Genomic DNA, 90,346 nt, shown 5'->3' on the forward strand with positions numbered 1-90,346 from the left:
CGCTTGCCGGCGACGAACAGCTCGACCTTGCCGCTGAGCAGCCACGAGCCGTGCAGGGTGTCGCACAGTTTTTCGTAACGCTCGACGGCGGCGGCGCTGATCAGCGGACCGAGTCGCGTCTCGGCCCGCAGCGGGTCGCCGGGCTCGTAGTTTTGCAACGCGGCGAGGAAGCGCGGCAGAAAATCGGCGGCGACTTTCTTTTCGACGATGACCCGGCTGGTGGCGTTGCAACGCTGGCCGGCGGTGAGGCAGGCGCCATCGGCGGCGGCGCGTGCGGCGTTGTCGAGATCGGCATCGGCGCACACGATCAGGGCGTTGTTCCCGCCGAGTTCAAGAGCGAGGCTTTTGGAAAAATCTCCCGCCAGTTTTTGCGCCAGCGTGCGGCCGACGCGCACGGAACCGGTGAAACACACCGCTCGCACCCGCGGGTCGAGACATAGTTCCTCGCCTTCGTCGCCGCTGCCTTGCACCACTTGAAAGACATCTCGCGGAAAATGCGGTGCCATCACTTCGCCATAGTGGGCCGCGACATTGGCGGCGAAGGGTGAGGGCTTGTAGATCACCGGATTGCCGGCGAGCAGATAGGCCACGTTCGCGCCGTGGCCGAGATGCAGCGGGAAATTGAAAGGGCCGATGACCCCGGCCGGACCGAGCGGACATTGCCGCACCAGGGCGGGATGCTGACCGCCGGCGGTATTGCGGTCGGTGAGGTATTCCCTGGCGTCGTCGATCGCGAAATCGATTTTGGCGATGACGGCGGCGACTTCGCCCTGTGATTCCGTGAGCGGTTTGCCGGTTTCGATGGTGATACCCCGCGCGAGTTCTTCCTTCGCTGCGGAGAGCGCGCGTTGAGCCGCGCGCAGGCGTTCCATGCGCTCGAGCAACAGTACTGCCCGCCCAGTCCGGCGCGGCAGCTTGGGCGCGGGCCACGGCGGCAGGGACATCGCCCGCTTCCACATCCGGCAGCGTGACCGACAAATCGCCCGGACTGTGATTGATCCAACGTTCAGCAGCCATAGACCTCCCTCCATGCTTCGAAGGTATTGAGATGTACGCGCACCACCTTGCTCACGTCGCTGGTGTAGCCCCCGGCCAGGACCCAGGCGATGGGAATCCGATGTGCTTTGGCAAACTCGAACACGCGCCGGTCGCGTGAGCGCAAATCATCGTGGTCCAGCGCGAGCGGGGAATACGGATCTTCGAAATACGGATCGGCACCCGCCTGATAGAGGATCACGTCCGGCTTCCGCTCTGCGAGCTGCGGCAGTGCCTGATCCATGATTGCGAAAAGAGCTTTCCGATCGCAGCCCGCCGGCAGGCTGAAGGAGACGTGATTGGCGCCGTCTGCGTGATGCCGCTCCGAGACATCGCGGTAGCAGAAGTTATCCCAGAAATCGTTGCCGTAGAGCGAGAGGTTGAAGAGATACGGGCGCGATTCCGCGAGCTGCGCGGTGCCGTTGCCATAGTGCAGATCCATGTCGAGCACAGCGGCGGAACGGATTTCGCCGGAGGCGACCAGCGCATCAATGGCGATGACGAGGCCATTGAAAGTGCAGAAGCCCTCGCCGTGATCCGCGCAGGCGTGGTGAAAGCCGCTGACCAGCGCCGCGGAGGCGCCATCGCGCAAAGCCTGGCGGGCTGCGGCGAGGCAACCGCCATTCGTGAGACACACGCTGGGAAACAGCTCTGGCGACCACGGGAATTTTTGCGACTGCGCGAGATCGCGCGGTTCACCAGTCTTGATCGCCGCGATGTATTCCGCCGTGTGCACACGTTGCAGATCGCTTTCCGTTACCGGCTCGGGCCGCGTGAGCTTGATGCCTGGCGCGTCGCGCAAGCCATCCGCCACGAGACTGAATTTGCGGATCGGCATGATGTGCTGGCCGATGGGCGCAGCGTAACCGGGATGATAGTAAGTGGTCAGCATTGCGTGGGCGGAAGGAGTGAAATCACCGCATCATCCGCGGGATAGCCATCGAGCGACAGCGACGGATGCGCGAGATCGGCGGCACGAAATTGCGGACGGTAGATGTCGTAAAGGGTCTCCACGAGTTGGCGCACTTCCGCGCCGCAAATGGTGTCCTGGTCCTCGCGATGGATCCGACGGACGATGAGTTGAAAAGGCAGAGGGCGCGCGCCGCCGGTTGCATCGATGACGTCCGGCGGGCGAAAGTCGGGCTGGAAAAAGTGAATCACCTGAGGGTCGATTTTGCGGAAGCCCGCGCGCTCGTAGGCCTGTAGCCGAATCGCACTGGTAGGATCGTTCGGCTGCGCATATTCCATTTCCGCGAGCAGCGTGATCGGCGTCAGAAGAGACAACGGTGCTGGATTCGCGCCGATACATCCGAAGGCGGCGGCAATCGGCAGCGCGCGCATCCAACCGGCAAGTCCGGTGCGCCGCGCCTGGGGGGCGACGAGATTGTGCGAGAGATGCACGACCACGCCCAGGTTGTTGCGCGTCATCGCCGCGGTGTGGTCGCGCACGGCCATGAAATCACCGTCCGCTCGCACCAGTGCCATTTCGTAGTAAAAGCGCGATCCGAGCTGAAAGCGGCGCTCTAGCACTTCGCGCTGCTCCATTTCGTCCCTCGGTCCGAATTCCTGCCAGAGCCGGCCATAGGCTTCGTCAAACAGCGGATGGTGCGTGCTGCGAATGCGCACGAGATCGAAATGCGACAGATCGAGCGAGGCGGACTTGGCATCCCCTGGGGCTAGATCGCGCGTGGTCACAGGCCATGACATCAATTGTAAAGATGAACAGCAGTCTGCCACTTGGCAAAGGTTTCAGGCGGGTGTTTATTCCAATCGATGAGAAGCACGGTTTCTCCCGATTCGCTGGCGCGGCTCGACGCGCAGCACCACCTGCACCCGTTTACGAATCACGAGGAGATGCACACCAAGGGGACGCATGTGATGACGCGCGGAGAAGGTGTGTACCTGTGGGACGCACGGGGGCAGAAGCTGCTCGATGGCCTTGCCGGGTTGTGGTGTGTGAATGTGGGCTACAGTTGCAACGAGATTGTCGAGGCGGTGCACGAACAGATGCGGCGCCTGCCGTATTACTGCTCGTTCTTCAATACCACGACGGAGTCGGCGATCGAGCTCGCGGACAAGATTTCCGCCGTCGCCCCGCGCGGGCTGGGCCACGTGATGTTCACCAACTCCGGCTCCGAGGCGAATGAGACGGCGCTGAAATTGATCCGCGGCTATCTCAAGCTGCGTGGGCAATCGAAACGCTCGAAGATCATCACGCGCAAATATTCGTATCACGGCGTGACGCTGGCAACGACGAGCATGACTGGCCTCTCGAATTGCACCGAGCCATTCGACCTGCCGCTGCCGGGATTCGTGCAAGTGCCGGGGCCGCTGGCTTATGCGGCCGACAAGGAGAAGGAACCCGATGCCTATGGCCGGTGGTGTCTGGAGGAAACCGAGCGCATCATTTTGCGGGAAGATCCGGCGACGATTGCGGCGATCTTTGCCGAGCCGATACAAGGCGCGGGTGGCGTGATCGTGCCGCCGGCGGGTTATCTACGGGCGTTATGCGACCTGGCGCGGAAGCATGGCATTCTCTTTGTGGCCGACGAAGTCATCACCGGCTTTGGTCGGCTGGGGAGTTGGTTTGCCAGCGAGTTGTGGAATCTCGAGCCCCGACGTGCTCGTGCTGGCGAAGGGCTTGACGAGCGGCTATCTCCCCGCTCGGTGCGACGGTGGTGCGCGATGAGATCGCGGACACGCTTATCCACGGCGGTTATCTGGCGCATGGCTTTACTTACAGCGGACACCCGGCGAGTTGCGCGGCGGGGTTGGCGAATTTGCGGGTGATCGAACGCGACAAACTCATCGAGCACGTGCGCGACGATGTGGGGCCGTATTTCCAGGACAAGCTGCGCGGGTATGCGGGGCATCCGCTGGTCGGCGAGGTGCGGGGCTATGCCATGATCGGGGCGATCGAGTTGCTGCCGCCGGATCGCGATAAGTCGAAACTGAAGGGCGCGCTGGGTGCGAAGGCCGCGGCCTTCGCGCGGCAGGAAGGCGTGATCGTGCGTGGTATCCGCGATATGATCGCGATGTCGCCACCGCTGATCATCACGCGAGCGCAGATCGATGAACTTTTTGCTGGTGTCGACCGGATGCTGGCGAAAATGGGTGGATGAGCACCGAAAAATGTCGCTGCGGCTGGGCGCGCGAAGAACCGAACATCTACTATCACGATACCGAATGGGGCGTGCCGCAGCATGACGACCGGGTGCTTTTCGAGTTCCTCATCCTGGAAGGCGCGCAGGCCGGGCTGAGTTGGACGACGATTTTGAACAAGCGGGAAAACTATCGCGCGGCGTATAATGGTTTCGATGTGAAGCGCATTGCCAAATATGATGAGCGCAAGGTGGCGAAGCTGCTGGCGGATCCGGGCATCGTACGGAATCGATTGAAGGTCGCGGCGTCCATCGCCAATGCGAACGCCTTTCTCGCGGTGCAAAAGGAGTTTGGGAGCTTTGATGCCTACGTCTGGCAATTCGTGGGCGGCACCCCGCGGCAGAACAAGCGCGCCTCGATGAAAGAAGTGCCCGCGCGGACGCCGGAATCGGATGCGATGAGCAAGGACTTGTTGCGGCGAGGTTTCAAGTTTGTGGGCTCGACGATCTGCTACGCGTTCATGCAAGCCACGGGGATGGTGAACGATCACGCGGTGGATTGCTTTCGCCATCGCGCGGTGATGAAGCTGGGGCGGTGAATACCGGAGGGACGCGCTTTCTCTCGTTTCCACTCTTCCCTTCACCCAACCCGTAAAAGCAGGGAGCACGCAGGAGCACGTCCCTCCGTGGCGCCGATGGCGCTCGACTTCGCTCATACGCAGAGGTAGGGCAAGCCAAGCCCAACGACTCATGAAATTTTCCACCCGTTTCCTTTCCATCATCGCGCTTGCTTTGTCGACGGCCCTTCCGGCGTCCGCGGCCGAAACCGTGGAGATCAAGCCACAGTGGATGGCCGGCAAAAGGTATTACGAGACCATGCAGACCGACCAAGTGAGCAGCTTCGAGGTCGCGGGGAAGAAGATGGAGCAATCCACGAGCATGACCATCGAACTGACGATGACGGTGAGTCCGCACCAAGACGGCCAGCCGAAGCGGATGACGATTCGCTACGAGCGCATGGCCATGGGGGTCGAGATCAACGGGCAGAAGATGGGCTTCGATTCAGCCAATCCGGGGGCGAGCGGCGATCCGCTCAATCTCAGCAAGACGATGGGCGCCACGGTGGGGCAGGAATTGAAGGTCGTCTTCAACAACAAGGATGAAATCGCCGACATCGAAAACTACGATGAGTTCGTCAGTCACTTTGGGGCGGCGGCGACGCCGGGCTTTGATCCGAAGAAGATGTTCAACAAGGAAGCGCTGACGGAAATGATGAAGCAGGGTGCGTTGCGCGCCACGCCGGGGAAGCCGGTGGCCGTGGGCGACACGTGGGATTTCAGCAACCAGATCGACCTTCCCGCCCTGGGCAAGGTGGTGGTGAAAGGGAACTACACGCTCAAGAGCATCGGCGACCACAACGGCGTCCGCTGCGCGGAAATTGAGATGGATGGCCAGCTTTCCATGGACATCGGCGAAGCCAAGAGGGACGCCGCTTCACCGTTCAGCGAGCTCGGCATGAAAGTCAGCAACGGCACGCTTAAAGGTCCGATGTGGTTTGATCCGCAGCTCGGGATGGCGCGCGATTCACAACTCGTGCAGGAGGTAACGATCTCGATGAAGAACCCGGCCGATCCGACCGCGATGATGGAGATGCCGATGAAGCAGAATATCTCGATGAAGCTGACGAAGGTGGAGGATGTGAAGTAGGGGTGGTTGATTACTCCACCCCCCAAGCACTCCTCACTTCCCGCGAATGAACGTCACGATATCCCGCCGCAGCTTCTCTGCGTCTGGCTGGTTGAGATACATCATGTGGCCGCTCTCGTAGTATTGAATGGTGAGGTTGGAGTGGAGGTCGGCCGGGATGTGCAGGTGCTCGATGCTGTAGAGTGTGGAGTCCATGGGCACGGCGAGGTCGCGGTAGCCGAGGCAGAAGAGCACTCGCAGCTTGGTGTTCGTCTTGAGCGCCTTGGCGAGACGGTCTTCGAGGTTCACCACTTCGCCGTCGAAATCGTGGTAGCTCCAGTTTACGCCACCGAGGATGGTGTAGGGCAGGTCCCACTCGTAGTTGAGATCGCTGCGGATGGAGGCATTCGCGGCGGAAGAGAAGGCGCCGTAGATGTTCGTGTAGCTTGGGTCGAACTCGGGATGGGTGTTCAGCCGGTCGTAGTCTTCGGTGGTGACGCGCCCGTCGTAACGGCCGACGATTTTGCCCTCCTTGCGGAGGAGGTTTTCCATGAAGAGCCCCGGTGAAATGATGAGATGCGCGCGCTCGATCAAATCGCGGTCGAGGCCGGTGAGCCGCGCGAGTTTTTCCGCGATGCGGGTGCGGTCGGCGGCGGGCAGGCTGTCGCCCTTGAGCAGGGCGAGCGCGTAGTCGCCCTGGGCGAAGGTGCGGGCTTCGGCGATGGCCTTGTCACGATCGGCCTGCAGGTCGGGCGGGAGCTTTTTGTGGAAGTGGGCGGTCGCGGTATAGCTCGGCAGGAAGGAAAGCGCGCCCTGCAGGCTGCCGCCGATATTTTCGAAATTAATGACGCCGGAAACGCAGACGAAGCCATCCACGTAGAGGCCGAACTTGCTGGCCAGGAAATCGCAGAGGCCCGAGCCGCGAATGCCGCCATAACTTTCCCCGCAGAGGAATTTCGGCGAGGCCCAGCGCTGCTCGCGCGTGGTGAGCGAGCGGATGAATTCGCCGATGCTGTCGATGTCGCCATTCACGCTCCAGAATTGCTCGCCCTTCTCGCCCTTGGCCGGACGGCTCGCGCCGGTGCCCACGGGATCGATGAAGACGAGATCGGTGACATCGAGGATGGAATTCGGATTGGGCACCACCGCGGTGTGCGGCGAGGCCTGCAGGCCTTGCGGATCGATGTCGACTTTGCGCGGGCCGAGTCCGCCAAAGTGCAGCCACACCGACGAGGAGCCCGGGCCGCCATTGAAGCAGAACGTGATCGGGCGCTTCGCCGCATCCTTGGGGGCCAGCGGTTTACCGTCATCGCCGAGCGCCTGGTAGTAGACGTAAAAGATCTTCGCCTTCTCGCCGCTGCCATCTTCCTTGAGCAGCGGGAGCAGCCCCGTCTTGGCCTGAAACTTCACCTGCTGGCCGCCGATGGTGACCTCGCCCTGGGTGACCACGGGTTTCTCTTCCTTGGGCTTTTCCTCCGGCTTGTGGTCAGCGGGTTTCTTGTCGCCTGACTTGGCGTCTTCCTTTTTCTCGGTGTCGGGCTTTTTCCCAGCCTCCTCCTTTTCATCGGCCAACGCCGAAAAACCAAAAGCGCAGAGGGACAACAGGGCGAGGCAAGAGAGCGGGCGGATCATGAGAATAGCGTTAGTCAGCCGAAGGGCCGGTTTCGTTCATCGAAAAAGTTAAATGGACTTCGGTCGATTATATTCCGCCGCGCGTGGGGAAAATTCGGCAAAGCACGAGATGCGTGGGCCACCAGATCAGAAACGGCAGGCCGATCAATAACGTCGTGAGCCACGCCCACGGGGGCATCCAGTGCTGCGGCACGTCATCGCTGAACCCATGGACGTAGTTGATATTTACGGCCTTCAACGACTCGGGCGGACGTTCGCCGGGGCGGGGCAGGCAAAAATAGCAAACCAGCATCAGCACACAGGCGATGACCACCCAGACTCGCAGAGCGCGGTGATCATAGCCCAACCGCTTCACGAGATAGAGCAGGAAGAAAGGCAGCCAGCCGTGAAAAAGAGAGAGCGCGCGCGTGAAGATAGGGACCTTCGGATTCCACATATACGCGCTCATGCCGGTGATCCTTAGTCCGAGGAAATGCGCCCCCAAGTCGAATGCCCAAAGGATTTGCGGTAACACGATGCCGACCGCGGCGACGCTCGCCAGCAGCGCGCTTTCCATCCAAAGCGCGAAGAGCGTGAGAAACGCCGCGACGTCGCAAAAGTAGAGAAAATTGGTCGGGCCGTAGACGCGCCAGTAGTTCGGAATCAGCACCGCCAGGAAGACGGTGTAGGCGATTTTGACCCAGAGCGGAATGGAGCCGGACATGCGGTTTGTTTTACGGAGCTGGTCTTATCTGGTTTCGCCCCGTACGAAAGAGCGGCGCCAATTGAAGATACGCGGCGGCATTGCCGCCCTCGGAAACGCCGACTCCGAGAAAGAGCGGGCCGAGAAAAGTATCAGCGCCGAGGAAAACGCTCCCCGCGAAGGTCGCATCTTCCAGACGGAAATGGCCGCCCCAGACCTCGCCTGCTTCCAAAGAAAATCCGCCGTAGAGGCTGCGCGCGACGCCCGGACCGAGATCGGCCAGTTTGCGGTAATAGACGAGTTCCGCGAGGGCGGCGTTGTCGTCGAAAAGACTGCCGCGGCGGAATCCGGAGAGATTGAGAAACCCGCCGAGCGGGACCTGATCGTAGATGGGCACATGCTCGCCGCCGAGTTTGAGCGAAGCGCTGACACGCGGCACGATCGTGTTTTTGCCGAAGGTAATGGGCGCAAACATCTGGCCTTCGAAGCGGGTGTAGTTATCGGAGGCGCCGAGTTCCCGGCGCGAGGCCATCACCGAGCTGCTGGCATAGATGCCATGCCGGGCGAAGCTCTCGGAATCGAGGTTGTCGATGATGAGATCCGCATGCACCCAGCCGCGGTCGAAGCTCGAGGGCAACTTTGCCGGGCCCAGTTTTTCCATGATCCGGCCGACCCCGCGATCGTAGCCGATGCGCAGCTCGCCCGCCTGCCACAGGCGCGCCCCCAGGTCGAGCCCCGCGAATTCATCTTGCTGCCGAAAACGCAACGGGTCGCCCTCGCCGGTGCGGCCCAGGATGTAGTCGCTGTCGAAGAGCGCATGCGCCGCAAAGAAAAGGCGTCTCTGCCAGTCGATCGGCTGATACCACTCGGTTTGCACGCGGGTGGTTTCGCCAATGCTCAAGTAGCTGTTCCACTCGCCGCCGAGCGAATTGAGCTCGGTCATCCGGTAGGCGAGGAGCAGCGCGAAATCCGTGTCGTCGTTCGAGCTGTAGGCGAGATCGAAGCCGAAGTTGAGATAGCTGGTGCCGGTCTTCTTTTGCTGGGCCTTTACCACCAGCCCGTACTGGTCACCGCGCTGGATCACTTGGTAATCGCCCACTTCGAATTTCTGCATCTCACCCAAGTCGCCGATGAGCGACTGCAGCCGGACGAAAGGGTGCATCGATTTGACGTCAAATTCCATGGGCTTGGAGAGGGCGTGATGAAACTCTCCCTGCGGCGTCTTCACATTGAGGAAAGACACCATCACCGGCTTGCCGCGGGGCACCCGCTGCCGCGCCAGATACTGCTGGAAGGCATCTTCGCCCACCGAAAGATGCGCCAGTCGCGCGCGGTTTTGCAGGGTTTGCTGGTAACCGGCGTCGATCACCTGGGGGGCTTTCTTGAAGTCCGCCGCTCCCAGGTCCTCGATCTTGATGCGCAACAAAACATCGTCGGGACCGAGGCGCGCGATTTGTTCCTGCATCTGCTTTTGGACAAAAATGGTGAGCACTTGATTGGCGATGCTCGTGGCGGTCTCGAGGTCGGATGACTTCTTCAGTTGATCGATGGATTCCACGGCGATCACCACATCGGCGCCCATCTCCTTCACGACATCGATCGGCAGGTTGTCGGTGATGCCGCCATCGACGAGCCGGGCCCCCCGAATGACTTGCGGCGTAAAAAGAGCCGGCACCGACAAGCTCGCCCGCATGCTTTCGACCAGGTCCCCGTCGCGCAGCACCACCTTGTTGCCGGTTTCGATGTCCGTGGCCACGGCGCGGAACGGGATGGGCAATTTTGCAAAGTCCCGGATCTCACGTACCGGAACGGTGAGCTCTCGCAGGCTCGCCATGACATTGCGGCCATGAATCAGCCCCGCCGGCAAGGTCAGTCCCTTGCGCGAGACTTTGAACGCGATGCCCTGGTTCACGTCGAATTCGCGTTGCTTCGTGCGGAAACTCTCGCTCTCGCGCGGGATCGAGTCGGAAAGCAAAAAATCCCAATCGGCATGCCGGAGCCAGTCGTCGATCTCCTCCGGAGACCGCCCGCTGGCATACAATCCGCCCACCACGGAGCCCATGCTCGTTCCCGCGATGTAGTCGACTGGAATATGAAGCTCCTCCAGCGCTTTCAGCACCCCCACGTGGGCGAGGCCAAAGGCTGCACCGCCGCTGAGCACCAGGCCGATTTTGGGGCGCCGTTCGGAAGAAGTTTCCTCCGCGGCGCAGGCGGGCGAGTGGAGCAGGAAGGTGAGCGCCAGCACCAAAGCGCTGGTGCCCGCGAGCGATGCCCGCCACGCACCGGCAATACAGATGCCTGGGGTGACAGGCTCGTCAATCGGCCGAAGGTCCTGCGGTCGGCCAGACTTCGTCTTTCGGAGATGGGGGGAGGGGTTCACTTTTTTCGGGGGAGTGGCCGCCAGCCAAGGCTGGCTGCTGGGTGACTTCGGATTGTCGGTGACTCCAGTCTGCAGAGTATTCGGACCAACCTCTGTTTTAGGTCGTTGTGACAATCGACTACTTTCAGAGAAGAGCTTCACGTAGCCGCCATGGCTCAGTCCGTGCTCCATTCGAGGATGGCTTCCTCTGCTATGTCTTACTACCCCCTTTCGCGCCCGGTTCTCTCATCCTGCGTCGTACTCAGCCTCAGCCTGTTGCTTTTCGCTGGGTCGTGTCACGGGGCACAAGCCGCGACCAATGCCTCGGCAGCGCCTGCCCCTGCGGCTCCTGCTGCCGCGAAGCCGGCGGCCAATGGGGGCTTGTTTCCCGATCAGGAACCGGTGCTGGTGGAGAAGGCGACCCTACGCAATTTGCTCGATGCGGTGGCGCGCAAGGACGCGGCGACGGTGACGCCGATCGTCTGGCAATTTCTGGCGGCGATGTCCAAGTCCAAGGACCAGGGCGTGGGGCCGAGCGAATACCTGGCGGCGGCTTACAAGGCGGAACGGGTCAAGGGGACGGACGCCGCGACGGCCCAGAATTGCCTGCTCAGTGCTTGGGCCGGCGCGCAGAGCCTGGCGTTGTTTACGCCGGATAATATCGCTCGCATGGAACGCGGCACCGCGCCCTACGGTACCCGCGGCGCGGATCGCGGCCGCCCGGTGAATTTCGACCTGACAGTCCTGCCGACGGTGGCGCTCACCACCGCGCAGCCCACGCGCAAGGCAGCGACCGCGGCCACGCCATTGCCCACCGCAGAGATAGCCCCGGTGGAGCCCGGGTTCACCGTCAGGACGGTGGAGGTGAAGCTGCACGAGAAGATTTCCCTGGATCAGTTCGGCATCCGCGGCATGACTTCAGCCTCGAAAGCGTGGACCCGCAGAATTCCGTGGTCTTTACCTATGAAGACCGGATCTCGCACCGCAACGGCTACGGCGATCACATGGATACGTTGAATCAGTTGAGCCAGCAGATGGGCTCGGCGAATGGACTCAACCGGATGACCACCTTCGTGACCGCAGGAGATTTCCGATTTCGAAGTTGCACGGAGTGAAGCTGGTGACGATTCCCGTTTGGGGCGGTCTATCTCGATACTGATGATCTCAGCGGCTTCACTTATAAGATCGTCATTCGCGTGGGCCACCGAGGCGTTGATGCAAGATCGTCTCCCTCCGGAGCGGCGGAAGCTTTACGATCTGCATAACCCGGCGCCGTAGGTTTGCTGACGATCGGCGAAGCCGTGCCGTCGTCATTTCATCGGGAAACGGAAGATGAGAGCGAGCGCTGTCGACCGTTGTCTGCTGCGGCGGTGCGAAGTGGGGTACTTTGCTAAAAAAATTTCCAGCGGGCGTTGCCTTCTGGAGAGGCGGAAAATTCTGTAGGTATTTTCACTCAAGTTTGGGTCTTGGGACCCGGGCCCTGGACGGGCCATGGTCCGTGTCGTGCTAAACGATCAAGGGTGTCCACCTCTACCTCTTCTCGAATCCGGTCGCTGCCTTCCGCAGCGCGCGCCTTCCTGACCAAATACCTGAAGTTCGCTCTCCGCGGATTTCTCGTCGGATACCTTCTGTTTCCGGTGTGCGGGTTGGCCCTGCTGCTCAGCCTGTGGTGCCAGCATTCGCCACACTTCCATTACGCGTGGGATTTGATGCGAGCGATGCTCTTCGGCCCGTTCCAGCTCTTCTTCGTGAGCAGCGGGGTAGTCATGGCGCTATTCGCCATTCCCTACGCGAACGAGACGCAGCGCGAAGCGTAAGCGACGGGACAGGTCCAAGCGACACCGACGGCTGAGGCGGGGGAGGGGAATAGCGGCGGACGGTCACGGGCGAGCCGCCTTCCCCCTAGGCTCTGTCTCAACGTTGGTAGATTGAGCGAGCCATCCGGCCCGTCAATTTACGCCAGGCACTTTTCCAGCTCGGCGCGAATCTTCTTGTCGTCGAGTTGCTTGCCGATGAAGACGAGCTGACTGGCGCGCGTCTCGTCTTTTTCCCAGAGGCGATCCCACATGATGGTGAAGCGGTTGTTCACGCCGTGGAAGATGGCGCGACGTGGATTGCCAGCGATGGAGATGAATCCCTTGGAGCGATACACCTTCTCGTTCTCAGAGAGCTTCTGGACGAAGAATTCGAACTTTTCGACGTTGAACGGCTTGTCGAACTCGAAGGAGAAACTCTGGATATCGTGATGGTGACGGGCGTTGAGCTCGTTGAGGAACTCGGGATCCACGGAGAGCTTGTGGTCCAGCTTGAAGGCGTTCATGTCCAGGATCTCCTTCAGGTTCGCCTGGGACTGGTTGGTGTGGAAGATGGTGGCGTGCGGGTTGAGTTCGCGGACCTTCGCCTCGAGCTTCGCGAGGTGCTCGGCGGAGACGAGGTCGGTCTTGTTCAACAGAAGGAAATCGGCCATCGCGACCTGTTCACGGGCGGTCTCGGTTTCCTTCATCTGCTTCTCGATCTGCTCGGAGTCGACCACCGTGATGATCGAGTCCATGCGGACGAACTGCTGCAGGGCCGGGATGTTCAGGAAAGTTTGCGCTACCGGGCCGGGATCGGCGATGCCGGTGGTCTCGATGAGCAGGTAGTCGAAACCGCCCTTCTTCACGAGGTTCTGCACGCCCTTCACGAGATCTTTGCGGACGGTGCAGCAGAGGCAGCCGTTGGAGAGCTCCAGGATGTCGTCGCTGGTCTTCTCCACCAGAGCGCCGTCAATGCCGATGCGGCCAACTTCATTGATGATCACGGCGAATTTGTAGCCGTGGTTTTGCTTAAGAATGTAGTTGAGGAGCGTGGTTTTGCCGGCGCCGAGGAAGCCGGTCAGGATGGTGACGGGGACGGGATTCATGGGAAGATCGAAAAGAGAAAGGAAGGGAAAGGTAGAGAGGATCGCGAACTTTGCACGTCTCTTGAAAAAGAAACTGGCGGCTTGGAGATAACTCCAAAGCCGCCAGAAATCTTTGCGATTGTGGGGAGACCTACTTCTTTTTCTTCAACAGCGGAAGACCTGTCTTCGAGTTCTCGGAGACCTCGTAGCCTTCGGGCAGCGCGTCGATGGCGCCTTCCTTGGGCTCGGCTCCGAAGTAATAAAGGATGACCTTCTGGCCGCCCTTCAGCTCCTGATGCCGTTGGTGAAGGAAGTAGGTTTTACCTGATTTCTTGGAAATAACACTGAACGCCATAGGAATGATCTAGTAGGGTTAAGTTTGTGACGGAATCGGCTTAAAGCCGGTGTTTAAACAACACCAGCCGCCTTCAGAGTGGCATAAGCCCCGTTCTTCGTCACGGTTTTAAGTGCGCGAGTCGAGAGCTTTACCGTCACAAAACGCTTGAGTTCAGAGACCCAAATGCGCTTCTTCTTCAGGTTTGGCGTGAAAGTGCGGGACACCGCCTTGGTGACGTGCTGGCCGATACCGCCCTTTTTCTTGGCGAGACCACGACGATGAATCTTGCTCCCTTTGACCGGGCGGGCGTTGGTAATGCTGCAAACTTTGCTCATACAGGAAAATGGGTTTGGTGCGAGTGGGGCGGGGACAATGGAGGGGAGGGGCGGGTTGGTCAAGGGAGAATTTCCGCAGTCCGCTCTCTTAATCGTAATCTTACTCTTACTCTTAATCTCTCCGGGCCCTTCCAGAGTAAGAGTAAGTAGGATTAAGATTAAGAAAGCCTCCTGCGGAGATGAAAAATCAGTCGAGCGCAGCCAGGTCTGCGTCGACCATGATCTTCACGAGATCCTTGAAGTGGGTCTTCGGTTCCCATCCGAGCTTGGTTTTGGCCTTGGCGGGGTCTCCGATCAGGAGCTCGACTTCGGCAGGGCGCTCGTAACGGGCGTCGTATTTTACGTATTTTTCCCAATCGAGACCGACATGGCCGAAGGCCTCGACGACGAATTCCTTCACGCTGTGGGTCTCGTTGGTGGCCAGCACGTAATCATCGCCTTCCGGCTGCTGGAGCATGCGCCACATGCCCTCCACATACTCTGGAGCGAAGCCCCAGTCGCGCTTGGCGTCGAGGTTGCCGAGATAAAGTTCCTTCTGTTTCCCCTTCTTGATCGCCGCCACCGCACGGGTGATTTTGCGGGTCACGAAGGTCTCGCCGCGGCGCGGGCTCTCGTGGTTGAAGAGAATGCCGTTGCTGGCATGCATGCCGTAGCTCTCGCGGTAGTTTACCGTGGCCCAGTAGGCGTAGACCTTGGCCACCGCATAGGGGGAGCGCGGCCAGAAAGGCGTGGTCTCGGTCTGCGGCACGGCCTGCACCTTGCCGAACATTTCACTGGAGCTGGCTTGGTAAAAGCGAGCCTGCACCTTGGATTCGCGGATCGCCTCCAGAATGCGGATGGTGCCGAGCGCGGTGACGTCGCCGGTATTCTCCGGGATGTCGAAGCTCACGCGCACATGGCTCTGGGCGCCAAGGTGATAAATCTCCTCCGGCCCGACGCGGTCGATCAGCCGCGTGAGGTTCAGCGCGTCCGAAAGATCGCCGTAGTGCAGAAAGAGGCGCACCCCGTGGACATGCGGGTCCGCGTAAAGGTGGTCGATGCGCGACGTATTGAAAGTGCTGGCGCGGCGGATGATGCCGTGGACCTCATAGCCCTTTTCGAGCAAAAGATCGGCGAGATAGGAGCCGTCCTGGCCGGTAATGCCGGTGATGAGCGCTTTTTTCATGATGGAAAGACGAGGCCCACGGGTTCAGGGGTTTCCGCGGAGGCGGAGCTAATAGCGGCTCGCTGCGCGGCGATCAACTCTCCGATGCCTTTTTTTCCGAGGGTCATCATCGCGGCCAGTTCGCTCTCGGAGAAAGTCTGCTCCTCACCGGAGCCCTGCACTTCGACAAATTGCCCGTTGGCGGTCATGACCAGATTCATGTCCACCGAGGCGTCCTTGTCCTCGAGGTAGTTGAGATCGAGCATCGGCTCGCCATTGACCACGCCCACGCTGACTGCGGCGACGAGTTGCTTGATGGGCGACTTGGTAAGCAGCTTCTTTTCGATGAGCTTCTCCACGGCCAGCGACGCCGCTACACAGGCCCCGGTGATCGAAGCCGTGCGCGTGCCGCCATCGGCCTGCAGCACATCGCAATCGATGCACAACGTGCGCGGCCCAAGTAGATCGAGATCGACCACCGCGCGCAGCGAGCGCCCGATGAGCCGCTGAATCTCCACACTGCGTCCGTCTATCCTGCCCTTCGCGCTGTCGCGCTGCTTCCGTTCCAGGGTGGAGTAAGGGAGCATGGAATACTCTGCGGTGAGCCAGCCGCCGGGCACCTTCTGGAATTTCATCCAGTTCGGAATGCTCTCCTCGATCATCGCGCTGCAGATGACGCGGGTATTCCCCGCGGCGACCAGCACCGAGCCGGTGGAGTGCGGAGCGATATTCGGCGTGAAGGAAATCGGGCGGAGTTGGTCGTTCTTGCGACCGTCATTTCGAGGCATGCCGCGCAGGGTAGGGAAAACCCGGGGAGAGAGGGAAGTGCGGAGTTGGGCGGCCGCTATCTGGTGGCCGGCATCACCACCGGAATCTGATCAGATTGGAATTCAAATCGCCCGGCAGATCGTCCACCCCCTCCAGAAGATCTCCAGCGACTTCGCCGACGGTAACTTGCTGCCTTTCAAAACGTTCGCGAATCTTGCGATTCAAAACGAGCAATTCCGAGGAATTGAGCGATTCCACTTCGGCGAGGATCTCTTGAAGGCTCATGCGTTTCCAGCAGCATAGGGTGAAGCACTGAAGATTGCGAGAATTTCCCGGGACAAGCGAGAGACGGCGCGGGACCACGGGTTACAGGATTTCACAGATGAAGCTGCGCTGGGTCTCTACCCTCCGTGTCATCGACGAAATCCGCCGTCAAAAATTTTACCAACTCGCGCGCCCAGAGCACGTAACGCCCGAGCCCCTTTGCCATCTGCCATTTTCAATCTGCCCTTCCTCCTGGAATTTCCTTGTCATCCCTCGGTGTTGGGACGAAAGCAACTCACCGTATGTCTGAATCCGCGCAGTTCACATCGGCGATTGATCACTCGGTCCCAGGGCTCAAGAAGCTGATCAAAAATCACCTGAAGTTCAGCCTGGCCCGCGATACCCAAACGGCCTCGCGGCGCGACTGGTGGCTGGCCACATCCAAGGCCGCCCAGAGTCTCATCATCGAGCGCATGATCGCCACGCAGACGGCCCATCACCGGACCAACGCGAAACGCGTCTATTATTTCTCGCTGGAATTCCTCATGGGGCGCCTGTTCTCGAACAGCCTCTACAGCGCCGGCATCTTCGATGAGATCGAGCTCGCCCTGCAGGAGATGGGCCTCGATACCGAAACGCTGCGCAAAGAGGAGTACGACATGGCGCTCGGCAACGGCGGCCTCGGCCGTCTCGCTGCGTGTTTCCTCGATTCGCTCGCCACGCTCGATCTGCCGGCGGTCGGCTACGGCATCCACTACCAGTACGGCCTCTTCAAGCAGGAATTCCGCAACGGCCACCAGGTCGAGTTGCCCGACGCCTGGCTGACCTACGGCACGCCGTGGGAAATCGTCCGCCCCGAGCACTCCACCGAAGTGCAAGTCTTCGGCCAGGTGGAAAACGTCTTCGACGACCGCGGCAACTACGTGCCCCGCTGGACCGGCGGGAAAAAGATTCTCGGTGTCCCCTACGATATCCCGATCCCCGGCTTCGGCACGAATACGGTGAACTTCCTCCGTCTGTGGGAATCGCGTGCGCCGGAGGAATTCGATTTCGAGGCCTTCAACCGTGGCGGTTACGGCGAGGCCGTGCGCGAAAAGAACGTCAGCGAGACGATCTCCAAAGTCCTCTATCCGAACGACAAGACCGAGAGTGGCAAGGAACTGCGCCTCGTGCAGCAGTACTTCTTCGTCGCCTGCTCGCTGCGCGATATCTTCCGCCGCTTCCGCAAGGACAACGAAGCGTGGGAGGATTTCCCCGAGAAAGTCGCCATCCAGCTCAACGACACCCACCCGGCCATCGCCATCGTGGAACTGCTGCGTCTCTTCCACGACGAATACGGCATGGCGTGGGAAAAGGCCTGGTCGATCGTCACCAAGACTTTTGCTTACACGAACCACACGTTGCTGCCCGAGGCGCTGGAAAAGTGGAGCGTGCCGCTCTTCCAGAAAGTGCTCCCGCGCCATCTCCAGCTCATCTTCGAAATCAACAAGCGCCACCTCGAGCAGGTGGAAGCGAAGTGGCCCGGCGATGTGCACAGGAAGCGTGTGCTTTCGATCATCGAGGAAGGCCACGTGCAGATGGTGCGCATGGCGCATCTCTCGGTCGTGGGCAGCTTCTCGGTGAATGGCGTGGCCGCACTGCACACCCAGTTGCTCAAGGCGGAGCTCTTCCCGGAGTTCGACGAAATGTTCCCGGGCAAGTTCAACAACAAGACCAACGGCATCACGCCGCGGCGCTGGCTGCTGGCCTGCAATCCGCGCCTAAGCACGCTGATTTCGAAAAAGATCGGCACCGGCTGGGAGCGCGACCTCGACAAGCTCCGCGGGCTCGAGCAATACGCCAACGACCCGGACTTCCAGAGCGAGTTCATGGCTGTGAAGCACGCCAACAAGGTGGACCTCGCGCGGATCATCAAGACCCAGATCGGTATCTCCGTGAACCCGGCGGCCCTTTTCGATGTGCAGATCAAACGCTTGCACGAATACAAGCGACAACACCTGAACCTGCTGCACATCCTCGCGTTGTACCGCCGATTGCTGCAGAACCCGGATCTCGATATCGCCCCGCGCGTCTTCATCTTCTCGGCGAAGGCCGCCCCTGGCTACGATCTGGCCAAGTGCATCATCAAGGCAATCAACTCCGTCGGCACGCACATCAACGCCGACAAGCGGATTAACGATCGCCTCAAGGTCGTGTTCCTGCCGAATTACCGCGTGTCGCTCGCGCAACGCATCGTCCCGGCGGCCGATCTCTCGGAACAAATCTCCACCGCCGGCAAGGAAGCCAGCGGCACCGGCAACATGAAGCTCGCCCTCAACGGCGCGCTGACCATCGGCACGCTCGATGGCGCCAACGTCGAAATCCGCGAAGAGGTCGGCGAGGAGAATATCTTCATCTGTGGCATGACCGTGGAGGAAGTGACCGCGCTGGTGAAGAAGGGCTATCGTCCGCACGATTTCTACATGGCGAACGAAGAGCTGCGCGCCGTGGTCGACTGGATCGGGTCGAATTATTTCACACCCGACGAACCCGGCTGCCTGCGCATGCTCTGCGACAATCTCATCTACAACGATCCGTTCCTCGTGCTGGCCGATTTCCAGTCCTACAGCGACTCCCACAAGTTGGTGGACGCCGCCTTCAAGGACAAGCCGCGCTGGGCGAAGATGGCGATCATGAACACCGCGCGCATGGGCAAATTCTCCAGCGACCGGACGATCGGCCAGTACGCCAGCGAGATCTGGAAGCTGGACCCGGTGAAGGTCTGAGCGGCTTCGCCGCTAACATCCAATCTATTCCGCGTATTCCGCCCACGACGTGGCTGTCTCCCACACGCGGACGGTCACGAGGCGCGCGTCGAGGCGCAGCGGGTAGCGCGAGTCCTGCTTTTGCGAGTAAGCGCTCAGGGCCTTGGAGGCGTGATCGAAAATCGTCCGCGCCAGCACTTCGGTCGTGGGATCCTGATTCTCGAAGCCGATGACCCGGTCGCCGTAGCGTTGCTTGAATTCCGCGTAGGCCGGGTCACTCGTATTCATGCACAGCGCATGGTCAAAGGTGTCCAGCCATTGGCCGACGGCGTCCTTGATGATCTTGAAATCGCACACCATCTCGTTGCGGTCGAGTTCCGCGGCCTCGAGCACAAACTCGACTTTGCGCGTGTGTCCATGCGGAAACTGGCACTTGTCCGGATGCTTGGACAGCATGTGCCCGTTTTCGATGTCGATGGTTTTGCAGATTCGGTAAGGCATGAAAATCAGGTTCCTCTCGTGTTCCCGAAGAGGGCGATGTGCAGACGGTGGCAATAGCGATAACCACGCCGCTTGCATAGATCGATGAGCGATTCCTCCCGGCCGTGAATCGTCTGCAGGTCGGTCCCCTGCGGCATGAGCTGGACTTTGTGCGGCGGAATCGGCGCGCCGATCCTGTCGAGCAGCGCTTCGATTTCCTCCACGTCCGACGATTGCTCGACCACAAACTTCAGTTGGAACGGGTGACGCTCGATCCACGCCCGCAGCACCTCCGGTTGCAGCCGCGCCTTTTCATGCCGTTCGCGCCATCCCTCGGCGATCTCGCCTTCCAGCGGCGTCGAGTTGCCGAGTTTCGGACTCAGCGACGCGAGATCACAGGCGATCCCTTCCGGCGCGATCGTCCCCGCGGTTTCGATGGTGATGTGCTTGCCGGCCTCGCGAAACCGTTGCGCCAATTCGTGAATTCCTTTTGCGACCATCGGTTCGCCGCCAGTCAAAACGACATGCGTGGCGGGGAAGGCGTCGACGCGCGCAAAAATCTCCGCGATACTCATCTCGTCGCCTTGCGGATTCCAGGAGGCGTATTTCGTATCGCACCACCGGCAGCGCAGATTGCAGCCCGAAGTGCGCACGAAGACCGATGGGACGCCGGTCAATTCGCCTTCGCCTTGGATGGAGTAGAAGATCTCGGAAATCAGCACGTCAGCTCGTCACAGGTTTGGCCGGCAACGGCGCCACACTCGCGTAAACCGTGGGATCTGGAATGCCGGCGACCGCGAATGCTTCGCGCCGCTCGACGCAAGTGCCGCACGTCCCGCAGTGAATCTCCTGCCCCTTGTAGCACGACCAGGTTTTCGCAAAGTCGACGCCCAGCTCATGGCCGCGCGCGGCGATCTGCGCCTTGGAAAAATGAATGAACGGACGGAGCAGTTGAATCTCCGCGTAGGTGCCCAGGCGAATGGCTTCGCCCATCGCCTGCATGAAGGCCTCGCGACAGTCCGGGTAGATCGCGTGATCTCCCGCGTGTGCGGCGATGATCAAGCCCTGCGCGCCGACGCTCTCCGCGTAACCGCCGGCGATCGAGAGCATGATGCCATTCCGAAAAGGCACGACCGTCTGCTTCATCGTCAATTCCTCGTAATGCCCGTCCGGAATCGCCCCGCCCGACTGCAGCAAATCCGAGGCGAAGAGCTCGTTGATAAAGGAGAGCGGGATGACCCGATGAGGCACGCCCAGCCGCTCGCAGTGGTATGCCGCCAGGGGAATCTCCTTGTGGTTATGCTTTGAACCGTAATCGAAACTCAACGCCCCCACAACTGGATGCTCCGCCTGGGTATGATACAGGGCCGCGACAGAATCCATTCCGCCGCTGACCAGGACGACGACTTTGCTCCGGCTCATGAACGGGTGCGCCGGGGCGATGCCGGCTTCGTTCGTTTGGGCGCCTTCGCATTCTCAGGACGATCCGGATATTCCGCGTCCACGATCACGCCGATGCCGCCGCGGGGCGCAAATTCCCCGTGCACCATCGCATGGCGCGGGCGGCACGCCTCCACGATGTCATCGAGGATCCGGTTCACGATCGCCTCGTTGAAGGATCGCGTATTCCGGAAAGACGCCAGGTAGAATTTGAGCGACTTGGTTTCAATGCAGAGCTCGCCAGGAATGTATTCGATGCGAATCTTCGCGAAATCGGGCTGCCCGGTGACCGGGCACATGGAGGTGAATTCCCCACACTCAAACGTGATCCAATAATCGCGCTTGGCGTTCTCGTTCTTGAACGTCTCCAGGGTGGCCGCCTTCGGGTGCTCGGGAAATTTCGCGGTATGTCCGAGGAGCGAAAGGCGGGAGTATTTTTTCGGTGTAGTCACAGGTATCAGGGTCGAATGAGAATCGCGGGCAATAATTTCGGCAGAGTCTGGCAACTCGCCGGGCTCCGGGCAATCCGCATCGCCGTAAAGGTGCACGGGTCCGCCCGTTAATCCAGTGTCTCCTATGCGCCGCCGTTGACAGTGACGCAGGGCTAGGCGGTCGGCTTATCCACAGATCCCTTCTTTTGTTGGAGCGCCTGGAGTTGCCTTTGGCGTTCGGGTTCGCCGAGACGACCAAAAAGCCAAAGCAAGAAACCGAAGATCACGACCAAACCGAGGTAAACAACAAAACCGAAACCGGGAAATGGGTTCCTGCCAAGCGCGTTCAACACCTCACTACAGCCGATCGCCAGGGGAAGGGAGCAGATGACCGGGAAGTCAAGTGTGGGAGGTCCGCCGCCATTGAAGAGATCGTGAGCGCAGTTCCAAACCACACAGCCTTTGCAGACGGCCCAGAGAAAACCGATGGCGAGAGCGACAATCCCGATGGTCATTTGGGTTTCGGAGTGAACTTCAGTTTCAGTTCATCGCGAGTTTGTCGGCCTAATATGACCCGAAAAAGCCGAGTGCGAAGAAACGGGTGATGACGGATGCGAAGGCGATACCAAGGGTCAGAAGTAACCAGCGCCAGCGGAGCCAGAAAGCACGGAAGCCGGAGAACTGCGCGAAGACGTCGGCGATATAGGCGCCGCAGTAGCAGACGTTCGCGAGCACAGCGAGTAAGAACAGCAAGAGGATGCTGTTGAGGCTGAGCGTGGAGCGCGACTGGGGCAGTCCCGCGATGAAGTAGCCGATGACGATGGCTGCCAAAGCCGCGTTGTAGATGAGGCGACGTGGCTCCCAGTATCGAATGGCATCCGTAACCATCTCGCGGAAAGGCGCGCGTCTTCCTTCGGTAGGTGGCGTAGCAACGGGTTGGTCGTTCGCCGTCGGCCCCGGTTGTTGGGGTGTCGTTCATAGGACACGCGCAGAAGCGCCCAACGCCCCCAATTCCGCAGCCGCGGGAGATTGCGGAGGAAGCGGAGGAAAACCGAGCGGAGCGAGATAGCCTGCCGAAGGCAGCCCGCAGGGACGGCACGGCGGTGCCGGGCAATTATGGTTGGGCGGTATCAATTTCATTCGGTTCGCACTGGGCCGACGTGTCGATAAGTGTTGAGGAGCGCACCTGTGGACGTGGCCTTCGTGCTGAGAAGAGCGAATTCGCGCGGGTCAGCGTTGTCCGAAAAGCAGCGTTTGCCTCGGCCGAGCAAGACCGGGTAGACGATCAGCACCACCTCGTCGACGAGTCCCTGCTCGAGCAGCACGGGCGTCAACGTCGAACTCCCCCAGACGATCAGGTCAGGGCCGTCTTGTGACTTGAGGCGACGAACCCCCTCCATGATATCCGCGCCCAAGGGCCCGACCGGTCCCCATCCGAGGCTGTCCGGCCGGTGGGTCGCGACATATTTCGTTGCGGCGTTTAGACCTTCCGCGAACGGCCCGGTCTTGACCGTCGGCCAGAAGTCGGCCCAAAGATCGTAGGTGCGGCGACCCAGCAGTAGATCGAAGCCTTTGCCCTGGGCCTCGGCCAAAGCTTCTGCCCCGGCTGCACTGCGATACGGTGCCGACCATCCACCACGCGCGTAGTCGCTATCTTCGTTCGGTCCGCCGGGCGCAATCACGCCATCCAGCGAGATGTGTTCGAAGATCCTGATCTTTCTCATTTTGTCAGTCTACTTCTGCCGGATGTTTTTACCAGCCACCTTGGTAAGGCGCGGAAATGACGCCTGACGTTCCAATCCCGCCGTAGTGGGAGACTGCGGCGCTGGGTCAGGTCTTACCGCGGAATACGCGCTCATACTCTTCTTGTAAGTTGAGGTGGCGTGGACGCTGGTGGGCCGGGGTTCTGCGCCTGACCTCCGGCCAGATGTGCTGGTTGCAGAAGGCGAAAAGGGAGGACACGGGCTCGAAGTAGTTATCGAGCCACGCATACACCCGGCCTCTCGATGTAACCAGTTCCACAAAGCCTTGGGTGCCGTCCTGGATACCGGAACTATACAGGCCCTGGATATCCCTCAGGCGATCCTGCTGAATGGCACGGAGCAAGAGCGCAAGTTGCGGCGGCGACAGATGCAGCGGGATACGGACGGCGCGCGAATCGCCAATTCTTGCCACCGCGTAACCAGTGCCGTCGGCGAAGATGCGGATCGTTTCAAACCCGTCCCTCCCCGAACCTTGCGCTACGGTGATCTCCCGGAACGACTCCCCGGTCACTTCGGGCAATGCGCGGTTGCCGCACTGCGGCTTGGTCATATGCGCGTGGAGTCGCCTAGCGCCCCCAATCCCGCCGTGGCGGGAGACTGCGGAGGGACGGCCGAGACGGTGGTGTACGGGACAAGTGGAGGCCGGCCCATGGGCGAGCCCGAGGCGGCGGCGTACGGGACAAGTGGCGGTCGGTCCATGGGCGAGTCAGGACTGCTGCATGGTGGGTTCTCTGGGGAGCAGCAGGCATGACAGCTTGGAGCACTGCCCGCACGGATGCGCCGTTGTCCACCGTCGGAGACCACACTGGCAGATCGCGAGGTGTCGTGGGCGACAATTCGCTTGCAGCGCATGGTGAGCACCCCAACCACGCTGCGCGCGGAGCAATGGGAGAAGAAACTTGGGTTGTGCGGGGCGTTGGAGGCATAGGGAAGTGGCCTGGCCAGCGGAGGCAAGCCGTACACCGAGTCGCCAATGGTGTCCGCCGTTCGTTCGTAGCGAGCGGTGAACCCGTGGGTTAGCGTGGTGCCGAGTCTTGTGTGCAAGCCACTGGTGACGGCCGCGCACGCTCACGCGCACGCGGCTGATCCTGTTGAGGAGTTTGCTTTTTGTTTTCACGACTCGGACCGCCCGCTGGCCAGGCACTTAATCAACACCTCATTGCTATGCCCAAATCGAAGCCAAAGAAAGCCCGTTCTCGCCGCGCTCCCAAGCCGAGGACGACCACCGCCCAGCCCCTCCTGCGCCCGCACGCCGCGGGCATCGATGTCGGCTCCACGGAACTCTATGTCGCCGTGCCCGCCGCTGCCGATCCCGAGCCGGTGCGCACCTTTGCCACCTTCACCGAGGATCTGCACGCCCTGGCCGATTGGCTCGGACGTTGTGGCATCCGCACTGTGGCCCTGGAGAGCACGGGTGTCTATTGGATCCCCATCTTCCAGATCCTCGAAGCCCGCGGGCTGGAGGTCTGCCTGGTCAATGCCCGCCACGTGAAGAACGTGCCCGGGCGCAAGAGCGACGTCAGCGATTGCCAGTGGCTGCAGTACCTGCACTCGGTGGGATTGCTCCGTGGCTCCTTCCGTCCACCCGCGGCGGTCTGGGCGGTGCGCAGCCTGTGGCGGCATCGCGATACGCTCATCCGCTACGCCGCCAGCCACGTGCAGCACATGCAAAAGGCGCTCACCCAAATGAACATTCAACTGGCCAACGTCATCAGCGATCTCACCGGCAAGACCGGCCTGGCCATCGTCGATGCCATCCTCGCCGGCGAGCGCGACCCACAGAAGCTCGCCGCCCTGCGCGATCACCGCATCAAGGCTGACGTGGCCACCATCGCCAAAAGCCTGCTCGGCGACTGGAGGAACACCTCTTCACCCTGCGGCAGGCGCGCGCCACCTACGCGCACTACCAGCAGATGATCGCCGAGTGCGACACGCAGATCGCCGCCTTCCTGCGCGGCTTCGAGTCCCGCGTCGATTTGGCCACTGCCCCGCTCCCGGCCAGGACCACCAGCCATGTGCGCCCGCAGCGCAACGAGCCGCAGTTTGACCTGCGCGGGGAACTCTACCGCATCCTCGGAGTCGATCTCACCCAGGTGCCCGGTCTGCAAAGCACGACCATCAGCACCTTCCTGAGCGAAGTCGGCTCGAGTGTAGAGCGCTTCGCCACGCCCAAGCACTTCGCTTCGTGGCTCGGCCTCTGCCCGGACAACCGCGTGACCGGTGGTCGCGTCCTCTCCGCTGCCACCCGCGACGTGAAGAGCCGCACGGCCTACGCCCTGCGCATGGCCGCTCAGGCGCTCCATCGCAGCCAGTCCGCGCTGGGCGACTTCTTCCGCCGCATGAAAGCCTGGCTCGGTGCACCTGAAGCCATCACCGCCACCGCCCACAAACTGGCCCGCATCCTTCATCACCTGATCAAACACCGCTGTCCCTACGACGCCTCCGTCTTCGCCCAAGAAGAAGAACTCCACCGCAAACGCCGGGAAAAAAACCTCCGAAAACAAGCCGCCCTCTGCGGCTTCCAACTCACTCCCCTCCAGTGTAATGACTAGTTAGTTTCTGAGGAGGCGTGGGTCGATTGGAATTCGAGGAAGTGTTCTGCTTGGTCACGTGCAGACTCGGTGGCGTTGGGATGGTGTGCAATGGAGGCAAGAAGATCGAGATAGAACTGGCGTCGCTCAGCCGGTAAAGTGCCGTTCAAAATGCGATTGACCATCCAGACGCCATGCGGAGTCGGGCGGCGCCGCAAAGATGAAGCCAACTCCTCGGTGTAGTCCAAGCGCTCCAGTGTATGAACAAGGGGTCCCGGTGTTCCCAACTCTGCATCGGGGAAGCGCTCCACGACTGCAAACAACTCGGGGACCGCGCGCTCCGGTTGCGATAGTTCCATCAGCGCCTCAGTCAGTTGGAAAAGTTGGCTCGGCACGTCGTCGCCGAAATCGTTTTCTTCGAGAGCTCGAAGACCGGAAATGACTTCTTCGTAGGTCATGAATTCAGGGCGCGCGTGGCGACGCCTAACGACCGCAAGCTCAGCGACAGCGGAGGGCGGCGCGAGCCATGCGCGGGCGCAGGCGGCTGGGGGCGAAGGTGGTCGGCCGCATGGCTCGTGACGCCCGGAGCTGTTCGCTGCAGCGCTTGGTTAGCACCCCAACCACGCTGCGCGCGGAGCAATGACGGAAGGAACTGATCCTGTTTCTGGTTCCGTCTCCCCGTTTTCATGGCCGATGCAAGTTGTTCATAATCAACGCTCCGAATTTCCAGTTCCTGAGGAGGCGCATTTGTGTTCACAGGAGCGGAATTTGTATGGGGTCGACGGGAGGGCAAGGAGGAGTAACTGGATCAAACAATTGCTTCTCGTGGGCAGCAACCGCTTCTGGATCGAACCGCTGAAACAGATTCTCAATGGCTTCCGTGAATGACAATACAGACGTGGCGATCTCGAGGAATGCATCCGGCGTAGTCGCATATCGGAAGCGAAACCAATCCTGAGGGCTTGAACCGGGTTGCGGCTGAATTCTCGTGCGCAATGGAGCATCCCACGCTCTAACCTTCTCGCGAGAAGTCAACCGGCCTAAAGTAGTGGTAAAATCTTCTGGCTTGCATTGGCCAAGCTCAATCACGAATCCACCGCCATTACGGTCAAATTGGAATGTAATCAAATCGATCTGATCTCCGCGGTCGCGTCGGAGGTGCGGAAATGAGCCGGCGAAGCCGCGGTTGCGCCAAGCAGGCAGAACAGCGGCCTTCAGAGCTGCGATCATCTGGTTACGCGCGTCAGACACGAGAAAAGGGGAAAACGCCTAACGCCCCCAAGCTCAGCGACGGGCCCGTAGGCGCGCCGAACGCAGGAGCGAGTTCCCGGCCCGTTCGCTGCAGCGCTTGGTTAGGCGATTTGATTTCGTGAGCGGAATCGCGCATGGAAAAGAGAGAAGCTTAGTCGCTGAGCTCAGCGAGAATAGTCAGGTGCTTTCGGTTCCGCGAACAGAAAACGCCTGGATGAACCTTGTGCTTGTTCGCCTCTTCGTGAGTAAGGGCGATGATAAGCGGAGAGTGGCACCAACGGCAGAGCAGTTCCTCGCCTCGCTTGTGCAACTCAATGATGCTCACAATGCTGTGTTGCTTCGAATCGTAGATGACAGTTTTGCGCTCACGCATGGCAGTCGCCTAACGCCCCCAAGCTCAGCGACCGCGGAGCACGGCGCGGCGGCTGCACCGTGGGGGAAAGGCGGAGGCCGGAAGCAGCCGCCGTGACGTGCGGAGCGGTTCGCTGCAGCGCATGGTTAGGCATTGCGGTCATTGCGGAAAATGCGTTGAAAAAAGCGGACCAAAAAGTTTGGACGGCGCTTGCAACACGAGCCGTTCTTGAAGTCGAGGAAGCGTTCGTGTGCGGCGCGTCCTTCGGGCGTGAGGTAGTAAGGTGTGTCTGCGGGAATCGCTTGCCAGTCGAACGTGTCGCCGTCGCCGTGGATGGTAGAAACGCAGCAACCCTCGACACACTCGCGCACCAATGACTCCTCCTTGGCCGTCTCCGGTTGCTTGCGGACATAGGAATAGCCGCCGGGCGCATGGCGGGCGAAGACCGTGGGTGCCGTCTCGCGGCAGAGGTCGCAGTCCATGCACTGGTCAGACACATAATACTTGCCGGGGACGTTCTCAGGTGCTCGGTGCTGGAAGTCATCGCGTGGCATTCAAAGTGTTTGTTGGACTATCGTTCAAACGAGACGGTAGCGACGCCTAACATGGTATTAGACCGACAGATGAGGGAGGTGAAAATCGGCATATTCTTTGAGGTCGAGGAGCCAATGGGCCGAGGATAGCGCCGGATGCTTCTTTCCTGGCAAGAGAAAAAGGAGGGATTTCAGGCTTGCTCGTCGACGGGGTGCGGTCGGAGTATGGCGGCTGCACATTTTGTTTCTATCATATGCCGACTGACTCCGCTTCCCCGCCGTCCGCTGCCGGGGAAGGGCGCGGGCCCCGGCGATTGGAGGAGCGGTTGCGCGAGGCTTGCCGGCTGCGGCACTACTCCTTGCGCACGGAGGAGGCTTACTGGATGTGGGTGCGGCGGTTCATCCTGTTCCACGCCAAACGGCATCCCAAGGAGATGGGGGCGCCGGAGATTACCGAGTTTCTGACGGACCTGGCGGTGCGGCACGATGTGGCGCCGAGCACGCAGATGCAGGCGCTCAATGGGCTGGTCTTTCTCTACAAGCAGGTGCTGGGACGTGATCCGGGCGAGTTTGCCGGGCTGGTGCGGGCGCAGCGTACGCGCAAGGTGCCGGTGGTGCTGGCGGTGAAGGAGATGCGCCGGTTGCTGATGGAACTGGAGGGGACGGCGTTGCTCATGGCGCAACTGCTTTACGGGGCAGGCTTGCGGATGATCGAGTGTGTGCGGTTGCGGGTGAAGGATGTGGATTTTGCGCGCGGGGTGCTGACGCTGCAGGAGACAAAGGGAGGGCAGGGGCGGGTGACGATGTTGCCGGAGACGGCGCGGGAGGGGCTGAAGCGGCAATTGGCCAAGGCTCGTGCGCTCCATGAAGCGGATCGAGCTGCGGGGGCGAATGGGGTGATTTTGCCGCATGCGCTGGGGGAGAAGTTGCGGCATGCGGCGACGGCGTGGCATTGGTTCTGGGTGTTTCCTTCGCCGGTGGAGTCGCGCGATCCGCGGTCGGATGTGGTGCGGCGGCATCATGTGCATGAGGATTCGCTGCAGCGTGCGTTGAAGGCGGCAGCGAGCCGGGCGGGGATTGCGAAGCCGGTGACTCCGCATGTGTTGCGGCACAGTTTCGCCACGCATTTGCTGGAGAAGGGGCAGGACATCCGCACGGTGCAGGAGCTGCTCGGGCACAAGGATGTGGCGACGACGATGATTTATACCCATGTGCTGAATCGGCCAGGGATGGGGGTGGCGAGTCCGCTGGATGGGTAAATGGGTGAGTTCCAGAGTGATCCTGCTTGAAAACGGGCGATTGCCCGGCCAGTTTAGGACCCGGTCCAGGCGTTCCTGGCTGGTCTCAGCATGAGCAGGCGAATGTCCATTGGACGCCGGGCGTCCGATGGGGGATACTCTTTTTCCAAAGATATCCCTTGCCATCCCTTGCCTCCGCGCTTAAACAGCTCGCCCATTTTCTTTCTGCCAGAATACACCGCCTAAACTATGTCCACTGAACTGATGACCGAACTTCTCGAAGCGGGTGTCCACTTTGGTCACCAGACCAAACGCTGGAACCCGAAGATGAAGCCGTACATTTTCGAGAAGCGCAATGCCATCTACATCATCAACCTCGGCAAGACCGTCGAGCAGTTGAGCGAGGCGACGGATTTTCTGAGCACCGTGGCGCAGCGCAATGGCAAGGTCCTCTTCGTCGGCTGCAAGAAGCAGGCGCAGGAAGCGATCAAGGAAGCGGCCATCGCCAGCGGTCAATTTTATGTCAACCAGCGCTGGCTGGGGGGCACGCTCACGAACCTCGCGACGATCCGCAAGAGCATCGCTCGCATGAAGTACATCGAGAATCTCGAGAAGCAGAGCGAGTACAGCAAGATGGGCAAGCAGGAAATCGCCGCGGTGAAGCGCGAGGGTGAAAAGCTCAAGCGCAACCTCGAGGGCATCCGCGACATGGAGAAGCTGCCGGACGCGATCGTGGTCATCGACACGACCCGCGAAGCCATTGCCGTTGCCGAAGCCAAACGTCTCAAGATCCCGACGGTCGCGATCGTTGACACGAACGCCGATCCGGAGCTGATCAGCTACCCGATCGCCGGCAACGACGACGCCATTCGCGCGATCCGTATCGTTCTGCAGAAGCTGGTGGACTCGATGGTGTCCGCGCAGACCGGTCGCACGAAGAAGGACCAGGAAGCCCTGGCCGGCGTCAGCGAGTAACACGCGCCGCTTCGCGGCGAGTTGATAGTTGAGAGTGGATAGTCGGTTTCTCGACTGCAACGCGTCCGCTCCACCCCGCGTGGCTATCAACTATTAACCCTCAACTATCCACTTTTCTCTACTTCCTATGAGCACTGCCACTGTTATCGATGCCCAACTCGTCAAGACCCTGCGCGAAAAGACCAACGCGGGCCTGATGGAATGCAAGAAAGCCCTCGCCGAGACGAATGGCGATGTGGAAGCGGCGGTCGACGTGCTCCGCAAGAAGGGCACTATCAAGGCGGGCGAAAAGTCCGATCGTGAAGCCAAGGAAGGCGTCATCGCGCAGGCCATCCTGCCGGGGGCCAAGGTTGGCGTGCTGGTCGAGGTCAATTGCGAGACCGACTTCGTCGCCAAGAACGACAGCTTCAAGGCTTTCACGGATGATATCGCGAAGAAGATCGCCCTCGATCCCAAGACGGATCTCGAAGCCGACCGCATCGAAGCCTTTCAAAAGCTGAAGGAAAATCTCGTCATCCGCCGCCATGAGCGCGTGGAAGTCACGGGTCCTGGCGCCGTGGCCGCTTACATTCACACCGGCGGCAAAGTCGGTGTGCTCGTGGAAGTCGGCGCGAAGAAGGAAGAGACCTCCACGACCGAGATCTTCAAGCAACTCGTGCGCGACATCACGCTGCAGATCGCCGCAGCTCATCCGATCAGCGTGGACCGCACCTCGGTGCCGGCGGCTACGGTGGAGCGCGAGCGCGCCATTTACGTGGAGCAGGTTCCGGCCGGCAAACCGGCGAACATCGTCGAGAACATCGTCAAAGGTAAGCTCGACAAGTTCTTCAGCACGGTCTGCCTCGTCGACCAAGCGTTCATCAAGAACCCCGACCAGACGATCACTCAGCTGGTGGCCGAGAAGAGCAAGGAGCTCGGGGACGAACTCGTCATCCGCCGCTTCCTCCGCTTTTCGGTGGGCGAGCAGATCGCCTAAGGCATAGAAAGAAATTCTCAATCCGGGCGCAGGTCGCAAGACCCTGCGCCCGTTTCTGTTTCCGAGACATGCGCTTATCGGCATTTTTGCGTACTCGATGCGCCCGGAGGCAGCTCGCTGGACGATTCCAGAACGAATGAAGGCCCGTCGCGTCACCATCCTGCGCAAGGGATTACTGGTGCTCGCCTTACCGCTGGTCTACCAGGCGCTCTTCATAGGCCTGCTGCTCAAGCGTCAGAATGATCTAAGCCATGCCCAGCACTGGGCGATGCACACCAAGGACGTGATCGAAGAGACGGAATACATCTTCCGGATGCTGGTCGCGACCCAGAGCAACCTGCGGGGTTATCTGCTCACGGGAAAGGACACTTTCCCGGCGGAGATTGCTCGGGACGATGGGGTGCTGGACGCAGCGTTCACCGAGCTAAAGGTCATGATCCAGGACAACCCTGAACAGCAGGTGCGCTTTCAGCAGATCCTGGAAAGCGCGCAAGCCCGGCGGGATTACCAGCACAAGGTGTTGCAGATGATCCGGAAGGACGGGATGGCCGGCGCGCTGGACGAGATCAAGGGTTTGAAGGGCAAACAGTTGATGGATGACCTGCGGACCTCGATCGAGAATTTCCGCGCCGCCGAGGAGAAGCTCGATACGGCGCGATTGGATGCGTTGAATCAATCGACCACGACACAGAATTGGCTGCTCATCGGGGGATTGGCTCTCAACGTCGGCATTGGGGCGGTGGCGGCGATGATGTTCAGTCGCGAGATCGCCAGCCGCATCGAAGTGGTGACGCAGAATACCCGGCGGATCACCAATGGAGAGACACTGCCGTCGCTCGTGCCGGGTTCGGACGAGATCCGCGAATTGGACGAGCAGTTCCATCTTCTCGCGGACCACCTTCGTTCGGCCAAGCAGCGCGAGCGTGTTTACCAGGAAGCGCTCGAGCGCCGCGCCGCGGATCTGACCCGGGCGAATCGCGATCTCGAGCAAAAGAACCAGGAGATCGAGATGTTCGTCTACAGTGTCTCGCACGATCTGCGCTCGCCGTTGGTGAACCTGCAGGGCTTCAGCAACGAGCTGGCCCTGGCGCGGGAGGAATTGCAGACGTTGCTGAAGGATGACCTGTCCGCCGAAGACCGCCGGCGCGCGACCTTGCTGGCCGAGCGGGACATGACGGAGTCCGTGCATTACATCCAGACAGCGGTGACGCGGCTTTCCAGCATCATCGATGCGTTGCTGCGGCTCTCGCGCGCGGGCCGCGTGGAGTATCATCCGAAGATGGTGGAGCTGAAGCCGGTGATTCAACGCATCGTCGAAGCGATGCGTGGAACGATTGACCAGCACGAGGCGGAAGTCGCGGTGCTCGATCTGCCGGCGGTGTGGGGTGATCCGACCGCGCTCGAGCAGATTTTTGCCAATCTCATCGGCAACGCGATCAACTATCTGTCGCCCGAACGACCGGGCCGAATCGAGATCGGCAGTGTCACGCGCGAGGCCGAGGGTGTGGACAAGCCGCTGACCTATTACGTGAAGGACAATGGGCTCGGCATCGCCGAGAAATACCTCGGCAAGGTCTTCGCCATCTTCCAGCGTCTCCACGGCGATGTGGCCAAGGGAGAAGGCGTCGGCCTGGCCTTGGTGCGCCGCGTCGTGGAACGGCACGGTGGCAAGGTATGGGTGGAATCCACCGAGGGTGTCGGCTCCACTTTTTTCGTCGCTTTCCCATCCGATCCGCGGCATTCGCCATTGCCGGGGGTTGCCCCGCGCAAGGAACGGATTAACGTTTCCATTCCGCAGCATGACCACACAACCAGTCACTATTTTGCTCGCTGAAGACGACGACGGGCATGCCCAGCTCGTGCAGCGCAACCTCGAACGCGCCGGCTTGCTCAACGGCTTCCTGCGAGTGCACGACGGCCAGGAGCTGCTCGATTGCCTCGCCACACGGGGCGATTCGCATCAGCAGACTCTCGCCGATGAACTCGTCATCCTCCTCGACATCAACATGCCGCGTATCGACGGCGTGGAGGCGCTTCGCCAGATCAAGGCGAACACCAATACCCACCGCATCCCGGTCATTATGCTCACCACGACAGATGACCCGCGCGAAATCGACCGCTGCTACGAATTGGGTTGTAATGTCTACATCACGAAGCCGGTCGACTACGAAGGGTTCATCGATGCCATTCGGCGCCTCGGCTTGTTTCTGCAAATCGTGCAACGTCCGCGCAATAGCGGCTCCTGAGCGATGAAAGAACCCCGGCAGCGTGGGACCATCCTTGTCCTGGAGGATGATCCGGGCATCGGCCGGCTGCAACGGTTGCAATTGGAGAGAGCCGGCTATGTCGTCGAACTCACGACGAACACCGCCGACGCGCATGCCCGGCTGGCGGCGCATCGGATCGATTTGCTGATGCTGGACTACCAGCTTTCGGAGCCGACCAACGGGCTGGAGTTCTATCGCTCGCTGCAGCAGGAGAGCCGCGAGGTGCCGGCGATTTTGGTGACGGGTTACGGAGACGAGGCGCGCATTATCGAAGCGATGCGGGCCGGGGTGCGCGACTTCATTCCGAAGACGCCGAATTTCATCGAGCTGGTGGCGCCGACGGTGGATCGCGTGATGAAGCAGGTGATGGCCGAGCGGCAACTGCTCGAGGCCGAAGCGGCCAGCCGCGCGAAGGACAATTTCATTGCCACGCTCAGCCACGAACTCCGCACGCCGCTCACGCCGGTGCTCGCGCTCGTCTCGGCGCTGCAGCGCGATGGTCGCCTGCCGCAGGATGTGCAGGAGGACATGGCGACGATCTTCCGCAACATCGAGCTCGAGGCGCGTCTCATCGACGACATGCTCGACATCACGCGCATCGCCAAGGGCAAGCTCGAGCTGCAATTCGAGACGATCGACATTCGGCCGATCATCGAGCACGCGATCAAGACCTGCTGTGCCCACGAAGCGGCGGAGAAGATGATCGTCTGTCACGAGACGCTCGTCGACGGCGGGCATGTGGCGCGGGTCGACGCGGCGCGGCTCACGCAGGTCTTTTGGAACGTGCTCAAGAACGCGATCAAGTTCACCCCGGTGGGAGGACAGATTTTCATCCGCAGCCGGCGGGAAGAAGCGAACGGTGCGCATTGGCTCGTCGTCGAAGTCGAGGACTCCGGCATCGGCATTGCCCCGCATATTCTGCCGCGGGTGTTCGGCGCCTTTCAGCAGGGAGACCGGTCGATCACGCAGCAGTTCGGCGGGCTGGGGCTCGGGTTGGCGATTAGCAAGGCCATCATGGAAGCGCATGGCGGGACGATTGCGGCCGCGAGTCCGGGGACGAATCTTGGCTCGACGTTCACGGTTCGTTTGCCGCTGGCCAAAGCGGCGGCGGCGGTGGTGGAAGTGAAGCCGGATGGACCGGAGCGACCGGAGACCGCGGCGCGTGCGGCCGAGTCGGCCCATGCACACCTGCTGCTGGTGGAGGATCATCCGGATACGGCGCAGGTGATGGCGCGCATGCTGCGCCGCGCGGGATTTCAGGTGACGGCGGCGAGCAGTCTCGCCCAGGCCCTTGCCGAGACCGAAGCTGCGCGCAAGACCGTGAACGACAGCGGTCGCTCGCGTCCGATGCGGCTGGTGATCAGCGATCTTGGCCTGCCCGACGGGTCCGGTTACGATCTCATGCGAAAGCTGCGTGCGGAGTATCGCCTGCGCGGCATCGCACTGAGCGGCTTTGGCATGGAAGAGGATGTGCGCCACTCGGAGGAGGCGGGCTTTTCGCGGCATCTCACCAAGCCGGTGGATTTCGATCTGCTGCTAGCGACGATTCGCGAGTTGCTCGCGGCGGAGTAATCAATCGCGTTAAAAGAAACCTCCGAATCGGAGGTGGAGGGAAGCGCTCCGTCGCTTCTTTGATTGCAGCTGCGTCCGGCACCGACGGAGCGGTGGCTCGCCCATTACCGGCCACCACCATTCCCCACCGCCACCTCGGCCCTCCAAGGCGCCTTCTCCTTTCGAAAGTGGCTTCCGAGGGTCGCTACGGAAAGAACCGTTCCGGCGCGAGGAGCTTCTGCGGGCGGCACAGGCGCTCGACGAGGCTCTCCCAACTTTCGTGTCCGCTGAGGATCTCGATCTCCACGCGCAGATAGTAGACCGGCGTTTCCAGGCCGGCGATCTTCGCCGGGAAACGCACGCTGTCTTTTTCGGTGGTCACGATCAAATCGAGATCGCGCCGGGAGCAGCGGGTCGCAAACTCCTGCAATTCACGATCGGTGAAGCGATGGTGATCCGCGAAGCTCTTCGTGATTTCAAGATTGGCGCCGAGGGCCACCAGGCTCTGCTCAAAGCTCTCGGGCCGTGCGATGCCGGAGAGAGCGGCGATGTAGCGGCCCTGCAGATACTCCAGCGGCTTGCGATCATCCGGATCGTAGAGATTGCGCAGATAGAGCGGTTGATGGCGGCACTCCACGATCTCCGCGGTGCGGTTGTATTCGCGAATGCGTTCGATGAGTTCCGCGTTGCCCTTTTCCGGTGTCTTGGTGATGAAGATGTAGCTGGCGCGGCGGAGATTGGTCGGTGGCTCGCGCAGCGTGCCGCGCGGCAGCAGGTACTCGTTGCCGAAGGGGGCTTGCGCATCGATGAGGCAAATCTCCAGCCGGTGCTTGAGATGCAAGTACTGCATCCCATCATCGAGGATGAGGGTGTCGCACTTCATCTCGCGAATGGCGTGCATCGCGGAGCGCACACGGTCCTTGTCCACGAGCACGATCACGTTGGCCAGGCTCTTGGCGAGCATGTAGGGCTCGTCGCCGGCGAACCGGCTGTCGAGCAACAGGCGCCTGCCATCGTGGACGATGCGCGGCTTGCGCCGCTCGAGTCCCAGCCACTTGCGCTGCAGTCGCCGAAAGAGCGGCGGCTTCTTGCTCTTGTATCCGCGACTGAGAATAGCCACACGACGACCGTGATCCTGCAGGGTGCGGGCGAACTTTTCCACGACAGGCGTTTTGCCCGTGCCACCGACGGTGAGGTTGCCGATCGAAATGACGAAGCAGGCGGGATGATGCGAGCGAAGAAAGCGATGCCGGAAGAGCCACAATCGCGTCTGCACGCCGATGGTGAACAGGTAGCTCAACGAGAGAAGAAACCACCGCAAGGCCATCGCGCGCTTGCCGTAGCGACGCTCGAGAATGACGTCGATGGCAAATTCTTCGAACGCTTCCAGCCAGCGGCGCATTTAGGGAAGGATGAGGGATGAAGGATGAAAGCCGGGCGTGAGTGAGACGCCCATGGCGCGACAGGGGCTAATGAAGAGGGGCGGTCATGCGCGGAGGGTGCCTTGATTGTCGGCGCGGGTGATGATGATGCGCGCGCCGGCGTTTCCGCTGGCGGCGAGCATCGCAGCGCCGATGGCTTCTTCGTTTCCTTCGGTCACGCAGCAAATCGTCGAGCCGCTGCCGCTGAGGAATCCGCCGAGGGCGCCGGCGCTTTCGCCGGCGGCGATGACTTTGCTGAGGAAGGGGATGAGCTCCTTTTCGCGGAAGGGTTGGTGCAATTGGTCGACAAAGGCGCCGCGGAGGAGGGCGTAATTCTTCGCGGCGAAGGCCGCGGTGATGCGGCAGGCGTTGGCGCAGCTTTGCACGGCAGCCAGGCGATCGAGCTGTGCGGGCAGGACTTTGCGGGCGGCGGGCGTGGAGACTTCGAAGTCGGGGATGAGCAGGACGAAGCGCAATTCCGGTGCGACCTCGAACCGCGCGATCTCGGCGCCGCCGGCGACGGTGAATCCGCCGAAGGCGGCAGGGGCGGCGTTGTCGGGGTGGCCTTCGAGTTCGGCGCAAATATGGAACAGGGTGTCAGCAGAGAGCGGTTTGCCGCTCAGTTCATTCAGGCCATGCAGCAGGCCGAGCCGAACCGTCACGCTGCTGCCCATGCCGCGTGAGCGAGGGACGTCGCCAGTGATCTTCCACGAAAAGGGGAAGGGGGTGACACCAGCGGTGGTGAAGAACTTTTCCGCGACCGCAGCGACCATCGGGTGGGTCTGGAGTTCGCCTCCACGCTCGACGGTGACGTGATTGTAGATCTGCAGCGCGATACCGAGGCAGTCGTAGCCAGGGCCGAGGTTGGCGGTCGTTGCGGGGACGCGGATGGTGACTTCGTTCATCGAAAGCCGGGAGTTTCGCGGCGTGAAGGGTCGCGGGTCAACTGCGATTGGATGTTCGATGTTCTGCCTTTCGAACATCCTCCACGCCGGAAGCGACTGCTTCCGGTGCGCCGTTACTCGACGATTTCGAGCTGTGCTTTCTCCCCGTGCCGCGCGGCGCTCGCGGACAGCAAATTGCGGATGGCCACGATGGTCTGGCCATGTTTGCCGATGACTTTGCCGACATCGGTCTGCCGCACCTTGAGATGAAACGTCGTGCGTTTCCCGGAGGTCTGCTTGGTCAGCACCATATCCTCCGGGTAATCGATGAGCAGTGGAAGCACATGCTCAAGGAATTCCTGCATGGCTTGCAGGCTGTCCACGACGTTGGGCGAAATTGCCGGGCCTTACTTGGCCGCGGCAGTTTCCTTCTTGCGCGCCTTCTTGATGATGCTGCGCACGGTGTCGGAGGGTTGGGCGCCGTTCTTGATCCAGTAATCAATACGGGAAAGATCGACGTTCGCGTTGTCGCTGGCCTTCTTCGGGTCGTAGTTGCCTACGAGCTCGATGAACTTGCCGTCACGAGGACTGCGGGCGTCGGCGACGACGACTTTGTAGTAAGGGTTGTTAAGATTGCCTTCGCGACGAAGACGGATGCTGACGGCCATGGCGGTTTGGTTTCTGGTTAAGTAAGTGTGGTGGTTTAAATCTAGCGTTTCAAGCCGAAGCGGGAGGCCGCGCCGGGGCGCGACATCATCTGCCTCATCTTGCCGAACCCCTTCATCATCTTCCGCATCTGGCCGAAGCGTTGAAGGAGATCGTTTACTTCAGTGACGGAAACACCGCTTCCACGGGCGATTCGCTGGCGGCGCCGGGCATTTAAAACGTCCGGATTACTGCGCTCGGCCAGCGTCATCGAAAGCACTATGGCTTCGACCCGCTTCATCTGTTTTTCGTCAACCGAAAAGTCCTTAAGGTTGCTCATTCCTGGCAACATGCCAAGGATATTTTCCAAAGGGCCCAATTTCTTGAGCATTTTGAACTGGGCGAGGAAGTCGTTCAGGTCGAACGAAGCCGTGCGCATCTTCTCCTCCATGCGCTTGGCGTCCTCTTCGTCGATGGCCGCCGCCGCCTTCTCCACGAGGCCGATGATGTCGCCCATGCCGAGAATGCGGCCCGCGAGGCGATCGGGGAAAAACGGTTCGAACTGATCCAACTTCTCGCCGATGCCGGCGAACTTGATCGGACGCTGGGTGACCTGGCGCATCGAGAGCGCCGCGCCACCGCGGGCATCGCCATCGAGCTTGGTCAGGACGAGGCCGGTGATATTCAGCGCCTGGTGGAAGTGGGTGGCCACGCTCACGGCCTGCTGGCCAGTGGCAGCGTCGGCCACGAGGAGCACTTCCTGCGGTTGCAAGAACTCGCGGAGCGCCTTGATCTCCTGGATCAGCGGCTCATCGATTTCCTGGCGGCCGGCGGTGTCGTAAATCTGCACGTTGCCGGGCTGCTCCTTGGCCCAATCCGCAGCCAGCCTGCCGACCTTGAGCACATCCTTTTCCCCGGGCGGCGGGGTGAAACAGGGCACGCCGACCTGCCTCGCGAGGGTGGCGAGCTGCTCGATGGCCGCCGGGCGATGCAAGTCGCAAGCGATGAGCAGGGGCGCTTTGCCCTGCTTCTTCAGCCACATGGCGAGTTTCGCCGAGGAAGTCGTCTTACCCGCGCCGTTGAGGCCGACCATCATGATGCGGGCCGGTTTCTCGAGATTCAGCGGCTCATTGTCGCCGCCGAGCAGGGCGGTGAGCTCGTCGTGAAAAATCTTGACGATCTGCTGGCCGGGATGCACCCCGCGCAGCACTTCCTCACCGAGCGCCTTCTCCTTGACCCGCGCGATAAATCCCTTGGCGACGTTGAATTCCACGTCCGCCTCGAGCAGCGCCATGCGCACCGCGCGCATGGCGTCGGTGATGTTCGTCTCCGTGATCTTCCCATGACCACGCAGGTCTTTGAAGACGTCCTGGAGTTTATCGGCGAGAAGGGAAAACATGAAATGCGGGCGGGGGCGGGGAGACTAGCGTGAATTCAGAGAAGGGCAAGTTGATGGTTGAGGGGCGGGAAAAGCTGAGAGTTGAGTGTTGAGGGTTGAGAGACCCCCAACTGTTCCCCTGAAATGATCGCTCCGCGATGGATTGTCGACTAATCGGGCGCGGAGCGCCCTTGAATGTGGTCAGGTGGTGGACTCTCAACTCTCAACCATCAACTCTCAACTTCCGGCGCCTCACCTCTTCTTCGGCGGGGCCGCAGGTGCGGGCGCCGGCGTCGCTCGGGGCGGCAGAGCGGAGGCGTCCGTCGGGGCGCCCGTGGAAGGGCCAGCGGTGGAGTCGTATTTGAAGTCCCACTTCGTCTCGATCTTCTTGCCTTTCGACTTGGCGGAAATGAAGACCGTGTATTCCGGTTCACGGAGCTTCTGGGTCAGCTGATACGACGCCATCTTGGTGGCGGGATCGTATTTCACGGCCACCGGGCCGAAACCGCTGATGCGCATCTCGACAGTGCCCGGGTCGATCTCGCCGAGCGTGGAGAGGTTCGCTTTGATGAGCGGCTTCGGGTTGCCGATCGTCTCGCCATCCATCGGTTGGGTGACCATCGAGACCGCAGCCAATTGCGTGTAAGCCGGCTCCGAGGGACCCGAGGCGGACGCAGTGCTCTGGCCGCCACCGATCATCTTCATGGCGTCCTCGAAGATCTTCGGCTTGTCCTGTTCCACGGCATAGCGGCCGAGCAGTTCGGCTTGCGAGCTGGGATGCAATTGCTGGCCATAAACGGTGAAAGCGGCTTCGTAGCCGGCTTCCTTCACGATTTCGACCGCCTTCGGGGTCCATCTGCCGAAGGGGTAGGCGAAGACATTGCACTTGATGCCGAGCTGCTTCTCGAGCACCTGCTTCGAACCGATGATCTCTTTGCGCAGCCAGCCATCCAGGCCCAGGGCCGCCACGTCCTTGCGGATGCCCTCGGCGGCCTTCTTGTCCACGAGGTTGCCGGGCTTTTTCAGGTCGGAGTGCGAGTAGGTGTGCGACTCGATGTCCACGCCCGCGTCGCGCATTTCGGCGAGCTGATCCCAACTCATCGATTTGCCGCCGGTGCCGACATAATTGATGTAGATGAAGAGGGTGAAGGGATACTTGAATTCCTTCAGGATCGGCCATGCGTTGTTGTAAGCGGAGACCCAGCCGTCATCGATGGTGACGATACAGCTCTTGTTCGGAATGGCCTTCTCGCCGCGACGCCAGGCGAGGAAATCCTGCATCGGGATGACGCTGAAGCCGTCCTTCTTGATTTCCTCCATCTCACGGCGGAACTCGGCGACCGGAATCGTCAGCGCCCGCATTTTGCTGCCGTCCTCGATGTTGTGATAGCAGAGGCAGATCACCTGCGCGTTCTTGTTTACGGCCGGGGCCTCCGGCTTTTTCGACGCGGCAGCCGGAGCCGTTGGAGATGACGGCGCGGAAGGCGCGGTGGTCTCGCCTGCGGCAGCGGTTTCATGGGAAGCGCCAGGTGCGGCGGCCGGAGGTGGCGCGGCAACGCGGGCTGGAGCGGGTGTCGAGGCGGCGACCTCTTTCTTTTTCAGGAAAGGCACTTTCTCTCTGAGCTTTTTGCAGCCGGAGAAAGGCAGGACGGCGACGATCAGGAGCAGGGCGAATTTCCGAGTCATAGGCTTATCCGTTCAAAGGCGCGTAACGATACACGTTGGTTAACATGAGAAAAGGGCGAACCGCCGGCAGGAGTCGAGGTTACTTCTCCAAACCCAGCTTGCGGAAAGTATCGTCCACGTGAGCGAAATGGATGTCTAGCGAGCAGAGAGTATCGATCTCCGGGCGCGTGAGGTTTGCGGCGACTTCCGGCTCGGCGGCCAGGTTTTCCTGCAGGCTCACGTCACCTTGCCAGGTCTTCATTGCCGCCCGCTGCACAGCCTCGTAGGCGGCCTTGCGTTCCAGGCCACGCTCGGTGAGCTTGAGCAGGATGGTCTGGGAAAAGTACAGGCCTTTCGTGATGTGGAGGTTGCGCTCCATGTTTTCGGGATACACGAGCAGGCGCTCCACTAGACGGCGCAGCGTCACGAGCATGTAATCGATCATGATGCACGAATCCGGCATGATGATCCGCTCGACGGAGGAATGGCTGATGTCGCGCTCGTGCCAAAGTGGGACATTTTCGAGCGCCGCCAGGGCATTTCCGCGCACCACCCGCGCCAAACCGCTCAGCTTCTCGCCAGTGATGGGGTTGCGCTTGTGGGGCATGGCCGAACTGCCTTTCTGGCCGGCGGAGAAGTATTCCTCGACCTCCAGCACTTCGGTGCGCTGGAGGTGGCGGAATTCCGTGGCCCAGCGATCGATGGAAGAGGCGATGAGCGCAAGGACGGTCTGAAATTCCGCATGCCGGTCGCGCTGAATGACTTGCGTGCTGAGCGCGGCGGCCTTGAGGCCGAGGCGTTCGCAGACCTTTTCCTCCACGCGCGGGTCGAGGTGGGCGTGGGTGCCGACGGCGCCACTCAGCTTGCCCACGCGGATACGCGGCTGGGCGTCCTCGAGTCGGGCCAGCGCGCGGCCAAATTCATCCCACATGAGCGCCAGCTTCAGGCCGAAAGTGATGGGTTCTGCATGAATGCCGTGGCTGCGGCCGATCATGGGGGTCTTTTTGAACTCGATCGCCCGCTTGGCGATGACGTCGCGCAGCTCGCGCAAGTCCTTCAGGATCATGTCCGAAGCCTCGGACATCTGCACGGCGAGTGTGGTGTCGAGCACGTCGCTCGAGGTCATGCCTTGGTGCATCCAGCGGCAGGAGGGTCCCACGTAGCTGGCGACGTTTTCCAGGAAGGCGATGACGTCGTGATTGGTGCGTTCCTCGATCCTGGCGATCTCCTTGAGATCGAATTTCCCCTTGGCGCGAATGGTCTGGGCGTCCTCTTTGGGAATCACGCCGATCTCGGCCTGAGCCTCACAGGCCAGGGTCTCGATCTCGAGCCAGATTTCATATTTGCGCTGATCCGCCCAGATGGCGGCCATTTCGGGTCGGGTGTAACGTTCGATCACCGGAAGGAGGCTAGGGAGAAGGAAAGCGATTGCAAAAGGAAAACGTTTTTCGAGGGCTAATTGCCCGCCAGGGACCGCCTTAAAAAGACTTACCCCGTCGACGACCTGAAAGTCGCGGACGGGGTCTTGGAAATGAGGAGTTTTGGTGGGGACGGAAGACCGTTCCCCTAAACACGGCCGAGCCGAGGCGTCTCTTTAGTAGACGCGGGCGCGGATTTTGCGGCCCTGGCTGCTGAAGCGAACACGGCCGCTTTCGAGCAGGTCGGCCACGGCAGCCACTGTCTCACGATTATTCTTCGTGTAGCTGCTCACGGCCACAATCAGGTCGCCCAAACTGAAGTTGGAGCGATTGGTCTTTTTCAGGTGCTTTTTCATAGGTCTGTTGGGAAAATTTGTTGGGCAAAAACTATCTTAGCAATGGGTGTGCCACGCACTAGGTTCTACGTAGCTTTCTGAATAGATAGACGCTGCATGGTCCCAAAAGGTTCAAAAAAACTGTCAGCCAAAAAGCACTAGTGTCGGGATTCTGACACAGGAGGGAATGCGGAATGACGAATGACGAATGCGGAGTGTTCCTTTCGGCATTCAACATTCGTCATTCGTCATTCCGGATGGGCCCTCTGCTCACTTGGCTCTTGGCACTGCTCCGCTTCCCAGTATTCCATCCCCGCAATGTCCTTTTACCGCCGCGTGCTCACCTATTTCCGTCCCGATCTTCGGCCGACGGTCGTCTGCATGGGGCTCACGCTGGTGGCGAATGCCTTCAACCTGCTGCGCCCCTGGCCGCTCAAATACATCGTGGACAAAATTCTTCCGGCAGCGGGACACACGCCTCATGGGCTCACCCTGCCGGGGATCGATATCAGCACGTGGAGCATTTCGGCGGTCGTCGCGCTGGTCTGCGGGCTCATGGTCGTTTTCCACCTGCTCGCCGGCGGGATCGGTTATGTGATCAATGTGCTCACCATTCGCGTGGGTTTGCACGGGCTCATGCGCCTGCGCACGGAGCTCTACGCCTACCTGCACTCGCTGCCGCTCAAGTTTCACGACCAGCGCCGCAGCGCCGACAGCAGCTTCCGCGTGGCTTACGACTCGCAGAGCGTGCAGGCCTACTACAGCAAGGGCTTCTTCCTTTTCCAAAGCGCCATCTCGCTCGTCTCCACCTTCGCCATGATGTGGTATTTCGACTGGTCGATCGCGCTGCTCTCGCTGATCGCCATCCCGCTCATGATGCTGGCGATTTTCATCTACGCCAAACGCATCCGCGACGAATCCACCACCGTGGCCGAGCGCGAGAGCGATGTGCTCACCGCGGCGCAGGAAGGCCTGAGCTCGGTGAAGATGGTGCAGGCTTTCGGACGCGAAGAACATGAAGTGCAGGAGTTCAGCACGAGTGCACGCGAAAGCCTCGATGCGAATCTCAAGCTGAACGCGACCTCCATGCGCAGCGCGTTGCTCGTGGGCACGATCATCGCCGCGAGTTCGGCCGCCATGTGTTACGTCGGCGCGCTCCACGTGCTCTCGGGGAAACTGACCATCGGCGGTATCTGGTATCTCTCCAGCCTGTTGCTCATGCTCTATCAGCCGCTCGAGGCGCTCACCCACATCGCGTGGGCCTTCCAGGCGGCGGCGGCGGGCACGCAACGGTGCTTTGAGATTCTCGACAAGGAAAACGACGTGGCCGATGCGCCCGATGCCGTGCCGATCACCAGTGCGCTCGGCGAAATAGTCTTCGAAAATGTGGCCTTCGGGTATTCGAGTGCGCGGGAGATTCTGCACGATGTGAACCTGCGCATCTCGCCGGGTGAGACGGTCGCTTTCGTCGGCGGGACCGGCGCGGGAAAGTCGACGCTCCTTTCGCTCGTGCCACGCTTTTACGATCCCACGGGCGGAAGCGTGTTGCTCGATGGCAAGGATCTGCGCGCGCTGAAGAAGAAATCGTTGCGCGACCAGATCAGTATCGTGTTGCAGGACACGCTGCTCTTTTCCACGACCATCCGCGAAAACATCGCCTACGGCCGGCCCGACGCGACCGAGGAGGAAATCATCGAAGCCGCAAAGCGGGCGCAGGCCCACGAGTTCATCATGGCCACGCCGGACGGCTATCGCTCGCAGGTCGGCGAACGTGGCGGACACCTCAGCGTGGGGCAGCGGCAGCGCATCGGCATCGCCCGTGCGTTTTTGAAAAACGCGCCGCTGCTCATTCTTGATGAACCGACCAGCGCGCTCGACCCGACCACCGAGTCGGCGATCATGCAGACCATCGAGGAACTCATGCGCGGCCGCACCACGCTCATCATCACCCACCGCATCGCCACCGTGCATCGCGTGAACAAGATCGTGGTGCTGGCCAAAGGCACCATCGCCGAAGAGGGCAAAGGCCCTGAATTAGTTCAACGCGGTGGCGTCTATGCTTCGTTGTATCGCTCTGCCAATCTCACATGATTCTCTCCTTAATCTTTAATCCTTGTTCCTTAATCGTTAATCCCGTGGCGGTGTAAGGCCGAAGAGAAGGATTAAGGATTAACGATTAAAGATTACGATTAAGAGCCTCCATCTTTCCAATGACCAACGTCCTCCCCGACCGCCGTATCGAACACGACTGGACCAACCGCCAGATCCCACCCAACGTCACGTGGGGCGACGGTTTCTATTGCGAGAGCGCGCAGAGTTTTCTGCACTTCAAGGGCAAGCGCGAGCTGGCGGTGGAGTTTGGCAACCATGTGTCGGTCTATGCGGCTTCGCAGCTCGCCGTCGGACCGCAAGGGCATGTGAAAATCGGCGACTTTACGCTGCTCGTCGGTGCATTGCTCACGTGTGAATCCGAAATCGAGATCGGCTCGCATTGCCTCATTTCCTGGGGCACGGGCATCGCCGATTCCGATTTTCATCCGGTGGCTGCGGCGCAGCGTCGAATCGATGCCGAGGCTCTCGCGCCCTTTTACGAAGGCAAACCGGAGCGTCCGATCGAAGCGGTGAAATCGCGCCCGATCAAGATCGGCAACAACGTCTGGATCGGGATGAACGCCATTGTGCTCAAGGGCGTGACCATCGGCGATAACTCGGTCATCGCGGCCGGTGCCGTGGTGACCAAGGACGTGCCGCCGAATACCGTGGTGGCAGGAAATCCGGCGCGGTTTGCCAAGCGGCTTTCGTCATGAGCCGCAAACGTTTCATCGTCACCGGCTACATGGCGCGCTGCCCGATTGCCGGCGTCATCTGGCAGCACGTACATTACATCGTCGGACTGCAACGGCTCGGTCACGATGTCTATTACATCGAGGATTCCACGGCGCATCCGTATCACCCGATCACGTATGACTATGTGGCGGATTGGAGTTACACCGCGGCGATCATGCCGAAGCTCGCACAGCAATTCGGTTTCGAGGATCGCTGGGGGTACCGCGCACGCTATCTCGACGATCGCCCCACCGCGGGCTTGAGCGGGCAGCGCATCGATGAGCTATACCGCGAGGCGGATGCGATCCTGAACGTCTGCGGCGAGCAGGAGCTCCACGAAGATCTGCTGCAGAATCGCTGCCTCATTTACATCGAGAGCGATCCGGGAAAAGAGCAGTGCCTCATTGACAACGATCCGAGTGCGAAGATTCGCGAGACGCTTTCGCACTATCACGCGGTTTTCACCTTCGGCGAAAACATCGGCACGCAGCGTTTTCCTGTCCCATTGCACGGCATTCCCTGGCAGCCCACGCGGCAGCCGATCGTCACGGATTTTTGGAAAGCAGCGTCGCCGTCCCTGCCGGGCGCAATCTTCACCACGATTGCGAATTGGAACACGAAGGGCAAAGACATCGAGTGGCGCGGAGACAAATATCTGTGGAGCAAGGCGCTGGAGTTTTTGCGTTTCATGGACGCACCGCAGCGGGCGGGAGAGACCTTCGAACTCGCGACCAACCTGCGCGACGAAGCCACGCGCACGCAGCTCAACGAGCGCGGTTGGCGGCTGACGAGTCCGCAGGAGATCAGCATCGATCACAATGCCTATGTGCGCTACATGCAGGATTCGAAGGGGGAATTCACGGTGGCGAAGGATCAATATGTGCGGCTCAATACTGGCTGGTTCAGCGATCGCACCGCGTGCTATCTGGCGTGTGGCCGACCGGTGATTACGCAGGAGACGGATTTTTCCAGTCATTACGGCGAGGGCAAAGGCCTGCTCAGTTTCCGCACGCTCGATGACATCGCTGAAGCCGTGCGCGCGGTGAATGCGGATTACGCCGCGCACTGCCGCGCCGCGTATGAAGTCGCCGCGGAGCATTTCGAGGCGACGAAGGTGGTGGGGGCGATTTTGGAGCGCGCGGGGCTGTAGCGCAGCGCGTTACTAAAAAGGGCGAACAGCAACACCAGTAGCCCACGCCTTGGCAATCAAAGGCGCGTCCAGTGTCGCCAATTGTAATCCGTGTGACCTGGCCAAGGAGACCAAGTAGGCATCCGTTACGTCAGAGTGTGAAGAGACTATCGGTAACTGTATCACGTCGAGATCTACCTCGATGGTTCTCGCTGAGGAGCGACTCTTGATTTCCCGAAGTGCGGGAAGCGTATCGGTGAAAAGGGCGCGGAACCCCGGCCCCATGCTCACACGAATGAAGCCAAGCTCCACCAGTGCGCATGTGTAAAATTCGCTTTGTCCATCGAGCCAAGCAAGTGCACGTGCATGCTCGACATGAGTTTGCCAGCCGCATGCCAGCAGTAGATTTACGTCCAAAAGGAAACTCACGGAAAATCAGCGAGCGCTGCTTTGACCATATCTGACGTCATCGCTGGCGCGCCGGGTGGTGCAACCAGGACTGGCCTTCCGTTTTCCATAACCAAAGTCGCGGTAGCGGATTGGCCGCCGTACAACTTCTTGGTCAAATGACGCAGTAGTAGTTCCTGTTCCTGAGCAGGAAGTGATTCTACGGCGGACTCGATCTCGGCGAGGCTCATAGAGGGAGCATGCACGCCCTGGTGTCTCGCGTCAATGCGGCGACCGGTCACCCACCAATCGTCTCGCAGAGACAGCACCAGAGATTTGTTCCGAATTCCGCCGCGACTTTGGAGGCCAGCGACTCGGCGGCGCCTTTCTCCTGCAGGAGCGCGAAGACAGTGGCGCCGGAACCGGACATGAGCGCACCCGCGACTTCCGGTTGGGTGAGCAGCCACGATTTCAGATCGGCGAGGAAGAGATATTTCTCGAACACCGGCCGCTCGAGGTCGTTGACCAAAGTGCCCCAGGAAAATTCCTGCGCCGCGTAAGGCACGCCGGGCACTTCGCGCGAGTCGAGCCAATGTTTATAAGCCCACGGGGTCGGCACGCCGAAGGGCGGCTTGATGAGAAACAGCGGGAGCTCGTGTGGGAAAGCGACGGGCTCCACGAATTCGCCGCGGCCGCGAATGACGGCTGCGGATTGATAGATGAAGAATGGCACGTCCGAGCCGAGATCGGCGGCCATGGCGGAGAGCGCCTCGCGGGAGAGTTCGGTTTCGAAAAGGCGATTGAGTCCGACGAGCGTGGTCGCGGCATCGCTGCTCCCGCCGCCGAGTCCGGCCCCGTGCGGGATGCGCTTGGTTAGTTGAATGCGCAGCCGCGGCTGGAAACCGCAGGACTGGCAGAAGAGTTTCGCCGCGCGGACGACGAGATTGTCGTCGCCCGTGGGCAGCGTGGTGTCATCGCAAACGAATTCGAGGCCGCCCTCTTCCCGATGCGAGAGATCAATCGTGTCGAAGATCGAGAGCGGACACATGAGGCTCTCGATTTCATGAAAACCATCCTCCCGGCGTCGCAGGACGCGGAGGGAGAGATTGACCTTGGCCGGGGCGTAGAACTCCACAGAGGCGGCGGATATGCTCGCGGAAGAATCAGCGCATGCTCCGCGCTCCCACCGGTCTCTGGCCGACCGGCGGTTCGTAACGGCCGCCGGGGGCGCTAAGGAAACGGGTGACGGTGCCGTCCATATCGATGCGCAGGCCGGTTTCCTTGCGCGAGTTGTCATCGCCCGCCTGAACGGCGTGGGACCACTTGGCGTACCAGTAACCGGCGTGGAAGCTCGTCTGCTCGTAGGTGAGCCCCACGATTTCGACCTTCGCGCCGGTGCCCGATTTCTGCAGATATTCCTGGGCGATTTTCAGCGCCCGATCGATAGGCAGGTTGGGCGTGTCCGCGGCAAAGGCGGAGCCGGTCGACAAGGTGAGCGCAACGACCAAGGGAAGGAGGCGAAGGTTCTTCATGAAGGGTGAGGCTAGCGGGTTACAGGCGAATTGGCGAGCGCTGTAGCCGGGTTCATTGAACCCGGCGGGACACCATCTGAAATCGCCCGCGAAGAAGGCCGGGGTCGATGACCCCGGCTGCTGCCGCAACGCTTAGGCGTTGCGGTTGATGTTGTTGAGATCCTCGAAGGTGGTCAGCAGGCGCTTGTGGGCGGCATCCTCTGCGGCGCCGAGCCAAATACGCGGATCGTAATGTTTCTTGTTCGGCGCATCGGGGCCCTTCGGGTTGCCGATCTGGCCCTGGAGATAGTCGTGGTTCTTGGCTTCGTACTCGCGCACGCCATCCCAGAACGCCCACTGCACGTCGGTGTCGATGTTCATCTTCACCACGCCGTAGCTCACGGCTTCGCGAATTTCTTCGCGAGTGGAACCAGAGCCGCCGTGAAAGACGAAATTCACCGGTTTCGGACCGGTCTTGAGGTGCTTCTCAATGTACTCCTGCGAATCCTTGAGGATCTTCGGCGTGAGTTTCACGTTGCCGGGTTTGTAGACGCCGTGCACGTTGCCGAACGCGGCGGCGACGGTGAAATTCGGGCTGATGGCGCCTAGCTTCTGATAGACTTCGGCCACTTCCTCCGGTTGCGTGTAGAGCTTCGATTCATGGACGCCAGTGTTGTCCACGCCGTCTTCCTCACCGCCGGTGACGCCGAGTTCGATTTCGAGGGTGATGCCGAGTTTGGCCATGCGCGCGAGATACTTCGCGCTGATCTCGATATTCTCGTGCAGCGGCTCCTCGGAGAGGTCGAGCATGTGCGAGCTGAAGAGTGGCTGGCCGTTCCTGGCGACGCTTTCTTCGCTACCCTTGAGCATGCCGTCCATCCAGGGCAACAGCTTCTTCGCGCAGTGGTCGGAATTGAGGATCACGGGCACGCCGTAGGCCTTGGCCGCGGCGTCGACATACTGCGCGCCGGCGATGGCGCCGAGGATCGGGCCGGTCTGGTTTTCCTTGGTGATGCCTTTGCCGATGAAAAATTGCGCGCCGCCGTTGGAGAACTGGATCATCGTGGGCGAGTTGACCTCGCGAGCGGCTGCGAGTGCCGCGTTGACGGTGCCTGTTCCGATACAATTGATCGCCGGGAGGGCGAATTGGTTGGCCTTGGCATAGTCGAGCAGTTCTTTCACTTCGTCGCCATGAAGGACGCCCGCACGGAATCGCTTAGTAGTCATACCAGTGCTAATAGCAAACGGGGGCGCGTGGACAAGGGGCAAGTGCCTGCGACCCTCGACCGGCCTGAAATTACCCATACCGGGAGGATCAGCCCGTGAACTTTTCTCCCCAGTTCAGCATGGCTTTGAGGACTGGACCCAAGGCACGGCCTTTTTCGGTGAGGAGATATTCCGCGCGGGGCGGATGCTCGTCGTAGAGCCTTCGCAGGACGATCCCGTGCTTCTCGAGGGTCTTGAGGCGTGCGGAGAGGGTATTCGGGCTCAGGCCGGGGAATGCTTCCTGGAAGTCTTGAAAACGGCGGGGGCCCAAACGCAGCAAATCGCGCAGGAGCAGGACTGTCCAGCGTTCGCCGATGATGGCGAGCGTCCGGGCGACGGGGCATTTTTGATCATAGCTGGCGGCCATCTTTTCTTCATTCAAGGGGCGATCGTGGGAAGGCGCAAGATTCGGCATTGACTTCATTTTTAGTAGTGACTATTTATTATGAAGTTACTCGATTGCCAAATCCAACTCAAATCAAACCATCGAAAGGAAATTCTCATGAAAACTCTCTACCTGATTCTGGTCTGGTTCGGTGCGGTCGTTGCCCTTTCCGTGACCGGGGCATTTGATACCGGTCCCGGCCGGCCACCGCTGGGGCTCCTGCTGGCGATCACCATCCCCATCATCGTCTATGTCGTCGACCGCTCGTATTTGCATGGAGCGCTGCTTGGCGGCATCCATGAACTGGACGGCGCCACGGCCATTTTCCTGCAAACCCAGCGCGCTTTGGGCGTCGTCTTTCTAGTTGAATATGCGCGCGGACATTTGCCGGCGGGCTTCGCGCTTCCGGCCGGTCTGGGTGACGTGGCCGTCGGTCTGGCCGCGCCGTGGGTGGCCCAAAACCTCGCCGCGAAAAAACCCCACGCCGCGGCCGTTGCCCGGTTCTGGAATTATCTCGGCATCTTCGACCTGGTCCTGGCGCTGACGATGGGCGTCACGCACGGTGGTCCGCCGTTGGGCATTTTCGCCAGTGAAATCTCCAACCAGGCCGTCACGCAATATCCTTTGAGTCTCATCCCCACTTGGGCCGTTCCGCTGGCCTTCATTCTCCACCTGCGCACGTTGCAAAGCCTCGGTCCGGTCGTGAGTAGTCTGTCAAGCCGGCGGATGGCTACTGCCTGAGGGCGCTTCGCGTAGGAATGTGGCTGTCGCCTCGAGCCTCTCGTGCCCAAGCGCCAGCTTGGGCACGCACTTGCCCGCGAAGAACCGCCACACGATGAACGCAAGCGTCCGCGCCTCACCTATTCTAATCTGAGACCAGCCTGACCTATTTCACCTTCACGTTCCGCCGTAGGAAGGTGGGGACGTCGAGGTCTTGGCCGTCGACGATGGTGGGCTCGCTTTTTTCGAAACGGCCGCGGGTGACGGGCTCGAATTGCATTTGCTCCTGCTTGGCCAGGGTGGGCTTGGGCTTGGGTTGTTTCGGGCCGCGCGCGTGCTCGGAAGCGGGGGCCGGTGCGGGCTCCGTGTAAAGCGGGGCGGCCTCGGCGGCGACAGGCGTGGGCATGTGCGGTGCACGGGTGGCGGTGTCGACGTAGACCGGCTCGGGTTCAGACTCCGGTTCACGGACGGGGCGGACTCGCGAGACGCGCCGTGGGACGGGCTCGGGTTCCGGTTCCGGGATGTGCTCGATGATTTCCGGTTCTGGAATGCGCTCGGCAACGACGGGCTCGTGAGTGCGTTCGACCACAACGGGTTCCGGGATGCGCGTAGTGACTGGCGGCTCGACGATGCGTGCGGCGATGGCGGGTTCGACGGGGGCGACCGGCTCGGGTGTCCGCTCGATGACGACCGGTTCGCGAACAGGCGCCAGGCTGACGGGGGCGGCCGGCGCTGGAGCCGGGGTGACGGAAACCGGCGCACTTTCGACCCGCGCGGCGGGGCGCGGTGCGACCGGGACGGCGGCGGCCGGTGCGCCTTGCAACGCGCTGAGGATGGTGACGCTGATCTTTTGGCCGAGCGCAGGATCGACGGCGGCGCCGAAGAGCAGGCGCGTCTGGTCGCTGATGTGGCGGTTGAGTTCCTCCATCAGGATCTGCACTTCGTTGAGGGTGGTCGAAGGGCCACCGGCGACGTTGACGAGAATGTTGCGGGCATCCTCGAGCATGCGGCCCTTGTCCATCAGCGGATTCTTGAGGGCGCGGGTGAGGGCTTCGTGGGCGCGGTTGTCGCCGTCCGCTTCACCGAAACCGAAGACACAATGCGCGCCCGCTTCACCCGAGCCGCGGAGGGCGGTGACGATTTCGTCGAAGCCGATGTGCACGAGTCCGCGCTGGTGCATGAGGCGAATGATGGCGCGGATGCTTTGGCTGACCGTCTGGTCAGCGGTTGCGAATGCCTCGTGGATGCCGGCGAGCGGCGCGACGGCATCGCCCATGCGGTCGTTTTCGAAATGGATGACGACGTCCGAATAACGCTGCAGCGCGGCCAACGCTTCATCCGCTTGCGCGCGGCGGCGCCGACCTTCGAAAGCGAAAGGCAACGTGGCGAAGGCGACGACGAGTGCCTTTTGTTCGCGGGCGAGGGAAGCGACTATACGGGCCGCGCCGGAGCCGGTGCCGCCCCCGAGACCCACACAGAGAAAGACGAGTTGCGCACCTTCGATCGCATTGCGGATTTCCTCTACACCTTCTTCGGCCGCCGCGTAGCCAAGCTCCGGGTCGCCGCCGGCGCCGAGTCCGCGTGTGGTGGTACGGCCGATCTGGACCTTTTGCTCCACCACGGAGGCGGTCAGCGCCTGCGCATCGGTATTGATGGCGATGAGTTCCGCGTTGTGCAGGCCATCGAGCAAAAGACGGTCGAGCACATTGCCGCCGGCGCCTCCCAGACCGACGACTTTGATACGGACGTCATAGGCGGTGGAGGAGTTCCGGTGGACTTGGATCATGGTGGGTTAGCTCGTGGCGTATCGTCTCATTAAAACAGGCCGAAAAAGGAGAACTTTTTGCGCATGCGGCCGAAGAAGCCGGAGGGGCGCTCAGGCTGCATGGCGTCGGCGTATTTGATGATACCGATGGCGGTGGAGAACTGCGGATTTTCGAAAGCGGAGGTGAGGCCGGAGACGGTCTGCGCGTGGGTGAGGTGCACCGGCATGCCGAAGATTTCCTCGGCGAGATGGTTGATACCCTTGATCAAACTGCAGCCGCCGGTGAGCATGAGGCCGGCGCCGAGGAAAGGCAGGTGGCCTTCATCATCGAGGCGCTTTTTGAGCAGCTCGAAGGTCTCGCGGACGCGGCAATGAATGATCGTGTTCAGCATCTCGCGCTCGATCTCCTTCCCGGCGAAACCGGTCTCGTCCTTGAGCACGATCGTCTCGCCGGGGCGCGCATTGCCGAGGATAACGCTGCCTTCCTCGATCTTCAGCCGTTCCGCCTTGGCCATGGGGATGCGCAGGCCGAGCGAGATGTCGTTGGTGATGTGGTCGCCGCCAATGGCCAGCGAGCCGCTCTGCTGCACCGCGCCGTCGGAATAGACGAGATAGTCGGTGGTGCCGCCGCCGAAATCGACGACCAGTGCGCCGAGGCTCTTCTGGTTTTGATCGAGCAAGACCTGCGCGGTGGCGAGGGGATTGAAAACGACGTCGAGCACCTCAGGTCCGACTTCTTTCACGCAACGCACGCTGTTTTTGATGCGCGTGGCCACGCCGTGGATGATGTGAAAATCCGCCTCGAGCTTGCGGCCGAGCATGCCAATGGGGTTGAGCACGCCATCCTGGCCGTCGACGTAGTAGTGCTGAAGCAGCGAGTGCACGAACATGTTCGGCGCTGGGATGCTGACCTCGCGGGCACTGGCCTGGACGTCCTCGAAATCCTCTTCGCAGATTTCATCGCGATCCTCGGGGATGCTCACCGCGCCGCGGTTATTGAAGCCGGCGATGTGAGCGCCGGTGACGCCGAGATACACGCTGCCGATCATGACATCGCTCTTTTCCTCGGCATCGACGAGTGCTTCACGGATGCATTTGCCCGCGGTTTCGAAGTCGACGATTTCGCCTTTGCGCACGCCGCGCGACGGCGCCTGGCCGACGCCGAGAATGCGAATGGTGCCATCGCCGCGGGTTTCGCCGACGACGACGCAGATTTTAGAGGTGCCAATTTCAAGACCGACTACTATGGAATCACGGGCCATCTAGGGGTTCAGACGGAAGGGTTTTTTCAGGGGCTGATTTCCCGTGGAGCCACGGGAAGGGGTGGAAGATTTGGGTGAGGACTTTGGCGACGACCTGGGCGTGGAATCCCCATGGTGCGTTTCGACGGAGGGCTTCGGCGCCGGATGATGCTCGTTCGCCGCATTGGAGTTGGCGCCCGGCTTCGGAGGCATGCCTTCGGCGATGGCCGCGGCGGCGGCAGCGTCGGCCTCGGGATCGTAGAAGGTGACGGGGATGTTGCGCTCGACGATGAGATTGACGGTCTGCAATTCCTTGTGGTCTTCGGTCGCGCGATCGAGGCAGCGATAGAGGCGCTCCAATTGATGATCGAGACGGTCGAGGCCGAAGGTGATCTTCGCATGACGCTGGTCGGTCACGATGAGGCAGTAGCCCTTGGAGATGTCGATGTTGCGCACCTGGAAGCGCGTGCTGTCGGCGTTCAACCGGATCAGTTCGAGCGCGGATTGCATCTCGATGACGTTCACCCGTTTGCCGGGGACGAGATTTCCGGTCTCAAAGCCGGTGATGATCGGCAGGTGATAGTATTCGGGCAAGAGCACGCGGCTGCGCAGCACCACGCCGCGGGCATCGATGAGGAAAGATTTGTCCGAGGCGCTCGGGTCTTCGTCGCCCTTGGCCGCGACCCAGGCGATGGGGCGGCGTTCGCCGATGGTGATGTTGATGCGATTCGGCAGGACGCGCTGCACCACGGCGTTCTCGACCTGCGGCAGGTGCTCGATGGCCTCGCGCGCATGGCCGAGATCGACGGTGAAAATATTCCGGCCCTCGACGATGTTCGCTGCCGTGAGCACTTGATCACGGGTCAACGAGCCGTCGGTGGCGAAATTGATGTCGTGGAGATAGTAGTCCGGATTCTCCCAGACGAACCGGCGGAGCGCTTCCTTGCCGCCAAACCACGAGCCGGCGATGAGGCCGACGAAGAAGACGGTCTTGAAAATGAAACCGCAGATCGCGCGGAATCGGCGCGAACGTTCGGTACTCGCGCGCAGCTTGACGTCAAGCAGGTGCTGCTGCTTGCGCTGGCGCGAACTGGAGATGCGCTTGTTGCTGGGAATTTTCATGGGTGGCGGCGAGCGAGCGAGAGTTCGATGACACGGGCGCAAAGCTCGGCGTAACTGATGCCCGCCGCGGCGGCGGCTTCGGGCAGCAGGCTCACCTGGGTCATGCCGGGGATGGTATTGATCTCGAGCACGTACGGCTCACCGGCGCCGGTGAGCAGGACATCCACGCGGCAATAGGTTTCGAGATGGATAGCGCGCGCGGCGGCGAGGGCGACCTCCTGCACGCGGCGGGTGAGTTCGTCACTGATCATGGCCGGGCAGGTGTGTTCGGCAGCGCCGCCGGCCTTGGGATTCAGGAACGGATACTTGTTGTCGAAGTTGTAGAAGTCCTTCGCGGGCTTGATCTCGATGATCGGCAGCGCCTGGTCGCCGAGGACGCCGACGGTCAATTCGCGGCCATTGATGAAATCTTCAACGAGCAGCTCTTTTCCGTAACTCCACGCCTCGCGCATGGTGTCCGCGACTTTCGCTTCTTCGCGCACGATGAAGACGCCGACGCTGGAGCCTTCCTTGGGCGCCTTGACGACGTAGGGGAGTGGCAGGGTCGGATTGGCGCCGTCGCGCAGGATTTCGAACGCGGCGGTTGGGACGTGATGCTTCTGGAAGCATTGCTTCGTGGCGATCTTGTCGATGGCCAATTCGCTGTTCGCCACGCCTTCGCCGGTGTAGGCGACGCCACGCGATTCGAGGATACGCTGGATCTGGCCGTCCTCACCAAAGGTGCCGTGGATGACATTGAACGCGACGTCGGTGCCAGCGGGCACGATGAAGTCCGAGCCATTGACGTCCACTTCGGTGACGTCCGCGCCAAGCGTCCGCAAGGCATTCGCCACGCCCGCGCCGGAGGCGAGGGAGACTTTGCGTTCGGAGCCAGGACCGCCCATGAGCACGGCGATCTTCTTGTTTTTCAGGTCAATGGACACGGGATGAAATCGATTGGTCATTCAGACGCATACGAGAGTCTGTAGACGGTTCTTGCGGGAAAAGCGGCGCGGAGCTCTTTTGCGTCTTAATCTTGATCGTGATCTTACTCTTAATCTTTCCGACGTACAGAAAATTACGGACGGAATTGATGACTATCGCATGAGAGCGCTTGGTGATCGGAGAACGGGAAAGCGGTTCAGTCATGGATCCCTTTCTCTTCGCCGACGATTTGCACTTCGGTTTCCAGTTGGATGCCGCGCTCGCGGAGCGCGACCTCTTTCACCTTGTCGATCACCGCCAGGACGTCGGCCGCGGTAGCGCCGCCATCGTTGACGATGAAATTGCCGTGCACTTCGGAGACCTTGGCCCCGCCGACGCGCGTGCCCTTGAGGCCGAGTTCGTCGACCAATTTGCCCGCGGGGCATTGCTCGGGATTCTTGAAAATGCAGCCGGCGCTGGATTCGCGGGGTTGGCTGGTGCGGCGTTTGTGCGTGGAGGCTTCGAGCAATTTCTCGATTTCTTCGGCGTTGCCGGGATGCCCGACGAAGGTCGCAGACACCGCGAAATTCTTTTCCAGCGTGCCGCAGTGACGGTAACGCACGTCCATCTCCGCGGGCGTCTTCATGTGGAAATTACCATGCGGATCGACGAAGCGGACGCTGACCACCTGGCGGAAGGTCTCGCCGCCCATCGCGCCGGCATTCATGCGCAGGGCGCCGCCGATGTTGCCCGGGATGCCCTCGAGCCATTCGAAACCGCCGATCTCCGCGTCGCGCGCGGCATAGGCGAGTTCTTTCTGCTTCACCCCGACGCCGGCCTGGATCTTGCCATCCTTGACTTCGATCGTCTTGAACTCACCGCGGGCGAGGTGCACGACCACGCCACGAATGCCGCCGTCGCGCACCAGTAGGTTCGAGCCGCGGCCCATGACGAAGAGCGGGATCTCGTTGAGCGTGCAGAAGCGCACCAGACGGGCGAATGCTTCCTCCGTCTCCGGCTCAGCCCAAAATTGCGCCGGGCCGCCTACGCGCATGGTGGTGTGCTTGGAGAGCGGCTCGTAAAGCTTGATCGTCCCGTGACCCATCACGGTCTGCAACTCGTCGAGTTGCTTGATGTCGCGCGCCAGGATCGAGCCCGCTTCGTGGATGTTGCCCGCGCCGAGGCTGATCACGACGTCGCCCGGTTCGAGGGCGCGTCCGATCTCCAGCGCGATCTTCTTGCGATCTGGTTGGAAGCTCGCGGCTTCGTGCCCTTCGCGGAGCATTTCGTCCACGATGGTCTGGCCGCTCACACCATCGATCGGCAATTCGCTGGCCGGATAGACATCGGCAATGACCGCCACATCCGCATGATGAAAGGCGCGGCCGAACTCCGCCTTGAGCTTGAGCGTGCGGGAGTAACGGTGCGGCTGGAACATGCAGAGCACGCGCTTGCGGCCGGTGTTCTTCGCCGTGGCGAGCGTGGCTTTCACCTCGCTGGGGTGGTGGCCGTAGTCGTCGACCACCATGTAGCGGTCGCTGCGATACTTGATCTCGAAACGGCGGCGCGCGCCACGGAAGGATTCGAGCGCCTCGGCGATTTTGGCAAAGGGCACGCCGAGTTCCGTGGCCAGGGCGATGGCACCGACGGAATTGCTGACGTTATGCCGGCCGGGCACGTTGAGGGTGATCGCGCCGAGCGGCTCGCCGCCGCGCAAGACGCGGAAGTGCGACTGGAAATCCTTCGTGTGGACATCATCGAAGCGGTAAAACGCGGTGTGCGATTCACCGTAGGAAATGGCGCCGGGATGCGTGCTGCAGATGCGCGTGGCATTGGCGTCGTCGGCGGAGAAGATCACCTTGCCGCGAGTCTGCGAGAGCAATTGATTGAAGACGACCTCGATCGCCGCCAGATCGGCGTAGTAGTCGAGATGCTCCTCCTCGATGTTCAGCACGATGGCGTGCTCGGGATGATAGAACGCGAGCGTGCCGTCGCTCTCATCGCCCTCGGCGACGAGGTATTCGCCCGTCGGGTCCCACAGCGCATTCGTGCCGAGGATGGGGATTTCCGCGCCGACATAGTGCGAGGGATGCAGGCCGCCAACCTTGAGGACATGCGCGGCCATGGAAGACGTCGTTGTCTTGCCGTGCATGCCGCAAACCACGATCCCTTTTTTGCAATTGAGGATCGCGGCCAGCGCGTCGGCCCGGCGCACCATGTTGCGCTTGGTGCGGATCGCTTCGTCGTACTCCGGGTTGCCCGGACGAATGGCCGAGGAAAAGATGATGAGATCGGCGTCGCCGATATTCGCGGCGTCCTGGCCGAGATGAAAGCGCAGCCCGAGTTTTTCCAGGCGATCGACCTCCACGGTGCGCGCCTTGTCCGAACCGCCGACCTGATGGCCGAGGGCGAGCAGGAGCCCGGCGATGCCGCTCATGCCCGAGCCGGCCACGCCGATGAGGTGAATTTTCAATTCACCTCCGACGAGGATGTCAGCGAGGATTTGGCCCGTGTCCATTTATGCGCAAGAGTTGAGGATGGTGTCTGCGACCCGTTCGGCAGCTTGCTGCGGCGCCAGGCTGGCGCTGCGCGCAGACATATCGGAAAGCCGCTGCGGATCTTCGAGAAACCAGAGCAGTTTTTGAGCGAGTGTTTCGCCGCTGGTTTCGCGCTCCTTTAATAGCGTTGCCGCCCCCCTTTTTTCAAAGATATTCGCGTTGAAAGTTTGATGATCTTCCGCCGCAAAAGGATAAGGAATGAGAATGCTCGGCAAGGCGAAGTGTGAAAGCTCGGTGAGGCTCGCCGCGCCGCTGCGCGAAATGGCGAAATCGGCGGCGCTGTAGGCTTCCTCCATACGATGGTAAAAGGCCGCGACGAAGGCGGGGATGCCGGCCCTGGCGTAGCTCTCGCGCATTAGCTGCTCGTCCTGTTTGCCGGTGAGGTGAATGACCTGCAACGGATGCTGGGCGAGTGAGGGCAGGGCGTTAACGAGCGATTGATTGATCCCGTGCGCGCCCTGGCTGCCGCCCATGACGAGGAGGGTGGGCTTGCCGGGCGTGAGGCCAAAGGCAGCCAGCGCCTGGGTCTGGTCGAGACGCGTGGCGAGCGAGGTGCGAATGGGCGTGCCGGTGACGGTGCACTTGCCCGGTGGAAAGAATTGCGCGCATTCCTCGAAGCCGAGCAGCACGCGAGTGACGATGCGGCCGTTGAACTTGTTGGACTTGCCGGGAATGGCGTTGGACTCGTGGACGAAGGTGGGGACTTTCGCCGCGCGTCCGGCGAGGAGCGGCGCGGTGGAGGTGAAGCCGCCCATGCCGAGCACGGCCTGCGGCTGGAAGTCGCGATAGAGCGCCTTTACCTGTGCCAGGCCGGCGCGGAATTTCAGGAGGAACTTGACCAGCGCGATGGGATTTTTGCTCTGCAGACCCACGCCGGGCACGCGCTCGATGCGGAAGTCGGTGCGGCCCTGGGTGGCCAGGGAATCGATCTCCTTTTCCGAGATGATGAGCATCACCTGATGCCCACGTTTGATGAGGACCTCACCGACGGCGAGGCCTGGAAAGAGGTGTCCGCCGGTGCCGCCGGCTGCGATGACGAAGTTCATAGTTCAGAAACCGCCAAATGAATCATAGAGAATGATTTTTGGCCCGCGAATCACACGGATTACACGAAAGGAAGCGGTCTGATCCGTGTCATTCGAGTGATTCGCTGGCTCTTTTCAAGATCGTCAGATGCGGACCACGCGGCGGGCATTGCGCGTGCGGGCCCTCAGGGCCACGCTGTTGTTTTTGTCGTCCTGCTCATTGAGACCCTGACGGTAGATGTTGATCAAGATGCCAACACCGAGCAGACAGAAAACGAGGTTCGAGCCACCGTAGCTGATGAAGGGCAGCGGCAGACCCTTGTTCGGCAACAGCGCGGTGGTGACGCCGATATTCACCGCGGCTTGCAGGGCGATGATGACGACCACGCCGAAGCCGAGGAGCATGCCGAAACGATCACGCGCCCGCATGGAGATGATCGCGCCGCAGAGGATGAAAACGATGTAGGTGAAGACGACGGCGAGCGTCACGCGCAGGCCGAGCTCCTCGCCCACCACAGGGAAGATGAAGTCGGTATGAGCGAAGGGCAGATACATCATCTTCTGCCGGCCGTTGCCGAGGCCGAGTCCGTCCACACCGCCGGAGCCGAGGGCGATGAGCCCCTGCACGGTCTGGTAGGCCTCGGTCGGATACTTGTCCGGATACATGAAGGCCATCATGCGGCCCCAGCGTTGCGGCATTTTCAGCGCGACGAAGATCAGCGCCGCGAAGCCCGAAGCGATCGTCGGCACGAGATAAAAGAGCCGCGTGCCGGCGATGAACATGAGCAGGAAGGTCGTCGTTCCGATGAGTGCGGTAGTCCCCATGTCCACTTCCGGAGCGATGAGCGCCATGAGGATGCCGGCGCCGATCAGTGGAGCGACATAGCCGCGCCAGAACTGGCGGGCGTAGGTTTCATCGCGCGCGAACCACCAGGCCACGGCGACGATGGCGGCGAGCTTGGCGAATTCCGATGGCTGGAAGGTTACGCCGATATTGATCCAGCGCCGCGAGCCATTGATGCGATGGCAGATGTGCGGGACGAAACAGAGCGAGAGCAGAAAGATCGAAAGGACGAACCAGATCCACCAGGTCTTTTGCAACAGATGGTAATCGAGCATGGCTGCGATGGCGCAAACGACGATGCCGATACCGAGCCAGACGAGTTGGCGTTTGAGCAGGAACACCGCACTCCCATGGCTCTCCGGCGCGTAGGCCGAGGTGCTCGACAGCATGACGATGCCGAGCACGATCAGGCAGATGACCGTGACGACTAGGAGGTAGACACTGGTGCGTTGGGCGTTCAACGGAGGCTTAGCCCTTGCGCGGCGGCACCTTCAGGGTTTGACCCACCTGGAGTTTCTTGGGATCGGTGATCTTGTTGGCTTTCAGCAATTCCTCAACGGTGAGGCCATGCTTGTGGGCGATGGAGGTGGGCGTGTCGCCCTTCTTCACGGTGTAGAAGCCGGGCGTGTTCGTCGTGGACGGCACGTCCGCTTGCTTCGGCGTGGACTCTTCCTTACGGTTGTCGGCGGTCTTTTCAGTCTTGGCCGGAATGATGAGCGTCTGGCCCTGGTGCAGGACGGAGCCTTCCTTGAGATGGTTTGCCTCCATGATCTGCGCAGGCGTCACGCCGTAGGCGAGGGCTACCTTGGCGAAGTTGTCGCCGGCTTTGACCTGATAGGTGTGGCCCGTCGCGGGCTTGATCGGAGCGACGGCCGGCATCGGCGCGGTCTCCGCCACCGGGTGCGAGATGGAAGCGGTCTGCGACTTCGGCGCCGGGTCGGTGGTGCTGTTGTCCTCACTTTGGACGCTGGCCGTTTGCGACGTGGCCGAGGTCTGCTCGGTCGGCGCAATCATCGGCTCATGGCCGCGGCGCGATGCCTTGATGCTGTTGAATGCATAGATGCCGCCGATGGCGACGACGTGCAGGATCAGCACCACGACGAAGGCGCTGGAAAGATTGGTCGTCGGCTCTTCGTCGTCGTAATCGTCCACCGGGCGGCGTGCCGCGCGGGCGGCGGTCGCTTGCAATTTCTTCTTCGGTCGCGGCGACAGAACAGCGGAGAGTTTGCTGAAGAATTTGGGTGTTTTCATTTTAGGAAGGCAGGGCTTGGACCAACGCACGGAACTGGTTCCCACGGTCGGCGTAATTTTTGAACATATCGAAGGACGAAGTACCAGGACTAAATAGGACGACATCGCCGGGTTGGGCGGCGGCGTGCGCGAGTTCGACGGCCTTTTCGAGCGAACGTCCGGCGTTCGCCACGGGCAGGCGCGATTTCCAGATCGCCTCAATGCGATCGGCCATCTCACCCATTACTACCACCGAGCGGCAGCGCGCCGCAACGAGATCGGTGAGCAAATCGTATTCGAATCCTTTGTCCTTGCCGCCGGCAATGAGCACCACGGGACGCGTCTCGGAGTGCAGCGCTTTCTCGACGGAATCCGGATTCGTGCCCTTCGAGTCGTTGACCCACTCGGCGCCATTCACCGTGCGCAGGATTTCGCAGCGATGCGGCAGCGGCTTGTATTCGCGGAGCGGCGGAAGCATTTGCGCAAAGCTGAGTCCGCGCACGAAGCCGACGCCGAGCGTGGCCATGAGGTTTTCGGCGTTGTGCGAGCCGCGCAGATTGGTCTCCGACATGGCGAGCACGCGTTCACCGCGGAAATGGATCACACCCTCGCGCAGCGAGAAATCCCCATCCGGCACATAGGCACTGAAGGTGATCTTCTTCGCCTTCAAGGCCGGAAGTTTGTCGCGATAGTTGACGATCGCCCAATCATCCTCGGTCTGGTTTTCGAAAATGCGGATCTTTGCCACGTAATATTCGTCCATCGAACGATAGCGATCGAGGTGGTCGGCGGCGAAGCCGAGCCAGACGGAGGTCTGGCAGTGGAAGCGACGAATCGACTCGAGCTGGAAGGAACTGACCTCGAGCGTCATCACGTCGAGGTGGCTGCTCTCGTTGACCTTGGCGGAGAAGGCGGGTCCGATATTGCCGCTGGCCACGGTTTTCACGCCGCAGGCATTGAGCATTTTCTCCACGAGTTGCGTGGTGGTCGTTTTGCCGTTCGTGCCGGTGATGCCGATGATCGGGCACTTGCACATCTCGAAGGCGAGCTCGAGCTCGCCGATCATCTCGATGCGGCGCTTGATGAAATGCTGGACCAGCGGCACCGCCGGATCGATGCCCGGGCTGAGAATCACGTAGTCGTAATGGCCGTGCAGGCTTTCGTGCTCAGCGGCGAGATCGGCAATCACGCGAATACCTTCCGCGCCGAGCGCGTCGATTTTCTTGCGCAGCTTGTTCTCTTCGGCGGTATCGAGGATCGTAACCATGGCTTTTTCCTGGTGGAGGAGGCGGGCTGCGGCTTCACCGCTTTCGCCCGCGCCCAGTACGGCGATGGACTTGTTGGCGTAAGACGAATTCAACGGAGTTTCAGGGTGGCGAGGCCGAGGAAGGCGAACATGATGGACAGAATCCAGAAGCGGACGATGACCGTGTTCTCCTTCCAGCCCTTGAGCTCGAAGTGATGGTGCAGGGGTGACATGAGGAACACGCGACGGCCCTCGCCGTAGCGTTTCTTGGTAATCTTGAACCAGGTGCGCTGGATGAGGACCGAGACGGCCTCGATGACGAAAACACCACCCACGACCACGAGGAGCATCTCCTGTTTCGTGCAAATGGCCGTGACGCCGAGCATGCCGCCGATGGCGAGTGAACCGGTATCGCCCATGAAGACTTTGGCCGGATGGCAATTGAACCAGAGGAAACCGAACGAGGCGCCGACGAGGGCCATGCACATGACCGTCAGTTCGCCGGCGAACGGATAGAAGGGAATTTGCAGATAGGTCGCGATGCCCACGTGGCCGCAGACGTAGGCGAGGATGGCGTAGGCGAAGGCTGCGGTGCAGGTGCAGCCGGCGGCGAGGCCGTCGAGGCCGTCGGTGAGATTCACCGCATTGGAAGAACCGATGATCACCAACGCGAAAAAACCGAGGGTGCCGAGGAGGCCGAGGTTGGCGAAGATCGGCGCCTTGCTGAACGGCACATAGACTGCACGGGCCTGCACTTCGATCGCCGGGTTCATGAGGAAGAACGCGGTGACGATGATGGCGAGAATGGCCTGGGCGATGAGCTTGGTGCGCTCGCTCACGCCGGCGGAGTTCTTCTTGCTGACCTTGAGATAGTCGTCCCAGAAGCCGAGGCCACCGCAATAGACGAGCGAGAACATGAGCAGCCAGACAAACGGATTGTCCGGTCGCGCCCAGACGAGCGAGGAGACGATGACCGCGCCAAGCATGAGCACGCCGCCCATGGTGGGCGTGCCGGCTTTCGAACCGTGCAACTCGAAAAGCTTGTTCACCTCCTCCTTGGTGCGGATCGGCTGGCCGAGCTTGAGCGAGATCAGGCGGCGGATCGTCCAGTTGCCGCACATGAGCGAAAGCAGGAAGGCGGTGAGCGCCGCGCCGAGAGCCCGCAGCGTGATGTATTGGAATACATTCATCGCCCGGAAAAAGTCCTCGTTCGGATAAAGCAGGGAGAGCTTGTAGAGGTAGTAGATCATTGCGCGAGCAAGCCCTCCACGATGCGTTCCATGCGTGCGGAACGGCTGCCCTTGATCAAGACGAGGTCGCCCGCCTTGGCGAGGTCGCGCAGGACTTTGGTCGCTTCCTCGGTTGATTCGACACGCACCACTTTTTCCACGCCACCGCGCCAGGCGGCTTCGGTGATCCACTGCGCTTCTTCGCCTACGCCGATCACGCTGTCGACGTGGGTCTGGGCGGCCACTTCGCCGACGAGACGATGGCCGCGCTCGGCTTCGACACCCAGTTCACCCATGCGGCCGAGCACGGCGATGCGGCGGCCCACCGCCGGCATGCTGGCCAGGGTGCGCAACGCGGCGGCCACGGAATCGGGGTTGGCATTGTAAGTGTCGTCGATGACCTGGATGCCGCGGATCATCTTCTGCTCGAGACGGCCCTTGGTGAGGCGAAGCTTGGAGAGGCCCGCGGCGCATTCCTCGAGGGAAAGGCCAAAGGCGCGACCGGCGGCGACGGCGAGCATTGCGTTGCGGACCATGTGTTCGCCCGGCACGCTGAGTTCGGCCGCGGCGGTGCGGCCCTCGGCGTTGATGGTGAATTTCGTGCCGCTGGCGCTGGGGCGCAGATCGCTGGCGAAGACCTCGCCTTTGTTTATCCCAGCGAGGACGACGTCCGCTTTCGTCCGCGCGGCGATGGCGGGGGAAAATTCGTCTTCGGCGCTGAGGATGAGCGTGCCGCTCGGCGGCAACGCCTCGGCGAGCATGCCCTTTTCCTGGGCGATGGCTTCACGGCTGCCGAGAAACTCGATGTGCGCCATGCCGATGTTGGTGATGATGCCAACCTCGGGCGCGGCCATCGCGGCGAGTGGTGCAATCTCACCGGCGTGATTCATCCCCATCTCGAAAACACCGATCTGGTCCGAGCCGCGCGCGCGGAGGAGGGTGAGCGGCAGGCCGATGTGGTTGTTGAGATTTCCGTCGGTCTTGGTGACCTGAAAATTTTCACCGAGCACCGAAGCGGTGAGATCTTTGGTGCTGGTTTTGCCATTGCTGCCGGTCAGGCCGATGACCTGGATGTCGAGGCTGCGGCGATACTCGGCGCCGAGACGCTGCAGGGCTTCGAGCGTGTTCTTGACCAGAATCACGCCGAAGCCGGGCGGCAGTTCGGCTGGAAATTCTTCGACGATCGCACCGGCAGCGCCACGTTTCGAAGCTTCGGCGATGAAGGTGTGACCGTCGAACTTGTCGCCGCGCAAGGCGACGAACAAATCTCCCGCTTTCAGCGACCGTGAATCCGTGCAAACGGAGGTCACGGTGCCTTGCGGATCACCCGCAGCCAGCCTTCCGGCGGACCACTGGGCGATTTTTTCAAAAGTGGTGGCGTCCATTTTCTAGTCTTCGGAACGCTTGCCCTCGAGGGCTTGTCGGGCGACCGCCACGTCGTCGAAGGGCATGGTGCGGTCGGCAAATTCCTGGTAGTTCTCATGGCCCTTGCCGGCGATGAGGATGATGTCGCGCGGCTGGGCCATGGCCACGGCCTTGAAGATGGCCTCGCGGCGATCGACGATGACCTCGTAGTTGCCGCGGCGCATGCCCGGCTTGATGTCTTCGATGATCGCGAGCGGTTCTTCTTTGCGCGGGTTGTCGGAAGTCACGATGGCGTGGTCGGCGTGCTGGTCGACGACCGCGCCCATGCGGGGACGCTTGGTCTTATCGCGGTTGCCGCCACAGCCAAAGACGACGATGAGCCGCGCGGGATTCAATTCGCGGCAGGTTTTGATGACGTTGAGCAGGGCGTCGTCGGTGTGCGCGTAATCCACGAAGACGCGGAACTGGCGCTGCGCGGGCACCGCTTCGAGGCGGCCCGGCACGGCGGTGGCGTTGGCCAGCGCGAGCACGCAGTTGCGCACTTCGATGCCCATGGCATTCGCGGCGGCGACGGCGGCGAGGGAGTTGTAGACGTTGAACTGACCGATGAGCGGCAGGCGGACGAGGTAGCTGCGGCCGCCGGCGTCGAGCTGGTAGCTCGTGCCGTGAAAGTCGATGCGGACATTGCTCGCCCGGAAATCGGCATGGACGCCGAGGCCGTAGGTGGTGATGGGAATCGCCTTGCCGAAACGCGTCACGAGTTGCGCGCCGTAACGATCGTCGAGGTTGATGATGGCCTTGCCCTGTTTTTTCTTCTGCGCAGCGAGCTCGCTGAACATGCGCGCCTTCGCCTCGAAGTAGGCCTCCATCGTCTTGTGATAGTCGAGGTGGTCCTGCGTGAGGTTGGTGAAGATCGCGGCGTCGAATTCCACGTCGCGTACGCGGGCCTGTACAAGCGCGTGGGAGGAGACTTCCATGGCGCAGGCCTTGCAACCGGCGGAGCGCATCTGCCACAGCATCTCGTGCACATCGAGGGATTCCGGAGTCGTGCGCGAGGCGGGCAGCACGCGGTCGCCGATTTCGTAGCGCACGGTGCCGAGCAACCCGCAGCGCAACTGCGCCGCTTCGCAGATGTGCTTGATGAGAAAGGCGGTGGTCGTTTTGCCGTTCGTTCCCGTCACCCCAGCGATCTTCAGCGCGCGCGCGGGGTTCTGGTAAAACGCCGCGGCGAAGTCCGCCATGGTGTTGCGGGCATTGGCGACGACGATGTTCGTCGCGCGCGTCCTGAACGTGGCGTTTTCGGTTACGATCGCTTCGGCGCCGGCGGCAATGGCGGCGTCGATGAAAGCGGTACCGTCGACCTTCTCGCCCTTGAGGGCGAAGAAGAGCGTGCCCGGCTTCACGCGGCGGGAATCGTAGGTGAGATGGGTAATGTCCCGATCGGTCGGGCCAACCACCTTGACAATGGCGGAGTGAGAAAGAAGTGCGTCGAGTTTCATTGATCGCGGTAGTCGTTGTGCACCATCACACTGCCCATGGGTTCTTCCACCGTGGGCTTGAGCCCGAGGTAGCGTGCGGCTTTTTCGGCGATGCGAGAGAAAACGGGAGCGGCGACCATACCGCCATAATTTTTGTCGTGCGAGACCTGTGCTTCGTCGACCAGCACGAGGCAGGCGAAAGCGGGATCGTCCGCCGGCATGAAGCCGACGAAAGAGACGGTGTAACGTTCGTGGCTGGGCAGGTGCGTCTTCTCGTCGTATTTCTGCGCCGTGCCCGTCTTGCCGGCGACCTTGTAGCCGACCACGTGGGCGAGGGCGGCGGTGCCCTTCGGGCTGACGACGTCCACGAGCGCATCGCGCACGGCATCGGTCGCCGCCTTGGAAGCGACCTGGCGAATTTCCTGCGCCGGAAACTTCGCGATGACGTGGCCCTGCTCGTCGGTGATGTCGTGAATGATCTGCGGCATCATGGAGATGACCGCCATTGGCAATCGCCGACATCGCGGTGACGATCTGCAGCGGAGTCGCCTCCACCTCCTGGCCCATGGGGATGCGGGTGATGGAATATTTGCTCCAGGTATGCAGCGGGTGAACGATGCCGCTCACTTCGCCGGGCAGATTCACGCCGGTGCGCTCGCCGAAGCCGAAGCGCCGCACGTAATCGTAGAACCGCTGGTCGCCGAGCTGGATGCCGAGTTTGGCCGCGCCGATGTTGCTCGAGTGCACGAGGATGTCGTGCACGCTCAAGTCCGGATACGGATGATGATCGTGCAGGTGGAAAGGAGCGAAGTAGCCGTTCTCGCAATTGATCATCGTATCCGCGCGCACGAGCTTTTCCGTCAGCGCGGCGGTGGTGGTCACGATCTTGAACGTGGAGCCGGGTTCGACTCCGTCGGTCACCGCGCGATCGCGGCGATGATCCTCCGGCACGCCCTCCTGGATGTTCGGGTTGTAGTTCGGCCGATTCGACAGCGCGAGAATCTCGCCTGTCTTCGGCTGCATGAGGATGACCGTGGCGCTCTTCGGATGGAACTGCTTGATCGCGGCATCCATCTCCATCTCGACGATGTTCTGCAGCCCCATGTCGATGGTCAGGCGCACGTTGTTGCCGTTGCGCGCATCGCGTTCCTGGCCGCGGTAAACGAAGATCTCCTTGCCTGTGCGGTCGCGCTCGGAATAGCGGAAGCCGTCGTGTCCGCGCAGGAACTGGTCCATGGTGCGTTCGACACCGTCCACGCCTTCGTTCCGGCCATTCACATAGCCGAGCACGTGGCAGAGCATGTGTTCATTCGGATAGACGCGCGTCGAGGCGGTCTCGAAAGTGATGCCGCGCATCTTGCGCTCCACGAGCTTCGCCGAGAGATCGGAGGTCACGTTCACCGGCACCTCCTTTTTCAGAACGATGTAAGGCGAAGGCATTTCCTTCTTCAGCGCCTGCGAATAGGCCGTGCGGCTGAGCTTTTCCATCAGCTGCGCATGCGGAAGGCCCAGGGCAGTGGAGAGCAGCGTGGCCATTTCGGCACGATCGTTGATCAACGTCGCGTCGGCGACAACCGTGCGCACCGGCTCGTTCTGGGCGAGCGACTCACCGTGGATATCCATGATGCGGCCGCGCTGCGCCGGCTTGGTCTGCCGGGTGCCATGGATCTCCAGCGCGATCTTCGCATACTCGTCGTGCTTCGTGACCTGCAGGTCGATGAGCCGCGCCGAGAAGACGGTGAAGCAGCCGGCCAGCGCAAAGCAGGAAAAGAGCGCGCGCTTTTGGGCTGTGTGGTTCACTCGTGAATCCTTTCGCTGGAGACGGTCTTCTCGTTGGAAACGGGACGCAGTTCTCCTGTGTTCGGCGCCGCGGTGGAATTGCTCAGGACGGTGATGTGGTCGTTGGTGATGGGCACCAGCTTGATGAAGCCGGTATCATAACGTTCCTGCAGCTTGGCCGTGGAAGACAGTTGGGCGATCTTGCTTTCCGCCACTTCGTTCTTGTTCTTGAGGTCGACGAGTTCGCGCTCGAGCGACTTGATTTCCGATCCCGTGGTGTAGAGCTGGTTCTTGCACCAAACGTAGGCCAGACCACCTCCGCCGGCAAAAATACCGATGAGCGCCCAGGTGACGAACGACGCGATCGGAATGGCGTTGGCGTGGCGGCGGCGGTTAGCGGACATACGGGATCCTTTCGACGACGCGGAGTTTGGCGCTGCGCGAGCGCGGATTGGCCCGTTGTTCCGCGTCGCTGGCGACAACAGGCTTGCCGGTGATGGCTTTGAAAATGTGGATGGGATTCGGCCGCGCTTCCGGCCACTCGGGACGATCGATGAACGCGGCCGCGCGCTCCTTGAAGAAAACCTTCACGATCCTGTCTTCGAGAGAATGGAAAGTGATGATCGCCAGGCGGCCGCCCGGAGCGAGACGCTGCGAGAACTGCTCGAGACCGAGCGTGAGCGCTTCGAGTTCGCGATTCACCGCGATGCGCAACGCCTGGAAGACACGCGTGGCCGGATGGGTGCGGCTATGACGTGGGACGACACGCTCGACGGCTTGGGCGAGCTGGAGCGTCGTGCGGAAAGGCGCAACGAGGCGATCGCGCACGAGGTGCGCGGCGATCTTGCGCGCGGCGGGTTCTTCGCCGTAGTTACGGAAGATCTTTTCGAGCTGATCGCCTGCCATCGTGTTCACGAGGTCCGCGGCGCTGATCAGGTTCGTGGGATCCATGCGCATGTCCAGGGGACCATCGTGCATGAAGGAAAATCCGCGCTCGGGAGCATCGAGCTGACGCGAGGAGACGCCGAGATCGAGCATCGCGCCATCGATCTTCTCGACGCCGAGCTGGTCCAGCGCTTCACCCGCCTTGGCGAAGCTGGTGTGCACCGGGCGGAATTGCCCGCCGAACTCAGCGAGCTTCCGGCCGGCAAAAGCCAGCGCTTCCGGATCCTGGTCGAAGCCGATCACCTGCGCACCCGCTGCGAGGAGGGCGGCCGTATGCCCGCCACCGCCGAGGGTGCCGTCGACTATCACCTTGCCGGGAGCAGGCGCGAGCCGCTCCACCGTTTCGGCAAGCAGCACGGATTCGTGATATTCGTAGGGACGTGGGTTCAATGAAGGACGCCGCGACTTCGCTCGCGGCTTTTTGGGAATTTCGACGCAAACGCTCATAAGCCAAGGTCTGCGAGAAGGGCTGCGGAATCCGCTTTCTGGACGACCTGCGCGGCGGTCCATTCTTCGGTGTTCCAAATTTCAAAAGTTTCGACGACGCCCGAGAGCGTCACATTACCGGAGAACTTGAGTTGCTTGCAGAACTCATCCGGGAGCGAGAGACGGCCGTGTTTGTCGAGCGTCACCTGGCGGCTCAGGGCGCCGATGCGGCGCAGGACCGCGGTGCGTTGTGCGCCGGGGAGAGCGGCGGCTTTGGTGCGGACGCGGTCGAGCTCGTGGCGAGGCATCACCGTGAGGCAATTGGCGGTCGAACTCGGGATGAGAAACAGCTCGGTTTCCTTCTCCTCCGTGGGCCGCCACTCCGCGGGAATGGTGATGCGGTTCTTCCCGTCGATGGCATGGCAGAACTCACCCACATACACGGGTGTTGCGTTGTTCTGGTTGGTGTCGGCCATGGCGGGTTGGCTTTGGGCGAGTCTCCCAATTCGCACCAAAACGTCCCTATTTCTCCCAAAAATCCCCAAAAGGTCAACGCCTAAAAGTGGTCATTTTTCAGGGTTTCCCCCAGTCAGGAACTCATGTACCCCCAGAGGCAAGATTCCGGCACAGAGGCGCGCTTGCCGTCACAGATACACCGAAATATACTTTTGATCCATGACTCAAGCAGTTGCTCAAATCTTGCTGAGGTAGAGCGGCTTTCTCCTCCCGAGCGGGCTGAGCGGACGGATCGCCTCGTCGAGACGTTGCCCAGCCATGTGCCGCCCGAGATCGAGCGGGCGCAGATTGAAGAGGTTCGACGCCGGATGCCCAGGTGGAGTCCGGAGAGGGGAAGCTCATTCCTGGCGATGAAGCCTTGGAGGTGGTCCGGCGTCGCCTCGTTTCCGACTCGTGGGAAAGCTTGTGAAGATGTTGCCGCCATGTCATCCTCTGTTCGATGACAAAGCTTGCTGAAATCGAGGTAGCCGCAGCGAAGCTCTCACGTCGGGAGCAGCGTCAACTGCACACTTTTCTGACTAGGCGGCTTGAAGCGGAGCAGTCGCGGAAAAAAAAGACGGGAGACCCGCTGGCGGCTATGAAAGTGCACTGGCAACGCGTTCGAGCGCTGACTCACGGCCAATCGGTCCTGACCGCACGCGCCCAAAAGCGCTTCGACCGCGCTCTCCGCGGCGAATAATGGATCTTTACGTAGATACGAATTTCTTAACGCGTCTCTATCTTCCGTTCGATGAGAGTGGCGAGGCTCAGGAATGGATGGCGAATGCGCAAAGAATGGGTGCACTCCCGCTTCCCATAACGTGGCTATTGCGACTAGAGTTGACCAATGCGTTTGAACAATACGTCTTCACTGCTCGGACCAGCGGACAGGCGCGTGTGACACCTGAATTGGCTGCCATGGCACACTCGGGCCTGCGTGATGATCTGTTGGCCGGCAATGCATTGGTATGGCAGGAAATCGATATGGAGCGATTGGGAGTACAATTTGAATCGCTCGTCTTGCGTCACACTGCGCGTCATGGATTTCGCACCTACGACATTCTCCACGTAGCTGCAGTACTCGAGCTTGGTTGCATCGAGTTCTGGAGCTTCGATATACGGGCAAAACGTCTCGCTCGCCTGGAAGGTCTCCAGACGAACTGAAACCGAAGAACGATGATTTTCGGTTAGAGAATTTTGAGAATTCCAATGGGTCATCTCGTGACCAGCTCGGCATCCTCCCGCGGATCGAGGAAACTGGTGGCGTGGAGCTTGGCGTAGGCGCCGTTGAGCGCCAGCAGTTCGTCGTGTGTTCCACGTTCCACAATGCGGCCGTGATCCATGACGAGGATCTGGTCGGCGTGGCGGACGGTGGAGAGGCGATGGGCAATGACGAAGCAGGTGCGGCCTTCCATGAGGCGATCGAGCGCCTGCTGGATGAGCTGTTCAGTGCGATTATCCACACTCGCGGTGGCTTCATCGAGGACGAGAATGGGCGGGTCCTTGAGCAACGCGCGGGCGATGGAGATACGCTGCTTTTCGCCGACGCTGAGTTTTACCCCGCGTTCGCCGACGACCGTACCGAGACCTTCGGGGAGGCGGTCGACGAACTCGCGCGCGTTGGCCGCGTCGAGGACTCCGAACAATTCGGCATCCGTCGCGTCGGGTTTGCCGAGACGCAGATTGTCGCGGATGGAGCCATTGAAGAGGAAGCTCTCCTGCGTGACCATGCCGACGGCCGATCGCAACGCGCTCTTGGAGAAATCGCGGAGCGGCTTGCCGTCGATGAGGACTTCGCCGGTATCGAATTCGTAAAAGCGGGTGAGCAGATGGACGAGCGTGGATTTGCCCGCGCCGGTGTGGCCGACCAGCGCGACGGTCTCGCCCGGCTGCGCGTGCAGGTGGATGTGATGCAGCACCGGCAATTCCTCGGAATAGGCGAAGCCGATATCCTGGAAGCGCACATCGCCAGCGATGTCGATTTTCTCGTCGTACTCCACGCGGCCCGGTTCGGCGGGCGTATCGAGGATTTCGAAGACGCGTTCGCCGGCGGCGCGGCCGGCTTGCAGGAGTTGATTGAGCGAATGCAGCTTGCCGATCGGCTCATAGAGCGCGCTGACCAGCCAGAGGAAAGCCACGAGATCACCGACGCTCATTTCGCCGTGCAACACGGCGCGCCCGCCAAAGCCTACGACGAGCACCGCGCCGAGCGCGCCGATGAAGCTCATCGTCGGATTGTACATCGCCCACACCCGCATGATGTTCATGGTGGCATTACGCAGGTCGTTGCTCGCCGCGTTGAAACGCGCGTGTTCCTCCCGCTCGCGCACGTAAGTCTTGATCTGGCGAATGCCGGCCAGATTGTCGTGCAGCAGCGCGTTCATCGCCGAGGAAGCCTTGCGCTGCGCGCGATAGCGGTTCGGCGCCGTCAGCGTATACGACAGCGCGCCGATGGCCATCAGCGGTACAGGGATCAGCGCCAGCCAGGTGAGCCACGGCAGATAGAAGAAGAGCATCGCCGCCACGATGACGATCTGCAGCGCGGCGATGACGCCTTGCTCGATGCCGTCGATGAGCACGCGCTCCACCGCCTGCACATCCTCGAGCAGCCGGGTCATGATGTCGCCCGTCGAGCGGTTGTCGAACCAGCCCAGCGGCAACTGTTGGATATGCGCGTAGAGATCGCTGCGTAGATCGAAGATGACGCGTTGCTCGAAGGCATTGTTGATGACGATGCGCAGGGCGTTGAGCAGATCGCGGGCAAAGAAGGAAGCCGCCGCCGCCAGGACCAGCGGCCAGAGCCGGTCGCCGCGCCCGTGCCGGACGTCATCGATGATCACCTGCGTGACCTTGGGAAAGACCACGACCATCAACGTCCCGAGAATCGCGCAAGCCATCATGGCCGTAGCCATCCAGGGATAGCGGCGGACATAGGCGAAGACGCGGAAAACGGTTTTCATCGAAAGACGCTCACCATCGCGGAGCGGGCGCGAGAGTCAAATCTCCTCGCGCTCACTTCGAATCATCCTGGAACTCCGAAGTCCCGGCGTGGGAATGATTCGTCGGAAACAAAAGCGAGCCGCCAGGTGGAGGGCGCTGCTCCGTCCTAAGCATTACCCACATCTTTGCTCGGTTTAGGGACAGCGGAAATTTGGCTGCGGCTCACTGGGAGCGGCGACTTCCTAGAAAAAACCCTGCGTCGCGGAGCGACGCCCTCAAAGAGAGGCGCTGCGCGCATCGATTTTTCGGTCAGCGACTAGGAAGTCGCCGCTCCCAGTGGCGCTATCCGTATCGACGTCCAAACACCCAGAAAGATATGGGTAATGCTTAGGCTCCGTCAGCGCCCCAAAGATTGAGGCGTCGATCCCGCAAGGGCGAGACCGTCCTCCCCGCGGTCATTCTGAGCGGAGTGGAGGGAGTATAACGACCGGGACGCAGTCGAAGAGCCCGGCGGAACAACCAGCGATAGTCTCTGGTAAAGCGACCGGGTTTGCCCCGCAGTCCCATAGACGTCTCGCAAGCTCGGCTTTCGGCTGCGTGCCCCCCCATGTCGCCTTCGGGGCACTTCGCTCAAAATGACCTCGTCGAGGAGGGTGGTTTATTTATTTCACCGTTTCGAAGGACATGCGAAGCGCCGACCAACTCGGGCGGGAGGGGGCTGGCAGAAATCGGCCGCCTCCGGACACCGAAAACGATCACGGGCCAGCAGTATTTTAGCTAGATGTTAAACAAAAAAATCGAATTCCCGCGACGCCTCAAGAAGGAAATTTACGTAGATAAGAAATACGTAATTACCGTAATGTTTTCCGCCATCGCGGTACGGTTGCTGCATAGTAATTGTGGAACCTATGAAAATTTGCCCCCCTCCGCCTCGGTCTTCGGCCATTGGGCCGCTCGGGACCACATCCTATGCCGAGCGGTCGGTGACCTGCCTGCATTGTCAGAAAGTCCATGACCGGGGCTTTATTTGGAAATTCAGCGACGAGGTCTGTGTCTGCTTCACCTGCTACCGTGTGATGGGCGAAGACGGCCGAAAGGGCTACGAGCGCAAGGCGGCGAAGAGCAAATCGAAGCAGCCGGCGCCGCACCCCACGGCGGAACTCCAGGCGAAAGAATCGTCCACGGCAACATCGAAGGAGACGCGATTCAAAGGCGGTGGATCCGCCATGAAGGTGATCGCCCTCCTCGCCCTCTTCATCGTCATTCTCGGTGCCGGCGCCTGTTTCCTTTATAAACCCCTCACCGGGGAGACCCCGGAGCACGGCCTCTGGGCCCGCGTCAATCGGATGCCCGCGAACCGGTAAAAAGCTGGGAAATACTCTGCCGTGCCCTGAAAAAGTACTCGGCTGGCGTAGATTTTTTAACCGCGAATGGACGCCAATGGACGCGAATAGAGGAGGAAATGAAGGCGTTTCGGATTCGCGTCCATTAGTGTCCCTTCGCGGTTTTCTTCTCCACCAACCCCTCCACACTTCTTCTCTGCGCCTCTGCGGCCTCCGCGTTAAAAAATCTCTTTGGTGGCTATCTCACCGCTTCACCACCCTCCACCTCCGAAAAGAAATCCATATGCTTGCCCCCGGGATGACGGGGCAGGCTCTCCATAAAAACCAAACGAATCTCAAACTCCGCACCGACCTGCCGGATGAGTCGCTGAATGATCAGGTCGCACTCCGCTTTCTCCAGCGGGCGTTCGGTGACCATCCGCAACTCCAATACGGTGAGGCTTTTTTGGATGAGCTGATACTGGATCACCGGTCGGATGTCCTCGAAGACCATGAACATCTCCACGGAGAAGCGGCGCTCGCCGGAGGGTAGGGTGAGGGTTTCCTGTTTTCGTCCATAGATCTGGCGCAACACGGGCAGGCCGCGGCCGCACGGACAGAGTTCGCCCACTTCCGCGTAGTCGCCCAACTCATAGCGCAGGAGCGGCATGGCAAAGGCGTGCAATGGGGTAATGACCACGCGACCGGTTTCACCGGGTCGGCAGGGTGTGCCATCTTCCCGCAGCACCTCGACCAGGTTCAATTCGCTCTGCACATGGTAATGATCGTGTTCCGGGCACTGGATGGCGATGAACCCTACTTCCGTGGCGCCGTAGACGTCCCGGAGGGGCACACCCAGCACTTCCTGGCATTCGCGGCGTAAGTCCGGGTCCAGGCGTTCGGTCATGGTGCGCACCAGGCGCAAGTTGGGAACTCGTTTCCCAGTGCGGCGAAGTGCGCGCAGGATCAGCCGAAGGTTGGAAGGGAAAGTCAATAAATAGCCCGGCGCTTCGGTCTCGAGGAAGCGCACCTGCGCTTCCGTGTCGGCGAAGATACTCATGCTCACTTGCTCCGCGCTGGGGAACATGTTGCCGAATGGCCATTCCCAACAGGGCATGCGATACGCGGGCGCGTCGGTGTTCCAAAATGGCCGACGGATTTCGCACACTTTGCATTTGGGATCGTAACCGTACCAGCGCAGCATCCGCAGTTTGAGGGCGCGGAAGAGCGGGTCGGAAACGGCAGTCTTGAACACTTCCAGAGGCCGGCCCGACGAGCCGGTCGTCCACTCCGAGTACACCGAGGTGCTGAAATGCGGGTCACGACTCCTCAGCCGGGCCGTCTCGGCGCGGACTTCCTGTTTGGTGAGGATCGGGAGCGACCGCCACGCATTCTCGTCGATTCCGCCCTCTGCTGCGGAGGGTAGCCGGCGGGGCGTTTCGGCGTAAAAAGGCACGTGTTGGCGGGCGTGTGCGACCAACCGGGCAGCCTGGGCGAACTGGTGCTGGCGAAGCTGGCCCGCCGACCACCATTGGCTGTTCTCGAGTTGCCGGTAGAGACTGACGATTTGCGTTTCCGCGGGTCCGAGGGCTGGGAAGAAAGCAAAGTCAGGCGATGCCGGTTTTCCACGGCTACCGTCGGTCGAAGAGAACGTCATCTTGGGAAAGGAGAGGAGGCGGCTGCCCGGTAAACATCCAACATTCAGCGTCGAGTATTCAACATTCAATCACCCAGGCCATGGGGTGATTGCGCTGCGAGCCGAATTCCCTCCGGGGCGTGTGAGGACCCGCGCCTCCACCCAAGCGTCGCGCACATTCGGGTCAGGGTCTATTCGGAGAGACGTTCCATCTGCCGGCCGTGGCGATGCGTGGTTGTCTTCGTCAAGCGTCGGATCAAGGCAGGCAGTCACGGGGGCGTTTCCACCTCGGAAACGAAATCCATGTGCTTGCCGCCGGGAAGACGGGGGATGCGATCGACGAAAACCAGGCGAACCTCAAACTCCGGACCGACCTGCGCGGCGAGGCCATGAATGATTTGGTCGGACTCGGTTTTTCCAGAGGACGTTCCGCGACGATCCGCACTTCCAAGGCCGTGAGGCTTTTTTGGATGACTTGATACTGGATCACCGCCCGGAGGGAGTCGAAAACCTTCGACAGAAATACGGAGTAGCGACGTTCACCGGAGGGCAGGGTGAGGGTTTCTTTTTTTCGACCGTAGATCTGACGCAACACGGGCAGACCCCGGCCGCACGAACAGGGTTCGCCCACTTCCGCGTAGTCTCCCAGCTCATAGCGCAGGAGCGGCATGGCGAGAGCGTGCAACGGCGTAATGACCACGCGGCCGGTTTCGCCGGGTTGGCAAGGCGCGCCGTCTTCCCCCAAGACCTCGACGAGGTTCATCTCGCTCTGAATGTGATAATGATCGTGTTCCGGGCACTGGATGGCGATATAGCCGGCTTCCTGGGCGCCATAGCAATCCACGAGAGGCACACCGAGGGTGTCCTGACACTCGCGTCGTAAGTCCGGCTCCAGGCGCTCCGACATCGTGCGCACCAGGCGCAACGTGGGCAGCCGTTTCCCGGCGCCGCGGAAAGCGCGCAGGAGCAGCCGCAGGTTGGAGGGATAGGTCAACAGATACTGCGGTGCCTCCGTCTCGAGAAAGTGCACCTGAGCTTCAATTTTGGAGAAGATATCCATGGTCACTTGCTGGCCTGTCGGGAACAGATTCCCAAACGGCCTTTCCCAATACGGCATGCGATGGATGAGGCTGCCCGCCTCCCAAAATGGCCGGCGGATTTCACATACCTTGCCCCTCGGGTCATATCCGTGCCAGCGCAGCAGCCGCAGCTTATTCGCGCGGAAGAGCAGGGCGGAGGTGGAGGTCGTGAGCACTTCCAACGGCTGGCCCGACGAACCAGTCGTCCAATCCGAACGCATCTTGACATCCAGCGGTAGCCACCGGCTCTTCAACCGCGCGATCTCGGCCCGGACTTCTTCCTTGGTGAGGATGGGGAGTGAGCGCCACGCGTTCTCGTCGATCGCGCCTTCCACGCCCGAAGGCAGCCGGCCAGGCGTCTCGGCATAAAAAGGCACGTGCTGGCGGGCATGCCCGACCAAGCGGGCCGCCTGCTCGAACTGCCACCGCCGGAGCTTGTCCGCCGGCCACCATTGGCTGCTCTCGAGTTGCCGGTACATGCTGACGATTTGCGCTTCCAGGAGGCCGAGCACGGGCGGAAAAGCAAAGTCCGGCGAAGTGGGATGTTTGGCGTTGCCATCGTTCGGCGAGGGCATCATGGCGGAAAAGGAGAGGTGGATGTGAGATTGCTGTTACCGGTTTCTATCTCGGACAAGAAATCCATATACTTGCCTCCCGGAGGGCGGGGGATGTTATCGACGAAAACCAAGCGGATCTCAAATGCCGGGCCGACCTGGGTCACGAGCCGGTCGATGATGAGGTCACACTCGGCTTCTTTCAGCGGCCGTTCCGCGACTATCTGCACCTCCAGTATCGTGAGGCTTTTTTGGACGATTTGATATTGGGCCACCGCCTCGATGCACTCGAAGACCGGCGACGCAAAGATGGAGTAGCGACGTTCTCCGGATGGCATGGTGAGGGTTTCCTTTTTTCGTCCGTAGATCTGGCGCAACACGGGCAGGCCGCGTCCACAGGGGCAGGGTTCGCCCACCTCCGCGTAGTCGCCCAACTCATAGCGCAGGAGCGGCATGGCGAAGGCGTGCAAAGGCGTGATGACCACGCGGCCGGTTTCGCCCGGTTGGCAAGGCGTACCGTCTTCGCGCAGCACTTCGACCAGGCTCATTTCGCTCTGAATGTGGTAATGATCGTGTTCCGGGCACTGGATGGCGATGTAGCCCGCCTCCTGGCAGCCATAACAGTCCATGAGGGGAACACCGAGAGTCTCTTGACATTCGCGGCGCAAGTCCGGGTCCAGGCGCTCCGACATCGTGCGCACCAGGCGCAAATTGGGAAGCCGTTTCCCGGTGCGACGAAAGGCGCGCAGGAGCAACCGAAGATTGGAAGGGAAAGCCAAAAGGTATTCCGGCGATTCGGCTTCGAGAAAGTGCACCTGAGCTTCGATCTCGGAGAAGATATCCATGATCGCTTGCGGCCCGGTCCGGAACAGATTTCCCAAGGGCCACTCCCAACACGGCAGGTGATGCACGGCCCCTGCGGTCTTCAAAAATGGCCGGAATTCGCACACCTTGCCCATGGGATCGTAGCTGTGCCAGCGCAGCATCCGCAGCTTATTTGCGCGGAAGAGCATGTCGAAAGTGGCTGTCTTGAGCACTTCCAGGGGCTGGCCAGACGAGCCGGTCGTCCAATCCGAATACACCAGGGTGTTGGGCGGCAGGCCACGGCTCTTCAGCCGCGCAGCGTCGGCGCGGACTTCCGCCTTGGTAAGGATCGGGAGCGAGCGCCACGCGCTTTCATCGATTTCGCTCTCCGTCACGGAGGGTAGCCGGCCGGGCGTCTCGGCATAGAAAGGCACATGCTGGCGGGCATGCGCGACCAAGCGGGTCAACTGGGCGAATTGCCACTGGCGAAGCTTGTCTGCCGGCCACCATTGGCTGCTCTCCAGTTGCCGGTAGAAACCGACGATCTGCGCTTCCACCGGTCCGAGCGCGGGGAAGAAAGCGAAGTCCGGCGAGGTCGGCCGTCCCGCGCTACCGTCGGTGGAGGAAAAGGTCATGATGGCAAAAGAAACGTGAATAGGAACCTGACGGAATGCGGAATCACCGCGTGACGGAAAGCGAAATGATCATGCTTTTTGAAACAGCGGCGATGCAAAATTCAAATCGCCGGTGATAGACTGAAGTCAAAGATAACACGACGGTAACACGGCCATAACCCGTCGCGAATAGGAGAGGAGGATGGTTCTCCAAAACTCCTCCCTATGAACAACCAACCATCCGGAAAATCACCGAAAAAATCATGCCTCACCGTGTTCGGCCTCGGAGCAGCAGCCCATGGCAGAAACCCACGTGGCGCCTTCACGCTCGTCGAGTTGATCGTCGTCATCACCCTCCTCGCCTTGCTCGCGAGCTTGCTCCTGCCGGCCCTGTCCGTCGCCAAACGGCGCGCCGTTTCCCGAAGCATCGATGCCGCCTCGCCCAGCGCCACCGCAGCCGCGGTCCCGGCGCCGATGCTGAAGGCCTCGGGTCTGGAGATCACGCCGCCACGCCCCCTGGCTACGGTGAAAAGTTTCTCCGCCACCGTGGCGCTGAAGCCGGCGTTGAGCGTGGGGACGGCCGATCCCGAATCGATCTACACGGCGCAACTCAAGGCCCAGTTCCAGGCCTTCAATCCCGGCGCCGCCGGCCCGTGCGAAGTGCTGCTCCCGCTTCCGCCGCAGATCATTTCCCTCGCCGACCTCGACATCACCGTCGCCGGCCAGCCCAGCACCTCGGTAGAAATTCGCGGGGATAAGCTCGCCTGGTTTGGGACGCTGCCCGCGGAACCCGTGGCCATGACCGTCGGCTACTCTGCGGTCGGCAAAGGTCTCTACAAATTACAAACCCCGCCCGCCGGCATCCTCGATACCTTCCACATCGACCTCACCGCGGTCGGTTCCGACGTGCGCATGCTCGAGCTCTCCTTGCAACCGACCCGGTATGGGCGCGAAAACGGGCAGACCGTTTACACCTGGGATTACACCCACCTGCTCTTCGGCCGCCCCATCGCCCTCGACGTGCTGGGCGTTACCCCCATCGATCGGCTGGGGGAATTGACCTGGCTGGGGCCGGGCAGCGTCGTCGTCTTCGGCCTTTTCCTCGGCCTTCTCGGCCACGCTTTCCCCATCCGCAACTTCGACCGCTGGATGCTCCTGCTCCTCCTCGGCGCCTTCACCGGCGCCTATCCGCTCATGTATTTCGCCCAGGAATTCGTTCCGCTCCAGGCGGCGATCATTGGTTCCGCGGCCATCGTCCTGGCGATCATCGCCATCCGCGCCGCGACCATCATGGGGTTGCGTCTCGCGATCTTTGGCGCCGTCCTGCCGGCCACGGCCATCCTCGCCGTCACTCTCGTCTCCGCCATCCATCCCCGGCTCCAAGGCGTCCTCATCACCCTCACCGCTCTCGCTACCTTCGTCGCCGCCATGGCCCTCATGGCCAGGAAATCCATCACGCCATCGGCCGCGCGGTAAGGAGCGGTGGAGAAAAGACACAGTCGCCAGTCGACAGGCTAGGCAGGCTGTCTAGAATTGCCCCCTGCCGCCTATTGCCTCGATACAAGAGCTTCACTTTGGTATGAGGAGAAACAATCCCTTTCGTGCGCAGAATGGCGCTGATCTGTGAGTTCGGTGCCGCTCAAACCTCTATATTTAACAAAGCTCGCAACTCTGTGAGCGCCGCGTCGGAACTCTGCTTGCCATCGGCTGTTGAGAGCCAGCTTTCAACGACACTCACAACAAGGTTATCAAAATTAATGCGCAACCGCTTCTGAAGCTCTAGGAACCAATCGTGATGATCCATCGCTTCGATTGAAGACAAGACGCTAACGATCTGGTTTTCGTCGACCGCCAATTTGAGCAAGACCTTCCAATCCCGCCTAACTTCACCGATCATGAGCATCTCAGGTGCAGTTGGGCCCGGAAGAAAACTGATGTTTTTGTCTTCTTCCTGTTTTCCCCGCTCGTCGCCATCAAGTAGACCAACGGCATGAAACCATCCGGGCAAATGAGGGAATTTTTTTACTAGGTCTCGCACCTCTCCAGCGCCACCTGGAATGTCGATGATACGAAACGCCTTCTGTAGATCGGGCGCCACAAGCGATAACCATGCGCTGCAAAATACGCGCCCCATGCGATCCTCTACGACGAAGACACCGTCTTTTGCTACGGATGGCGCGGAAACAATCCCCAAGGCGAGCGCGCGTGCCTCGGCATTCTTTGGGCGAAAGATCTTAACACCACCACCGTGGCGGGCCACAATTATGGTCTGTTCAACAGGAATGCGGTCGAATACGGCCGGGGAATGCGATGTTATTACCGCTGCCGCGCTTCTCTCGCTGCAAATTTTAGCCAGATAATCCATCAGTCCTGTCTGTGAGCGAAAGGAGACATAGCTCTCGGGCTCCTCAATCAAAATTATGCCGTGGTTCTCGACTTGGTTAATTGTCCACATCGAATGATGTATAGCAGCCTCCCCTAAACCCATCGATTCGGAACCGTAAGTATGGCCGTCCAGCTCAACTTGAAAATAAGGGCATTTCTCTCGCTGCGCAAAGTCATCAATCTCAAAGACCTTGATACGTGAATAATTCCTTCCTACGGTCGATGAGACAACCTTTAATGATTCTGGATCCATCTCCTTCGATGCAGATTGATCTAGTAGTTCTTGCAGGTTCTGCTCCGCCTCAAATAATTTAACGAGCGCAGGCACTTCAAAAGCTGTATCCAGCGCAACTAGACCGCAGGCTGTTGCTTCAGGTTCGGCCACTCGCTCAACAGGGGAAAAAGTGACGTGAGAATATGTTTTGGCGCCCTTGATTTGATAGTCTAAGTGGAGGGTGATTTGTTCGCTTTGAATCCCTTTGCTGAGGGCCAACCGTTCACAGGGCCGAATTAGACTCGCATGAATCAACTTCAGTAGAGTGCTTTTTCCAACTCCATTAAGCCCGACTAATGCGGTGACCCGACCGGCTAAAGCGATCGATCCATTTGGTAGAATCGGAATACCTTCACACGTGATGGCGTCTAAAGCGGTGTTGCCATTTTGGTTTAGCCAGCGCCGCCAAAAATCAGTAACTCTCGCTTGCTTCAAGGCAAGGTCCCCCATTTTGATGTCTCCAGAAAATTCGCAATGCTCCACTCGGCATCGCGGCTTTCAGTCCTGAGTGAATCGAAAACGCCTTTCAGCTTTCCTTTGCCGAAAAGGGACAATCTTCCTTCTCTGTTGAGGAAGTATCCCAGCGCGAAGATCAATACCACATCTCTCGCTAAAACGGAAAATACGTCTGCAACGCGAGCAGAAGCGCGATCAATATAAACACGCAGTAAAGCGCTCGTTCTCGCGGAACCGTTGTGGTCGTCTAATTCAACTAGGATGTCACTGATCAACCGCTCGCTTTCAAACCATCTCAAAAACGCGGGTAATTCGCCACGGAGAGCTGTTGCCTCTGGATCGGAAATGATGCGTACACAGAAGCAAATCCAACTGAAAAATGTTGCTTTATTGAAACGTGGCTGAACGCCGGTTTCGTTGGCGGATCCTAGTAAATGTAAGGCGGACTCAACCAAATCTATGATAGTCTCAGATAGAGGTTTCTCTGAGCGATATCTTTCAGTTATTGTGGACGCCGATAGCTTCTCACGGAGTGTTCCCCGTTCGAGTGATATGCACGCCTTCGCAAGGATATCATCATAGGCCATTCGTGAGTTGGAGAATCCAATGAATGTTTCGTCAAGGTGATACGCCGGTAATGCCTCTGCTAAGGCTTTGATTTGCCCTCGGACGGGACCGAAGAATGCATTTCGTTGTTCAGCGGCCGTAAGACTAGTTGGTTGATTGAGTCGATAAAACAACTCGCCCGGCTCTTCTGGTTTGTAATCAACTAATCTGAAGACGCGGATCGTGAACTGATCAAACTGCCGCCGGAGAAATGGTGGTAGAGTTTCGTATGTGCAACCGTCAGCGTTTTCGATTTTAGGATCTCGAGGGGGGATTGTGCCATCAACCCGAATCAATCCATTCACGAAATCACGAATTGCAACGAGTCGTTGTTGTCCGTCTAGGACCTCTTGCTGTTTATCCGAGGTCTCGATTACGTGGATAGGAGGAACGTGCCAGTCACGTAAGATGCTATCTATTAGGCGTCGCTTTTTTGAATCACTCCACACTTCCCCGCGTTGAAAATTTGGTTGGAGATCCAAATCGTCACTTTTAATCCGACTGATGATCGTTTGGATATCCGGGTCCGATGGCAAGAGCTTCATGGCACCTAACTTGATAGGCCACGTTTGGCCCGCTGTGAAGCAAAGTGTTACAAGGCGTTTCGTTTTTGGCCATCGGGATATGCTTCATTCGATTAAATTGTTATTGTTATGAAGAAGGCCGAGGGTTGCGATGCTGGATTGCCGGACTCTACCTCCGAAAGGAAATGTCGTGCATTTGTCGTTGGGAAGGTGGGGATTTGGCGGGACGAGAGGAGGCGGATTTCGAAGCCGGGACCGGCTTGGCGGTGCGGCGTTGCTGGATGAGGTCGATCTCGGGCCTTTCCCCGAGGGCGGCAACGAAGTGGATTGCGAGAGTGTCCGGGCTTTCGGGATCACTTGATACCGGATGACGGCAGGGATTTTTTCGAAGACCAAGGCTATGAGCACGGAATAGCGGCGTTCTGCGGAGGGCAGGGTGACCGCAGGTTGGACGCCGCTCTCTCGCCGTTCCATTGGGACCCATTAAATCAAGACTGCTGTAACGAGTAAGCGACGGAGCGCTTCCCTCCAGTGATACCGCCATGACGGTATGGCTCTCTGCAAAACCTACCCTACTCCAACGAAACTAGTTTCGCCAGGAGGGCGTCGTAGCCGACGGCGCGCCGGTATTCGGCTTCGACTTCGAAGTGCTGTTCGGCTTTGAGGATTTCGATGCGCTGGACTTGCTCGCACAAGGCTTTCATCAGGCTGCGCAGGACCAAGCGGGCTTGCGGGGCGCCGAGGCAGAGGTGCAGGCCGAAGCCGAAGGCCATGTGGGCATTGGGCTTGCGGTCGAGGTGCACTTCGTGCGGGTTGGGGAAGACGGCTTCGTCGTAGTTGGCGGAGGACCAACAGAGGGAGACTTTGCCCTGAGGCTTCACGGAGACGCCCATGACCTCGGTATCGACGGGGCAGACGCGGCCGATGTGGGTGAGCGAGGAAATGTGGCGGAAGAGTTCTTCGCAGGCGTTGACGATGCGCTTGGGGTCTTCGCGCAGATATTCGAGCGCCTGGGGATTTCCGCCGAGGTAGCCGAGGGAGCCGGTGACAGCGTTGATGACGGTGTCGCGTCCGCCGGCGAAGGCGAGATTGGCGATGCCCAGGGCTTCCACGCGGGTCATGGGGCGGCCTTGGAAGGTCGCTTGGTTGAGGTAGCTGAAGAAGTCTTCGCCGGGATTGGCGAGGGCACGGTCGAAGAGGCTGTTCAGGTAGGCCTCGAATTGCCGGCCACGCTCGATTTTGCCGGCGGCGTCGACGTCGCGGTAAACGTGGGTGCCCCAGGAGATCCAGACGTCGGCTTCTTCCTCCGGCACATTGAGCATGTAGGTGAGCGCCTTGGACTGATAGACGACGGCGAAGTCGCGGACGAGTTCGACGGAGTCCTGCCGGAGGGCGTCGGCGACCAGGCGGCGGGCGAGGGCTTCGACCTTGGCAATGACTTCGGGCAGCTTCGGACGGGCGAAGAAGGGCTCGACCAATTTGCGCGACTCGGTGTGATCGGGCGGGTCGACTTCCAGCGGAAACTGCCGCATGGAGCGGACGTCCTCTTCGGTCGGAAAGGAAAGCCGCCGAGGGGCGTCGGAACTGTATTTGTGCCAGTCCTTGGTGGCAGCTTTAACGTCTGCGTGGCGCAGGATCATGGGCACGCGCTCGCCCTCGAAATCGCAGGGGAGGACGCCGGCTTCTTTGCGTTTCTGCTCAAAGGGATCGAAGGGGCAGGACATGGGGGAAAGGATGAAGGCGGAGGGATGAAGGATGAAGAGCGGAAACCGTGCGCGGATGATTCCTGAAGGCGGTGGCGAGGGTCAACTGCACGAAGACACGCGATTGCGTAAGGAGCGGCTTCAGCGCGACTGCATGCCCATTTTTAACGCCGAGGACGCAGCGCGGCCGAGGCGGAGCCAAGAAATTTTAAACGCAGAGGCCCCAACGCGGCGAGCCGCAACCAAACGGTTTTCGACTGAGGAGGAGATCAACCACGGATTACTCGGATTTCACGGATTAAAGAATCCGCGGCGACCTCTAATCCGTGAAATCTGTGAAATCCGTGGTCAAAAAAATTTCCGCAAGCTGCGTACACTTTTCAGGTTAGCACTGCAGAGGCGCAGAGGGACGCGGAGAGGGGGCTGGTGAAGCAAAAAACCGCGAATGGACGCTAATGGACGCGACTCGGAAACGCCCTCATTTCCCCTCCATTCGCGTTCATTGGCGTCCATTCGCGGTTAAAAATCTACGCCCGCTGCGGAAACTTTTACGGTTAGCACTGCGAAGTGGAGAATTCTTCTCGCCGCGAGCAATTCCGGCACCGCCTTCGGGGTGCATTCTTCTTTTGGGATAGTTTCCGGGGGTATCGCTCGCAAGCTCGCTCAACCCCCGGTTACGGTCCAGCAGCCCTCCGGGCTGACGCTTTTGCTCGTTAAACGAGTACTCGCAGTATCATTTCCCAAACTCTTCCCCACGGGCTTCGATCAGTTTCGTGACGAAGCTGGTGTTGTAGTGGCCGCGCACGAAATCGGGGTCGTGCATGATGGCCTGCTGGAAGGGGATGGTCGTCTTGATGCCGGTGATGAGATACTCGTCGAGCGCGCGGCGCATGCGCTGGATGGCGTGCTCGCGCGTCGTGCCCATGCCGATGATCTTGGCGATCATCGAATCATAATGCGGCGGCACGGTGTAGCCGGAATAGGCGTGCGAATCGATGCGGATGCCGCGTCCGCCGGGGGCGTAGTAGAGATCGATCTTGCCCGGGCAGGGCTGGAAGTTATTGAACGGATCCTCCGCGTTCACGCGGCACTCGATGGCGTGATACTTGAGCTTGGCATCGTGCATCCAGTGGGAGAGCCGTTCGCCGGCGGCGATCTTGATCTGCTCTTTCACGAGATCGACCCCGTACGCTTCCTCGGTGATGCAGTGCTCCACCTGGATGCGGGTGTTCATCTCCATGAAGTAGTAGTTGCCGTTGTCGTCCATGAGGCACTCGATGGTGCCGGCACCGACGTAACCCACTTCCTTGGCGAGCCTCACACAATCCGCGCCCATCTTCTCGCGAATCTCGGGCGTCATGATCGGCGAGGGCGTTTCCTCGATGATCTTCTGGTTGCGCCGCTGCATGGAGCAATCGCGTTCGCCGAGATGGACGACGTCGCCGTGTGAGTCGGCCATGATCTGGAACTCGATGTGATGCGGGTTCTCGATGAGCTTCTCGATGTAAACGCCCGAATTGCCGAAGGCCTTCTCCGCCTCACTGCGGGCGGCGTGATAGCCCTGGACCAGCGAACCATCGTTGTGCGCCGGACGCATGCCGCGTCCGCCGCCGCCGGCCGTCGCCTTGATCATCACGGGATACCCGATCTGCCGGGCGATGCGCAGCGCGTCTTTTTCCGTCTCGACGATACCCTCGGAACCGGGCGTCACCGGCATGCCGGCCTTCTTGGCCGTGGCCCGGGCGGTATTCTTGTCGCCCATGGCGCGGATCGCCGCAGGGGGCGGCCCGATGAACTTGATATTGCAGCTCTCGCAGACTTCGGCGAAGTGCGCGTTCTCGCTCAGGAAGCCGTAGCCGGGATGGATCGCGTCCACGTCGCCGATCTCGGCGGCGCTGATGATGCGGTCGATCTTGAGATAGGACTGCGAGCTGGCTGCGGAGCCGATGCAGATGGCTTCGTCGGCCAATTGCACGTGCAGGGAGTCGACGTCGGCTTCCGAATAAACGGCCAGCGTCTTGACCCCGAGTTCCTTGCAGGCGCGAATGACCCGCAACGCGATTTCGCCGCGGTTGGCGATAAGGACTTTGTCGAACATAGGCGCTTAACGCACCTTGAAAAGCACCTGCCCGTATTGGACCGGCTTGCCATTCTCGGCCACGATTTCGGCGATGACGCCACGGCACTCGGCCTTGATCTCGTTCATCACCTTCATGGCTTCAATAATGCAGACCACGGTATCCTCGGTCACTTCCTGGCCGACCGTCGCAAAGGACGGGGCATCCGGGGACGGCGACGCGTAGAACGTGCCGACCATCGGGGAGGTGATTTCGCGCAGGTTACTGGTTTCCTTCGACTCGGCAGGGGCATCTGGAGTCGAAACGGTGGCCGCCGCCGTCGCCGGGGCAGCGGGGAACGCTACGGGGGCGGCGGTGGTGGTGATGACAGGCTGGAAGTCGGTCCCCTTCTTCAGGGTAATTTTGAAGCCTTCCTTCTCCATCTTGAAGACAGAGAGGTCGTTTTTTCTCATCAGGGCGATGAGTTCTTTGATTTCTTTTAAGTCCAAGGTTGAAATGGCTCCGGTTAGAGAAGTGGGATGCTAAGCGGCGCTTTCCGGCTCCGTCAACCCCCTTTGGCCACCCCTCTTCAGGGAATCGCCACCCGCAGTACTTCCAGAGTGGCGTCCAATTCCGCCTCGGTATTGTAACAATGCGGGCTGAAGCGGAGGTAGTCGCGGTTTTCCCGATCGTAACGCAGGGAAGCGATAATTTTTGCATTTTCGAGCGCGGCGAAGAGTTTTGCGCTGCCCGCGTGCCGGTGGCGGAAGGTAGTGATACTGCTGGCCGCCGGGCTGGAGATGCCCGGACCGAGAATCTGGAAACCCATTTCCTCCAGTTTCGGGACGAGATGGGCCTTGAGCTCCAGCAGGCGGGTGGAGATCGCGCCGATGCCCAGCTTCTGGAGGAATTCCAGGGCGGAGCGCATGCCGAGGATGCCGGCGATATTGAGCACGCCGGGTTCGTAGCGTTGGGCGCTGGGGACGAAGCGGATCTCGTCCAGGGCATTGAATTGGGGCGAAACGACGTTCCACGCACCGAGCAGGGTGGGGCGGAGCTTCTCGAAGTTGGACTTGCGCACGTAGACGATGCCGATGGCCAGCGGCCCGAGCATCCACTTATGGGCATCTGCGCTGAGGAAATCGATGTGCGCCTTTTCCACATCGAGCGAGAAAGCGCCGAGGGTCTGGATGGCGTCGACCGAGAAAAGGATGCCGCGGTCGTGGAGCAGGGAGCCGATCGCTTCGAGGTCGATCCGGTAGCCGGTGAAGAAATGGGCGCTGGCCAGGGCGACGAGCCGGGTCTTCGGCGTGAGGGCGGCGGCGACGAGTTCCGGCGTGATCTCCCCCGGCCCCTGCGGCTCCAGATAACGGACAGTCACGCCGCGCCGCCGGAGGTCAATCCACGGATAGACGTTCGCCGGGTAATCGCCGTGATAGCAGAGCACCTCGTCGCCCGGCTGCCAGTCGAGGCCATTGGCAAAGAGCGAAAGGCCGAGCGAGGTGGGGCCGAGCAGGGCAATCTCATCGGCCTGCGCGCCAATGAGTTGGGCACAGACCTGGCGGGTCTCTTTCACCGCCCGCAGAACGTCGCCAAATTCCTGGGGATTCCGCGCGCTTTGCTGGGTGTAGTCGCAGGCCGCATCGGCAACGAACTGTGGCAGTGCGGTTACGCCGGCATGAGCGAGGAAAATCTGGTCGCGGGAAACGGGGAAGAGGGCACGGCGTTGGGCTTCATCGGGAAAGAGAGTCATGCGAAAGGCAGAACATCCAACACCCAACCGTTTCGGCAAGCTCAAGGTCCTGAGCCTGTCGGAGGACATCCAACGTCCAACATTCAATAGCCTGCAGCGGACGCGTGGAACTTCACGGAGGGATGCGTTCCTGCGCGTTCCCCAATATCTCCACCCACGTTGCCAATGACTGGAAACGCGCAGGAGCGCATCCCTCCATTGTTAAGCGACCAGGCCCGGCAGGTCCCTTATTGGATGTTGGGCGTGGGGCGTTTGACGTTGGATGTTTGACCCTCCACCGCTTCCAAATGAGGCTGACTCGGCGGCGGCGTCGCTTCCGTTGACGTGAATTTCGTGCTCACCGTGATTTCCCGATAGGTCGTCTTCTCGCCCGTCTTCGGGTCGATCACGGTGGTCGCCCGGGAGGTAAAATTGGGTTTGGGTGGAGGAATGTACGGCTTTCTCTGAAACTGGGTGATGAGCATGACCACGCCGATGTAGGTGACGAACGCACCCATGCCGATGCAGAAGATCAAGCGAATGTCCATCGCTCAGCGGCGGCGGGTCTGCTCGCCTTCCTCGATCAATTTCCAAAAGCCCTTTTGCTGGCCGAGTTGATCGTCCTCGGTCAGGGGCAGCTTCGTGCGGAAGAGGAAATCACGCAGCGTGTTCTTGTGCAGCACGCGGTGCACGGTGATGCCTTCCTCCCGCCGGTCGAAATAGATGCGGTAGTCCTTGGCGCGATAGCGGAAGAGTCGCTTTCCATCACGCTCGAGGATGCCAAATTTTTCCTCGTCCAGCTTGTCGAGGTCTTCGGGCAGGAACTGAAATTCGGCCAGGAGGTCGAGTTGGAGGTCCTTGGGCAGCGCGGACATTTCGGCGGCGCTGATTTCATTGAAGACGATCTGAAGCATTAGGAATGGCGATTGGGGTAAACGTGGAAGGTTAGCCGAGCCGCGGCCAACCGGCAACGGCGTTTCCCAAGGATTGGTCATCTCGGGTGTGATTGAAAGTGGTGCCGGTGATCAGGGAGCTTTGCGGTCCTGCCAGAAGGATTCCCATAGTTGGTTGGCGCGGATGATGCGCAGTTGGGCGAGAGCATGCGCGTTGTGGGACAACCAAGCGCTGCCCGGGCTTTTTGAGGCGAGCTTGCAGGACGTGTTTGTGTCCGGACTCGATCAAGCCTGAGCCGATCGGTAGTTCGCGAGCCAGCGCTTTCGGGTAATCGAGGTATGGCCGGCGCCTGGAGAGATAGCCATGAGCGCTCCGCACCGGAGCTTCCT

At 60.7% G+C, this 90,346-nt stretch carries 86 protein-coding genes and 2 pseudogenes (1 of these 88 only partly in view); 21 read left to right on the top strand and 67 right to left on the bottom strand.

Annotation, left to right across the window (positions count from 1 at the left end; translation table 11 throughout):
- From CFE428DRAFT_RS13910 to CFE428DRAFT_RS13920, 3 genes are all read right to left on the bottom strand, one after another.
- Positions 1–944, bottom strand: the 5' portion of a protein-coding gene (locus CFE428DRAFT_RS13910; protein ID WP_042724953.1) for an aldehyde dehydrogenase family protein. Its footprint begins 367 nt before the window's first position; 944 of the gene's 1,311 nt are visible here — the first part of the coding sequence; it begins with the start codon at positions 942–944; its stop codon lies beyond the left edge, outside the window.
- 62 nt (positions 945–1,006) lie between these two features.
- Positions 1,007–1,927 carry a histone deacetylase family protein gene (locus CFE428DRAFT_RS13915; RefSeq protein ID WP_006980197.1) on the bottom strand — a complete coding sequence of 307 codons (921 nt, stop codon included), beginning with the start codon at positions 1,925–1,927 and terminating at the stop codon, positions 1,007–1,009.
- The gene (locus CFE428DRAFT_RS13920; protein WP_006980198.1) at positions 1,921–2,742 is read right to left on the bottom strand and encodes a hypothetical protein; all 822 of its coding nucleotides are present in this window, start codon (positions 2,740–2,742) and stop codon (positions 1,921–1,923) included. The genes CFE428DRAFT_RS13915 and CFE428DRAFT_RS13920 overlap by 7 nt, the downstream gene beginning before the upstream one ends.
- 66 nt (positions 2,743–2,808) lie before the next feature.
- Here CFE428DRAFT_RS13920 and CFE428DRAFT_RS13925 point away from each other — a divergent pair, with 66 nt between their 5' ends.
- The 4 genes from CFE428DRAFT_RS13925 to CFE428DRAFT_RS13935 all read left to right on the top strand — a co-directional run bounded on the left by CFE428DRAFT_RS13925 (position 2,809) and on the right by CFE428DRAFT_RS13935 (position 5,843).
- Entirely contained in the window at positions 2,809–3,825 is a 1,017-nt protein-coding gene (locus CFE428DRAFT_RS13925; protein WP_006980199.1) for an aminotransferase family protein, read from the top strand.
- Complete coding sequence (locus CFE428DRAFT_RS40485) at positions 3,714–4,157, top strand: aminotransferase class III-fold pyridoxal phosphate-dependent enzyme (RefSeq protein ID WP_162145266.1); 444 nt, start codon at positions 3,714–3,716, stop codon at positions 4,155–4,157. The genes CFE428DRAFT_RS13925 and CFE428DRAFT_RS40485 overlap by 112 nt, the downstream gene beginning before the upstream one ends.
- The gene (locus CFE428DRAFT_RS13930; protein WP_006980201.1) at positions 4,154–4,735 is read left to right on the top strand and encodes a DNA-3-methyladenine glycosylase I; all 582 of its coding nucleotides are present in this window, start codon (positions 4,154–4,156) and stop codon (positions 4,733–4,735) included. The genes CFE428DRAFT_RS40485 and CFE428DRAFT_RS13930 overlap by 4 nt, the downstream gene beginning before the upstream one ends.
- Positions 4,736–4,886: 151 nt before the next feature.
- Positions 4,887–5,843, top strand: a complete 957-nt coding sequence (locus CFE428DRAFT_RS13935) for a DUF6263 family protein (RefSeq protein WP_006980202.1) — start codon at positions 4,887–4,889, stop codon at positions 5,841–5,843.
- Between the two features lie 33 nt (positions 5,844–5,876).
- Here CFE428DRAFT_RS13935 and CFE428DRAFT_RS13940 read toward each other — a convergent pair whose 3' ends face one another.
- The 3 genes from CFE428DRAFT_RS13940 to CFE428DRAFT_RS13950 form a co-directional block, all read right to left on the bottom strand.
- Positions 5,877–7,454: a S10 family peptidase gene (locus CFE428DRAFT_RS13940; protein WP_006980203.1), complete on the bottom strand. Its 1,578-nt coding sequence runs from the start codon at positions 7,452–7,454 to the stop codon at positions 5,877–5,879.
- A gap of 67 nt (positions 7,455–7,521) precedes the next feature.
- Entirely contained in the window at positions 7,522–8,157 is a 636-nt protein-coding gene (locus tag CFE428DRAFT_RS13945; RefSeq protein ID WP_006980204.1) for a hypothetical protein, read from the bottom strand.
- Positions 8,158–8,167: 10 nt separating this feature from the next.
- Positions 8,168–10,516, bottom strand: a complete 2,349-nt coding sequence (locus CFE428DRAFT_RS13950) for a patatin-like phospholipase family protein (RefSeq protein ID WP_162145267.1) — start codon at positions 10,514–10,516, stop codon at positions 8,168–8,170.
- Between the two features lie 192 nt (positions 10,517–10,708).
- Between CFE428DRAFT_RS13950 and CFE428DRAFT_RS13955 the strand changes: the two genes are divergently transcribed.
- Complete coding sequence (locus CFE428DRAFT_RS13955) at positions 10,709–11,512, top strand: hypothetical protein (RefSeq protein ID WP_006980206.1); 804 nt, start codon at positions 10,709–10,711, stop codon at positions 11,510–11,512.
- Between the two features lie 503 nt (positions 11,513–12,015).
- A complete protein-coding gene (locus tag CFE428DRAFT_RS37325) occupies positions 12,016–12,312 on the top strand; it encodes a hypothetical protein (RefSeq protein ID WP_006980207.1) in 297 nt (98 codons plus the stop codon).
- A 137-nt stretch (positions 12,313–12,449) separates the two neighbouring features.
- Here the strand turns inward: CFE428DRAFT_RS37325 and CFE428DRAFT_RS13960 are convergent, their stop codons facing one another.
- From CFE428DRAFT_RS13960 to CFE428DRAFT_RS13985, 6 genes are all read right to left on the bottom strand, one after another.
- On the bottom strand, positions 12,450–13,397 hold the full coding sequence (locus CFE428DRAFT_RS13960; RefSeq protein ID WP_006980208.1) for a CobW family GTP-binding protein: 948 nt from the start codon (positions 13,395–13,397) through the stop codon (positions 12,450–12,452).
- Positions 13,398–13,527: 130 nt separating this feature from the next.
- Positions 13,528–13,731, bottom strand: coding sequence for a hypothetical protein (locus CFE428DRAFT_RS13965; RefSeq protein ID WP_006980209.1), 204 nt, complete (start codon positions 13,729–13,731; stop codon positions 13,528–13,530).
- A 53-nt stretch (positions 13,732–13,784) separates the two neighbouring features.
- Positions 13,785–14,048 carry a 50S ribosomal protein L28 gene (rpmB, locus tag CFE428DRAFT_RS13970; RefSeq protein ID WP_006980210.1) on the bottom strand — a complete coding sequence of 88 codons (264 nt, stop codon included), beginning with the start codon at positions 14,046–14,048 and terminating at the stop codon, positions 13,785–13,787.
- Between the two features lie 187 nt (positions 14,049–14,235).
- On the bottom strand, positions 14,236–15,213 hold the full coding sequence (gene gmd / locus CFE428DRAFT_RS13975) for a GDP-mannose 4,6-dehydratase (RefSeq protein WP_006980211.1): 978 nt from the start codon (positions 15,211–15,213) through the stop codon (positions 14,236–14,238).
- On the bottom strand, positions 15,210–15,980 hold the full coding sequence (gene rph, locus CFE428DRAFT_RS13980) for a ribonuclease PH (protein ID WP_006980212.1): 771 nt from the start codon (positions 15,978–15,980) through the stop codon (positions 15,210–15,212). The genes gmd and rph overlap by 4 nt, the downstream gene beginning before the upstream one ends.
- A gap of 73 nt (positions 15,981–16,053) precedes the next feature.
- On the bottom strand, positions 16,054–16,245 hold the full coding sequence (locus CFE428DRAFT_RS13985) for a hypothetical protein (RefSeq protein WP_006980213.1): 192 nt from the start codon (positions 16,243–16,245) through the stop codon (positions 16,054–16,056).
- A gap of 281 nt (positions 16,246–16,526) precedes the next feature.
- On the opposite strand from CFE428DRAFT_RS13985, the gene CFE428DRAFT_RS13990 reads away from it, so the two are divergent.
- Positions 16,527–18,989, top strand: coding sequence for a glycogen/starch/alpha-glucan phosphorylase (locus CFE428DRAFT_RS13990; protein ID WP_006980215.1), 2,463 nt, complete (start codon positions 16,527–16,529; stop codon positions 18,987–18,989).
- A gap of 24 nt (positions 18,990–19,013) precedes the next feature.
- Here CFE428DRAFT_RS13990 and CFE428DRAFT_RS13995 read toward each other — a convergent pair whose 3' ends face one another.
- The 8 genes from CFE428DRAFT_RS13995 to CFE428DRAFT_RS14030 form a co-directional block, all read right to left on the bottom strand.
- Complete coding sequence (locus CFE428DRAFT_RS13995; RefSeq protein ID WP_006980216.1) at positions 19,014–19,469, bottom strand: 6-pyruvoyl trahydropterin synthase family protein; 456 nt, start codon at positions 19,467–19,469, stop codon at positions 19,014–19,016.
- A 5-nt stretch (positions 19,470–19,474) separates the two neighbouring features.
- Entirely contained in the window at positions 19,475–20,170 is a 696-nt protein-coding gene (locus CFE428DRAFT_RS14000; RefSeq protein ID WP_006980217.1) for a 7-carboxy-7-deazaguanine synthase QueE, read from the bottom strand.
- 1 nt (position 20,171) lies between these two features.
- Positions 20,172–20,870 carry a 7-cyano-7-deazaguanine synthase QueC gene (queC, locus tag CFE428DRAFT_RS14005; protein ID WP_006980218.1) on the bottom strand — a complete coding sequence of 233 codons (699 nt, stop codon included), beginning with the start codon at positions 20,868–20,870 and terminating at the stop codon, positions 20,172–20,174.
- A complete protein-coding gene (queF, locus tag CFE428DRAFT_RS14010; RefSeq protein ID WP_042724956.1) occupies positions 20,867–21,340 on the bottom strand; it encodes a preQ(1) synthase in 474 nt (157 codons plus the stop codon). The genes queC and queF overlap by 4 nt, the downstream gene beginning before the upstream one ends.
- A 152-nt stretch (positions 21,341–21,492) precedes the next feature.
- Entirely contained in the window at positions 21,493–21,834 is a 342-nt protein-coding gene (locus tag CFE428DRAFT_RS14015; RefSeq protein WP_006980220.1) for a hypothetical protein, read from the bottom strand.
- 49 nt (positions 21,835–21,883) lie between these two features.
- Complete coding sequence (locus CFE428DRAFT_RS14020) at positions 21,884–22,150, bottom strand: hypothetical protein (protein ID WP_157447515.1); 267 nt, start codon at positions 22,148–22,150, stop codon at positions 21,884–21,886.
- A gap of 305 nt (positions 22,151–22,455) precedes the next feature.
- Complete coding sequence (locus CFE428DRAFT_RS14025; protein ID WP_006980222.1) at positions 22,456–23,043, bottom strand: dihydrofolate reductase family protein; 588 nt, start codon at positions 23,041–23,043, stop codon at positions 22,456–22,458.
- Positions 23,044–23,149: 106 nt separating this feature from the next.
- A complete protein-coding gene (locus CFE428DRAFT_RS14030; protein WP_006980223.1) occupies positions 23,150–23,632 on the bottom strand; it encodes a hypothetical protein in 483 nt (160 codons plus the stop codon).
- A 614-nt stretch (positions 23,633–24,246) separates the two neighbouring features.
- Here CFE428DRAFT_RS14030 and CFE428DRAFT_RS14035 point away from each other — a divergent pair.
- A pseudogene (locus tag CFE428DRAFT_RS14035) lies at positions 24,247–25,634 on the top strand (IS110 family RNA-guided transposase).
- Here CFE428DRAFT_RS14035 and CFE428DRAFT_RS14040 read toward each other — a convergent pair.
- From CFE428DRAFT_RS14040 to CFE428DRAFT_RS35045, 4 genes are all read right to left on the bottom strand, one after another.
- Positions 25,631–26,071, bottom strand: coding sequence for a hypothetical protein (locus tag CFE428DRAFT_RS14040; protein ID WP_006980226.1), 441 nt, complete (start codon positions 26,069–26,071; stop codon positions 25,631–25,633). The pseudogene CFE428DRAFT_RS14035 and the gene CFE428DRAFT_RS14040 overlap by 4 nt on opposite strands.
- A 295-nt stretch (positions 26,072–26,366) precedes the next feature.
- Positions 26,367–26,864 (bottom strand): DUF4304 domain-containing protein, encoded by a 498-nt coding sequence (locus CFE428DRAFT_RS35685; RefSeq protein WP_131989376.1) that lies wholly within the window; start codon positions 26,862–26,864, stop codon positions 26,367–26,369.
- A 151-nt stretch (positions 26,865–27,015) separates the two neighbouring features.
- Positions 27,016–27,237, bottom strand: a complete 222-nt coding sequence (locus CFE428DRAFT_RS14050; protein WP_006980228.1) for a hypothetical protein — start codon at positions 27,235–27,237, stop codon at positions 27,016–27,018.
- Positions 27,238–27,362: 125 nt separating this feature from the next.
- Positions 27,363–27,770 (bottom strand): ferredoxin, encoded by a 408-nt coding sequence (locus CFE428DRAFT_RS35045; RefSeq protein WP_006980229.1) that lies wholly within the window; start codon positions 27,768–27,770, stop codon positions 27,363–27,365.
- Between the two features lie 233 nt (positions 27,771–28,003).
- Between CFE428DRAFT_RS35045 and CFE428DRAFT_RS14060 the strand changes: the two genes are divergently transcribed.
- The 6 genes from CFE428DRAFT_RS14060 (at position 28,004) to CFE428DRAFT_RS14085 (ending at position 34,777) form a co-directional block, all read left to right on the top strand.
- Positions 28,004–29,008, top strand: a complete 1,005-nt coding sequence (locus tag CFE428DRAFT_RS14060; RefSeq protein ID WP_042725004.1) for an integron integrase — start codon at positions 28,004–28,006, stop codon at positions 29,006–29,008.
- A 228-nt stretch (positions 29,009–29,236) separates the two neighbouring features.
- Entirely contained in the window at positions 29,237–29,962 is a 726-nt protein-coding gene (gene rpsB, locus CFE428DRAFT_RS14065) for a 30S ribosomal protein S2 (protein WP_006980231.1), read from the top strand.
- 127 nt (positions 29,963–30,089) lie between these two features.
- Positions 30,090–30,938 (top strand): translation elongation factor Ts, encoded by an 849-nt coding sequence (tsf, locus tag CFE428DRAFT_RS14070; RefSeq protein ID WP_006980232.1) that lies wholly within the window; start codon positions 30,090–30,092, stop codon positions 30,936–30,938.
- A 136-nt stretch (positions 30,939–31,074) separates the two neighbouring features.
- Entirely contained in the window at positions 31,075–32,772 is a 1,698-nt protein-coding gene (locus CFE428DRAFT_RS14075) for a sensor histidine kinase (protein ID WP_006980233.1), read from the top strand.
- Complete coding sequence (locus tag CFE428DRAFT_RS14080; protein ID WP_006980234.1) at positions 32,738–33,184, top strand: response regulator; 447 nt, start codon at positions 32,738–32,740, stop codon at positions 33,182–33,184. Before CFE428DRAFT_RS14075 ends, CFE428DRAFT_RS14080 begins: the two co-directional genes overlap by 35 nt.
- A gap of 3 nt (positions 33,185–33,187) precedes the next feature.
- A complete protein-coding gene (locus CFE428DRAFT_RS14085) occupies positions 33,188–34,777 on the top strand; it encodes an ATP-binding response regulator (protein WP_006980235.1) in 1,590 nt (529 codons plus the stop codon).
- Positions 34,778–34,961: 184 nt separating this feature from the next.
- On the opposite strand, the gene lpxK is transcribed toward CFE428DRAFT_RS14085, so the two are convergent.
- The 8 genes from lpxK to CFE428DRAFT_RS14125 form a co-directional block, all read right to left on the bottom strand.
- Positions 34,962–36,158, bottom strand: a complete 1,197-nt coding sequence (gene lpxK / locus CFE428DRAFT_RS14090) for a tetraacyldisaccharide 4'-kinase (protein WP_006980236.1) — start codon at positions 36,156–36,158, stop codon at positions 34,962–34,964.
- Between the two features lie 84 nt (positions 36,159–36,242).
- Positions 36,243–37,082, bottom strand: a complete 840-nt coding sequence (gene thrB / locus CFE428DRAFT_RS14095; protein WP_006980237.1) for a homoserine kinase — start codon at positions 37,080–37,082, stop codon at positions 36,243–36,245.
- A gap of 113 nt (positions 37,083–37,195) precedes the next feature.
- Positions 37,196–37,444, bottom strand: coding sequence for a KH domain-containing protein (locus tag CFE428DRAFT_RS14100; RefSeq protein WP_083805143.1), 249 nt, complete (start codon positions 37,442–37,444; stop codon positions 37,196–37,198).
- Positions 37,445–37,468: 24 nt separating this feature from the next.
- Positions 37,469–37,729 (bottom strand): 30S ribosomal protein S16, encoded by a 261-nt coding sequence (gene rpsP / locus CFE428DRAFT_RS14105; protein ID WP_006980239.1) that lies wholly within the window; start codon positions 37,727–37,729, stop codon positions 37,469–37,471.
- Positions 37,730–37,770: 41 nt separating this feature from the next.
- Positions 37,771–39,105, bottom strand: coding sequence for a signal recognition particle protein (gene ffh / locus CFE428DRAFT_RS14110; protein WP_006980240.1), 1,335 nt, complete (start codon positions 39,103–39,105; stop codon positions 37,771–37,773).
- A gap of 231 nt (positions 39,106–39,336) precedes the next feature.
- Positions 39,337–40,770 carry a polysaccharide deacetylase family protein gene (locus CFE428DRAFT_RS14115; RefSeq protein WP_006980241.1) on the bottom strand — a complete coding sequence of 478 codons (1,434 nt, stop codon included), beginning with the start codon at positions 40,768–40,770 and terminating at the stop codon, positions 39,337–39,339.
- Positions 40,771–40,849: 79 nt separating this feature from the next.
- The gene (purB, locus tag CFE428DRAFT_RS14120) at positions 40,850–42,148 is read right to left on the bottom strand and encodes an adenylosuccinate lyase (RefSeq protein WP_042724957.1); all 1,299 of its coding nucleotides are present in this window, start codon (positions 42,146–42,148) and stop codon (positions 40,850–40,852) included.
- Positions 42,149–42,343: 195 nt separating this feature from the next.
- Positions 42,344–42,523, bottom strand: coding sequence for a hypothetical protein (locus CFE428DRAFT_RS14125; protein WP_006980243.1), 180 nt, complete (start codon positions 42,521–42,523; stop codon positions 42,344–42,346).
- Between the two features lie 297 nt (positions 42,524–42,820).
- Here CFE428DRAFT_RS14125 and CFE428DRAFT_RS14130 point away from each other — a divergent pair, with 297 nt between their 5' ends.
- From CFE428DRAFT_RS14130 to CFE428DRAFT_RS14140, 3 genes are all read left to right on the top strand, one after another.
- Positions 42,821–44,593, top strand: a complete 1,773-nt coding sequence (locus tag CFE428DRAFT_RS14130) for an ABC transporter ATP-binding protein (RefSeq protein ID WP_006980244.1) — start codon at positions 42,821–42,823, stop codon at positions 44,591–44,593.
- A gap of 119 nt (positions 44,594–44,712) precedes the next feature.
- Positions 44,713–45,309, top strand: a complete 597-nt coding sequence (locus CFE428DRAFT_RS40490) for an acyltransferase (protein WP_006980245.1) — start codon at positions 44,713–44,715, stop codon at positions 45,307–45,309.
- Positions 45,306–46,478, top strand: a complete 1,173-nt coding sequence (locus CFE428DRAFT_RS14140) for a glycosyltransferase (RefSeq protein ID WP_006980246.1) — start codon at positions 45,306–45,308, stop codon at positions 46,476–46,478. The genes CFE428DRAFT_RS40490 and CFE428DRAFT_RS14140 overlap by 4 nt, the downstream gene beginning before the upstream one ends.
- A gap of 12 nt (positions 46,479–46,490) precedes the next feature.
- Here CFE428DRAFT_RS14140 and CFE428DRAFT_RS41075 read toward each other — a convergent pair whose 3' ends face one another.
- From CFE428DRAFT_RS41075 to CFE428DRAFT_RS14170, 6 genes are all read right to left on the bottom strand, one after another.
- Positions 46,491–46,886 (bottom strand): PIN domain-containing protein, encoded by a 396-nt coding sequence (locus tag CFE428DRAFT_RS41075; RefSeq protein ID WP_042724958.1) that lies wholly within the window; start codon positions 46,884–46,886, stop codon positions 46,491–46,493.
- Positions 46,883–47,095 (bottom strand): hypothetical protein, encoded by a 213-nt coding sequence (locus CFE428DRAFT_RS14150; protein ID WP_042724959.1) that lies wholly within the window; start codon positions 47,093–47,095, stop codon positions 46,883–46,885. The genes CFE428DRAFT_RS41075 and CFE428DRAFT_RS14150 overlap by 4 nt, the downstream gene beginning before the upstream one ends.
- A gap of 47 nt (positions 47,096–47,142) precedes the next feature.
- Positions 47,143–47,979, bottom strand: coding sequence for a 4-(cytidine 5'-diphospho)-2-C-methyl-D-erythritol kinase (ispE, locus tag CFE428DRAFT_RS14155; protein WP_006980247.1), 837 nt, complete (start codon positions 47,977–47,979; stop codon positions 47,143–47,145).
- A gap of 28 nt (positions 47,980–48,007) precedes the next feature.
- On the bottom strand, positions 48,008–48,376 hold the full coding sequence (locus CFE428DRAFT_RS14160; protein WP_006980248.1) for a hypothetical protein: 369 nt from the start codon (positions 48,374–48,376) through the stop codon (positions 48,008–48,010).
- A gap of 132 nt (positions 48,377–48,508) precedes the next feature.
- Positions 48,509–49,582 carry a class II fructose-bisphosphate aldolase gene (fbaA, locus tag CFE428DRAFT_RS14165; RefSeq protein WP_006980249.1) on the bottom strand — a complete coding sequence of 358 codons (1,074 nt, stop codon included), beginning with the start codon at positions 49,580–49,582 and terminating at the stop codon, positions 48,509–48,511.
- A gap of 88 nt (positions 49,583–49,670) precedes the next feature.
- Positions 49,671–50,036: a winged helix-turn-helix transcriptional regulator gene (locus CFE428DRAFT_RS14170; RefSeq protein ID WP_006980250.1), complete on the bottom strand. Its 366-nt coding sequence runs from the start codon at positions 50,034–50,036 to the stop codon at positions 49,671–49,673.
- Between the two features lie 87 nt (positions 50,037–50,123).
- Between CFE428DRAFT_RS14170 and CFE428DRAFT_RS14175 the strand changes: the two genes are divergently transcribed.
- A complete protein-coding gene (locus CFE428DRAFT_RS14175) occupies positions 50,124–50,747 on the top strand; it encodes a hypothetical protein (protein WP_131989377.1) in 624 nt (207 codons plus the stop codon).
- 145 nt (positions 50,748–50,892) lie between these two features.
- On the opposite strand, the gene CFE428DRAFT_RS14180 is transcribed toward CFE428DRAFT_RS14175, so the two are convergent.
- The 17 genes and pseudogenes from CFE428DRAFT_RS14180 to CFE428DRAFT_RS14250 all read right to left on the bottom strand — a co-directional run bounded on the left by CFE428DRAFT_RS14180 (position 50,893) and on the right by CFE428DRAFT_RS14250 (position 70,358).
- Positions 50,893–52,512, bottom strand: a complete 1,620-nt coding sequence (locus CFE428DRAFT_RS14180) for a cell division protein FtsZ (protein ID WP_006980252.1) — start codon at positions 52,510–52,512, stop codon at positions 50,893–50,895.
- 29 nt (positions 52,513–52,541) lie between these two features.
- Complete coding sequence (gene ftsA, locus CFE428DRAFT_RS14185) at positions 52,542–53,753, bottom strand: cell division protein FtsA (protein ID WP_006980253.1); 1,212 nt, start codon at positions 53,751–53,753, stop codon at positions 52,542–52,544.
- Positions 53,754–54,854, bottom strand: coding sequence for a cell division protein FtsQ/DivIB (locus CFE428DRAFT_RS33625; RefSeq protein WP_006980254.1), 1,101 nt, complete (start codon positions 54,852–54,854; stop codon positions 53,754–53,756).
- A complete protein-coding gene (locus tag CFE428DRAFT_RS14195) occupies positions 54,851–55,777 on the bottom strand; it encodes a D-alanine--D-alanine ligase (protein WP_202797425.1) in 927 nt (308 codons plus the stop codon). Before CFE428DRAFT_RS14195 ends, CFE428DRAFT_RS33625 begins: the two co-directional genes overlap by 4 nt.
- 197 nt (positions 55,778–55,974) lie before the next feature.
- Positions 55,975–58,275, bottom strand: a complete 2,301-nt coding sequence (murC, locus tag CFE428DRAFT_RS14200; protein ID WP_006980257.1) for a UDP-N-acetylmuramate--L-alanine ligase — start codon at positions 58,273–58,275, stop codon at positions 55,975–55,977.
- Positions 58,276–59,361, bottom strand: coding sequence for an undecaprenyldiphospho-muramoylpentapeptide beta-N-acetylglucosaminyltransferase (murG, locus tag CFE428DRAFT_RS14205; RefSeq protein WP_006980258.1), 1,086 nt, complete (start codon positions 59,359–59,361; stop codon positions 58,276–58,278).
- Between the two features lie 123 nt (positions 59,362–59,484).
- Positions 59,485–60,645, bottom strand: a complete 1,161-nt coding sequence (locus tag CFE428DRAFT_RS14210) for an FtsW/RodA/SpoVE family cell cycle protein (RefSeq protein ID WP_006980259.1) — start codon at positions 60,643–60,645, stop codon at positions 59,485–59,487.
- A 7-nt stretch (positions 60,646–60,652) separates the two neighbouring features.
- Positions 60,653–61,435, bottom strand: coding sequence for a LysM peptidoglycan-binding domain-containing protein (locus CFE428DRAFT_RS33630; RefSeq protein WP_006980260.1), 783 nt, complete (start codon positions 61,433–61,435; stop codon positions 60,653–60,655).
- Position 61,436: 1 nt separating this feature from the next.
- Positions 61,437–62,774 (bottom strand): UDP-N-acetylmuramoyl-L-alanine--D-glutamate ligase, encoded by a 1,338-nt coding sequence (gene murD, locus CFE428DRAFT_RS14220; RefSeq protein WP_006980261.1) that lies wholly within the window; start codon positions 62,772–62,774, stop codon positions 61,437–61,439.
- Entirely contained in the window at positions 62,771–63,910 is a 1,140-nt protein-coding gene (gene mraY, locus CFE428DRAFT_RS14225; RefSeq protein WP_006980262.1) for a phospho-N-acetylmuramoyl-pentapeptide-transferase, read from the bottom strand. Before mraY ends, murD begins: the two co-directional genes overlap by 4 nt.
- Positions 63,907–65,274, bottom strand: a complete 1,368-nt coding sequence (locus tag CFE428DRAFT_RS14230; protein WP_006980263.1) for a UDP-N-acetylmuramoyl-tripeptide--D-alanyl-D-alanine ligase — start codon at positions 65,272–65,274, stop codon at positions 63,907–63,909. Before CFE428DRAFT_RS14230 ends, mraY begins: the two co-directional genes overlap by 4 nt.
- A gap of 3 nt (positions 65,275–65,277) precedes the next feature.
- Positions 65,278–66,753 (bottom strand): UDP-N-acetylmuramoyl-L-alanyl-D-glutamate--2,6-diaminopimelate ligase, encoded by a 1,476-nt coding sequence (locus tag CFE428DRAFT_RS41080; RefSeq protein ID WP_042725014.1) that lies wholly within the window; start codon positions 66,751–66,753, stop codon positions 65,278–65,280.
- Positions 66,750–67,238 carry a penicillin-binding transpeptidase domain-containing protein gene (locus tag CFE428DRAFT_RS41085; protein WP_420196884.1) on the bottom strand — a complete coding sequence of 163 codons (489 nt, stop codon included), beginning with the start codon at positions 67,236–67,238 and terminating at the stop codon, positions 66,750–66,752. The genes CFE428DRAFT_RS41080 and CFE428DRAFT_RS41085 overlap by 4 nt, the downstream gene beginning before the upstream one ends.
- Positions 67,237–68,532, bottom strand: a pseudogene (locus CFE428DRAFT_RS41090) (peptidoglycan D,D-transpeptidase FtsI family protein); the annotation flags it as partial. The pseudogene CFE428DRAFT_RS41090 and the gene CFE428DRAFT_RS41085, both read right to left, overlap by 2 nt.
- Complete coding sequence (locus tag CFE428DRAFT_RS14240; protein ID WP_006980265.1) at positions 68,529–68,915, bottom strand: hypothetical protein; 387 nt, start codon at positions 68,913–68,915, stop codon at positions 68,529–68,531. The gene CFE428DRAFT_RS14240 and the pseudogene CFE428DRAFT_RS41090, both read right to left, overlap by 4 nt.
- Positions 68,905–69,903, bottom strand: a complete 999-nt coding sequence (gene rsmH / locus CFE428DRAFT_RS14245; protein ID WP_006980266.1) for a 16S rRNA (cytosine(1402)-N(4))-methyltransferase RsmH — start codon at positions 69,901–69,903, stop codon at positions 68,905–68,907. The genes CFE428DRAFT_RS14240 and rsmH overlap by 11 nt, the downstream gene beginning before the upstream one ends.
- Positions 69,900–70,358 carry a division/cell wall cluster transcriptional repressor MraZ gene (locus CFE428DRAFT_RS14250; RefSeq protein WP_006980267.1) on the bottom strand — a complete coding sequence of 153 codons (459 nt, stop codon included), beginning with the start codon at positions 70,356–70,358 and terminating at the stop codon, positions 69,900–69,902. The genes rsmH and CFE428DRAFT_RS14250 overlap by 4 nt, the downstream gene beginning before the upstream one ends.
- A 718-nt stretch (positions 70,359–71,076) precedes the next feature.
- On the opposite strand from CFE428DRAFT_RS14250, the gene CFE428DRAFT_RS14260 reads away from it, so the two are divergent.
- Entirely contained in the window at positions 71,077–71,541 is a 465-nt protein-coding gene (locus CFE428DRAFT_RS14260) for a PIN domain-containing protein (protein WP_042724962.1), read from the top strand.
- A 50-nt stretch (positions 71,542–71,591) separates the two neighbouring features.
- On the opposite strand, the gene CFE428DRAFT_RS14265 is transcribed toward CFE428DRAFT_RS14260, so the two are convergent.
- Positions 71,592–73,337, bottom strand: a complete 1,746-nt coding sequence (locus CFE428DRAFT_RS14265) for an ABC transporter ATP-binding protein (RefSeq protein ID WP_006980269.1) — start codon at positions 73,335–73,337, stop codon at positions 71,592–71,594.
- Between the two features lie 888 nt (positions 73,338–74,225).
- On the opposite strand from CFE428DRAFT_RS14265, the gene CFE428DRAFT_RS14270 reads away from it, so the two are divergent.
- On the top strand, positions 74,226–74,681 hold the full coding sequence (locus tag CFE428DRAFT_RS14270) for a hypothetical protein (protein WP_006980270.1): 456 nt from the start codon (positions 74,226–74,228) through the stop codon (positions 74,679–74,681).
- A 217-nt stretch (positions 74,682–74,898) separates the two neighbouring features.
- Here CFE428DRAFT_RS14270 and CFE428DRAFT_RS14275 read toward each other — a convergent pair whose 3' ends face one another.
- The 3 genes from CFE428DRAFT_RS14275 to CFE428DRAFT_RS14285 form a co-directional block, all read right to left on the bottom strand.
- Positions 74,899–76,296 carry a phenylacetate--CoA ligase family protein gene (locus tag CFE428DRAFT_RS14275; RefSeq protein ID WP_006980271.1) on the bottom strand — a complete coding sequence of 466 codons (1,398 nt, stop codon included), beginning with the start codon at positions 76,294–76,296 and terminating at the stop codon, positions 74,899–74,901.
- A gap of 235 nt (positions 76,297–76,531) precedes the next feature.
- Positions 76,532–77,932 carry a phenylacetate--CoA ligase family protein gene (locus CFE428DRAFT_RS14280; protein ID WP_006980272.1) on the bottom strand — a complete coding sequence of 467 codons (1,401 nt, stop codon included), beginning with the start codon at positions 77,930–77,932 and terminating at the stop codon, positions 76,532–76,534.
- Positions 77,929–79,347: a phenylacetate--CoA ligase family protein gene (locus tag CFE428DRAFT_RS14285; protein WP_006980273.1), complete on the bottom strand. Its 1,419-nt coding sequence runs from the start codon at positions 79,345–79,347 to the stop codon at positions 77,929–77,931. Before CFE428DRAFT_RS14285 ends, CFE428DRAFT_RS14280 begins: the two co-directional genes overlap by 4 nt.
- Before the next feature lie 204 nt (positions 79,348–79,551).
- Here CFE428DRAFT_RS14285 and CFE428DRAFT_RS14290 point away from each other — a divergent pair, with 204 nt between their 5' ends.
- Positions 79,552–80,802, top strand: coding sequence for a prepilin-type N-terminal cleavage/methylation domain-containing protein (locus CFE428DRAFT_RS14290; RefSeq protein ID WP_006980274.1), 1,251 nt, complete (start codon positions 79,552–79,554; stop codon positions 80,800–80,802).
- A gap of 163 nt (positions 80,803–80,965) precedes the next feature.
- On the opposite strand, the gene CFE428DRAFT_RS14295 is transcribed toward CFE428DRAFT_RS14290, so the two are convergent.
- The 8 genes from CFE428DRAFT_RS14295 to CFE428DRAFT_RS14330 form a co-directional block, all read right to left on the bottom strand.
- Positions 80,966–82,435: an ATP-dependent nuclease gene (locus CFE428DRAFT_RS14295; RefSeq protein ID WP_006980275.1), complete on the bottom strand. Its 1,470-nt coding sequence runs from the start codon at positions 82,433–82,435 to the stop codon at positions 80,966–80,968.
- Positions 82,417–83,592 (bottom strand): DUF262 domain-containing protein, encoded by a 1,176-nt coding sequence (locus CFE428DRAFT_RS35050; RefSeq protein WP_006980276.1) that lies wholly within the window; start codon positions 83,590–83,592, stop codon positions 82,417–82,419. The genes CFE428DRAFT_RS14295 and CFE428DRAFT_RS35050 overlap by 19 nt, the downstream gene beginning before the upstream one ends.
- Before the next feature lie 551 nt (positions 83,593–84,143).
- Positions 84,144–85,295 carry a cytochrome P450 gene (locus CFE428DRAFT_RS14305; RefSeq protein WP_006980277.1) on the bottom strand — a complete coding sequence of 384 codons (1,152 nt, stop codon included), beginning with the start codon at positions 85,293–85,295 and terminating at the stop codon, positions 84,144–84,146.
- Between the two features lie 712 nt (positions 85,296–86,007).
- Positions 86,008–87,372 (bottom strand): acetyl-CoA carboxylase biotin carboxylase subunit, encoded by a 1,365-nt coding sequence (accC, locus tag CFE428DRAFT_RS14310; RefSeq protein WP_006980278.1) that lies wholly within the window; start codon positions 87,370–87,372, stop codon positions 86,008–86,010.
- Positions 87,373–87,378: 6 nt separating this feature from the next.
- Positions 87,379–87,840 (bottom strand): acetyl-CoA carboxylase biotin carboxyl carrier protein, encoded by a 462-nt coding sequence (gene accB, locus CFE428DRAFT_RS14315; protein WP_006980279.1) that lies wholly within the window; start codon positions 87,838–87,840, stop codon positions 87,379–87,381.
- An 80-nt stretch (positions 87,841–87,920) separates the two neighbouring features.
- Positions 87,921–89,084, bottom strand: a complete 1,164-nt coding sequence (locus CFE428DRAFT_RS14320; RefSeq protein ID WP_006980280.1) for an aminotransferase class V-fold PLP-dependent enzyme — start codon at positions 89,082–89,084, stop codon at positions 87,921–87,923.
- A 227-nt stretch (positions 89,085–89,311) separates the two neighbouring features.
- On the bottom strand, positions 89,312–89,611 hold the full coding sequence (locus tag CFE428DRAFT_RS14325; RefSeq protein WP_006980281.1) for a hypothetical protein: 300 nt from the start codon (positions 89,609–89,611) through the stop codon (positions 89,312–89,314).
- 3 nt (positions 89,612–89,614) lie between these two features.
- Positions 89,615–89,977 (bottom strand): formyl transferase, encoded by a 363-nt coding sequence (locus tag CFE428DRAFT_RS14330; RefSeq protein ID WP_006980282.1) that lies wholly within the window; start codon positions 89,975–89,977, stop codon positions 89,615–89,617.
- Between the last annotated feature and the right edge of the window lie 369 nt (positions 89,978–90,346).

The sequence above is a fragment of the Chthoniobacter flavus Ellin428 genome (genome assembly GCF_000173075.1).
In the GTDB taxonomy this organism is placed as follows: Bacteria; Verrucomicrobiota; Verrucomicrobiia; order Chthoniobacterales; family Chthoniobacteraceae; genus Chthoniobacter; species Chthoniobacter flavus.

Excerpts from the sequence above, each read along its gene's own strand:
- CFE428DRAFT_RS14275 (WP_006980271.1), bottom strand. The coding sequence starts at position 76,296 with ATGACGTTCTCTTCGACCGACGGTAGCCGTGGAAAACCGGCATCGCCT.
- thrB (WP_006980237.1), bottom strand. The coding sequence starts at position 37,082 with ATGAACGAAGTCACCATCCGCGTCCCCGCAACGACCGCCAACCTCGGC.
- CFE428DRAFT_RS13995 (WP_006980216.1), bottom strand. The coding sequence starts at position 19,469 with ATGCCTTACCGAATCTGCAAAACCATCGACATCGAAAACGGGCACATG.
- queC (WP_006980218.1), bottom strand. The coding sequence starts at position 20,870 with ATGAGCCGGAGCAAAGTCGTCGTCCTGGTCAGCGGCGGAATGGATTCT.
- CFE428DRAFT_RS13955 (WP_006980206.1), top strand. The coding sequence starts at position 10,709 with ATGTCTTACTACCCCCTTTCGCGCCCGGTTCTCTCATCCTGCGTCGTA.
- CFE428DRAFT_RS14140 (WP_006980246.1), top strand. The coding sequence starts at position 45,306 with ATGAGCCGCAAACGTTTCATCGTCACCGGCTACATGGCGCGCTGCCCG.
- CFE428DRAFT_RS13960 (WP_006980208.1), bottom strand. The coding sequence starts at position 13,397 with ATGAATCCCGTCCCCGTCACCATCCTGACCGGCTTCCTCGGCGCCGGC.
- murC (WP_006980257.1), bottom strand. The coding sequence starts at position 58,275 with ATGGACACGGGCCAAATCCTCGCTGACATCCTCGTCGGAGGTGAATTG.
- CFE428DRAFT_RS14150 (WP_042724959.1), bottom strand. The coding sequence starts at position 47,095 with ATGAGCCTCGCCGAGATCGAGTCCGCCGTAGAATCACTTCCTGCTCAG.
- mraY (WP_006980262.1), bottom strand. The coding sequence starts at position 63,910 with ATGATCTACTACCTCTACAAGCTCTCCCTGCTTTATCCGAACGAGGAC.
- CFE428DRAFT_RS14250 (WP_006980267.1), bottom strand. The coding sequence starts at position 70,358 with ATGGCCGACACCAACCAGAACAACGCAACACCCGTGTATGTGGGTGAG.
- CFE428DRAFT_RS14285 (WP_006980273.1), bottom strand. The coding sequence starts at position 79,347 with ATGACCTTTTCCTCCACCGACGGTAGCGCGGGACGGCCGACCTCGCCG.
- fbaA (WP_006980249.1), bottom strand. The coding sequence starts at position 49,582 with ATGACTACTAAGCGATTCCGTGCGGGCGTCCTTCATGGCGACGAAGTG.
- CFE428DRAFT_RS13940 (WP_006980203.1), bottom strand. The coding sequence starts at position 7,454 with ATGATCCGCCCGCTCTCTTGCCTCGCCCTGTTGTCCCTCTGCGCTTTT.
- CFE428DRAFT_RS33625 (WP_006980254.1), bottom strand. The coding sequence starts at position 54,854 with ATGAAAATTCCCAGCAACAAGCGCATCTCCAGTTCGCGCCAGCGCAAG.
- CFE428DRAFT_RS14115 (WP_006980241.1), bottom strand. The coding sequence starts at position 40,770 with ATGACTCGGAAATTCGCCCTGCTCCTGATCGTCGCCGTCCTGCCTTTC.
- CFE428DRAFT_RS14075 (WP_006980233.1), top strand. The coding sequence starts at position 31,075 with ATGAAGGCCCGTCGCGTCACCATCCTGCGCAAGGGATTACTGGTGCTC.
- CFE428DRAFT_RS40490 (WP_006980245.1), top strand. The coding sequence starts at position 44,713 with ATGACCAACGTCCTCCCCGACCGCCGTATCGAACACGACTGGACCAAC.
- CFE428DRAFT_RS13965 (WP_006980209.1), bottom strand. The coding sequence starts at position 13,731 with ATGGCGTTCAGTGTTATTTCCAAGAAATCAGGTAAAACCTACTTCCTT.
- CFE428DRAFT_RS14160 (WP_006980248.1), bottom strand. The coding sequence starts at position 48,376 with ATGAAGAACCTTCGCCTCCTTCCCTTGGTCGTTGCGCTCACCTTGTCG.
- rpsB (WP_006980231.1), top strand. The coding sequence starts at position 29,237 with ATGTCCACTGAACTGATGACCGAACTTCTCGAAGCGGGTGTCCACTTT.
- murG (WP_006980258.1), bottom strand. The coding sequence starts at position 59,361 with ATGAACTTCGTCATCGCAGCCGGCGGCACCGGCGGACACCTCTTTCCA.
- CFE428DRAFT_RS14085 (WP_006980235.1), top strand. The coding sequence starts at position 33,188 with ATGAAAGAACCCCGGCAGCGTGGGACCATCCTTGTCCTGGAGGATGAT.
- CFE428DRAFT_RS14040 (WP_006980226.1), bottom strand. The coding sequence starts at position 26,071 with ATGACCTACGAAGAAGTCATTTCCGGTCTTCGAGCTCTCGAAGAAAAC.
- CFE428DRAFT_RS41080 (WP_042725014.1), bottom strand. The coding sequence starts at position 66,753 with ATGAAACTCGACGCACTTCTTTCTCACTCCGCCATTGTCAAGGTGGTT.
- CFE428DRAFT_RS13925 (WP_006980199.1), top strand. The coding sequence starts at position 2,809 with ATGAGAAGCACGGTTTCTCCCGATTCGCTGGCGCGGCTCGACGCGCAG.
- CFE428DRAFT_RS14030 (WP_006980223.1), bottom strand. The coding sequence starts at position 23,632 with ATGACCAAGCCGCAGTGCGGCAACCGCGCATTGCCCGAAGTGACCGGG.
- CFE428DRAFT_RS13990 (WP_006980215.1), top strand. The coding sequence starts at position 16,527 with ATGTCTGAATCCGCGCAGTTCACATCGGCGATTGATCACTCGGTCCCA.
- rsmH (WP_006980266.1), bottom strand. The coding sequence starts at position 69,903 with ATGAGCGTTTGCGTCGAAATTCCCAAAAAGCCGCGAGCGAAGTCGCGG.
- CFE428DRAFT_RS13915 (WP_006980197.1), bottom strand. The coding sequence starts at position 1,927 with ATGCTGACCACTTACTATCATCCCGGTTACGCTGCGCCCATCGGCCAG.
- CFE428DRAFT_RS14170 (WP_006980250.1), bottom strand. The coding sequence starts at position 50,036 with ATGCCGAATCTTGCGCCTTCCCACGATCGCCCCTTGAATGAAGAAAAG.
- CFE428DRAFT_RS13985 (WP_006980213.1), bottom strand. The coding sequence starts at position 16,245 with ATGAGCCTTCAAGAGATCCTCGCCGAAGTGGAATCGCTCAATTCCTCG.
- CFE428DRAFT_RS33630 (WP_006980260.1), bottom strand. The coding sequence starts at position 61,435 with ATGAAAACACCCAAATTCTTCAGCAAACTCTCCGCTGTTCTGTCGCCG.
- CFE428DRAFT_RS14050 (WP_006980228.1), bottom strand. The coding sequence starts at position 27,237 with ATGCGTGAGCGCAAAACTGTCATCTACGATTCGAAGCAACACAGCATT.
- CFE428DRAFT_RS13930 (WP_006980201.1), top strand. The coding sequence starts at position 4,154 with ATGAGCACCGAAAAATGTCGCTGCGGCTGGGCGCGCGAAGAACCGAAC.
- CFE428DRAFT_RS14265 (WP_006980269.1), bottom strand. The coding sequence starts at position 73,337 with ATGAAAACCGTTTTCCGCGTCTTCGCCTATGTCCGCCGCTATCCCTGG.
- CFE428DRAFT_RS35050 (WP_006980276.1), bottom strand. The coding sequence starts at position 83,592 with ATGAAGCTCTTGCCATCGGACCCGGATATCCAAACGATCATCAGTCGG.
- CFE428DRAFT_RS14080 (WP_006980234.1), top strand. The coding sequence starts at position 32,738 with ATGACCACACAACCAGTCACTATTTTGCTCGCTGAAGACGACGACGGG.
- CFE428DRAFT_RS14130 (WP_006980244.1), top strand. The coding sequence starts at position 42,821 with ATGTCCTTTTACCGCCGCGTGCTCACCTATTTCCGTCCCGATCTTCGG.
- CFE428DRAFT_RS14290 (WP_006980274.1), top strand. The coding sequence starts at position 79,552 with ATGAACAACCAACCATCCGGAAAATCACCGAAAAAATCATGCCTCACC.
- CFE428DRAFT_RS35045 (WP_006980229.1), bottom strand. The coding sequence starts at position 27,770 with ATGCCACGCGATGACTTCCAGCACCGAGCACCTGAGAACGTCCCCGGC.
- tsf (WP_006980232.1), top strand. The coding sequence starts at position 30,090 with ATGAGCACTGCCACTGTTATCGATGCCCAACTCGTCAAGACCCTGCGC.
- CFE428DRAFT_RS13935 (WP_006980202.1), top strand. The coding sequence starts at position 4,887 with ATGAAATTTTCCACCCGTTTCCTTTCCATCATCGCGCTTGCTTTGTCG.
- rph (WP_006980212.1), bottom strand. The coding sequence starts at position 15,980 with ATGCCTCGAAATGACGGTCGCAAGAACGACCAACTCCGCCCGATTTCC.
- CFE428DRAFT_RS14180 (WP_006980252.1), bottom strand. The coding sequence starts at position 52,512 with ATGATCCAAGTCCACCGGAACTCCTCCACCGCCTATGACGTCCGTATC.
- rpsP (WP_006980239.1), bottom strand. The coding sequence starts at position 37,729 with ATGGCCGTCAGCATCCGTCTTCGTCGCGAAGGCAATCTTAACAACCCT.
- CFE428DRAFT_RS41085 (WP_420196884.1), bottom strand. The coding sequence starts at position 67,238 with ATGGCGGTCATCTCCATGATGCCGCAGATCATTCACGACATCACCGAC.
- lpxK (WP_006980236.1), bottom strand. The coding sequence starts at position 36,158 with ATGCGCCGCTGGCTGGAAGCGTTCGAAGAATTTGCCATCGACGTCATT.
- CFE428DRAFT_RS14240 (WP_006980265.1), bottom strand. The coding sequence starts at position 68,915 with ATGTCCGCTAACCGCCGCCGCCACGCCAACGCCATTCCGATCGCGTCG.
- CFE428DRAFT_RS14230 (WP_006980263.1), bottom strand. The coding sequence starts at position 65,274 with ATGGACGCCACCACTTTTGAAAAAATCGCCCAGTGGTCCGCCGGAAGG.
- CFE428DRAFT_RS14270 (WP_006980270.1), top strand. The coding sequence starts at position 74,226 with ATGAAAATTTGCCCCCCTCCGCCTCGGTCTTCGGCCATTGGGCCGCTC.
- CFE428DRAFT_RS14125 (WP_006980243.1), bottom strand. The coding sequence starts at position 42,523 with ATGAAAAAGCACCTGAAAAAGACCAATCGCTCCAACTTCAGTTTGGGC.
- CFE428DRAFT_RS14330 (WP_006980282.1), bottom strand. The coding sequence starts at position 89,977 with ATGCTTCAGATCGTCTTCAATGAAATCAGCGCCGCCGAAATGTCCGCG.
- CFE428DRAFT_RS14305 (WP_006980277.1), bottom strand. The coding sequence starts at position 85,295 with ATGTCCTGCCCCTTCGATCCCTTTGAGCAGAAACGCAAAGAAGCCGGC.
- gmd (WP_006980211.1), bottom strand. The coding sequence starts at position 15,213 with ATGAAAAAAGCGCTCATCACCGGCATTACCGGCCAGGACGGCTCCTAT.
- CFE428DRAFT_RS14280 (WP_006980272.1), bottom strand. The coding sequence starts at position 77,932 with ATGATGCCCTCGCCGAACGATGGCAACGCCAAACATCCCACTTCGCCG.
- CFE428DRAFT_RS14260 (WP_042724962.1), top strand. The coding sequence starts at position 71,077 with ATGGATCTTTACGTAGATACGAATTTCTTAACGCGTCTCTATCTTCCG.
- CFE428DRAFT_RS14060 (WP_042725004.1), top strand. The coding sequence starts at position 28,004 with ATGCCGACTGACTCCGCTTCCCCGCCGTCCGCTGCCGGGGAAGGGCGC.
- CFE428DRAFT_RS14320 (WP_006980280.1), bottom strand. The coding sequence starts at position 89,084 with ATGACTCTCTTTCCCGATGAAGCCCAACGCCGTGCCCTCTTCCCCGTT.
- CFE428DRAFT_RS14015 (WP_006980220.1), bottom strand. The coding sequence starts at position 21,834 with ATGACCATCGGGATTGTCGCTCTCGCCATCGGTTTTCTCTGGGCCGTC.
- ffh (WP_006980240.1), bottom strand. The coding sequence starts at position 39,105 with ATGTTTTCCCTTCTCGCCGATAAACTCCAGGACGTCTTCAAAGACCTG.
- accC (WP_006980278.1), bottom strand. The coding sequence starts at position 87,372 with ATGTTCGACAAAGTCCTTATCGCCAACCGCGGCGAAATCGCGTTGCGG.
- CFE428DRAFT_RS14325 (WP_006980281.1), bottom strand. The coding sequence starts at position 89,611 with ATGGACATTCGCTTGATCTTCTGCATCGGCATGGGTGCGTTCGTCACC.
- rpmB (WP_006980210.1), bottom strand. The coding sequence starts at position 14,048 with ATGAGCAAAGTTTGCAGCATTACCAACGCCCGCCCGGTCAAAGGGAGC.
- CFE428DRAFT_RS13920 (WP_006980198.1), bottom strand. The coding sequence starts at position 2,742 with ATGTCATGGCCTGTGACCACGCGCGATCTAGCCCCAGGGGATGCCAAG.
- CFE428DRAFT_RS14175 (WP_131989377.1), top strand. The coding sequence starts at position 50,124 with ATGAAAACTCTCTACCTGATTCTGGTCTGGTTCGGTGCGGTCGTTGCC.
- ftsA (WP_006980253.1), bottom strand. The coding sequence starts at position 53,753 with ATGGCCCGTGATTCCATAGTAGTCGGTCTTGAAATTGGCACCTCTAAA.
- CFE428DRAFT_RS14295 (WP_006980275.1), bottom strand. The coding sequence starts at position 82,435 with ATGGGGGACCTTGCCTTGAAGCAAGCGAGAGTTACTGATTTTTGGCGG.
- CFE428DRAFT_RS14025 (WP_006980222.1), bottom strand. The coding sequence starts at position 23,043 with ATGAGAAAGATCAGGATCTTCGAACACATCTCGCTGGATGGCGTGATT.
- CFE428DRAFT_RS13945 (WP_006980204.1), bottom strand. The coding sequence starts at position 8,157 with ATGTCCGGCTCCATTCCGCTCTGGGTCAAAATCGCCTACACCGTCTTC.